Annotated in this window: 98 protein-coding genes, 1 tRNA gene, 1 other RNA gene and 1 pseudogene (2 of these 101 cut by a window edge); 62 read left to right on the top strand and 39 right to left on the bottom strand. The window is 57.1% G+C overall.

Annotation, left to right across the window (positions count from 1 at the left end; translation table 11 throughout):
* The 5 genes from AB5Y71_RS13160 to AB5Y71_RS13140 form a co-directional block, all read left to right on the top strand.
* Window positions 1-436, top strand: the end of a protein-coding gene (locus AB5Y71_RS13160; RefSeq protein ID WP_213386382.1) for a dihydroorotase. It extends 908 nt beyond the left edge of the window; 436 of the gene's 1,344 nt are visible here — the last part of the coding sequence; its start codon lies off the left edge, out of view; its stop codon occupies window positions 434-436.
* 112 nt (window positions 437-548) lie between these two features.
* Window positions 549-625 (top strand) — tRNA-Pro (locus tag AB5Y71_RS13155).
* 212 nt (window positions 626-837) lie between these two features.
* The gene (locus AB5Y71_RS13150) at window positions 838-1,269 is read left to right on the top strand and encodes a hypothetical protein (RefSeq protein ID WP_201991605.1); all 432 of its coding nucleotides are present in this window, start codon (window positions 838-840) and stop codon (window positions 1,267-1,269) included.
* A 204-nt stretch (window positions 1,270-1,473) separates the two neighbouring features.
* Window positions 1,474-2,733 carry a dicarboxylate/amino acid:cation symporter gene (locus AB5Y71_RS13145; RefSeq protein WP_005334018.1) on the top strand — a complete coding sequence of 420 codons (1,260 nt, stop codon included), beginning with the start codon at window positions 1,474-1,476 and terminating at the stop codon, window positions 2,731-2,733.
* A gap of 104 nt (window positions 2,734-2,837) precedes the next feature.
* Window positions 2,838-4,457 (top strand): methyl-accepting chemotaxis protein, encoded by a 1,620-nt coding sequence (locus AB5Y71_RS13140; RefSeq protein WP_368171764.1) that lies wholly within the window; start codon window positions 2,838-2,840, stop codon window positions 4,455-4,457.
* A gap of 63 nt (window positions 4,458-4,520) precedes the next feature.
* Here AB5Y71_RS13140 and AB5Y71_RS13135 read toward each other — a convergent pair whose 3' ends face one another.
* Window positions 4,521-5,123: a DUF924 family protein gene (locus AB5Y71_RS13135; protein ID WP_323917379.1), complete on the bottom strand. Its 603-nt coding sequence runs from the start codon at window positions 5,121-5,123 to the stop codon at window positions 4,521-4,523.
* A gap of 250 nt (window positions 5,124-5,373) precedes the next feature.
* On the opposite strand from AB5Y71_RS13135, the gene AB5Y71_RS13130 reads away from it, so the two are divergent.
* From AB5Y71_RS13130 to AB5Y71_RS13120, 3 genes are all read left to right on the top strand, one after another.
* A complete protein-coding gene (locus tag AB5Y71_RS13130; RefSeq protein WP_021231002.1) occupies window positions 5,374-5,514 on the top strand; it encodes a hypothetical protein in 141 nt (46 codons plus the stop codon).
* Window position 5,515: 1 nt separating this feature from the next.
* The gene (locus AB5Y71_RS13125) at window positions 5,516-6,436 is read left to right on the top strand and encodes a DUF808 domain-containing protein (protein ID WP_368171763.1); all 921 of its coding nucleotides are present in this window, start codon (window positions 5,516-5,518) and stop codon (window positions 6,434-6,436) included.
* 123 nt (window positions 6,437-6,559) lie between these two features.
* Window positions 6,560-8,356 (top strand): M3 family oligoendopeptidase, encoded by a 1,797-nt coding sequence (locus AB5Y71_RS13120; RefSeq protein WP_368171762.1) that lies wholly within the window; start codon window positions 6,560-6,562, stop codon window positions 8,354-8,356.
* A gap of 63 nt (window positions 8,357-8,419) precedes the next feature.
* On the opposite strand, the gene AB5Y71_RS13115 is transcribed toward AB5Y71_RS13120, so the two are convergent.
* Window positions 8,420-9,829, bottom strand: coding sequence for a nucleobase:cation symporter-2 family protein (locus AB5Y71_RS13115; RefSeq protein WP_368171761.1), 1,410 nt, complete (start codon window positions 9,827-9,829; stop codon window positions 8,420-8,422).
* Between the two features lie 505 nt (window positions 9,830-10,334).
* On the opposite strand from AB5Y71_RS13115, the gene ycfP reads away from it, so the two are divergent.
* Entirely contained in the window at window positions 10,335-10,874 is a 540-nt protein-coding gene (gene ycfP / locus AB5Y71_RS13110; RefSeq protein WP_005334000.1) for an alpha/beta hydrolase YcfP, read from the top strand.
* 74 nt (window positions 10,875-10,948) lie between these two features.
* Complete coding sequence (locus AB5Y71_RS13105; protein ID WP_213386377.1) at window positions 10,949-12,241, top strand: NAD(P)/FAD-dependent oxidoreductase; 1,293 nt, start codon at window positions 10,949-10,951, stop codon at window positions 12,239-12,241.
* 84 nt (window positions 12,242-12,325) lie between these two features.
* Here the strand turns inward: AB5Y71_RS13105 and AB5Y71_RS13100 are convergent, their stop codons facing one another.
* The 3 genes from AB5Y71_RS13100 to AB5Y71_RS13090 form a co-directional block, all read right to left on the bottom strand.
* Complete coding sequence (locus AB5Y71_RS13100) at window positions 12,326-12,967, bottom strand: energy-coupling factor ABC transporter permease (protein ID WP_043819419.1); 642 nt, start codon at window positions 12,965-12,967, stop codon at window positions 12,326-12,328.
* Between the two features lie 88 nt (window positions 12,968-13,055).
* A complete protein-coding gene (gene pflA, locus AB5Y71_RS13095) occupies window positions 13,056-13,853 on the bottom strand; it encodes a pyruvate formate lyase 1-activating protein (RefSeq protein ID WP_139400558.1) in 798 nt (265 codons plus the stop codon).
* Window positions 13,854-13,918: 65 nt separating this feature from the next.
* Window positions 13,919-16,855 (bottom strand): EAL domain-containing protein, encoded by a 2,937-nt coding sequence (locus AB5Y71_RS13090; RefSeq protein ID WP_368171760.1) that lies wholly within the window; start codon window positions 16,853-16,855, stop codon window positions 13,919-13,921.
* A gap of 135 nt (window positions 16,856-16,990) precedes the next feature.
* Here AB5Y71_RS13090 and AB5Y71_RS13085 point away from each other — a divergent pair, with 135 nt between their 5' ends.
* From AB5Y71_RS13085 to pbpC, 4 genes are all read left to right on the top strand, one after another.
* The gene (locus AB5Y71_RS13085; RefSeq protein ID WP_368171759.1) at window positions 16,991-18,679 is read left to right on the top strand and encodes an FAD-dependent oxidoreductase; all 1,689 of its coding nucleotides are present in this window, start codon (window positions 16,991-16,993) and stop codon (window positions 18,677-18,679) included.
* Window positions 18,680-18,893: 214 nt separating this feature from the next.
* Window positions 18,894-19,553, top strand: coding sequence for a DedA family protein (locus AB5Y71_RS13080; protein ID WP_368171758.1), 660 nt, complete (start codon window positions 18,894-18,896; stop codon window positions 19,551-19,553).
* Between the two features lie 165 nt (window positions 19,554-19,718).
* Complete coding sequence (locus tag AB5Y71_RS13075; protein WP_368171757.1) at window positions 19,719-24,602, top strand: alpha-2-macroglobulin; 4,884 nt, start codon at window positions 19,719-19,721, stop codon at window positions 24,600-24,602.
* Window positions 24,568-27,000, top strand: coding sequence for a penicillin-binding protein 1C (gene pbpC, locus AB5Y71_RS13070; RefSeq protein ID WP_368171756.1), 2,433 nt, complete (start codon window positions 24,568-24,570; stop codon window positions 26,998-27,000). The genes AB5Y71_RS13075 and pbpC overlap by 35 nt, the downstream gene beginning before the upstream one ends.
* A 426-nt stretch (window positions 27,001-27,426) precedes the next feature.
* Here the strand turns inward: pbpC and AB5Y71_RS13065 are convergent, their stop codons facing one another.
* On the bottom strand, window positions 27,427-28,392 hold the full coding sequence (locus AB5Y71_RS13065) for a hypothetical protein (RefSeq protein ID WP_368171755.1): 966 nt from the start codon (window positions 28,390-28,392) through the stop codon (window positions 27,427-27,429).
* A 177-nt stretch (window positions 28,393-28,569) separates the two neighbouring features.
* Between AB5Y71_RS13065 and thiI the strand changes: the two genes are divergently transcribed.
* Window positions 28,570-30,018: a tRNA uracil 4-sulfurtransferase ThiI gene (thiI, locus tag AB5Y71_RS13060; protein WP_216961980.1), complete on the top strand. Its 1,449-nt coding sequence runs from the start codon at window positions 28,570-28,572 to the stop codon at window positions 30,016-30,018.
* A 74-nt stretch (window positions 30,019-30,092) separates the two neighbouring features.
* Here the strand turns inward: thiI and AB5Y71_RS13055 are convergent, their stop codons facing one another.
* Both AB5Y71_RS13055 and AB5Y71_RS13050 read right to left on the bottom strand, forming a co-directional pair.
* On the bottom strand, window positions 30,093-30,485 hold the full coding sequence (locus AB5Y71_RS13055; protein ID WP_005333978.1) for a hypothetical protein: 393 nt from the start codon (window positions 30,483-30,485) through the stop codon (window positions 30,093-30,095).
* Between the two features lie 100 nt (window positions 30,486-30,585).
* The gene (locus AB5Y71_RS13050; RefSeq protein ID WP_005333975.1) at window positions 30,586-31,218 is read right to left on the bottom strand and encodes a trimeric intracellular cation channel family protein; all 633 of its coding nucleotides are present in this window, start codon (window positions 31,216-31,218) and stop codon (window positions 30,586-30,588) included.
* A 383-nt stretch (window positions 31,219-31,601) separates the two neighbouring features.
* Between AB5Y71_RS13050 and flaA the strand changes: the two genes are divergently transcribed.
* From flaA to AB5Y71_RS13015, 7 genes are all read left to right on the top strand, one after another.
* Window positions 31,602-32,516, top strand: a complete 915-nt coding sequence (gene flaA / locus AB5Y71_RS13045) for a flagellin A (RefSeq protein WP_019446043.1) — start codon at window positions 31,602-31,604, stop codon at window positions 32,514-32,516.
* A gap of 583 nt (window positions 32,517-33,099) precedes the next feature.
* Window positions 33,100-34,011: a flagellin B gene (gene flaB, locus AB5Y71_RS13040; protein WP_019446042.1), complete on the top strand. Its 912-nt coding sequence runs from the start codon at window positions 33,100-33,102 to the stop codon at window positions 34,009-34,011.
* 33 nt (window positions 34,012-34,044) lie between these two features.
* Complete coding sequence (locus tag AB5Y71_RS13035; RefSeq protein WP_019446041.1) at window positions 34,045-34,485, top strand: flagellar protein FlaG; 441 nt, start codon at window positions 34,045-34,047, stop codon at window positions 34,483-34,485.
* A 27-nt stretch (window positions 34,486-34,512) separates the two neighbouring features.
* A complete protein-coding gene (gene fliD / locus AB5Y71_RS13030) occupies window positions 34,513-35,922 on the top strand; it encodes a flagellar filament capping protein FliD (protein ID WP_019446040.1) in 1,410 nt (469 codons plus the stop codon).
* A 25-nt stretch (window positions 35,923-35,947) separates the two neighbouring features.
* A complete protein-coding gene (fliS, locus tag AB5Y71_RS13025; protein WP_019446039.1) occupies window positions 35,948-36,370 on the top strand; it encodes a flagellar export chaperone FliS in 423 nt (140 codons plus the stop codon).
* The gene (locus tag AB5Y71_RS13020) at window positions 36,367-36,666 is read left to right on the top strand and encodes a hypothetical protein (protein WP_139411365.1); all 300 of its coding nucleotides are present in this window, start codon (window positions 36,367-36,369) and stop codon (window positions 36,664-36,666) included. Before fliS ends, AB5Y71_RS13020 begins: the two co-directional genes overlap by 4 nt.
* Before the next feature lie 6 nt (window positions 36,667-36,672).
* The gene (locus AB5Y71_RS13015; protein WP_368171754.1) at window positions 36,673-38,754 is read left to right on the top strand and encodes a 6-hydroxymethylpterin diphosphokinase MptE-like protein; all 2,082 of its coding nucleotides are present in this window, start codon (window positions 36,673-36,675) and stop codon (window positions 38,752-38,754) included.
* Between the two features lie 175 nt (window positions 38,755-38,929).
* Here AB5Y71_RS13015 and AB5Y71_RS13010 read toward each other — a convergent pair whose 3' ends face one another.
* The 5 genes from AB5Y71_RS13010 to pseF are packed head-to-tail and all read right to left on the bottom strand — an operon-like array spanning window position 38,930 to window position 43,454.
* Window positions 38,930-39,178, bottom strand: coding sequence for a hypothetical protein (locus tag AB5Y71_RS13010; protein WP_139411367.1), 249 nt, complete (start codon window positions 39,176-39,178; stop codon window positions 38,930-38,932).
* Window positions 39,175-40,467 carry a motility associated factor glycosyltransferase family protein gene (locus tag AB5Y71_RS13005; RefSeq protein WP_368171753.1) on the bottom strand — a complete coding sequence of 431 codons (1,293 nt, stop codon included), beginning with the start codon at window positions 40,465-40,467 and terminating at the stop codon, window positions 39,175-39,177. The genes AB5Y71_RS13010 and AB5Y71_RS13005 overlap by 4 nt, the downstream gene beginning before the upstream one ends.
* A complete protein-coding gene (gene pseI / locus AB5Y71_RS13000; protein ID WP_120413980.1) occupies window positions 40,460-41,506 on the bottom strand; it encodes a pseudaminic acid synthase in 1,047 nt (348 codons plus the stop codon). Before pseI ends, AB5Y71_RS13005 begins: the two co-directional genes overlap by 8 nt.
* Before the next feature lie 6 nt (window positions 41,507-41,512).
* Window positions 41,513-42,769: a UDP-2,4-diacetamido-2,4,6-trideoxy-beta-L-altropyranose hydrolase gene (gene pseG / locus AB5Y71_RS12995; protein WP_368171752.1), complete on the bottom strand. Its 1,257-nt coding sequence runs from the start codon at window positions 42,767-42,769 to the stop codon at window positions 41,513-41,515.
* Complete coding sequence (gene pseF / locus AB5Y71_RS12990; RefSeq protein ID WP_201991342.1) at window positions 42,759-43,454, bottom strand: pseudaminic acid cytidylyltransferase; 696 nt, start codon at window positions 43,452-43,454, stop codon at window positions 42,759-42,761. Before pseF ends, pseG begins: the two co-directional genes overlap by 11 nt.
* A gap of 164 nt (window positions 43,455-43,618) precedes the next feature.
* Between pseF and AB5Y71_RS12985 the strand changes: the two genes are divergently transcribed.
* The 16 genes from AB5Y71_RS12985 (at window position 43,619) to rffA (ending at window position 59,982) form a co-directional block, all read left to right on the top strand.
* The gene (locus AB5Y71_RS12985) at window positions 43,619-44,155 is read left to right on the top strand and encodes a GNAT family N-acetyltransferase (protein ID WP_368171751.1); all 537 of its coding nucleotides are present in this window, start codon (window positions 43,619-43,621) and stop codon (window positions 44,153-44,155) included.
* Window positions 44,152-44,385 (top strand): acyl carrier protein, encoded by a 234-nt coding sequence (locus AB5Y71_RS12980; RefSeq protein WP_042012685.1) that lies wholly within the window; start codon window positions 44,152-44,154, stop codon window positions 44,383-44,385. The genes AB5Y71_RS12985 and AB5Y71_RS12980 overlap by 4 nt, the downstream gene beginning before the upstream one ends.
* The gene (locus tag AB5Y71_RS12975) at window positions 44,385-45,134 is read left to right on the top strand and encodes an SDR family NAD(P)-dependent oxidoreductase (RefSeq protein ID WP_204383489.1); all 750 of its coding nucleotides are present in this window, start codon (window positions 44,385-44,387) and stop codon (window positions 45,132-45,134) included. Before AB5Y71_RS12980 ends, AB5Y71_RS12975 begins: the two co-directional genes overlap by 1 nt.
* The gene (locus AB5Y71_RS12970; RefSeq protein ID WP_216950529.1) at window positions 45,131-46,489 is read left to right on the top strand and encodes an AMP-binding protein; all 1,359 of its coding nucleotides are present in this window, start codon (window positions 45,131-45,133) and stop codon (window positions 46,487-46,489) included. Before AB5Y71_RS12975 ends, AB5Y71_RS12970 begins: the two co-directional genes overlap by 4 nt.
* Complete coding sequence (locus AB5Y71_RS12965) at window positions 46,486-47,541, top strand: acyl-protein synthetase (protein WP_204383485.1); 1,056 nt, start codon at window positions 46,486-46,488, stop codon at window positions 47,539-47,541. The genes AB5Y71_RS12970 and AB5Y71_RS12965 overlap by 4 nt, the downstream gene beginning before the upstream one ends.
* Window positions 47,520-48,725, top strand: coding sequence for an acyl-CoA reductase (locus tag AB5Y71_RS12960; RefSeq protein WP_368171750.1), 1,206 nt, complete (start codon window positions 47,520-47,522; stop codon window positions 48,723-48,725). The genes AB5Y71_RS12965 and AB5Y71_RS12960 overlap by 22 nt, the downstream gene beginning before the upstream one ends.
* A 168-nt stretch (window positions 48,726-48,893) precedes the next feature.
* Entirely contained in the window at window positions 48,894-49,865 is a 972-nt protein-coding gene (locus AB5Y71_RS12955) for a glycosyltransferase (protein ID WP_216950531.1), read from the top strand.
* Window positions 49,862-51,022, top strand: a complete 1,161-nt coding sequence (glf, locus tag AB5Y71_RS12950; protein ID WP_368171749.1) for a UDP-galactopyranose mutase — start codon at window positions 49,862-49,864, stop codon at window positions 51,020-51,022. Before AB5Y71_RS12955 ends, glf begins: the two co-directional genes overlap by 4 nt.
* Before the next feature lie 44 nt (window positions 51,023-51,066).
* The gene (locus tag AB5Y71_RS12945) at window positions 51,067-52,431 is read left to right on the top strand and encodes a glycosyltransferase family 2 protein (RefSeq protein ID WP_368171748.1); all 1,365 of its coding nucleotides are present in this window, start codon (window positions 51,067-51,069) and stop codon (window positions 52,429-52,431) included.
* Window positions 52,431-53,594, top strand: coding sequence for a glycosyltransferase (locus tag AB5Y71_RS12940; RefSeq protein WP_368171747.1), 1,164 nt, complete (start codon window positions 52,431-52,433; stop codon window positions 53,592-53,594). The genes AB5Y71_RS12945 and AB5Y71_RS12940 overlap by 1 nt, the downstream gene beginning before the upstream one ends.
* A 27-nt stretch (window positions 53,595-53,621) precedes the next feature.
* A complete protein-coding gene (locus AB5Y71_RS12935; protein ID WP_368171746.1) occupies window positions 53,622-55,337 on the top strand; it encodes an asparagine synthase-related protein in 1,716 nt (571 codons plus the stop codon).
* Window positions 55,327-56,154 carry a bifunctional 2-polyprenyl-6-hydroxyphenol methylase/3-demethylubiquinol 3-O-methyltransferase UbiG gene (locus AB5Y71_RS12930; protein ID WP_120413992.1) on the top strand — a complete coding sequence of 276 codons (828 nt, stop codon included), beginning with the start codon at window positions 55,327-55,329 and terminating at the stop codon, window positions 56,152-56,154. Before AB5Y71_RS12935 ends, AB5Y71_RS12930 begins: the two co-directional genes overlap by 11 nt.
* 11 nt (window positions 56,155-56,165) lie before the next feature.
* A complete protein-coding gene (locus AB5Y71_RS12925; protein WP_368171745.1) occupies window positions 56,166-57,176 on the top strand; it encodes a TDP-N-acetylfucosamine:lipid II N-acetylfucosaminyltransferase in 1,011 nt (336 codons plus the stop codon).
* An 11-nt stretch (window positions 57,177-57,187) separates the two neighbouring features.
* Window positions 57,188-57,967, top strand: coding sequence for a TylF/MycF/NovP-related O-methyltransferase (locus AB5Y71_RS12920; protein ID WP_080630533.1), 780 nt, complete (start codon window positions 57,188-57,190; stop codon window positions 57,965-57,967).
* A gap of 88 nt (window positions 57,968-58,055) precedes the next feature.
* Window positions 58,056-58,757 (top strand): hypothetical protein, encoded by a 702-nt coding sequence (locus AB5Y71_RS12915; protein WP_368171744.1) that lies wholly within the window; start codon window positions 58,056-58,058, stop codon window positions 58,755-58,757.
* Window positions 58,758-58,848: 91 nt separating this feature from the next.
* Window positions 58,849-59,982 (top strand): dTDP-4-amino-4,6-dideoxygalactose transaminase, encoded by a 1,134-nt coding sequence (rffA, locus tag AB5Y71_RS12910; protein WP_368171743.1) that lies wholly within the window; start codon window positions 58,849-58,851, stop codon window positions 59,980-59,982.
* 72 nt (window positions 59,983-60,054) lie between these two features.
* Here the strand turns inward: rffA and asnB are convergent, their stop codons facing one another.
* From asnB to suhB, 9 genes are all read right to left on the bottom strand, one after another.
* Window positions 60,055-61,920, bottom strand: coding sequence for an asparagine synthase (glutamine-hydrolyzing) (asnB, locus tag AB5Y71_RS12905; protein WP_368171742.1), 1,866 nt, complete (start codon window positions 61,918-61,920; stop codon window positions 60,055-60,057).
* A 164-nt stretch (window positions 61,921-62,084) separates the two neighbouring features.
* Window positions 62,085-63,008: a class I SAM-dependent methyltransferase gene (locus tag AB5Y71_RS12900; RefSeq protein ID WP_216950540.1), complete on the bottom strand. Its 924-nt coding sequence runs from the start codon at window positions 63,006-63,008 to the stop codon at window positions 62,085-62,087.
* Between the two features lie 21 nt (window positions 63,009-63,029).
* Complete coding sequence (gene pseC, locus AB5Y71_RS12895; protein ID WP_201991360.1) at window positions 63,030-64,163, bottom strand: UDP-4-amino-4,6-dideoxy-N-acetyl-beta-L-altrosamine transaminase; 1,134 nt, start codon at window positions 64,161-64,163, stop codon at window positions 63,030-63,032.
* The gene (gene pseB / locus AB5Y71_RS12890; RefSeq protein ID WP_216950542.1) at window positions 64,160-65,164 is read right to left on the bottom strand and encodes a UDP-N-acetylglucosamine 4,6-dehydratase (inverting); all 1,005 of its coding nucleotides are present in this window, start codon (window positions 65,162-65,164) and stop codon (window positions 64,160-64,162) included. Before pseB ends, pseC begins: the two co-directional genes overlap by 4 nt.
* Before the next feature lie 159 nt (window positions 65,165-65,323).
* On the bottom strand, window positions 65,324-66,169 hold the full coding sequence (locus AB5Y71_RS12885; RefSeq protein WP_368171741.1) for a cobalamin-binding protein: 846 nt from the start codon (window positions 66,167-66,169) through the stop codon (window positions 65,324-65,326).
* Window positions 66,162-67,124, bottom strand: coding sequence for a cobalamin biosynthesis protein (locus tag AB5Y71_RS12880; RefSeq protein WP_368171740.1), 963 nt, complete (start codon window positions 67,122-67,124; stop codon window positions 66,162-66,164). Before AB5Y71_RS12880 ends, AB5Y71_RS12885 begins: the two co-directional genes overlap by 8 nt.
* The gene (gene mtnN / locus AB5Y71_RS12875) at window positions 67,121-67,813 is read right to left on the bottom strand and encodes a 5'-methylthioadenosine/S-adenosylhomocysteine nucleosidase (protein ID WP_201957640.1); all 693 of its coding nucleotides are present in this window, start codon (window positions 67,811-67,813) and stop codon (window positions 67,121-67,123) included. Before mtnN ends, AB5Y71_RS12880 begins: the two co-directional genes overlap by 4 nt.
* Window positions 67,814-67,982: 169 nt before the next feature.
* Window positions 67,983-68,915, bottom strand: coding sequence for a ZIP family metal transporter (locus AB5Y71_RS12870; RefSeq protein ID WP_047440409.1), 933 nt, complete (start codon window positions 68,913-68,915; stop codon window positions 67,983-67,985).
* A 326-nt stretch (window positions 68,916-69,241) separates the two neighbouring features.
* Window positions 69,242-70,045: an inositol-1-monophosphatase gene (gene suhB, locus AB5Y71_RS12865; RefSeq protein ID WP_005352992.1), complete on the bottom strand. Its 804-nt coding sequence runs from the start codon at window positions 70,043-70,045 to the stop codon at window positions 69,242-69,244.
* A gap of 199 nt (window positions 70,046-70,244) precedes the next feature.
* On the opposite strand from suhB, the gene AB5Y71_RS12860 reads away from it, so the two are divergent.
* From AB5Y71_RS12860 to emrD, 3 genes are all read left to right on the top strand, one after another.
* Window positions 70,245-70,700, top strand: a complete 456-nt coding sequence (locus AB5Y71_RS12860; RefSeq protein WP_159163347.1) for a hypothetical protein — start codon at window positions 70,245-70,247, stop codon at window positions 70,698-70,700.
* A gap of 168 nt (window positions 70,701-70,868) precedes the next feature.
* A complete protein-coding gene (locus AB5Y71_RS12855; RefSeq protein ID WP_368171739.1) occupies window positions 70,869-71,531 on the top strand; it encodes a glutathione S-transferase family protein in 663 nt (220 codons plus the stop codon).
* Between the two features lie 263 nt (window positions 71,532-71,794).
* Window positions 71,795-72,991 carry a multidrug efflux MFS transporter EmrD gene (emrD, locus tag AB5Y71_RS12850; RefSeq protein WP_005333920.1) on the top strand — a complete coding sequence of 399 codons (1,197 nt, stop codon included), beginning with the start codon at window positions 71,795-71,797 and terminating at the stop codon, window positions 72,989-72,991.
* Between the two features lie 193 nt (window positions 72,992-73,184).
* Here emrD and ssrS read toward each other — a convergent pair.
* Window positions 73,185-73,366, bottom strand: a non-coding RNA gene (ssrS, locus tag AB5Y71_RS12845) — 6S RNA.
* Between the two features lie 16 nt (window positions 73,367-73,382).
* Window positions 73,383-73,715 (bottom strand): cell division protein ZapA, encoded by a 333-nt coding sequence (gene zapA / locus AB5Y71_RS12840; RefSeq protein WP_005333910.1) that lies wholly within the window; start codon window positions 73,713-73,715, stop codon window positions 73,383-73,385.
* A 173-nt stretch (window positions 73,716-73,888) separates the two neighbouring features.
* On the opposite strand from zapA, the gene AB5Y71_RS12835 reads away from it, so the two are divergent.
* The 6 genes from AB5Y71_RS12835 to gcvP all read left to right on the top strand — a co-directional run bounded on the left by AB5Y71_RS12835 (window position 73,889) and on the right by gcvP (window position 82,375).
* Window positions 73,889-74,458 carry a UPF0149 family protein gene (locus AB5Y71_RS12835; RefSeq protein WP_005333908.1) on the top strand — a complete coding sequence of 190 codons (570 nt, stop codon included), beginning with the start codon at window positions 73,889-73,891 and terminating at the stop codon, window positions 74,456-74,458.
* A 177-nt stretch (window positions 74,459-74,635) separates the two neighbouring features.
* Window positions 74,636-75,859, top strand: a complete 1,224-nt coding sequence (gene ubiH, locus AB5Y71_RS12830) for a 2-octaprenyl-6-methoxyphenyl hydroxylase (protein WP_368171738.1) — start codon at window positions 74,636-74,638, stop codon at window positions 75,857-75,859.
* A 122-nt stretch (window positions 75,860-75,981) separates the two neighbouring features.
* The gene (locus AB5Y71_RS12825) at window positions 75,982-77,250 is read left to right on the top strand and encodes an FAD-dependent 2-octaprenylphenol hydroxylase (protein WP_368171841.1); all 1,269 of its coding nucleotides are present in this window, start codon (window positions 75,982-75,984) and stop codon (window positions 77,248-77,250) included.
* Between the two features lie 416 nt (window positions 77,251-77,666).
* Window positions 77,667-78,764, top strand: coding sequence for a glycine cleavage system aminomethyltransferase GcvT (gcvT, locus tag AB5Y71_RS12820; protein ID WP_139432142.1), 1,098 nt, complete (start codon window positions 77,667-77,669; stop codon window positions 78,762-78,764).
* An 84-nt stretch (window positions 78,765-78,848) separates the two neighbouring features.
* Entirely contained in the window at window positions 78,849-79,238 is a 390-nt protein-coding gene (gene gcvH, locus AB5Y71_RS12815) for a glycine cleavage system protein GcvH (RefSeq protein WP_033116021.1), read from the top strand.
* A 260-nt stretch (window positions 79,239-79,498) separates the two neighbouring features.
* A complete protein-coding gene (gcvP, locus tag AB5Y71_RS12810; protein ID WP_368171737.1) occupies window positions 79,499-82,375 on the top strand; it encodes an aminomethyl-transferring glycine dehydrogenase in 2,877 nt (958 codons plus the stop codon).
* A 93-nt stretch (window positions 82,376-82,468) separates the two neighbouring features.
* On the opposite strand, the gene AB5Y71_RS12805 is transcribed toward gcvP, so the two are convergent.
* Entirely contained in the window at window positions 82,469-84,022 is a 1,554-nt protein-coding gene (locus AB5Y71_RS12805) for a methyl-accepting chemotaxis protein (RefSeq protein WP_368171736.1), read from the bottom strand.
* Between the two features lie 323 nt (window positions 84,023-84,345).
* Window positions 84,346-85,416 carry a permease gene (locus AB5Y71_RS12800; protein ID WP_368171735.1) on the bottom strand — a complete coding sequence of 357 codons (1,071 nt, stop codon included), beginning with the start codon at window positions 85,414-85,416 and terminating at the stop codon, window positions 84,346-84,348.
* Window positions 85,417-85,522: 106 nt separating this feature from the next.
* Between AB5Y71_RS12800 and AB5Y71_RS12795 the strand changes: the two genes are divergently transcribed.
* Entirely contained in the window at window positions 85,523-85,849 is a 327-nt protein-coding gene (locus AB5Y71_RS12795; protein WP_128815807.1) for a helix-turn-helix transcriptional regulator, read from the top strand.
* A gap of 99 nt (window positions 85,850-85,948) precedes the next feature.
* Here the strand turns inward: AB5Y71_RS12795 and AB5Y71_RS12790 are convergent, their stop codons facing one another.
* Window positions 85,949-87,331 carry an amino acid permease gene (locus tag AB5Y71_RS12790; RefSeq protein ID WP_201986762.1) on the bottom strand — a complete coding sequence of 461 codons (1,383 nt, stop codon included), beginning with the start codon at window positions 87,329-87,331 and terminating at the stop codon, window positions 85,949-85,951.
* A 347-nt stretch (window positions 87,332-87,678) separates the two neighbouring features.
* Here AB5Y71_RS12790 and AB5Y71_RS12785 point away from each other — a divergent pair, with 347 nt between their 5' ends.
* Complete coding sequence (locus tag AB5Y71_RS12785) at window positions 87,679-88,014, top strand: hypothetical protein (RefSeq protein WP_368171734.1); 336 nt, start codon at window positions 87,679-87,681, stop codon at window positions 88,012-88,014.
* Window positions 88,015-88,253: 239 nt separating this feature from the next.
* Here the strand turns inward: AB5Y71_RS12785 and AB5Y71_RS12780 are convergent, their stop codons facing one another.
* Complete coding sequence (locus tag AB5Y71_RS12780) at window positions 88,254-89,066, bottom strand: pyruvate, water dikinase regulatory protein (RefSeq protein WP_368171733.1); 813 nt, start codon at window positions 89,064-89,066, stop codon at window positions 88,254-88,256.
* Window positions 89,067-89,413: 347 nt separating this feature from the next.
* Here AB5Y71_RS12780 and ppsA point away from each other — a divergent pair, with 347 nt between their 5' ends.
* The gene (gene ppsA / locus AB5Y71_RS12775) at window positions 89,414-91,786 is read left to right on the top strand and encodes a phosphoenolpyruvate synthase (protein WP_368171732.1); all 2,373 of its coding nucleotides are present in this window, start codon (window positions 89,414-89,416) and stop codon (window positions 91,784-91,786) included.
* A 67-nt stretch (window positions 91,787-91,853) separates the two neighbouring features.
* On the opposite strand, the gene AB5Y71_RS12770 is transcribed toward ppsA, so the two are convergent.
* Window positions 91,854-92,312, bottom strand: coding sequence for a hypothetical protein (locus AB5Y71_RS12770; protein ID WP_368171731.1), 459 nt, complete (start codon window positions 92,310-92,312; stop codon window positions 91,854-91,856).
* A gap of 18 nt (window positions 92,313-92,330) precedes the next feature.
* A complete protein-coding gene (locus AB5Y71_RS12765; protein ID WP_368171730.1) occupies window positions 92,331-94,205 on the bottom strand; it encodes a S8 family serine peptidase in 1,875 nt (624 codons plus the stop codon).
* A gap of 604 nt (window positions 94,206-94,809) precedes the next feature.
* Here AB5Y71_RS12765 and AB5Y71_RS12760 point away from each other — a divergent pair.
* Window positions 94,810-95,595, top strand: coding sequence for a MetQ/NlpA family ABC transporter substrate-binding protein (locus tag AB5Y71_RS12760; RefSeq protein WP_108613486.1), 786 nt, complete (start codon window positions 94,810-94,812; stop codon window positions 95,593-95,595).
* 85 nt (window positions 95,596-95,680) lie between these two features.
* Here AB5Y71_RS12760 and AB5Y71_RS12755 read toward each other — a convergent pair whose 3' ends face one another.
* The gene (locus AB5Y71_RS12755) at window positions 95,681-97,531 is read right to left on the bottom strand and encodes a DUF3413 domain-containing protein (RefSeq protein WP_042053125.1); all 1,851 of its coding nucleotides are present in this window, start codon (window positions 97,529-97,531) and stop codon (window positions 95,681-95,683) included.
* Window positions 97,532-97,578: 47 nt separating this feature from the next.
* The gene (locus tag AB5Y71_RS12750; protein WP_005333874.1) at window positions 97,579-97,806 is read right to left on the bottom strand and encodes a YejL family protein; all 228 of its coding nucleotides are present in this window, start codon (window positions 97,804-97,806) and stop codon (window positions 97,579-97,581) included.
* A gap of 73 nt (window positions 97,807-97,879) precedes the next feature.
* Between AB5Y71_RS12750 and yejK the strand changes: the two genes are divergently transcribed.
* The 5 genes from yejK (at window position 97,880) to AB5Y71_RS12725 (ending at window position 104,355) form a co-directional block, all read left to right on the top strand.
* Window positions 97,880-98,929, top strand: a complete 1,050-nt coding sequence (gene yejK / locus AB5Y71_RS12745) for a nucleoid-associated protein YejK (RefSeq protein WP_323910377.1) — start codon at window positions 97,880-97,882, stop codon at window positions 98,927-98,929.
* 408 nt (window positions 98,930-99,337) lie between these two features.
* On the top strand, window positions 99,338-100,519 hold the full coding sequence (malE, locus tag AB5Y71_RS12740; RefSeq protein WP_005333871.1) for a maltose/maltodextrin ABC transporter substrate-binding protein MalE: 1,182 nt from the start codon (window positions 99,338-99,340) through the stop codon (window positions 100,517-100,519).
* 75 nt (window positions 100,520-100,594) lie between these two features.
* A complete protein-coding gene (gene malF, locus AB5Y71_RS12735) occupies window positions 100,595-102,247 on the top strand; it encodes a maltose ABC transporter permease MalF (protein WP_005333870.1) in 1,653 nt (550 codons plus the stop codon).
* A gap of 12 nt (window positions 102,248-102,259) precedes the next feature.
* A complete protein-coding gene (gene malG, locus AB5Y71_RS12730; RefSeq protein ID WP_005333868.1) occupies window positions 102,260-103,150 on the top strand; it encodes a maltose ABC transporter permease MalG in 891 nt (296 codons plus the stop codon).
* Between the two features lie 68 nt (window positions 103,151-103,218).
* Window positions 103,219-104,355, top strand: a complete 1,137-nt coding sequence (locus AB5Y71_RS12725; protein ID WP_005333867.1) for an ABC transporter ATP-binding protein — start codon at window positions 103,219-103,221, stop codon at window positions 104,353-104,355.
* Between the two features lie 112 nt (window positions 104,356-104,467).
* Here the strand turns inward: AB5Y71_RS12725 and ppk2 are convergent, their stop codons facing one another.
* Window positions 104,468-105,283, bottom strand: coding sequence for a polyphosphate kinase 2 (gene ppk2 / locus AB5Y71_RS12720; protein WP_100654022.1), 816 nt, complete (start codon window positions 105,281-105,283; stop codon window positions 104,468-104,470).
* Window positions 105,284-105,411: 128 nt separating this feature from the next.
* On the opposite strand from ppk2, the gene AB5Y71_RS12715 reads away from it, so the two are divergent.
* On the top strand, window positions 105,412-106,212 hold the full coding sequence (locus AB5Y71_RS12715) for an alpha/beta fold hydrolase (protein WP_368171729.1): 801 nt from the start codon (window positions 105,412-105,414) through the stop codon (window positions 106,210-106,212).
* A gap of 111 nt (window positions 106,213-106,323) precedes the next feature.
* Here the strand turns inward: AB5Y71_RS12715 and AB5Y71_RS12710 are convergent, their stop codons facing one another.
* The 3 genes from AB5Y71_RS12710 to AB5Y71_RS12700 are packed head-to-tail and all read right to left on the bottom strand — an operon-like array spanning window position 106,324 to window position 108,495.
* Window positions 106,324-107,130 carry a MipA/OmpV family protein gene (locus AB5Y71_RS12710; protein ID WP_236272421.1) on the bottom strand — a complete coding sequence of 269 codons (807 nt, stop codon included), beginning with the start codon at window positions 107,128-107,130 and terminating at the stop codon, window positions 106,324-106,326.
* A gap of 35 nt (window positions 107,131-107,165) precedes the next feature.
* Window positions 107,166-108,236, bottom strand: a complete 1,071-nt coding sequence (locus AB5Y71_RS12705) for an AI-2E family transporter (RefSeq protein ID WP_005333851.1) — start codon at window positions 108,234-108,236, stop codon at window positions 107,166-107,168.
* Window positions 108,237-108,261: 25 nt separating this feature from the next.
* Window positions 108,262-108,495 carry a sulfurtransferase TusA family protein gene (locus AB5Y71_RS12700; RefSeq protein ID WP_005361432.1) on the bottom strand — a complete coding sequence of 78 codons (234 nt, stop codon included), beginning with the start codon at window positions 108,493-108,495 and terminating at the stop codon, window positions 108,262-108,264.
* A 121-nt stretch (window positions 108,496-108,616) separates the two neighbouring features.
* Between AB5Y71_RS12700 and AB5Y71_RS12695 the strand changes: the two genes are divergently transcribed.
* Window positions 108,617-110,071, top strand: a complete 1,455-nt coding sequence (locus AB5Y71_RS12695; protein WP_005333848.1) for a M48 family metalloprotease — start codon at window positions 108,617-108,619, stop codon at window positions 110,069-110,071.
* Window positions 110,072-110,172: 101 nt separating this feature from the next.
* On the opposite strand, the gene AB5Y71_RS12690 is transcribed toward AB5Y71_RS12695, so the two are convergent.
* Window positions 110,173-110,655 (bottom strand): TlpA disulfide reductase family protein, encoded by a 483-nt coding sequence (locus tag AB5Y71_RS12690; protein WP_368171728.1) that lies wholly within the window; start codon window positions 110,653-110,655, stop codon window positions 110,173-110,175.
* Window positions 110,656-110,715: 60 nt separating this feature from the next.
* Here AB5Y71_RS12690 and arsC point away from each other — a divergent pair, with 60 nt between their 5' ends.
* A complete protein-coding gene (arsC, locus tag AB5Y71_RS12685) occupies window positions 110,716-111,066 on the top strand; it encodes an arsenate reductase (glutaredoxin) (protein ID WP_368171727.1) in 351 nt (116 codons plus the stop codon).
* On the top strand, window positions 111,063-111,446 hold the full coding sequence (locus AB5Y71_RS12680; protein ID WP_103251542.1) for a DUF2069 domain-containing protein: 384 nt from the start codon (window positions 111,063-111,065) through the stop codon (window positions 111,444-111,446). The genes arsC and AB5Y71_RS12680 overlap by 4 nt, the downstream gene beginning before the upstream one ends.
* Before the next feature lie 56 nt (window positions 111,447-111,502).
* Here the strand turns inward: AB5Y71_RS12680 and AB5Y71_RS12675 are convergent, their stop codons facing one another.
* A complete protein-coding gene (locus tag AB5Y71_RS12675; RefSeq protein WP_368171726.1) occupies window positions 111,503-112,111 on the bottom strand; it encodes an ACP phosphodiesterase in 609 nt (202 codons plus the stop codon).
* A 389-nt stretch (window positions 112,112-112,500) separates the two neighbouring features.
* Here AB5Y71_RS12675 and AB5Y71_RS12670 point away from each other — a divergent pair.
* Both AB5Y71_RS12670 and iadA read left to right on the top strand, forming a co-directional pair.
* A pseudogene (locus AB5Y71_RS12670) lies at window positions 112,501-113,280 on the top strand (ABC transporter substrate-binding protein).
* A gap of 67 nt (window positions 113,281-113,347) precedes the next feature.
* On the top strand, window positions 113,348-114,478 hold the full coding sequence (iadA, locus tag AB5Y71_RS12665; RefSeq protein WP_368171725.1) for a beta-aspartyl-peptidase: 1,131 nt from the start codon (window positions 113,348-113,350) through the stop codon (window positions 114,476-114,478).
* 103 nt (window positions 114,479-114,581) lie between these two features.
* On the opposite strand, the gene AB5Y71_RS12660 is transcribed toward iadA, so the two are convergent.
* Window positions 114,582-115,343, bottom strand: partial view of a lysine exporter LysO family protein gene (locus AB5Y71_RS12660; RefSeq protein WP_368171840.1) — the 3' portion only. 141 nt of this gene lie beyond the right edge of the window; the window shows 762 of its 903 coding nt (coding positions 142-903); its start codon lies off the right edge, out of view — the gene reads right to left on this strand; its stop codon occupies window positions 114,582-114,584.

The following is a 115,343-nucleotide window of genomic DNA, read 5'->3' as shown; positions in this document are numbered from 1 at the left end:
CGATGTGCTCGACATCATCGCCACCGACCACGCGCCCCACACCTGGGAAGAGAAGCAGAACAGTTACTTCAAGGCGCCGTCCGGCGTGCCGTTGGTGCAGCACTCTTTGCAGGCGCTGCTGGAGCTCTACCACAACGGCGTGTTTACCCTGGAGACTATCGTCAAGAAGACCTCCCATGCGGTGGCCGAGCGCTTCCAGGTGCAGGATCGCGGTTATATCCGCGAGGGGTATTTCGCCGATCTGGTGCTGCTGGATCTGGGCAAGCCCTATGTGGTCAACGATGACAACATCCTCTACCACTGTGGCTGGTCGCCTTTCAACGGCTACCGCTTCCACAGCACGGTGGAGATGACGCTGGTGAACGGCCAGATCGCCTGGCAAAACGGGCAGGTGACTGACCAGATCCTGGGCAAGCGGCTGACCTTTAACCGCTGATTGTTCGCAAAGCAGGCGAACGCACCGTGGCTTAGGAATTGGCGGCGTTTCCCTGTTGACAGGGCAGGGTCATCTCCATAAACTCTGCCCCCGTCAGCCGAGCTGACTCCGTCGGTGTGTAGCGCAGCCAGGTAGCGCATCTGCATGGGGTGTAGAGGGTCGGAGGTTCGAATCCTCTCACACCGACCAAATTCCCCGGTAAAGGCCTTGTCAAACGACAAGGCCTTTTCTTTTGCCTGCGATTTGCCGCACAGGCGTGCAGTGGTGATGCGTGCAGGTCGCTGCTGGCGTGAGTCGATTGTGCAGCCACCGCGCTTTATGGTGTAGTAACGACTCTGTTGCTCATTTGCCTGGCGAGGCCTCTCGTGTCTGCATCCGTATCTAAACCCTGTTGTCTGCTGATGCTCACCCTGCTGCTGGTGGGCTGCGCCACCCCTTACGAGAGTGAAAAGTCATTCTGGAACGGCCAGACCGGTTTCTCCCAGACCCGGCTTGGCCCTGACAAGTGGCAGCTGGAGTTTGTCGGCAACGATCTGGTGGACAGGGAGACCGCCCGCAAATATGTGCTCAAGCGGGCAGGGGAGCTGGCACTGGCAGAGGGTTACTCCTGGCTCAAGGTCGATGAGCTGACCATTAACCGCGATGCCGTCAGGGTGACCCCATCACGGCCGATCTTCGGCTTTGACGAAGATGAACCGGATCTCTTTATGGCCCAGATGCAGGTGCAGCATACCATCTCGGCGCTGCTCACTTTTCGCCTGTTGTCACGGGCACTCGATGAACGAACTCTGAATGCGAAATATCTCGCCGAAATCAAAATAAACAGTGATTAATATTGGTGGTTTGCAAGATCTATATCACATACACCTAATGGCAGGATAAAATTCTGGATAAAGCCTCTAGATTTACCCCCTGCTTTTAGGCATTCTCCCAGCATACCAGCCGCCAGGAATCAACGGCTCGGATCACAAAAACGGACTGTAGTGGCTCCCACGCCACTGTTTACGGCTTGCACCAATCAAAACCGGGACTCCCCCATGAAAATGAATAAACTGACGGTCGCCATCCTCATCTCCATGATGTTTGGCATCCTCACCGGCCAGGGCTATCGGATGTTTGCCGCAGATCAGGCTGCGGATTTCGCCAATAACATCACGATCCTGACCGATATCTTCCTGCGCCTGATCAAGATGATCATCGCTCCCCTGGTCTTCACTACCCTGGTGGTCGGTATCGCCAAGATGGGTGACACCCGCACCGTGGGGCGTATCGGTGCCAAGACCCTCGGCTGGTTCATGCTTGCCTCCCTGATGTCCCTGAGCCTGGGTCTGGTGATGGTGACCCTGATGCAGCCGGGTGTGGGTCTCTCGCTCTCCCTGCCCAATGACACCGCCAGCTCGGGCATTGCTGCCGGTGCCATTACTCTGAAAGATTTTGTGACCCACGCCATTCCCAAGAGTGTGGTCGAGGCGATGGCCACCAACGAGATCCTGCAGATCGTGGTCTTCTCCCTCTTCTTCGGTCTGGCTGCCGCCGCGCTCGGCGATCTGGCCAAGCCGGTAGTGGTGCTGATGGCCAGCGCTGCCGAGATCATGCTGAAAGTGACCGGTTATGTGATGAACTTTGCGCCGTTCGCGGTGTTTGGCGCCATCGCCGCCATGGTGGCCAAAGAGGGGCTGGGTATTCTGGTTACCTACGGCAGTTTTATGGCCCAGTTCTATATCGCGCTGGCCTGCCTCTGGCTGCTGCTGATCGCCATGGGCAGCGTCTTCCTGCGTGGTCGCGTCATCAAGCTGCTGGCGATGATCCGCGAACCCATCCTGCTCGCCTTCTCGACCGCCAGCTCCGAAGCGGCTTATCCGAAGACCCTGGATCGTCTGGAGAAGTTCGGTTGTGACAAGCGCATCGCCAGCTTCGTGCTGCCGATGGGTTACTCCTTCAACCTCGACGGCTCCATGATGTACTGCACCTTCGCGGTGATGTTCATTGCCCAGGCGTATGGCATCGAGCTCTCCATGGCCCAGCAGATCACCATGCTGCTGCTGCTGATGGTCACCTCCAAGGGGATGGCCGGGGTACCGCGCGCCTCTCTGGTTGTGATTGCCGCCACCCTGAACCAGTTCCATATTCCGGAAGCTGGCATCCTGCTGCTGCTGGGGATCGATCACTTCCTCGACATGGGCCGCTCTGCCACCAACGTGCTGGGCAACGCCATCGCCGCCAGCGTGGTTGCCAAGACCGAAGACAGCTTGGGTGAAACCGTCGCGCTGGGCGAGAGTGAGCCAGCCAAAGCCTGATCACAACGCCATGAAAAATAAACAACAACGGCCCGCCAATGCGGGCCGTTGTTGTTTATGGCTCGTCTACACTGCTAGATAGTTTCCATCTGGAGTGTACGGTTATGAATATTGCTCGTCGACTGCAACTGATAGCCCTGCTGGTTATCCTTGCGCTCATTTTTCTCAGCTGGTTCAGTATCAACCGCCTCGATTCGGCCAACCGGGATTTAGGCTATGTGACGGACAATACGGTGCCCAGTATTTCGCTGATTAAGGAAGTGCAGGCTGATTTCTATGAATTGCACTCGCTGGTGCAGACACATGTGCTCAATACCGACTCAAGCAGGATGCAGCAGATCGAAACGGGTATCACCGAGATACAGGGACAGATCACTTCACTGCTCGACAAATACAAAGCTGAGATGCTCTCCAATGATGAAGATCGGCGCCTGACCGACGATGATCAACGTATTGTCGCGCAATATTATCAGGAGATAGACAAGGTTCTGCAGCTCTCCCGCCAAAACAAGAACGATGAAGCCAGAGACATGCTGTCGGGAGAGGCATACGGACTGTTCCAGCAGTTTGCCAAGGCAATCGAGCTTCACGTCAACTTCAATATGGATTTGGGACTGGCGCTCAAGAAGCAGGGTCAGGAGAACTACGACAACAGCCTGCAAACTCTGTTGTTTATCGCCGGTGGTACCACAGTGCTGACGATGGGGCTGTTTGTCTGGTTGTTCAATCAGGTGGCCAATCCCCTTCGCACTGCCATGGATATCCTGACCCGGATCCAGCGCGACCTCAACTTTACCCTGAGAGCAGATGTGAAACAGCAGGATGAGATTGGTCTGACCCTCAATGCGGTCAATCGGCTGCTCGATACGCTGCAACAGACATTTACCGAATTTTCCGTAGGCAGCTTGCAGATCAAGAGCACTGCCGAATCCCTCTCTCAGGCAGCGCAACACCTGGCCAGCTCGGCTAATCAGGCCAATGATGCCACCAGTCTGATCGCCGCCGGTGTGGAAGAGATGACGGTCAGTATCACAGATATCTCCCAGCGCACTCAGGAGACGAGCCGCATCACCAACGAGTCGGGACAACTGGCGACCGAAGGGGGCCGGACCATCGAGCGCACCGTTCATGCCATCAACGAGATCGCCGACTCCATTCGGCAGGCCTCGGCCGAGGTCATTGCGCTAGGTGAGGGCATTTCGCGCATTGGCGGTGTGGTCAACGTGATCCGTGATGTGGCAGGGCAGACCAACTTGCTGGCCTTGAACGCGGCCATTGAAGCAGCGAGGGCCGGAGAGTCCGGCCGTGGCTTTGCGGTGGTGGCGGATGAGGTACGCAAACTGGCAGAGCGGACGGCGCAATCCACCCAGGAGATCTCCGCCACCGTAGAGGCAATCCAGCAGGAGTCGAACAATACGGTCTCCCGCATGCATCTGGTGGAGGAGAAGGTGAGCCAGGGGGTCACCATGGCGACCGAGAGTGGCGCCATTATTGCCGAAATCCGCAGTGCGTCGCACCGGGTGATGGAGCAGGTGGGCGAGATCACCAATGCCATCCGCGAGCAGAGTTCGGCCGCCGAGTCGATCGCTCATCAGGTGGAGCAGATTGCTCAGGTCGTGCAGCAAACCAGCAGCACAGCGGAAGAGACCTCAGCCGCCGCCGAGGAACTCAATGTCACCACAGAGAGCATCCACCAGCAGATATCCCGCTATCGCATTCAGTAACGCCGAGAGTTGTTATCCATCTGCTATCCCCGCCAGCTGGCGGGGATTTTTTATATGGCTTGCTTAGAAGCCTGAGCCCGGTTGCTGCAAAAATGCCGCCTCTTCCGGTGTGCTGGTGCGACCCAGAATGTCGTTGCGGTGGGGGAAGCGGCCAAAGCGTTCGATGATCACCTGATGACGACGGGCAAAGTCGGCAAAGCCCGCGAAGGTTGCTTGCGACGGTGTGCCAGCCTGCTCGGCAGCGAGTGCCTCGAACAGGGCCACACTTCGGGCCTGCTGTTCGCGGGATTCGGCATGCTCCAGCGGCAGATAGAAAAAGACCCGCTCCAGTGGTGAGAGGGATTTGTCCGCCCCGATGGACAGCCCTTTCAGGCAGAGATCCCTGGCCAGCGGATCCTGGGCAAAGGCCGCAGGCGTGCCGCGATGGATATTGCGCGGCAGCTGGTCGAGCAGCAGGATCAGCGCTAGCCTGCCGTGGTGCAGATCGGCCCAGTCGGCCAGCTCCCCGTTGGCGGCCGCCTCTGCTTGCGCGCCAAATTGCTTGGCCAGCAGGGCATCCGTTTCGCTGCTTTTTCCCCACCAGAGCGGGGCTTGCCGTGTGGCCCGCAGGACATCATCGGCTTCGTCGCCAAACCAGAAATCGAGCAGAGGTTGCCAGGGTTGCATGGGAACTCCTTGAGGTGATTCAGAGGGAACCAGGAACAAATGGCTCAGGGGTGCTGCCGAAACGGCGGCTTCTCGTTACACTGTGCCATCTTTTGCCCGCAAGACGTAACCCCCGATGGCGAGCGCCGGATTTTTGGCTCGGCCGATGATGGCCTGCGATCGCCATGAGGTGGTCCTGTTGACCCTGGTGGTTATCGGGACGTACACCTCTCTCGCGGTGTTGTTCTCACTGATATAAGGAATCTCTGATATGGCCGGAACCAGTTTGTTGGCCCTGCTCGACGATATCGCCAGCGTGCTTGATGACGTGGCGCTGATGACCAAGGTCGTGGTGAACAAGCGCGAGACATTTTTCGGGAAGACGTTTCTCACTGATATAAGGGATCTTTGATATGGCTGGAACCAGTTTGTTGGCCCTGCTCGACGATATCGCCAGCGTGCTTGATGACGTGGCGCTGATGACCAAGATGGCGGCGAAGAAGACTGCCGGGGTGTTGGGGGATGATCTGGCCCTCAACGCGGAGCAGGTTTCCGGGGTGCGTGCCGAGCGGGAGCTGCCGGTGGTGTGGGCGGTGGCCAAGGGGTCATTTCGCAACAAGCTGATTCTGGTGCCCGCCGCCATCGCCATCAGTGCCCTGGTGCCCTGGCTTATCACGCCGCTCTTGATGCTGGGAGGTGCCTACCTCTGCTTTGAGGGGGCCGAGAAGCTGGCCCACAAGTTCCTGCCCCATGAAGTGAGCGAGGGGGAGGCACATACAGCCCCCATTCCCGATGATCTGGTAGCCTTCGAGCAGCAGAAGGTAAAAGGGGCGATTCGCACCGATTTTATTCTCTCTGCCGAGATCATCGTCATCGCCCTTGGCACGGTACAGGGAGCAAGCCTCGCGCTGCAGCTCTCGGTAGTGGCGGGCATCGCCCTGCTGATGACCATCGGGGTCTACGGGTTGGTGGGGCTGATCGTCAAGCTCGATGACATCGGTCTGCATCTGCTGCAAAAGCCCGATGGCAGCGCCCTGCGCCGCGCGGTGGGGCAGGGACTGCTGGTGACGGCGCCCCGTCTGATGCACCTGCTGGCACTGGTCGGTACCATCGCCATGTTCATGGTGGGCGGTGGCATTCTGGTGCATGGCTGGCCCTTTGCCCATCACCTGATTGAAGGTGCTGCCGCTGTTGTCGCCACCCTGCCCACAGTAGGGGCCGTACTGGCGGCGGTGACGCCGACGCTGCTCAACGCCGTGGCCGGTGTGGTGGCGGGTCTGCTGCTGGTTGCCGTGGTGACGCTGGTGAGCCGTCTTGCCCCGGCCAAGGGATAAGCGAGCTTGCGGGCCATTGTCTCTTTTTTCCTCTCTTCATTTTTTGGCCTTCGGGTTGCCCGGTTTCGGACTTGCTGCCCGCAGGTCTGTTGCGCCTCCCGATGAAGGTCTTTGCGAGAAGCTATGTATCAACAACAGTGGAATAACGACCATATCTACCCGGGTCTCGACAGCACCGAGCTGGAAGCGGACATGCGCGCCGCCCGCCACGCGCTGGAAGATCTGGCCAGTTATATGGCAGGTCTGGACGTGGTGCGCGGCGATGACGCAGCGCTGCTGGATTTCTTGCGGGAAGTGCGGCTGCGCGCCCGTGATATTCGCCATATCGGCTGGAACGTCGCCATTCTGGCCGCGTGCCGCGGCAGTCAGGATGCGCGGGATCCGCAGGCCAAGCAGTTGGCATCCCGCGCCCGCGCCCTCATTGCCGATCTGTTCAAGACGCTCGCGCCGGTGGAAGATCTGATGCTGGCGTTGCCGGAAGAGGAATTCGCCGCGCTGATGAGGGATCCGCTGCTCGGTGAAGAGGCGTACCGCCTGCGCCATGAGCGTCGCTTGCAGGATCAGCGCCTGCCGGTGGAGGCGGAGCAACTGGTGATTGGTCTGGGCACCGATGGCTTGCACGCCTGGGGCAACCTCTATAACGATCTGGTGGGCAAGATCCGCTTAACCATTGATGGCCGCGAGATGGGGCTGGCCGAGGCGAGCAATCTGCTCTCCAGCCCGATACGTGCGCTGCGTTTAGAAGCCTTTGATGCCATTAGCGCCGGCTGGGAGGGAGAGCAGGAGACGGTTGCCGCTATCCTCAATGCCCTTAACGGCTGGCGGCTGGAGCTGGCCCGCCAACGCGGCAACACCCGTGTGCTCGATGCGCTGGATCTCTCTTGCCACCAGAGCCATATCGAGCGTGCCACCCTCGATGCCCTGATGAGCGAAGCCTGGCGAGCCCGTGGGTTGGGTCAGCGGGCGCTGGAGCTGATGGCCGAGCGCCTTGGTCTCGACGATCTGGGGCCGGAGGATCTCTTTGCACCGCCGCCAGCTTCCAGCAGCCGTGACATTCCTTTTGATGAGGCGATCGAGTTGATTGCTGATGCCTTTAGCCGATTCGATCCCGAGATGGGTGCATTTGCCCGCATGATGGCCGAGAAGGGGTGGATTGATGCGGCGCCCACGCCAAATCGCCGCACCGGCGCCTACTGCACCAAGTTTGCCGAACCGGTCGAACCGCGGGTCTTCGTCACCTATGCCGGCACCATGGATAACGTCATCACGCTGGCCCATGAGCTGGGCCACGCCTGGCACAACTGGGTCATTCGCGATCTGCCGATGAGCCAGCGCCGTTACCCCATGACGCTGGCGGAGACCGCCTCCATCTTCGCCGAAACCCTGGTGCGTAGCGCCTTGTTTGAACAGGCGCAAAGCACGGAAGAGCAGCTGGTCATCGCTTGGGCCGAAGCCGATGGCGCTGCCACCTTCCTGGTCAATATCCCGGCCCGCTTCGATTTCGAGCGGGCGCTGGTGGCAGAGCGGGCGCAGGGTTATGTGCCGGCAGAGCGGCTCAAGGCGCTGACTGACGAGGCATGGGGGCGTTGGTATGAGGGGAGTCTGACCCGCTATCACCCCATGTTCTGGGCGGCCAAGGCGCACTTCTCCATCGCCGGGTTTGGCTTTTACAACTACCCCTATCTGTTCGGTTATCTGTTCAGCCTCGGGGTCTATCAGCAGTTGATGAGCCGCAAGGCGGCGGGGGAAGAGGGCATTGCCGAGGCCTATCGTGCCTTGTTGCGCGATACCGGTCGGATGAGCGCCGAAGAGCTGGTAGCCAAGCATCTGGGGCAGGATATCCGTGAGGCCGCCTTCTGGCAGGGGAGTCTGGCACAAGTAGCGCAGGCGGTAGAACGCTTCGCGCAGTTGCCTGCCTGATTAGGTCAGCGGTGATATGAACAACAGGCCCCCGGACAGTCTCGCTGTCCGGGGGCCTGTTTGTTATGCCTGCTTTTGTTGCGGTTTGATGGGACCAACGAACAGGGGACGGGGCTGGTGAGTCAGATCTGGCTGATAGCCGTTGAAGAAGAGGTTGAGCAGCACCGAGCTGATGGTGGCCAGCAGGATACCGCTATGAAAAAGCGGTTGTAGCTGCGCCGGAAGTTGTTGGAAAAAATTCCCGGAGACCGTCGGGATCATGCCAATTCCGAGACTGATGGCGACGATATAGAGATTGTGACGGTTGCTGTTGTAATCGGTGCGCGCCAGGATGCGAATGCCGGTGGCCAGTACCATACCGAACATCACGATACCGGCGCCCCCCAGCACGAAGGGCGGGATGGAGGCGACCAGCACCGACATCTTGGGGATGAGGCCAAAGGCGAGCAGGATCCCCCCCGACATCACGCAGACCCAGCGACTCGATACCCCGGTCACGCTCACCAGACCGATATTCTGGGAGAAGGAGGTGTGGGGGAAGCTGTTGAATATCCCACCAATAATGGTGCCGATGCCATCCACCCGCAGCCCGCGTACGATATCACCGCGCCTGGCCGGATGGCCGACGATGTCGCCAAGGGCCAGAAACATCCCCATGGATTCGATAAAGGTGATGAGCATGATCACCGTCAGGGTGGCGATGGAGATGGGATCGAAGGTGGGCCAGCCGAAGGCGAAGGGCACTATGGGGGCAAACCAGGCTGCCTCGCCGAGGCCATCGAGGCTTACTTCGCCCATGGCGATAGCCACCGCGAAACCGAAGATGATCCCGAGCAGCACCGAGATATTGCTGAAAAAGCCCTTGGTGAAGCGGGTCACCAGCAGGATAAAGACGAGCACCAGAAAGCTGGTGCCGATATAGCGCAGGCTGCCATATTCCGGATTACCCTTGCCCCCCGCCATCCAGTCGATCCCCACCTGCATAATGCTGATCCCGATGGAGGTGATAACCACCCCGGTCACTACGGTGGGGAAGAGCGGCATCAGTCGACCTATCAGCGGCACCAGCAGGGTCGAGATGATACCAGCGGCTATGGTGGCGCCGAAGATGCCCGTCAGCCCCAGATCCGGGTTGGCTCCGATGGCCAGCATCGGCATCACGGCGGCAAAGGTGACCGACATGATGACCGGCAGCCGGATCCCGGCAAAGCGGCCAATCCCGACACATTGCAGCAGGGTGACGATGCCGCAGCAGAAGAGATCCGAACTGATGAGGTAGGAGATTTGATCCTTGGGCAGCCCCAGACTGCCGCCAATCACCAGTGGCACCGCCACGGCGCCGGCGTACATCACCAGCACATGTTGCAGGCCCAGGGTAAAGAGTTGGCCCATGGGGAGCATGCGCTCCACTTCATCATCCACCGGGCGCTTGCGCGCACCCGATCGGGGGGAGGGGGGATTGGTCTCGTTCATGAACAGATCACTCCTTGAAGCCCGCGCAACTGCTACAGGCAAGATAGTGAAAGCCGCAGCTTTCCCGGTCATTGATCTCGTGTATTGACAGCGGTGCCAGATCCCTCGGCAGTAGTGAGAGGGAGCCGGTGCAGCACAGGTCAGTGCACAAAACATGCACAACGCCGCTCACGAGAGAAAACGTTTGGCGATAACGCCTTGTTTTTGCGGGATGAGTCACATACCGGCCAGATAAGTGTCCGGTTGCTGGCAGGGGAAGGAGGTGGGGGCATCTCAGATTGGTAAGGGGTTTATCATTATCGGTCTGGCGATCTCACTTTGATAGCCGGGCACCATAACGTTGCTCGCAATGCGCCCCTCTGCATGTGACGGCGCTCGCGGGCCGCAGGGCGCAATCGGGGGCGGGGGCGTGATCCAAAGCAAGAAAGTTGGATGTTTTGGTGGCGCACGGGGCCGCCGCTGGGGTAGTTTCGATAAAACCGACACAGATCCTGAGGTCTTATCCATGATCATCTATCTGCATGGCTTTGATGCCACCAGCCCAGGCAATCACGAGAAAGTGCTGCAGTTGCAGTTTATTGATGATGATGTGCGTTTCGTGCACTACAGCACGGTTCACCCCCGTCATGATATGAGCCATCTGCTCAAGGAAGTGAAAAAACAGCTCGATATGAGTACCGATCCCAAACCGCTGATCTGCGGCGTGGGTCTTGGTGGCTACTGGAGCGAGCGGATCGGCTTTCTGTGCGGCATTCGCCAGGTGATCTTCAACCCCAACCTCCATCCGGAAGAGAACATGCAGGGCAAGATCGACCGGCCGGAAGAATATGACGATATCGGTACCAAGTGTGTAACTGAATTTCGTAAGAAAAATTCAGGAAACTGCCTGTGTATCCTTTCCGTTCAGGATGAAGTGCGCGATAATCGGGACACTGAACGTGAATTGAAGAACTATTACGACATCGTGTGGGATGAGCGCGAGACTCATAAGTTCAAAAATATCTCGCATCATCTGCAGCGGATGAAGGCCTTCAAAGAAGCCTGATCCATCACGTCGACCGATTTCGTTTTAGGGAGCCAATGGCTCCCTTTCGTTTTGAGGAACCGAGGAAAATCATCATGATGAATATTGTCGTTGTAGGCGGCGGCGCCGGTGGCCTGGAGCTGGCCACCAGTCTGGGTCGCAAGCTTGGCAAGAAGAACAAGGCCAAGATCACTCTGGTCGATCGCAACCGCACCCACCTGTGGAAACCCCTGCTGCACGAAGTGGCCACCGGCTCCATGGACGCGGGCATCGATGCCCTGAGCTACCAGTCTCACGCCAAGAACCACGGTTTCGACTTCCAGCTCGGCACCCTGACCGATATCAAGCGTGACGATAAACGCATCGTGCTGGCCCCGATCCACGACGACAATGGCGACATCGTGGTCAACGAGCGCGAACTGCCCTACGACTATCTGGTGATGGCCATCGGTTCTGTCTCCAACGACTTCAACACCAAGGGCATCAAGGATCACTGTATTTTCCTCGATAGCCCCTCCCAGGCGCACCGTTTCCACAACAGCATGATGAACCGCTTCCTGCAGTTCGCCACCGAATATAAGCCGGGCGACAAAGTGAAGATTGCGATCGTCGGCGGCGGCGCCACCGGCGTAGAGCTCTCTGCCGAGCTCTACAACGCGGTCGAGCAGCTCTACGCCTACGGCTTCAAGAACCTCACCACCGACAGCCTGAAGGTGACCCTGGTGGAAGCGGGCCCGCGCATTCTACCGGCTCTGCCGGAGCGCATCAGCGGCGCCGCCCATCAGGAGCTGGTCAAGCTGGGTGTGGATGTGCGTACCGCCACCATGATCACCGAAGCGACTGCCGAAGGTCTGCATACCAAGGATGGCGAGCTGATTGAAGCTGACCTGATGGTGTGGGCGGCCGGTATCAAGGCACCTGACTTCATGAAGGATATCGCCGGTCTTGAGACCAACCGCATCAACCAGCTGGTGGTGAAAGAGACTCTGCAGACTACCCGTGATGAGAACATCTTCGTCATCGGTGACTGTGCCGCCTGCCCGCAGCCGGATGGCAAGTTCGTGCCGCCGCGCGCCCAGTCTGCCCACCAGATGGCCAGCCAGGCGTTCAAGAATATCCTGGCCAAGATGAGCGGCGGCGAGATGAAGCCTTACCTCTACCACGACCACGGTTCGCTGGTCTCCCTCAGCCGCTTCTCCACCGTAGGCAGCCTGATGGGCAACCTGATGCGCGGCTCCATGATGGTCGAGGGCTACATTGCCCGTCTGGTCTACATCTCCCTCTACCGGATGCACCAGATCGCCCTGCACGGTTACGTCAAGACCGGCCTCATCATGCTGGTGGGTCGCATCAACCGGGTACTGCGCCCGACCCTGAAGCTGCACTAAGCCGGGATTTGGCAACATGTTGAATACCAAAAGGAGAGGCGATGGCCTCTCCTTTTTTATGGGCGCAGATCAGGAAAGAGAGAGCTACTTGCCCAGATAAGTGCGGTCGAAGAAGGTATTGACCCAGTGAGGGCGGTAGATGGCCAGCACCGTCATCGCCATGCCGTTGAGCAGGGCTTCGGGGAACAGCAGCAGTGGCCAGATGGAGAGGTAATCCGCCGTGATGGTGTGCCAGGGGTAGCTGTGACTTAGCCCCATCAGCAATGCGCTGGCGGCCACCTTGACCGAGATGGTGATGGCGCCACCGAGAAAGGCGGCAACGAAGATATAAACAAAGAGATGGCGCGGCAGCCAGGCCCAGCTGGCCAGAAACAGCAGCCAGCTGGTGGCTACCGGCAGGGCGATGCCCACCAGCGCTTGCCAGCCAAAATCGGCCAGATTGGTGACACCGAAGTAACCGAGCACCAGCAGGGTCAGACAGGGGGCTAGCAGCGCCAGCCGCCAGCCAAGCAGCAGGGTGAGGGAGGTGAGCCCGAGAAAATGGACCTCCAGCCCCTCATGCAGACCGGCCCTTAGATACCAGAGCGGCACCAGCGCGATGGCACTCCCCAGCAACAGGTGCTGATAGAGGGGGTTGTCATGGAGGGTCTGCCACAGGGAGCGGCGCAGGCTGAAGGCCAGCAGTACCAGCCAGATCAGGAGGGCGGCGAGTTGTCCTTCACTCATCTTGTCGTCCATTCATGCAGTTGAGTCCGGGCGGTCTTCCCGACCGCCCCATAGCAGAGCAGGCTGACGAGTCAGCCTGCTTTTACCATCAATATTTGACGTTGTTGTGGTACTTGCCGAGGATGCCCTTGACCCGTTCCATGGTCTCCTTGCTGGGGGGCTTGATCCCGCTCAGCTCGTACGGGTCGCCCAGCACGTCCCACTTGTGTTTGCCGAGCTCATGGTAGGGGAGCAGCTCCACCTTCTCCACGCTTTCGCCCAGCTCGGCGATGAACTGGCCCAGCCCTTCGGCGCTCTCGTCGTCGTCGCTCCAGGTTGGCACCACCACGTAGCGGATCCACATGGTCTTGCCTTTGGCTGCCAGATAGCGGGCAAACTCCAGGGTGTATCTGTTGCTGACGTGGGTCAGCGGAATGTGTTTATCGTCATTGATCTGTTTGATGTCGAGCAGCACCAGATCGGTCTGGTCGAGCAGCTTGTCCACCTGTTCGTCGAGATGACGGACGAAGCCGTTGGTGTCGAGACAGGTGTGGATCCCTTTCTCTTTGCAGGCGGTAAAGAGTTCGGTAATGAAAGCCGGTTGCAGCATGGCTTCACCGCCGGACGCTGTCACTCCACCGCCGGAGGCATTCATGAAGTGGCGATAGCTGGTGATGTCACTCATCAACTCCGGTACGGTCACTTCGCGGCCACCTTCGGTATCCCAGGTATCGCGGTTGTGGCAGTACTTGCAGCGCATCAGGCAGCCTTGCATGAATACGATAAAGCGTATTCCCGGGCCATCGACAGTGCCGCAGGTTTCGACGGAATGGATCCGGCCAACGGTGCCGTGAGCTCCGGCTGGCTGGCTGATTTCAACGGCAGGGATCCGATTAATGACAGACATAAACAACTCCAACGATTCGAGCAGGCCGTCATTTTATTACATAAACCCCTATTGATCCTACACCTTTAGTCCGGCGCCCGGCTGCCAAGCAGCTGCTCCAGCCCCTTGACGGTGAGCGGCCGACTGGTGAGAAACCCTTGATAATGCTGGCATCCCAGCGCTTTGAGGATGGCCAGCTGCGCCTCCTCTTCCACCCCTTCGGCGGTGACGGTAAAACGGAATACCTGGGCCAGATCGAGTATCGCCTTGACGATGGCTCTGTCCTGTTCGCTGTGTACCAGGGTCTGAATGAAGCTTCTGTCCAGTTTCACCTCATCGGCGGGCAGATCCCGCAGATAGGCCAGCGACGAGTAGCCGGTACCGAAGTCATCGATGGAGATGAGGATGCCGAGCTCCTTGAGCTGGCGCATTCTGGCGATACTCTCCTGCCGATTCTCCAATACTACCGATTCGGTCACCTCCAGCAGCAGGCGGGAGGGGGGCACACCGGTATCGCGCAAGATGTACTCCACCTGTTGTACGAAGCCCTGGGTGTGGAACTGGCGGGCACTGACGTTGACCGACAGATGGGGGATCTGCAGGCCACGGTTGAGCCAGAAGCTGTATTGGGCACAGGCGGTCTTCATCACCCAGTAGCCGATCTCGAGGATCAGGCTGGTCTCTTCGGCGATGGGGATAAACTCCCCGGGTGGCACCATGGTGCCGTCGCTGCGCTGCCAGCGCAGCAGCGCCTCGATACCCGACAGCGAACCATTGTCGACCCGGTATTGCGGTTGGTAGTGGAGTTGCAGCTCGTGATGACGCAGGGCATCGCGCAGTTCATTGGTAAGGGTCAGCCGATTTTTCTCGTGCTGGGCCATCGCCTCGGTAAAGAAGACGTAGTGGCCCTGACCGGCGCGCTTGGCCATGTGGGTCGCGGTGTCGGCCTGTTGCATCAGGACCAGATGATCCGTCTCGTTGCCGGAGAAGAGGCTGATCCCCACCGAGGCGCTGCAGTGCAGCTTGTGATCGCCGATGTCAAACGGGGTGCGAAACAGCCCCATCAGCTCGCGGGCGAAGTGCTCTGCCAGAATTTTGGCGGTGACCTCGCCTTGTCCGAGCTGGGTAAAGAGCAGGGCAAACTCATCCCCCGAGATGCGCGCCTGCACCAGATTGTCCTGGGGCAGCTCCCTGAAACGCTGCACCACAGCCTGCAGCAACAGATCGCCGCAGGCGTGACCAAGGGAGTCGTTGATCGACTTGAAGTTGTCGAGATCGACCAGCAGCAGGGCGCCCCACTGGCCGTTGGGGGCGCTCAGGGTCTGCTGCAAAATATGGTTGAGGCTGCGGCGGTTGTGCAGACCGCAGAGATCGTCGTAGTAGGCGAGCTGCTCGATATGTCTGGCCGCCTCTTTTTCCTGGGTGATGTCGTAGAAGCTGCAGATAAAGTGGCTCAGTTCTCCCTGCTCATCCTTGACGCCGTTCACCATCAAGCGCACCGGAAAGAGGTGACCATCCTTGTGCAGGCAGCGCTCTTCCCCGAGCCAGAACTCCTGCTCGTTGACGGTGCGGCTGACATCCTCCTTGAGATGATCCCCGTAGTAGGTGGGACGCAGCTTGCGAATGGAGTGACCGATCACCTCTACCTCGCCAAATCCGGTGATCCGGCTGAAGGAGTGGTTGACCTTGAGGATGATGCCGTTGTGATCCATCACGATCAGCCCATCGTGGGTATTGAAGGCCACTTCCGCCAGTCGCAGGGCATCGTCGGTGGCGAGGCGCTTGAGCTCGATGGCGGCCCGCTCGTGCTGGCTGCTCAACAGATCCAGCAGCTGTTCGGGCTCCTCAAGGGGGGTATCGAGCAGCAGGGTGATCTGGCCAATGGGGGCGCCGCTCTGGCCATGGAGTGGAATGCCGATGTAGGCGCTGGCATTGAGGGCGAGCAGCCGGGTCGCCTTGGGATAGCGCACGGGCAGATCTTCCACATAGATGGCCTGACCATGCTGGAACAGCTCCTGAGCGGGGCCGGGGTCGAGCTGGATGGGCTTGAGGGTGGAGCAGATCTCCTCGTTGATGACGCAGCGGGGGATGATCCAGAGATCCTGACCGCGGGGCTGGAACTCGCCGATCCAGCCCACCCGGGCACCGCTGGCGCTCATGGCCCAGTTTACCAGCGTCTTGCAGTAGTCGATGCCGGTCTGCTGGTGCAGTTCGGGCGGGAGGGCCAGCTCGGCGCGGTGCTCTTCCGGTTGCGGTTGCCAGTGGCCGAGCAGCTGGGCGCTGCTGCGCACCAGCTGCAACATCTCCTCGCTAAGCGGGGTGGGATCGAGATACTCCAGACTCAGCACCCCGAACAGCTTGTCCTGCTCCAGCAGGGCACCATCGAGGCGTGAGCGCACACCGGCACTGGTCAGATAGAGGTGATTGCTCAGCATTGGCTGATGGGCAGCCTCCGAGAAACTCAACGATTTGCGGGTACGCAGGGCGCGGATATAGCGGCTGTCACCACGAATGGGGTAGAGCGCCTCGACCCCCAGGGTGAACACCGGGGTGAGTTGCTCGCTGCCGAGATCGCCGTTGGCCTGATAGTGCCAGAGGATGAGCCGATCGGCCCCCAAACTCTCTTTAAGGGCCTCGAGCAGGGGCGCATACTGTTGCTGGCTCGCCATCTGGCTGAGGCGCGGCAGTTGCAATGCCAGATCGGCGATGGGCTCCTGGCGAAGGTTCTGCAGACAGATGAGCCAGAAGCCATCCTGCTCGTGAGCGAGGGCGATATGCCACAACTGGCTGGCAAAGCGCACTGTGATCTTGCCGCCATGGCCGTTGGCCAGCAGTTGTTCGATGGGCAGGCGCAGGGCATCGGGTAGCTGGGCAGGCCAGGGGGCACGCGGTTCGTCGAGCCAGTAGAGCGGGGTTTGCATCACGTCGGTCAGGGCGACCAGCCGTTGACTGCGCAGGTCCAGACGGAAAAAAAGCGGCGTCTGGAGGGCAGGAGGAAGATGACTGAGTGCGGTAGACGACATGAACAAACAACATCCTGTTAAGCAACCGTCGGGGTTGCAAGAATACTGCAAAATGGTGTGAAACAAAATTTCATTGAATTCTAAATTAGAAAAGTCTAATTTATTGCCCATTATCATGTATGAGGAGTCTTGCAGATGAAACGGATCCTGATTATCGGTGGTGTCGCGGGGGGCGCATCGGCGGCGGCTCGTGCTCGTCGTTTGAGTGAAGAGGCAGAGATCGTGATGTTCGAGCGGGGCGAGTTTGTCAGCTTCGCCAACTGCGGTCTGCCCTATCACATCGGGGGCGATATCCCCAATCGGGATGCCTTGCTGCTGCAGACCCCCCAGAGTTTCAAGCGCCGTTTCAACGTCGATGTGCGGGTCTTCCACGATGTGATTGAGATCGACAAGGCGGGCAAGACCTTGCTGGTGCGCAACCTGCAAACCGGTGAAGAGCAGCGCGAGCATTACGATGTGCTGCTGCTGAGCCCGGGGGCGGCGCCGATCCGTCCTCCCTTCCCCGGTATCGACAGCCCCCATGTCTATACCCTGCGCAACATCCCGGACATGGATCGCATTCTGGCGGCCCTGCACCACGATCAGCCGCGCCACGTCACTGTGGTGGGCGGCGGCTTTATCGGGTTGGAGATGATGGAGGCGCTGCATCAGCGCAAGCTGGATGTCACCCTGCTGGAGCTGGCCGACCAGGTGATGGCGCCGGTGGATAAGGAGATGGCCAACATGCTCCATGCCCGCATCCGGGAAGAGGGGATCGACCTGCGCCTGCGCACCGGCCTCACCGCCATCGAGAGTCTGGATCTGCCTGCCGAGAAGACCTCCGCCGTGCCGACCGCCAAAAGCGGTGGCCTGCGCCTGACCCTCAATGACGGTTCCCATCTTGATACCGGTCTGCTGATCCTCGCCATCGGCGTTAAGCCGGAAACCCTGCTCGCCGCCAAGGCGGGGCTGGAGCTGGGTCCGCGTGGCGGCATCAAGGTGGATGCCGGGATGCGCACCTCGGATCCCTTTATCTATGCGGTGGGGGATGCGGTGGAAGAGATTGATTTCGTCACCGGTGAATCTGTGCTGATCCCGCTGGCGGGCCCCGCCAACCGGCAGGGGCGCATCGCCGCCGACAATATGCTGGGCCGAAGCGAAACCTACAAGAAGACGCAAGGGACCGCCATCTGCAAGCTGTTCGATCTGGCGGTGGCCAGCACCGGCCTCAACGAGAAGCGACTGGTGCAACTGGGATTGCCGTTCGAGAAGGTTTATGTCCACCCGGGCAGCCACGCCGGTTACTACCCGGGCGCCCATCCGGTCAGCCTCAAGCTGCTGTTTGCCCCGGATGGCAAGATTTATGGCGCCCAGGCCATCGGCAAGGATGGCATCGACAAGCGCATCGACGTGCTGGCGGTGGCCCAGCGCGCCGGTCTCACCGTGTTTGATCTACAGGATCTGGAGCTTACCTATGCGCCGCCGTTTGGGTCGGCCAAGGATGTGATCAACATGGCGGGCTTTGTGGCAAGCAACCACCTGAAAGGGGACACCCTGCTCTGCCACGTGGCCGAGGTGCAGGCTCGTAACCCCTATCAGCTGGTGGTGGATGTGCGCAATGGCCCAGAGCTCGACAAGCTGGGGCGGATTCCGGGGGCGCTGCATATCCCCCTCGACGAGTTGCGTGGTCGCCTCCATGAGTTGCCCAAAGAGAAAGAGCTGCTGATCAGCTGTCAGGTCGGGCTGCGCGGCCATGTCGCCTGTCGCCTGCTGAGCCAACACGGCTTTAAAGTGAAGAATCTCTCCGGCGGCTTCAAAACCTGGCAGATGGCCACCGCCGAGTAACCGTTTTATTTCTGTGCCTGTTTGCCCCTCTCCCTTGTGCGTGCAAGATGAGGGGCTTTTTGTTTCTGCTTTTCGCCCTCCTTGCATTCCCTAATTGCAGCAATATTTCGACACACTTTATTTCCTGTGCCGGACAAAATTAACGTTTTGTTCAGGGGATGGGTGCTATAACCCCTGCCTCGTTCATGATGAACCGTGTAGTAGGGAGAGTGACATGCTGGATATGCTGATGGCCATTTGGCATCAGGATTTTGACGCCCTGGTTCAGATGCAGGCGGTACCCCTGCTGATCAGTTGCCTGATGCTGGTACTGCTGCTGGAGTCCGCATTCGTCTTCCTGCCCCTGCCGGGGGACAGCCTGGTACTGCTGGCCGGTGGGTTGGTGGGCATGGGGGGGTTTGGCCCCGAAGTGACTCTTGTCTATCTGCCGTTGGCTGCTGGCATAGGTTCCGTGCTCGCCTACTGGCAGGGACGGGCACTGCAGCGCACCCGCTTTATGGATCATATCGAACGGATGTTGCCTCCCGACAGCCTGCCCAAGGCGACCCGGCTGCTGAAAAAGTACGGTTTTCTGGCGATGTTCTCCTCCCGTTTTATCCCGTTTGTGCGGGTGCTGACCCCCATGCTGATGGGGATTGGCCGCCTGAGCGTGCTGCGGATGTGCGTGGCCAGCTTTGCCAGTGCCTTTATGTGGGCGCTCTGCCTCAGTTTGGTGGGCAAGCTGGCGATGAATACCCCCTTCTTTCTCCACCACAGCGAACTGTTGACCCGGGCCCTGCTCATTACCTCGCTGGTGCTGTTTCTGGCGGCCGTCATGGCCATCCTGTTTCGCTGGTTCAAAGGCGGAGCAAAAAACGAGACCAGCCACGACTAGATGACAACCCTTGCCGCACTGGATCAGTGGGCAAGGGGGTTCTCGTGCTGCAGGGGCGCTCAATTGTGCCCATTCGGGTAATGAGCTTTGTGTCGGGTGAGCAGGATGCCTTATCCTGTTTCCAGCCACGCTGCGTTTGCAGCGCTCCAACTCGGGATGGAACTTATGCGCCTCTTCGACTCTCCCTCTGCTTCTCACCGCTCTACCGCTGAAACCGGCGCTCTGCGCCGCCGCTGCTCGGCCCTGCTGCTTTGCGGGGTGGTCGGTTTGCTGTCTGGCTGCGGCCCTGACAAGCCCACCAGCCAAATATCGAACACAGAATCCACAGCCCAGCAGGAGGCCGGGGCGCCAACTTCTGTAGTGCAGGCCAATGCCCGCCAATACCGCGATGCGCCAGCGCTGGCGCTGGTCTTTTCCGGCTCCTTGGCGCCCAAGGCCAATTGGCAGAGCTGGCTTTCGGTCAGCGAGGGGGGCAAGCAGGTGCAGGGGGAGTGGATCCTCGCCGACGATGGTCGCACCCTCTATTTCCCGAACGTGCAGCCCGATAAAAGCTATGAGGTGAGCCTCAAGGCGGGGCTGGGCCCATCCCCCCAGAGCTGGACCCTCAAAACCCGGCCGCTGGAGGCGGGGGCTTCGTTTACCGCCAGCGGCATGGTATTGCCGCTGCGCGACGAGCTGCGCCTGCCCATCAGCGCGGTCAACGTGGATGAGGTCAATATCGACTTCTTTCGGGTCGATGCCGAGTATCTACCCCGTTTTCTGGCGGAATATCGCCCCGGTGCTGGCATGGGGAACTGGGAGCTTGAGCAGATCACCAAGCGGGCCAAGCGGGTATTCAGCGGCCGCTATGCGCTGGAGCTCGATGCCAACCGGCGCGAGACCCGCCTCATTAATGTGAAGGAGCCGCAGCTGGCCGAGGCTGGCGTCTACTTTGCGGTGATGTCGCCCCTTGGCAACTACGACTGGCGCAAGGAGACCACCTATTTCGCGGTGAGCGACATGGGGCTCAGTGCCCGCCGTTACCGCGATCAGCTGGAGGTGTTCGTGAGCTCCCTGGCCAGCGCCGACCCGCTCAAGGATGTGCAGCTCTCCCTGCTCGACGAGAAGGGCAACCGGCTGCAGGTGCAAACCACTGATCCGCAGGGCCATCGCCGCTTTGATCAGGTGCAGGGGGCTCGCTTGCTGCTGGCCGAACAGGGCAACCATCTGGCGGTGCTGCGCCTCGATGGGGCTGCGCTCGATCTCTCCACCTTCGATCTCGGCACCCAGCCCTGGCAGGCCCAGCAGCTCTATCTGTTCAGCGGGCGCGATCTCTATCGTCCCGGCGAGCGGCTCGACAGCGAGATCCTGCTCAAGGGCCAAGATGGCCAGCTGTTGCCCGGTATGGCAGTGGAGCTGGAGGTGAAACAGCCGGATGGTCAGCTGCTCGAACAAAAGCGGCTGCTACCGGACAATCTTGGCGCGGCCCACTACGGTCTGCGCCTGCCGGATGATGCGCCGCTCGGGCGCTGGACCATTAACCTCAAGACCGCCGCTGGTAGTCGTTTCGAGTGGCCCTTTTTGGTGGAGGAGTTTTTGCCGGAGCGGCTCAAACTGCAGCTTGGCAAGGGGCCGGATGGTGAAGTGACGGATCTGGGCGCCTCCCTCAGCCTGCCGCTGCAAGGGGACTATCTCTACGGTGCACCGGCGAGCGCCACCAAGGCCAAGGCAGAGGTGAAGATCAGCCGCGCCACCATGCCCTTTACCCAGTGGCAGGAGTTCACGCTGGGTGACGTACTGCTCGCCGAGCAGGCCAAGGATCTCGAGCCCCTCAGTCTCACCCTCGATGCGCAGGGGCAGGGGACTTTTTCGCTGCAAGATGAACTCGATGGGGTGCGCACCCTCGGGCCGCTGGAGGTGGCCTATCGGGTGTCGCTCTCCGAGCCCGGTGGCCGCGCCGTCAATCGCAGCCGCACCCAGTATGGCTGGCCCGCGGGCAGCCAGTGGCCGGCACTCAAGGCCGATTTCGTGGCGGATCGGGTGGAAGGGGGCAAGCCGCTCCCCTTCCAGATCCTCAACCTCGATGAGCAAGGCCAACCGGTGGCGGGGGAGGTGAAGGTGCGCCTTATCAACGAGTACCGCGACTACTACTGGCACTACGCCGATGGCGAGGGGTGGAAGTACGAGTTCAACAGCCAGCCTTATCTGGAGCAGGAGCAGGCCCTGCAGCTGGATGGCAAGGGGCCGACTCCGCTCACGCTGCAACTGGCGGCGGGCTGGTATCGGTTGGAAGTGGAGAATAGTCAGGGCCATCAATCCAGCCTGCGGGTTGAGATCGGCAGTTACGCCTGGGGCGGCGGTGGCGAGCAGGCGCGGCCTGACAAGATTGCCATCACCCTCGACAAGCGCGCCTATCAGGCGGGCGACAAGGCCAAAGTGACGTTGGTGGCCCCGCGCCCTGGCAAGGGGTTGCTGATGGTGGAAGATGGTGACGGTCTGCGCTGGTGGCAGCGCATCGAGCTCAAGGGGGACGGTGGCGATGCCAAGGATGCACGCGGCGAGTTCGAGATCCCGGTCAGCCCCGAGTGGCAGCGTCATGATCTGCATATTTCGGCCCAAATCGCCGCGCCAGACAGCGCCTCCAAACCAGTCGGCAAGCAGCAGGGGCAGAGCCTGCGCTCGGTCGGCCTGGTGCCGCTCACCCTGGATCGGGAAGCGCGCCGTCTGCCGCTTACCCTGAGCGCGCCGGACAAAGCGGTGCCCCTTACCCGGCTGGAGGTGACCGCCACCTCCACCCCCAACAGTCAGGGCCGCGTGGTGCTGGCCGCGGTGGATCGGGGCGTGCTCAACATCAGCGATTATCAGCCGCTCGACCCGTTCGAGATCTTCTTTGGTCGCAAGCGCTTCGCCCAAGATTTGTTCGACAACTATGGCCAGGTGATCCCGCCGCAAGATGGCAAGCTGGCCCGCCTCAACTACGGGGGTGACCGGGCGCCGCTGAAAAAGGGCGGTGCGCTGGAGAGCCGGGTCGAAATAGCCGCGCTCTGGAGCGGCGAGGTGAGTTTTGATGAGAGCGGCAAGGCGGTGATCCCGCTCGATTTGCCCAACTTCAACGGCGAGTTGGCGCTGATGGCGCTGGCCTGGAACGAACAGCAGGTCGGGGAGGCAGAGCGCGCCGTCAAGGTGGTCGCCCCCTTGGTGGCCGAGATTGGCTGGCCGCGCTTTGGCGCCAGAGGGGATGAGACCCGGGCGCTGGTACAGCTGCGCAACATGAGCGGCGAGGATCAGACCCTCTCCCTTGTCTGGACCCTCAATGGTGGGCTCAAGGCAAACGGCGAGCTGCCCCGCACCCTGGCCCTTAAAAATGGCGAGGAGCAGTGGCTGACCCTGCCGCTCACCGTGACCGGGGCAAGCGGCGTGGCAAGCCTGCAGTTGGCGGCCAGCGGCAAGGATTTTGCCATCAGCCGCGACTGGACTCTGCCGCTGCGCTCCCCCTGGCCGGCCGAGACTCGCCAGCGCTACCAGATGCTGGCTCCCGGCCAGCAGATGAGCTTTGCGCCAGCTGAGCTGGTCGGGCTGGATCGCTCCAACCTGCAGGGGGTGCTCAGCCTCTCCGGCACTCCGCCCTGGGATCCGGCAGTCCAGTGGCAGGCGCTGGCTGACTACCCCTACGCCTGTCTGGAGCAGACCTTGTCGCGGGCCTGGCCTTACTTGCTGACCACGGCCGATGAGCGGGCCGCCTGGAGCAAACCCGCAGAGGGCAAGAAAGCGGCGAGTGAGGCGGATGTGCAGCGCGCCCTGCTGCAACGGCTGCAGCGGTTGCAACTGCCAAGCGGTGGCTTTGGCCTGTGGGATGGTCGCTCCGACGAGGAGCAGTGGCTCACCGCTTATGCCGCCGACTACCTGCTGGCGCGCAAGGAGGTGGGCGACGCAGTGCCGGAGGCAATGCTAAATCAGGCGCTGAACCGGCTGCAAAGCTATCTCACCGACAGCCAGTATGGCGAGCGCTGGAGCAGTGCCCCCGAGCACAGCCGACTTGCCTATCAGGCTTACAGTGCCTATGTGTTGGCCCGGGTGGGCAAGGCGCCGCTCGCTACCCTGCGCCTTATCTGGGAGCAGCAGGCTGATCACGCTCGCTCCGGTTTGCCGCTCTTGCACCTCTCGCTGGCGCTCTCGGCCATGGGGGATGAGCAGAATGCCGCCAAGGCCCTCAGCCGGGCATTGGTGACCGAGCGTGGTGACGACTATCTCGGGGATTACGGTTCGCAGTTACGCGATGGAGCCCTCGAGCTCTCCTTGCTACGCCAGCACAAGCTGGCTGCGGAGCGCTGGCCTGATCTCAGCGCCAAGGTGGCCGACACCCTGGCTCACCGTCAGTGGCTCAGCACTCAGGAGCGGCTCGCCCTGTTGCGACTCGCCCGCTTCGATCCGGCCGTCGACTGGCAGGCCAAGGTAACTTCCTCTCTTGGCAGTGGATCCCTGATCGGTTCGGCTCCGCTACAGCAGGGCACCCCCGAGGCGCTGGCGGCGAGCGCCGTCACTAACGAGGGCAAGGGCTCCCTCTATGTGCAGCGCACCTTGATCGGTTACCCCGAGCAGGCTCCTACCCGGTTGAGTCAGGGGATAAGCGTGACCCGCAGCTGGTTCAACAGCGATGGTCAGCGTTTTGACCCGGCCAAGGTGAAGGTCGGCGATCTGGTGGTGGTGCGGCTCAACGTCAGCAGCGAGTCGGCGGTGCCCGATGCCCTGCTGGTGGAGATGGTGCCCGCTGGCTTCGAGCTGGAGAACCCGGCCCTTGGCAACAGCATCAAGCTCGAAGAGCTCTCCATCGAGGGGAAACCGGCGTGGCAGAGTGAGTGGAACGACTATCTCAAGCATCAGGAGTTTCGCGATGACCGCTACACGGCAGCGCTGGATCTGAGCGAGGGGAGCAACCAGCAACTGGTCTACCTGATGCGTGCAGTGACGCCGGGTCGCTATCAGGTGCCGCCGACCCAGGTGGAGGATATGTACCGGCCCGAGCTGCGGGCAGTGGGTGAGGATATCCACGAGGTGCGTATCTCTGAGTAACATTCCCCCCCTTGAGCGGGTTCGCCCGCTCACTTTCTGGCTGCGTGGCTGGCTGAGTCTGGGTCGCTGTGGCCGCGCTGGCTGGCGCTGGCTTGGTCGTTTGCCACGCTGGCTGCGTTTCTCGGTGCTGGGAGTTGTCGCACTGCTCCTGTCATTGCTGGCGCTGGATCGCATTTTCCCGCCGCCGCCACTTGACCCCGCCTACGCACGGGTGGTGCTCGACATGAAAGGGCGACCGCTGCGCGCCTTTGCCGATACCAGCGGCGTGTGGCGCTACCCCGTGACCCTGGAGCAGGTCTCCCCCCGCTATATCGAGGCGTTGCTGGGTTACGAGGATCGCTACTTCTGGCGTCATCCCGGGGTTAATCCGGTGGCCATGGTGCGCGGGGTCTGGCAGTGGTTGCGCTACGGGCGCGCCGTGTCGGGCGGCTCGACCCTCACCATGCAGGTGGCGCGTCTTATCGAACCCTACCACCGGAGCGTGCCCGGCAAGCTGCGCCAGATGGCGCGCGCACTGCAGCTTGAGTGGCACTACGACAAGCGCACCCTGCTCACCGTCTACCTCAACCGGGCGCCGTTTGGCGGCAACCTGGAGGGGGTGCAGGCGGCAAGTTTTGCCTACCTTGGCAAGAGTGCGGCCAAGCTGACCTATGCCGAGGCGGCGCTGTTGGCGGTGCTGCCACAGGCTCCCAGCCGCAACCGGCCGGACCGGCATCCCGAGCGAGCCCGCACCGCCCGCGACAAGGTGATGCAGCGGTTAGTGGCGCAAGGCGTCTGGCCCGAGCCGGTGTGGTTGGAGGGACGTATCGAGCCGGTGCTGGCCCGCGGTCACTTCACGCCGATGGAGGCGCCGCTCTTTGCCCGCCTCGCCGCCGATAATCAGACCGGGGCGCTGGTGCACACCACCATCGACGGGGATCTACAGCGCTGGCTGGAGGAACGGGTGGCGAGTTATATCCGCCGTTTCCCCGAGCAGACCTCAGCGGCGTTACTCTTGGTAGATAACAAAACCATGGCGGTGCGCGCCTATGTGGGTAGCGCCGAATATGGCAACCTGCGTCGCCACGGTTACCTCGACATGGTGCAGGCAATCCGCTCTCCCGGCTCCACCCTCAAGCCCTTCATCTACGGTCTGGCTATGGATGAGGGGCTGGTGCACTCGGCCTCCCTGCTCTCTGATGCGCCGAGGCTGGGCTCTGATTATCGCCCCGCCAACTTTTCCGGCGCTTTTCAGGGGCCGGTGACGCTGGCTCAGGCGCTGCAGCAATCCCTCAACGTGCCGGCGGTGCAGGTGCTGGAGGCGCTGGGGCCGGACAAGCTGGTCAGCCGCCTCGACAACGCCGGGGTGCGGCTGGCGCTCTCCGACAAACCCAATCCGGCCATTGCGCTGGGGGCTGCGGGCATTCGGCTCGAGCAACTGGTGGCGCTCTACAGTGCGCTGACCCGGCAGGGGCAGGTGGCGATGCCGGTCTGGCTGGCGGGGCAGCAGGCGGTGTCACGCCCCTTGCTGAGCCCGGGAGCGGCCTGGATCATCTGGCAAATATTGAGCGCGCAGGGACGGGCGGATCAGCCTTTTGCCAGCGAGGCAACCGGCAGGGTCAACCGACTGGCCTGGAAGACCGGCACCAGCTATGGCTATCGCGACAGCTGGGCCATGGGGGTCTCCGGTCGCTGGACCATCGGCGTCTGGCTGGGGCGCCCCGACGGCACCCCTTTGCCCGGTTTTTACGGCCAGAGCGCAGCGGTGCCGCTGCTGCTTTCGGTCTACTCGCGATTGGCCGACAACAGCCCCCTGCCGGCACAGCCCAACACGGTGAGCGAAGCCGAGATCTGCTGGCCGCTGGGGCGCAAAATGAGCGCGACCCTGCCTGAGGCCTGTTTGCAGCGCCAGAGCGCCTGGTTGCTGGAAGGGCGCGATCCTCCCACCTTGCCGGATCCCATGGACTGGCCCTCGCCACTGCGTCAGGTCGCACTGACCGCCGCGGGCAAGCCGACCCTGGCACGCTGCCAGGATGCGGCGCAATCCGGTTTTCGGGCCCTCTGGCCATTGTCACTGGAGCCGTGGCGAACGCCCGGCGAGCGACGTCAGGCGCTGTTGGCAAGTGGTTGTGCTGGGGAAGGGCAGAGCGCCGAGCAGCAGGCCCCCATCCGCATCGTGACGCTGGGGGAGGGCAACCTTATCCGCAGTCAGCGTTACCGATTGCAGCCCAAGGTGCTGGGTGGTGTCGGCAAGCCAGCCTGGTTTCTCAACGGCCAGCGGCTGCGCTGGGATGGGGATCAGGTGCTGAGTGTGGCGGGGCGCTATCAGCTGGTGGTGGTGGATGAAGCGGGCAACAGCGATCGTATCGAGTTTCGCGTGGTGCATCCTGACGGTGATGCCAGCACCATCACCCGTTGAGCGTTTTGCCGACAGCCATTGAGGCGAATGTAATTAACCATTTGAAATGCATCAATATTTGATTGGATGAATTAATTTGTGAATAATTACGAATTCATTCAAATCCAATCGGGAGTTCTCTTTTGCTGCGTGTTCTGTGTCCCTTGCTGGTGCTGATGATTTCGGGCTGTGCCACTACCAATCATGGTGATCACCATGTTTCTCCTGAACGTACCGGGTTCTATTCACCTTTCGAACCAGCTTCCGAGAGTTTTGTGCGTTGTTATCAGAAACAGTTTGCCTGTACCCCTGCCAATATCCGCCGTGACAGGGCGATGGAGGCCCGCAGGCAGGCGCAAGAGCGGGCCAATCACCGGGGTGATGATTGGTAGGCCGCAGAAAAGGAGAGGGGTTGGCAGATGCCAACCCCTTTTTCATTCCGCCAATTCAGCCCTGTTGGCGCAGATGACCGAGCCGGGTGAAGAAGTGCTGGCTCTTGCGCTGGTGAAAGTGGCTCTTTTTGATGGGATGGAAGATGAGGTTGCTTTCGGGATGGCTCGCTTTTAACTGGTGGAGCATGGCTACGGCGGGCAGGCTGGTGCTGACCAGGGTGGTGAGTGGCATGCTGAGGGTCTCGGGCCCGAGCAGTTGATTGAGCCCTTGCTGAGCCTGCTCAAAGCGGGTCAGGGCCGCCGGGTCGGCATAGCCGCTACCCAGCATGGTGAGCAGGTTGTCGAGGGCCAGATGATATTCGGCCAACTGCTGGCGAAAGCCGCTGCGCCCGCGCAGGGCAATCAGCTCTGCCAACGGAATGTCGGCCAGGTGAGTGGGCACTTGCAACGGGATCTCGAGGAGGAAGCAATCCTGACCGCCGCGATTGTGGTAGCGGGATTCGAGCAGATGGAGCAGGCGGTCGAGATAGTCGTGATCGGTAATAAGCGCCCCGTCATTGGCGAGTGCCCACTCACGGGCAAGGCGCATGGAGATCAGGTTGGCAAAGCGTCGCGCCATTCTGATCCCCCCCTCATCCCGGGTCGCAAAGCCGTGAGTAAGGCAAAAGCCGTGCAGCCGCTCCAGCCCCACCTGATCCGGGCAGAAGCAGTCGTGGTTGGCCTCCTGACGCCAGCGACCAATCAGCTCCTTGTTGCCAAACACCTTGTGGCGGACGAAATCGGGGGCCACCAGGCCGCTTATCTGGCTCTCCAGTTGCGGGGTAATGGCGGCAAAGAAGGCGGCATCGGGCCGCTCGGCCAGCAGATCGGTCTGCTGTTGAAGGGTATCGAGCAGGGCGGTGAGACCGCTCTTTTCGCTGACGGTGAAGACGAAGGCGAGCCGTTCCAGATAGAGCAGGGCAAATTTGAGCCAGAGCTCGTCGCGTACCTCCATGCCGGGGTAGTAGATGTAGGTCTTCATCGGATCAGTCTGTTGTCAAAAATCTGGCGAGGCGCAGGGTCGGGAATATACGCAAGATTGGCGCTGCACGGCAAACACTGCGTGGGGTAATGTGAGCAAACGCTCATCCAGTAGGCGCTGGCCACAAAGTTCTGATATAATTCGCGCCCTTAAATCAAGGTCACCCGAGTCATTACCATGAAGTTCATTATCAAGCTGTTCCCGGAAATCACCATCAAGAGCAAGTCGGTTCGCCAGCGCTTTATCAAGATCCTGCAGGGCAATATCCGCAATGTCCTGCGCCGCTTCGACGACGATGCCCGCGTACGGATGGATTGGGACAAGCTGATCGTGAGCTCCCGCAATGACCAGTTCCGCGAGCAGGCTATCGAAGCCCTGGCCTGTATTCCGGGCATTCAGGCTTTCCTCGAGGTTCAGGCCAGCAAGTTTACCGATCTGCACGACATCTTCGAGCAGGTGAAAGCCGTATGGGGCGACCAGCTCAAGGGCAAAACCTTCTGCGTGCGCGCCAAGCGCCACGGCAAGCATGAGTTCTCCTCCCTCGAGGTTGAGCGTTACGTGGGCGGTGGATTGAATCAGCACTGCGAAAGCAATGGTGTGCGCCTCAAGAACCCGGATGTGAAGATCAACCTCGAGATCGACGGTGAGGAGCTCTTTATCGTCAGCGCCATCCATCAGGGCCTGAGCGGCATGCCCATCGCGACCCAGGAAGATGTGCTGAGTCTGCTCTCCGGCGGTTTTGACTCCGGTGTGGCGTCGTTCCAGTTCATCAAGCGCGGCTGCCGGGTGCACTACTGCTTCTTTAATCTGGGCGGTGCTGCCCACGAAATCGGCGTCAAGCAGGTGGCCTATCACCTGTGGAACCGCTTCGGTTCATCCCACCGGGTGCGTTTCACCGCTGTGGACTTCGAGCCGGTGGTCGCCGAGATCCTCGAGAAGATCGACAACGGTCAGATGGGCGTGGTGCTCAAGCGGATGATGATGCGTGCTGCCGCCAAGGTGGCCGATGAATTCCAGATCCCGGCGCTGGTGACCGGTGAGTGTGTGGGTCAGGTCTCCAGCCAGACTCTCACCAACCTGAACGTCATCGACCGGGTCACCGACAAGGTGATCCTGCGCCCGCTTATCACTTGGGACAAGCCGGATATCATCAACGAAGCCCGCCGTATCGGCACTTTGGAGTTCGCCGAGACCATGCCGGAGTATTGCGGTGTCATCTCCAAGAAGCCGACCGTGAAGGCCGAGCTCTCCCGCATTGAAGAGGAAGAGGCCAATTTTGACTTCTCCATTCTGGACAAGGTGGTCTCTGAGGCCCGTTACCTCGATATCCGTCGTATCGGTGAAGAGACTGCCGCTGAAGTGCAAGAGGTGGAAACGACTCAGGTGCTGGGTGCTGACGAGGTGATCCTGGATATCCGCTCTGCCGACGAACACGACGAGAAGCCGCTGGTGGTGGAAGATCGTGAAGTACTGCATATCCCCTTCTTCAAGCTGGCCACCGCCTTTGGCGATCTGCCCAAAGAGAAGACCTACCTGCTCTACTGTGATCGCGGCGTGATGAGCAAGCTACAGGCGCTCTATCTGAAAGAGAAGGGCTTTGACAACGTCAAGGTGTACCGCCCGTAAGCGTGTTTTTCACCTTCAATAAAAAATCCGGCCAATGTGCCGGATTTTTTATTTCACAGAGTGAGCAATGACTATCAGGGACAGGGAACCGGAGTGAAGGAGTCTTGCCCCTGACAACGCCAGCCCATTTCTGCCTCCCGCATCTGCCACAGGTTGTTGCTGCGATAGAGGGTCAGGATGTAGATCATGTCACTCTTGCTGCCGTCGAGGGCGACCGAGAGCACCAAGTCATTGTCCAGTTGCTGGGCATGGATGCGGCTGGGCGTGTCACCATGACCGACGAATCGCAGAGCTACCTCACGGTAGTCATTAACCCAGTTTTGCTGTTGATGGCTTGCCTGGCGTATCTGCTGGTTGAACTGCTGCACCGGCGCCGAGGCCAGTCGTCCAAATACCACTTGTGCTTCGGCGTGGGCTGCCGTCACGTTCGCCAGGAGAAGGGTGGTAAGCATACCGATTTTGCGCATGAGAAGTTCCGGCTAACAACGACTGCTTCTATGACAACAGAAAAGCCTATTTGGTTCAACGCGTGGCCCACAGCGACATGATGACGCTGTGGGCCTGCTCTCAATTGCGTTGCAACGAGAAGGTGGGCAGCGACAGATGCCAGTAGATAGCAGCTACCCGCAGGCCAAACACGGCCGTCATGCAGATGAGCATGGCCGTTACCCTGTCCATGTTCGCCTCCAGCGCCAGGGTATAGAGAATGCCGCCGAGGATACAGGCGGTGGCATAGATCTCTTTTTGCAGCACCATGGGAACCTCCCGCGCCAGTACATCGCGGATCATGCCACCGGCAACCCCGGTCATGGTGCCCATGATCACGGCAATCAGCCCTGGGGTGCCGAAATTGAGGGCCTTCTGGGCACCGATAACGGTAAAGAGGGCTAGCCCGAAGGCATCCGCCACCGGCAGCACATACCAGGGCATCCTGCGGGGCAGCTTGACCATCCACATACCGATCAGCGCCGTCGCAATGACGACCCAGATATAGAGGGGATCGCGCACCCAGAACACGGGGGTGGCTCCCAGGATCATGTCACGGATGGTGCCGCCGCCGATGGCAGTGACCGCCGCCAAAACCATGACGCCAAACCCGTCCATCCTGAGTCGGCCAGCCACCAATACCCCTGAAAACGCGAATACCGCAGTACCAAACATGTCGCTGATGTAAACAATCTGCTCAACCAGTGTCTGCATGGAGAACAACTCACGCCAAATTGTTGATGGGGCCGCGATTTTAGGGGCTGGTGAGCCCAATCGCCAACAGTGCTCGACAAAATTGAGAGTCGGGACGGATTTTTTCTCGCGGCATGAACCGGGTGAGGCTCGTGCGTGCCCGCAGCTCTCCGCCGCTGACGGGCTTTAGAAGGTTGAGCCCATCACAGGTTTAGGTCCGATTTTTTCCTTAAGTATCCCCCCGACCCGCCGATATATAAGGTAAGCGGCGTTAATGCGATGAAGCGTTGAAAAAAATGCTAAAGACATCCAAAAACGAGCCGTTAAATAAGACGCATCGGGCACAGAAAATAATAAAGCCTGAGCAAATAGAAGAGTAAATTTAATAGCTTAGGAGAATAGTCATGGGCCTTTATATCAACACTAACGTTTCATCACTCAACGCGCAGCGTAACCTGATGAATACGACCAAATCACTGGATACTTCCTACACTCGACTGGCATCCGGCTTGCGTATCAACAGTGCCAAAGATGATGCCGCGGGTCTGCAAATCGCCAACCGTTTGACGTCTCAGGTGAACGGTTTGAATCAGGGTAACCGCAACGCCAACGACGGTATTTCGGTAGCGCAAACTGCGGAAGGTGCAATGGATGAGGTGACCTCCATGCTGCAGCGTATGCGTACCCTGGCTCAACAATCAGCCAACGGTTCTAACAACACTGATGACCGTACTGCGTTGCAGCAAGAGTATGACCAGCTGATGACCGAAATTGATCGTGTTGCAAAAGATACCACATTCGGTGGTAAGCAATTGCTTAACGGTGGTTATGTCGGCTCTTTCCAGGTTGGTGCTGATGCTGCTCAAACCATTACTTTCAGAATGACCACTGCGTTTACCATTGCAGGTATGGCTTCGGCAGCCAAGGGCAATGCAACAATCTCTGCCGGTTCAACTGGTAGCAAAGAGCCTTTCAAAGTAACGGCCTCAACCAGCGCAGTGACTGTGGCAAACATGAATAGCATCAAGTTGGCGAGTTCGGCCCAGTCTGCTATGGCCAACCTCGACTACATGATTAAAGTTGTAGACAGCAAGCGAGCTGAATTGGGTGCAGTGCAGAACCGGTTTGATTCAACCATTCGCAACCAGGCGAACGTCTCAGAAAACGTCAGTGCCGCGCGTTCACGGATCCGCGATGCAGATTTCGCGACCGAGACCGCCAACTTGACCAAGCAGAACATTCTGCAGCAAGCCGCATCGACCATTCTGTCTCAGGCAAACCAGCGCCCGCAGTCTGCACTGTCACTGTTGCAAGGCTAACAAAAGAAAACAGGGCGGTTGTTCAGGCCGCCCTGGTCAAGAGATGGAACAAAGGGGTGTTCGGGTCGCACTCTGTTCTATCGGGAGAGATATAATCTCTACTAGTAATGCCAAGTGTTGTCCAGCTGTTCAGTTCTGTCACGCTTGGTCATATTCTCCTGAGCATATGCTCATCTTTAGGCCGGTTTACCGGCCTCTTTTTATTGTGTCGCCAAATTGACGTCACTCTGTCAGTTCAAAGCATGAACCGTGCCAACGCATCTTATCCCGTAAACGAGGTCATCATCAGCGGTGATTTGCATGGTGATGCTGCTCAATTGATGTTCTGTTGCCGCTTGCCGGAGAAAACTTGCCGCTTTAGGCAACAATTTTCCTAAAGCTTGTATCTGCGCTGCCGTTAAATAAAGTGAAGCAATCGAGGGGTGTTCGGAATCCAACGTTTGCACTACTGCGGGTGACCTGTTCGTTCAAACAGACACCCGCCAGAAGAGACAGGAATGTTCAACCTGCTCTTCAAACGGTGGGACGTCGTTTTGTTTAGACGACGCAACCTGCAGTCGCATGTTCTTCGGGAGAATATTTTATGGCCATGTATATCAACACCAACATTTCATCATTGAACGCCCAGCGTAACTTGATGAATACCAACAAGTCTCTGGATACCTCCTATACCAGATTGGCATCCGGTCTTCGCATCAACACCGCCAAAGACGATGCTGCTGGCTTGCAGATCTCCAACCGTTTGACTTCACAGGTTAACGGCTTGAACCAGGGTAACCGCAACGCAAACGATGGTATTTCTGTAGCCCAGACCGCAGAAGGGGCCATGGATGAAATAACCTCCATGTTGCAGCGGATGCGGACTCTGGCGCAGCAATCAGCCAACGGTTCCAACAATACGGATGACCGCGTTGCATTGCAGCAAGAGTACGATCAACTGACAACCGAGATTGATCGCATCTCCAGTGATACCACGTTCGGTGGTCAGAAATTGCTGGACGGTAAATATAAAGGCTCATTCCAGGTCGGTGCGGATGCTACCCAGACCATTACCTTCAAGATGACCAGTGCCTTTACCATTAGCGGTATTGCTGGCGCATCAAAAGGCAGTGCCACCATCGCCGCCGGTTCTACTGGTAGTAAAGAGCCGTACAAGGTAACCGCTGCGACAACTGCTGTAACTGTTGCCAACATGAACAGTATCAAAACAGCCAGTGGCGCCCAGTCTGCTATGGCCAACCTCGACTACATGATCAAGGCGGTTGATAGCAAACGTGCAGAGCTTGGTGCGGTCCAAAACCGTTTCGACTCGACCATTCGCAACCAGTCCAACGTGTCCGAGAACTTGAGTGCAGCACGTTCGCGTATCCGTGATGCGGACTTTGCGACAGAAACCGCCAACCTGACCAAGCAGAACATCCTGCAGCAGGCTGCTTCAAGTATCCTGGCGCAAGCTAACCAAAGACCGCAATCTGCGCTGTCCCTGTTGGGTTAACGGGTAGTGATGAGATAGAAAAGGAGCGACGATATGGCCAATGACATTGGAATTCCCTCATCGGTCACTCCTTCTTCTCTTCAGTCAAGTAGCAAGAGCGGCCAATCGGCCGCTCAAGTGCTATCTGGCATGGCGGAAGAGCAGCGGGTGATGACACAGGATGTGGAAAAACAACAAGAGGAGCGAGCCAAAGAGAAGGTTCGCAAATCCGATGTCTCAGATAAGGATATTGAAAAAGAGGTACAAAACTTGCAGGAGTTCAGCAAGTTGCAGGGATGGACCGTCAACTTCAGCGTCGAAAAGGATCTCGAGCAAGTTGTTATCAAGGTGATGGACGCCAATACCAAGTCAATGATCCGTCAGATCCCAAGTGAAGAGTTGCTGGCTATCAGCAAGCGGCTCAAGGATCTGCGTGAAGTTGATGTTATAGGTGGTGGCTCAAGAGTCGGATTATTGCTTGATAAAGAGATTTAATACGCAAGTTTTACGAGGAGAGTGAGAATGGCCACGATTACGTCTGCTGGTGCGGGTTCACAGCTGGACTTGGAGTCTGTCATTGCCGCGAGCGTCAATGCCAAGAAGGCGCAACTGATGCAGCCCATCACCACCAAAAAGACCAATGCCCAGATCACTCTCTCCGGGGTTGGACAGTTGAAGTCGGCCATCGCCTCGTTTGTGACGACACTTCAGGCCATGTCCAAAGATGATGCGTTCAACAAACGCTCGATTAATATTACCCAGGACAAGGACAAACCCGTTCTCAAGGTGGAGAGCAAGGCGGGGGCTTCCAACGGGCAATATGATATCAGCGTCGAACAATTGGCGAAGACCAGTAAATTTGACGGTACTTTCGACTCATCGACGACTCCCCTTATCACTGAGGATGGGAAGCTGACCTTCAAGGCTGGTGACAAGACCTTCGATGTCGATGTGAAAGCAGGGGATTCACTACAGTCCATCCGTAAACGCATCAACAATGACGCCGACAATTTCGGTTTGAGCGTCAATATAGTCAATACCTCCGATGGTAAATCCAAGCTGATGATCGATTCCGGGGTAAGCGGCAGCGGAAAGGACCTGCAGATCACTGGCAGTACTACCGACCTGACCGATAATCTCGTATCCAAACTGACCAAGCGCCAAGATGCTCAAGATGCCAAGATCACCGTTGATGGAAATACTCTGACCAGTTCATCCAATACCTTCGATGGCACCATTGTCGGACTTAAACTGACCGTGTTGCGGGAGTCGGATAGCACAACCTCTACCGATGCCAGCGGTAATCCGGTCAAGACCTACAGCTCTAACAAGGTTGACGTGACCACCGACAAGGCTGGCATCAAGGACATGGTCAAAAGCTTTGTCGACGGTTACAACGCGCTGGTGAAGAAGAGCAATGAGCTCGGCAAGCGTAATACGATCGTTGAAGGGAAGAGCAAGAATGATGGTGGGGCTCTGGCGGGCGATGCAACGACGCGTGCCGTAGTCAATATGATGAATGGCATCATCACCGAGCCTTCGAAAAACTCCTCTACTTATAAAACGATTTTTCAGATGGGCATAAAGATGGATAACAAGGGGGTATTGTCTATCGACGATACCAAGTTCAACGAGGCCATCGATAAGAATTTCGATCAGGTAGTGGCAGTTTTTGGCGGTAAGGATGGGATCGCCGGTCAGCTGGCCAGCCAGCTGGAAACCTACTCCAAGACCGGTGGTTTGTTGGCGAAACGGGAAGACTCTTTGAATTCCGATCTGCGCGAAGTGGGTCGTAAAGAGTCCGATGTTGCCACTCAGCTGACCAAGTATGAAGAGACCTTGCGGGCCCGTTACGGAAGTCTGGATGCTATGTTGGCCAAGATGAATAAGTCAGCCTCATATTTAAGTATGCTAAATACAAACAACAGTTAATGTGAAGTCATGAGTGGTGTTTCATATGTATCATAAAAATATAAAAGCCTATACCACCCAGAATCTGCAATCCGAATTGGCAGTAGCCGATCCTTACCGCGTGATTCAACTTTTGATGCAAGGTTGCCTGGAGCGCTTGGCTCAGGCTCGTGGTGCTATTGAACGTCGAGATTTTGAGCAAAAATCCCAGTCTATCTCTAAAGCAATGGCCATTATCAACGGGCTGCAAGATTCACTTGATCTATCTTATGGTAAGGTGCCCGAAGACCTTTCTGCCCTTTATGACTACATGAAAGCTCGGATGATGGATGCCAGCCGTGATATGGATATCACAGCTGTCGATGAAGTTATGAATCTGATGCTGACAGTTAAAAGCGGTTGGGATGCTATTCCTGTCGAGGAGCGAGATAAGGCCTTGGCTCAACAAAAAGTGGGCGGAACCGAATGAGCAATAACCGTTTGCCAGAATTAATCGCAGCAGGTCAAGAGTTACTGACCTTGTTCGAACAGGAGGATGTGCAAACGGCTGAACAGTTGATCGACCATTATCTCATTCTCCTTGATGTTGTTTTCCAGAATATCCCTCCACATGTGGTTCTTGACATGGATCACCAACAAGCATTGGTGCAGTTTCAAACCCTACATGAGCTGATAGAACATGCAAAGAATCAGACAGAAGCAGCTTTGTGGAAATTTTCAAAAGCAGGTCGAGCATCTGATATGTACAAGCTGAACGCAGGTTAGGCATACATGGATATTAAACAAGAAATTACAAATATCGAGAGTGAACTTGTTCGCCTTGAGAGGCAAAAGCAACAGGAAATAGCTATGTTGGAGGTATTGCCTGTTCGTTTTGCAATGAACATGGATGCCTTTAAAAAATTCATGCCAAGTATATATGATTTTTTTGAATCATATCAACCAGTACGGCCATTCCGTTTTTTTTGCAATGAAAATGGCATCCCTAATATATTGTGGCTTGATGAGCAAGTTTCGTTATACGGTGACGATCCATTCGCAGATGCTGAATCACAAATTGATGAAGTAATTGAACAAAGTATTTTGCAATGTATTGATTTTGCACCACAATGGTATTTTGATGACCAAATACATATAAAATATAACAACGAAATATCCAAGCTTAAACAACAATCAACGCTCGAAGGGTTATCACTCAAGAGTGCACTATCAATGGATATCCCATTATCCTTGATGTATGGAATAGGTTTGGGTTATCAACTGGGCTATTTATACGAGCGATGCAAAGTCAAGAATTTGTTCGCCTTTGAACCAGATCTTGATATGTTTTATGCATCTTTATATTGTTTTGACTGGTGCTCTTTGCTGGATTATATGGAGCAAGAGTCATTAAGCTTGCATTTATTTATAGGAGTTGACGAAAAATTATTAGCAGCCGATATGATGGAAGCGCTTCATCGTAAAGGAGCATTCTGGTCTGCAGCATATTTCTCATTCTGCCATTATCATTCGCCAAAGTTGCATTCGCTTATTAACCAGGTTGAAAATGAGTTCTATCTGCTACGTACAGGTTGGGGTTTTTTTGATGATAATGTCTTTGCTCTAGCTCATAGCCATAGTCATCTGCAAGATGGCACACCATTTCTTCTGCGCCAACGTGATACGTCCCCATCTGAGGCTATACCTGTATTTGTTGTTGGAAACGGGCCATCGTTAGATCAGAGCATTGATTTTATTCGAGATCATCAACGTCAGGCTATTATCATTGCCTGTGGCACTGCAGTCAGCGCACTTTATAAAGCTGGAATCAAGCCAGATATTTATGTTGCTGTTGAGCGTACCAAAAGTTCAGCAGATTTTTTGCATATTTTGGATGCAGGGGAGTTTCTCAAGGATAGTATTTTTTTAAGCGTGGATGTGATTCATCCTGAGTGCAAGACATTTTTCCGCAAAACCGGGTTAGCATTTAAACCCAATGAGCCCATGTATAAACTGCTGACCACTCACTTTGGTAAGCAGTTTGATTTTGATTCAATTGAATATTCTAATCCATTTGTTGGGAATACCGGTCTTAATTACGCAGCGTTGCTTGGCTTCAAGGATATCTATCTATTTGGTATTGACAATGGGTATAAATTTGCTGATAAGCATCACTCCAGTTTGAGCCTTTATTATAATGAAAAACAGGAAGCGAAATACCATCAGGATCTGAACGAGACATTTCCAGCTCGTGGTAACTTTGGTGGTGAAGTCCGTATCAATCATTTATTTGGTCTCTCTATTCACAATATGGCTCAGGTTTTGGAAAATAATCCTGAAATACGTTGTGTCAATAGTAGTGATGGTGCTTATGTTGCTGGTGCCGAACCTCGTCGGGTTGAGCATATCAACCCCACTTGGCCAGATTTTAATAAGCGAGCCTTCATTGATGATTTGCTATCACGTTGTTTCAAACCATTTAATGTAGCCAGTATTGATTTCCAATCTGCCATTAACGTGCCGTTTTTTAATGATGTAGTTAATAAACTGCTTGATGATTGGAAAGCAGTTCCTCGTGAGCGCAACGCAATTCAATCGATGATGCAACGCCATCATGATTATCTGCTGTATTTGTTCATGAGTCGTGATAGTCATCTTTACCGAGTACTGATAGGATCAATAAATTATTTCTATGCCAATATCATCAGTTTGATGATGGCTCATATCAATGTTTCTGATGATGCGCTGACAGAAAATTTGAATGCTACAATCACTATATTGGAACAGTTTTTTACTGATGCCAAACATATTTATGCTAGCGCATTGGAAAGACATGACACTGCCTATTTTATAGGCCTCAATATATTTAAGTAGCAGTCTGTTATAACGCGTATCTATTGTCACGTTATACACGTTGTGTTCTAAATAAATTATCAGTCATTATTTAGAAACCTTAGCCCCAAACGTGACATGCGTTTGGGGTGTTATTGCGAGCAAGCTTGTTTATCATGCTCGCATATGAGATTCCCTTCGTTTCACCTGCTCAGCATTATTGTTTCTCTGGCGTTGTAAGAAGAGTTGCAAACTCAACTTCCAGCCAGTCTGCCAATCCCAGCCAGTCATGGCGCTCCTGGCAAGCCAGCAGGGCACTCACTATGGTCACGGCATCGCCTTGGTGCTCCGGAGGTAGAGCATGCAATGCCTGCTCTACCATAGCCGGTAGCTGCAGCGCACTTTCAACATGAAGGCCAAGGCGAAAATGGTGTGCCAGTGCAATGCACTGCTCTGTGATGGTCATGGCATCAGCTCCGGATGATAGTCACAACCGAGCAGTGCCGCACCGTCGCGGCTGCTGTTCCAGAATTTGACTTCTGGGTGGCTTGCCATATAGCGCTCAAGCTCGATCTGATAGGTGGTGAAATTAGGGTTGGTGCTGACGCGCTGACCATGGCCATCCAGTACCCAGCTGAGGGCTTGGCTGGCAACAGGACCCAAAGCACCATCATCCCAGCCGGTATGGGTCTGGCCACCGGGGAAGGCGAAGTCACTGCCGAGCAGAATGATCTCTCTACAACCCATCTTGACGGCGAGATCGACGGTGGGATGGATCACGCTGCCTCCTTGATGGAGTAACCCTTTGGGATGAGTGTGACGAAGTTGTTCATACACGGGGCTGATGGAGTAGGCGGTAAAACGCGGCCCTTGCCAACTTGCGAGCGTCTCATGGGGCACCATGGGGGCATATACCAGAGGAACCGAAGTGAGCCCTTGGCTTGCCAGTCGATCCGGAGTCAGAGCGTCGTCGATAGTTACGACCAGATCCACACTGATGCCGTATTGTCGCAGAGGGGCGAGCGCAGTATCGACACAGAGTACCTTCCACTCGGGATGTTGCTGCAACAAGCCTGCAAGGCGAGGGAGGTGGTGTTGCAGGCTGGGACCGCTGGCGATGACCAGTGCAGTAGCATCCGGGTGTGAGCCAAAAAGCGTGGCAACATCGCCATCTTCACCCACAAGTGGAAGATTCTCGGTCAGTCGCCCGGTAATGCGCGGCAAGTCCGGGACGAAGCGTTGCTTGGTGTAAGTCGCCATCACTTCGCTCACCAGTCGACCACGAATGCGGCAGGCCGCATCTTCGGCCAGCTCCAGTTCGCTGGGGAGGGCGAAGAAGGGGAGGGCAATCTCCTGTTCATCGGCCGCGAGGCTCAGCTCTACCCGGGGGTCTTGCAGCCACTCGTCGTGCTCGAGCAAGGCCAGCACCAGAGTGAAGAGATTGTGGTGCATGATATGGACATGGAGGGTTTCTAACCGGGGGCGTGTCAGCAACACCTTCTGCAGATCGCCGAGTCCGGTGCCATAAAGGTGCAGCACGGGTACATCGGGAAGAGTTGCCGCTTGCAGTTCGGCCTCCTTCACCCGATCGTGCCGGCTGGTGAGCTGGATGCCATTGACCAGCAGTGTGCTGCTGAGGCCTTCACACAACTCCACCTGCAGATCGCCCAGCTGTGTCACCGTGAGGTGGGCAGCAAGCTGTGGCCAACGCTGTTCGATTATCGCCAGATGATGGCGCAGCAGATCTTCATTCATCTTGTGCAATCCAATCCCAGTTGAGAGGCTGATTGGCTGCCATGTCGCGGTTGACCTGCTTGCCGATGAGCCGATCGTAATCGGCCGGGGGCAGGCCGAGGGCGGGGCGCACCGATTTGATGTGCTCTGCGGTGAGCACCTCGCCAGCTGCCATCTCCTTGACCAGATAGAGGGAGCGGCGAAAAGCGCGGTTACCCTGTTCACTGGCTGTGAGATGGTAATCGGCCACTCCGAGGGCGGCATGGGCGGTATTGACCGAGGTTACCAGCTCGGTGAGTTCGGCCGGTTCCATTGAGAAGGCGCAATCCGGCCCGCCGTCGGCGCGGGCCAGGGTGAAGTGTTTCTCGATAAGGGTGGCCCCGAGCGCGGTAGCGGCGATGGCTGTGGCCGACCCCAGGGTGTGATCGGAGAGCCCCACCTCGACCCCGAAGCGCTGGCGCAACATGGGGATGGTACGCAGGTTATATTCGGCCGCCGGCGCCGGATAGCCGCTGACGCAGTGCAGCAGCGCCAGCTGGCCGTTGCCGTGCTTGAGTGCCATCTCGACCGCGGCGGCGATCTCGGCCTCGTCCGCCATGCCGGTGGACATGATAAGCGGCTTGCCGGTCTGGGCGGTGTAGCGAATGAGGGGCAGATCCACCAGCTCGAAGGAGGCGATTTTGTAGGCCGGGCAGTCCAGTGATTCAAGCAAGTCCACCGCACTGAAATCGAACGGGCTGCTAAAGACCGTCAGCCCCAGCTCGCGCCCTTTGGCAAACAGCGCCTGGTGCCACTCCCAGGGAGTGTGCGCCCACTCATAAAGGTCATAGAGGCTGTGGCCATCCCACAAACCGCCGTGGATCTGAAATTCCGGTCGATCACTTTTGAGGGTGATGGTATCCGGGCGGTAGGTTTGCAGCTTGACGGCGCTGGCACCCGCTGCTTTGGCGGCGGTCATAATGGCCAGGGCGCGGTCCAGATTGCCATTGTGGTTGGCCGACAGTTCGGCAATCACATAGGGAGCCTGTTCCTGGTTGATGGAGCGATGATCGATCTGCATCTGTGTTCAGATTCCTATGCCAAGTTGCCAGCCTTGCGGCGCCGGTTGCCAAGGGGCAGGGGGCGCTATCTGCGGTGGCTCGGCAAGATAGAGGGGAAATTGGGAGAAAATTGTCTGCAAGCGATGTGCCAGCTCTTGCCACTCCGTGGGCTGAAGTGACCGGGTGGCCTGCCATGTCAGCCGCTGGCCGTTCAGCGTCAGGGTGAGTAGCAGTTGGTCGTCATGGCGTAGTTGCCACTGATGGCCATATGGCAACAGTTGATAATCCGATTGTTGCAGCAACCAGGCGGTGAGCCGATCCAGCCCCAGCCCATCCACCTGTTGCTGGCCGCGGCGTCGATAGTCATCTGCTTGCCATTCAAGTCGTTGCAGGGCTTGCAGCAGCAGCTCAGGCTCGGCCAGCTCGCTCAGAGTCAGCCGCTCGGCCAACTGGAAGCGGGCGATCACCAGGTCGTTGAACTGCTGATTGTCGACGATGGGCACCGCCAGGGTCGGCAGGCCGAGACAGGCTCGCTCCCAGGTCATGCCGCCCGCAGCGCCAATGGCGAAGTCGTGTTGTTGCATCAGTTGCGCCATCTGGTCGCTCTGGCGCAGCAGCACTAGGTCGAGGTCGGTCAGTTCGGCCACTCTCTGCTCCAGCTCGGGCCAGAACGGATTGGCGCCGCCCGCCACCAAGGTCCAGCGGATGGTGCGGGCCCAGGGCAGCCGCGTCAGGCTGTTGAGGGTCGTGAGACAGGCTCCGGCCGGATCAGCGCCGCCAAAGCAGATGAGGCCACGTTGCCACCGGCTGACCTTTTGGCGTGCAAGCTGGCGATAGGCGGGGCGCAGCAGGGCATAGTCGGTGCCCAGCAGCAGCCGACAGTCGGCAGGGACGAGTGACTGGTAATCGGCGGCGCTGCGCAGTGGCCCCTGATCCAGCAGCAACTGACCATGATGAGGGCGATCGGCCAGATCGTCGATCACCAGCAACTGACCACAGTGCATTGCCAGTGTCTGCTCGATCTGTCGATCAATCTGGTAGTGATCACACACCAGCCACTCCGGACGCAAGGTGGGCAAGGGGCCTGCGTCGTCCAGAGCGCAAAGAGGGTAATGCTGGTGGGATTGCAGCAGTGGCAACAGGTGGGCCGGTAGCTGATGGCAGAGAAAGTGGCACTCGGCGCCAGCCGTTTTCAGCCGATCGGCAATGGCCAGACAGCGCATCAGATGGCCCAACCCGATCTCGGCCCCGGCATCGAGCCGGAAGGCAACCTTAAACACCATCTTGACCCAGCACCTGATAAAGCAGTTCAGCCAGATGCCAATCTTCCGGCGTATCGATATCGACCACCCTGTGTCTTGGCAGAATATGGCCGATCCCCTCTCCACCGACGGGGCTGATCCCGCCCAACCAGGCAGCCCGCGTCCCCCAATAGAACTGGCCGGCATCCTGATAGGCAGGCTCCAGATCCTGAGAGCGTTTCGCCATCTGCTCCGGCCAGAAGGGAGTGACCCGGCCCTGCTCATCCATGCGCACGGCGCGCTGGATAGGAAAGCCGAATTCAGCCACCATGTAGACGAAGGGGGCCTTGCTGGCGAGCAGGCGATCGTGGGCGGCGCGCAGGTCGGCCGCCTGGATCAGCGGCACTGTGGCATAGATGCAGCAGTAGTGCTCTGCCTGGATGCCGAGCTGGTCGAGCCGCTGGATGGTGTCGATCACCACAGGGGTGGTACCGGTGTGATCATCGGCGAGGTTGGCTGGCCGCAGAAATGGCACTTCCGCGCCCAGTTGACGAGCAACTTCGGCGATCTCCTCATCATCGGTGGAGACCACCACCTTGCTGAAACAGCCAGATTTCTGCGCCGCCTGGATGGCATAGGCGAGCATGGGCTGACCACAGAAGGGGAGGATATTCTTGCGTGGAATGCGTTTGCTGCCACCCCGGGCTGGGATAATGGCGATGGCCATGATGGGCTCTCTCTGCTGGATCAATGACTGGCCAAAGCCAGGATAATCGATGACAACTCTTTGATTATTTTTGATATTATACTGTTTTTTCTGCTTGTATTATCGATTTTTGCTACGGAATGGCAGCAGTGTGGTCGATAAGAGAGACAGGTAATGAAAAGTGGATGACGTTGAAGATGAGTTATGGCGTTGAGTTACGCCCGATAGAGCCGTGGGATCTTCCTGCCTTGCGACGTTGGCGCAATAAGGATGAGGTGCGAATGCAGATGGTATCCCAGACGCGTATTTCGCCGCGGCAACAGCGCCAATGGTTTGTCGCCACCCGTGAACGACAGGATCAGCAGCACTGGGTGCTCTGGTGCAAGGGCGTGCGAGCGGGTTACGTCAATCTGAAAGGTGAGTGCCAGGGCAAGCTGCAGGGTCAGGTGATTGCCGATGCGGGACTCTATCTGGGCAACTCAGGCGTGCGGCATCCCATGTTGGCCGTTGCTGCTGCTTTAACCCAGCTTGATCAGGGTTTTGATGAGCTGCACATCGGTTGTATCCGCACCCTGGTTCGGGAGAACAATCGCTCGGCCCTGCGCTTGAATGAACAACTGGGTTACCGCCAGATAGGACAAAATAACGGATTTTTTGCATTGGAACTGCTGCCGGCGAATTACTATACCGCCCGTGAGCGGCTACGGAGATTTTTCAGATGACAATCGCATTGGAACAGGTTTTTGCCGAGGCTTTGGGTATTGATATCGGCAGCGTCAGCGATGGGCTGGCTTACAACAGCATCCCGCAGTGGGATTCCGTCGCCCACATGGGGCTGATTGCCCAGTTGGAGGATAACTATGGTGTATTGCTCGACACCGATGACATTATCGACATGAGTTCGGTCGGCAAGGCGCGGGAGATCCTGGCCAAATACGGGGTCGCTTTCTGATGCAGGGACTGTTGCAGGGCAAGCGGGTGTTGATCACCGGTGCCGGGCGTGGCATCGGGCTTGCCATCGCCCGCCAGTTTGCCTCTCAGGGGGCTGAACTGTGGCTGGGAGGCCGTGATGAGGTGACGATGAGCCTGCTGGCGACCGCGATTGGTTCCGAGTTTGGCGTGCCTTGCCAGCCTCTCTGCTTTGATGTGGCTGATCCGTCGGCGGTCAAGCAGGCCTTTCAGCAGCTGTTTGCTCAGACTCGCCAGCTGGACGTGCTGGTCAACAATGCCGGCATGCTGGAAGAGGCGTTATTGGGGATGGCGAACCAGACCCATCTGCAAAAGACATTCAGCAACAATACCTTTAGTGTGATCTATTGCAGCCAGTATGCCGCCCGCCTGATGCCGCGCAGTGGTGGCGGCAGCATCATCAATCTCGCCTCCCTGATGGGGCAAGTGGGGACGGCTGGGCTCAGCTGCTATGCCGGCAGCAAGGCGGCGGTGATTGGCATTACCCAGTCACTGGCCAAGGAGCTGGCCGCCAGCCAGATCCGGGTCAATGCGATTGCTCCCGGTTTTATCGATACCGATATGGCCCACGCCATCCCGCAAGATAAGTTTGCCGAGCGGGTGGCCAGCATCGCAATGGGGCGGATTGGTACGCCAGAAGAAGTGGCCAAGGTGGCCCTGTTTCTCGCATCCGACTTGTCGAGCTATGTGACCGGGCAGGTGATTGGGGTCGATGGGGGGATGGTGATTTGAGCCAGCCTGATTTGTTGACACATCTGGTTGAAAGTAATGACGAGCCCGCCTGGCGAGACCCGCAAGAGGGGTGGCTCAGTTATGGTGAGCTGGCTCGGCGTGTGGCGCAGTTGGCTACCACCTATCCCGTCGGTCGTCATTTGGTCTACCTGCCATTTGTGACGTCCACCCTGCATCTGCTTCACTACTTGCTGGCCCTGCGTGATGGCCACGCCATCATGTTGGCCGATCCTGCACAGGATGCCCAGTTGCACCATGAGCAGTGCCAGCGCTTTGGTGTCAGTCTGCGGGTGTTGGAGGATGGGGCAGTTGCGCATCTTGGCGATGCGCCCTCGTTTCACCCTGAGTTGGCCTTGCTGCTGCCGACATCGGGCAGTACCGGCTCCTGCAAATGGGTGCGATTGTCGCGAACCAATCTTGATGCCAATGCCGCGGCCATCGCCGAATATCTGGCGCTGAACGGGGGTGAGCGAGCCATCACCTCGTTGCCACTTTTTTACTCCTTCGGGATGTCGGTACTTAACAGCCATCTTTTGGTTGGCGCCTCTCTGGTTTCATGCACTGCCAGTCCCCTTGAGCGCCAATTCTGGGATGAGGTAAATCGTCATCAGGTCACTAGCGTGGCGGGGGTCCCGTTTACCTTTCAGATGCTTAACCGCTTGCGTTTTGACTGGACCCGCTATCCCAGCCTGATGACGCTGACCCAGGCCGGAGGACGGCTTGAGCCGGCACTGGCAAAGCAATTTGCCGAACAGGCAGCTGCGCTGGGACGCCGTTTTTTCGTGATGTATGGTCAGACCGAAGCGGCGCCGCGCATCGCCTGGTTGGCTCACGATGAAGTGATTGTTGCTCCGGATGCGATCGGCCGTGCCGTACCGGGCGGGTGCCTCTCTCTTCGTCATGAGTCCGGCTTTCCCGACGGGGAGGGAGAGCTGGTTTACCAAGGGCCAAATGTGATGTTGGGCTATGCGGAGCGCCCTGAAGATCTGGCTCGGGGGCGTGATATGGATGCGCTCTTTACCGGCGATCTGGCTCGTTGTGATGAGTCGGGCCGATTCTATCTGACCGGACGACTCAACCGTTTCCTGAAGCTGTTTGGCAAACGGGTGAGCTTGGCTGAAGTGGAAACCTGGTTGCAGGGGAGGGGCTATTCCTGCGCTGCGACCGGCCGTGATGATTGCCTGCTGGTGGCCATCGAGGCAGACGCGTGCCCCAGTGACGCACTGCAGCTGGAGCTGGCCCGCTGGTTGATGGTGCCGCCATCAAGCGTTCGCATTTATCGGCATCATTTGCCACGACGCAGCAATATGAAGATCGATTATCCGGCCCTGTTAACACAATTGGAGCAGCTATGAACAGGCTGTTTGATGCGCCGGTTTTCGGGCTGTCTCAACATGAAAAAAGTTGGTTGCTCCTTGCGCGCCTGAATGAATTGACGCAGCGCCATGCGCAGGGGTGTCCAGCTTTTGCCAATATTCTGTCGGCGTTTGGCTGGGGTCAGGCCTCGACCTATCAAGAGCTTCCTTATCTGGCCGCCCGCCTGTTCAAATTGGCCCAATGGCAGAGCGTGCCGCAAGAAGAGGTATTCAAGGTGCTCACCTCCTCTGGCACTACCGGAACGCCGTCACGGATCGTGCTGGATCGGGATACAGCCGCGTTGCAGAGCAAGGTGCTGGTGAAGATCCTGCAAGAGTTCGTCGGCAAGCAGCGGCTGCCCATGCTGCTGGTGGAGCAACCCGCCCTGATTCAAAACCGCAGCGGTTTTTCCGCCCGCGGCGCCGGTGCGCTGGGGCTCTCCTTCCTTGGCCGAGACCATACCTATGCCCTCGACGAGCAGATGCGGCCCAACTGGCCTGTCATCGAGGCGTTTTGTGACAAATATGCGGGCCAGCCGGTCCTGTTGTTCGGCTTTACCTTCATGGTCTGGCAATGTCTGCTGGAACCGCTGCGTGAGCGAGGTCTGCAACTGCCGTTGACGCAGGGCACGCTTTTTCACAGCGGTGGCTGGAAGAAGCTGCAACACCTCGCGGTGGATAATCCTGCCTTCAAGCAGCGCTGCCATGAACAGCTGGGGCTGAGTCGGGTGTACAACTTCTATGGCATGGTGGAGCAGGTGGGGTCGGTATTTGTTGAGTGCGAGCAGGGCCATCTTCATGCTCCCCTCTTTGCCGATCTGCTGGTGCGGGATCCGCTGACCCATCGACCGCTCGGGATCGGCAAGCCAGGCTTGTTGCAGGTGATCTCTGCCATTCCCCAAAGTTATCCAGGCCACAGTTTGCTCAGCGAGGATCTCGGTGTGCTGCTGGGTGAGGATGATTGCCCCTGCGGACGTCTCGGCCGTTATTTTCATGTATCAGGGCGTCAGCAAGGCGCCGAGGTGAGGGGATGCAGCGACACTTTCCAGTGATCCGGTCAGATGCAGAAGATGCCATATGGCAAGCTGGGCCCGAGGTCGCTTTCGTGGCTCCCGTCATTGGCTGGCAAGGTTTTGTTACTCGCCCGCAGCCAAGCTTTGCGCCCGTCATAGGTGACTTTGTGGCTGCGCTCTCTGCACGTCTGCAGCAGGAGGGACGAGCGAATCCGGATTTAGCCGCCTTTGGTTTTTGGTTGCGGCCTCGCCAGATTGAGGTACAGCGCAAACGCATGGCAGGACGCGCTCCGCTGGGGATGGTTTTTCATCTGGTCCCCTCCAACGTGCCGACCGTCGCGTTCTACTCCTGGATCATGGCGCTACTGATGGGCAATGGTTCCGTGGTTCGCCTCTCATCGCGCATCGACCCGGTGCAAGAGGCCATGCTGACCATCCTGAACGAGCTTTTCTCTCTGCCCGAGTGGCAAGAGATTGCCTCGCGTACCCGTTTTATCCGGTATGACCATGACGAACGGGTCACCGCCTGGCTGTCGGCCCGGTGCCGCCTTCGCATCATTTGGGGCGGTGATGAAACCATCGGTCGGGTACGGGCTATTCCGCTTTCACCCCGCGCTCAGGAAATCGTGTTTCCGGATCGCCGCTCCATGGCGGTGTTGGATAGCCAATGGCTCGCCAACCTGGATGCTGCCGCATGGCGGCAATTGGTTGCGGCTTTGCAACAAGACTTTACTCGCTTCAATCAGCAAGCCTGCGCCTCGCCCACCACGATTTGCTGGTTGGGCACTCCCGATAGTGTGTTGCGACGTCGTTTGCTCGAAGCCGTCTTTGCCCCCTTTGCAGGCAGCCCTGCCCTGATGATGGAACGCCTCATCAATTGTCAACAAAATGCCGCTCTCGATGGTCAGATGCAGCAGGAGACCTTTGCTGGCGTCACCTTATTGACTCCCACCGCCTCTTTGCGGCTTGAACACATCGGAGGAGGTACAGTTGCAGAATTCGTTGCCGATACTCTTGATGAGTTGCTGTTACAACCTTGGGATATGCAGACCTGTGTTTGGGTTGGGCCAGATAAAATGCGGCTTGAGTATGCGCTACAGCTGTCGCCTTGCTGCCGTATCGATAGGGTGGCAAGTCCGGGACAAGCGCTGGCATTCGAATGGCTCTGGGATGGCATCGACATGCTGGTGGCCTGCAGCCGTCAGCTTGACCGTATTGAATAGTGGATTCCAGGTCACATAAATCAAGTCATATCAATTAATTAGCTTGGTCAGGCACGGCTCTTGCAGTAAATATTGCCATGAAGGGCAGGAAGGGTTGACAGAGACCGTGCGGTAGCCTTGTCCGAATTCTCTAATTCGCTTCTTTTTTACTCTACTTCTGGATTCTCTATGAAAGTCAGCGTACTGGTGCCGGTGTATAACCTAGGGCGCTTTATCGAGCCCTGTCTGCTTAGTTTGCTGGAACAGCAAACCAATTTCGATTTTGAGGTCATTGCCATTGATGACGGCTCGAGCGATGACTCCTGGGCCATTATGCATCGGCTGGCACAGCAGTGGCCGCAACTCAAGGCACTACAGAATGCGCAGAATATGGGGTTGGCCAAGACCCAGAAACGCTTGCTGAGAGAGGCTACCGGTGAATACATCGCCTATGTCGACGGGGATGATCTTGCTCTGCCGGGCAAGCTGCAGAGCCAGGCCGATTATCTTGATTTGCACACTGACTGCACGCTTTGCTACCACGAAGCGGAGATGTTTGATGATGAAACTGGCGCACGGATCAAGCTATTCACCCGCGATTATTACAATGCCCGCTATCTTGAATCCGTGATGACACGGGAGGCATTGATCCGCTTCGGGGTGTTCGTCAATGCAAGTTCCATAATGTTTCGCCGTTATGAAGGGATGGAAAATGCCATCGATGAGGGGTGCAAGATCATCCTCGATTATCCCTGGCACATCTTGAACCTCTCCCACAATCCGGGGACGCTGGATTTTATCCCCGAATTATTGGGCCGCTATCGCTTCCATACCCAGAGCTTTGGTGGACAGACCCGCAAATCGGCAGAACGTCGTGAGCAGTCGCTGCGCGATCTGCTGCGCGCCTGTGATAACGCCGCTGCGTTTGGGGCGGATCCCGTGGCCATTGCCCAGGGGCGTGCCCATCACTATTACTCTGCCGCACTCTACTTTCTGCGGCAGGATGACGTCGTGCGCTTCACGCAACTTATCGAACAGTCAGTTGCCGAGGTCGCGGAGCTGGCGCCAGGCTGGTTCTTCGATGAGCGACATCAACTGGCGTGGGTGCAGCGAGCTCATCCTGCTCGGGTCATGCAACAATTGTTTGGAGAGGCGGCATGAGTTATCAGGCGATAATCATTGGCGCCGGGCTTTCCGGTGCCGTCATGGCTGAGCGAATGGCCAGCCAGCTCGGTTGGAAGGTACTTGTGCTGGAGCAGCGCGATCATATCGGTGGCAACTGCTTTGACGAGTATGATGAGCATGGTGTGTTGGTCCATCGCTATGGGCCACACCTCTTCCATACCGACAACAAGGAGGTGTGGGACTACTTGTCGCAGTTTACCGAGTGGCTGCCTTATGAGCATCGTGTGTTGTCACGCATTGACGGGCAGTTGGTGCCGATCCCGTTCAACCTGACCAGCATCGAACGTTGCTTCCAGGCCGACAAAGCTGCCGCCATGATTGATGCCCTGCGCACCCGGTTTGGTGATGGTGCCAGAGTGCCTATTCTGGAGCTGCGCAAAGAGGCGCATCCCCTGCTGGGTGAATTGGCAGACTTCATCTATCAGAAAGCCTTCGTCAACTACACCAGTAAACAGTGGGGGGTTGCGCCAGACCAGATCTCCCCCGAGGTGACGGCACGAGTGCCCGTGGTGGTGAGTCGGGATGATCGCTATTTTACTGACCCCTGGCAGGCGGTGCCGGCCGCAGGCTATACCGCCATGTTTGAGCGCATACTTGCGCACTCCTTGATTGAGGTGCGGCTGTCTACCCCCATGGTGCAGCGTGTCAGGTTGGATTGGCATCAGAAGCTGGTGTGGTTGGATGGCGCACCTTTCGATGGTCCACTGATCTATACCGGTATGCTGGATCAGTTGATGTCGGCAGAAGGGAATTGTTTGCCATACCGCTCACTGCGTTTTGAACATCGCCATCTGGCGCAAGAGCAATTTCAGCCTGTCACCACCGTCAATTATCCGAATGAAGAAGCCTTCACCCGGATCACCGAGTTCAAGCATTTCAGTGGGCAGGTGCATCCCGGCACCAGTATCGTGTACGAATATCCCTGTAACTATAAGCCTGAGCGGGGGTTAGAGCCTTACTACCCGCTGTTTACCGATGAGGCCAAACAGAACTATCAGGCTTGCCGCGATGAATTGGCCCAGTTCCCGCAACTGATTGCTTTGGGGCGCCTTGCCGAGTATCGCTATTTCGATATGGATGATGCGGTGAGCAATGCATTAAATTTTTTCTATAAAATATGCACGGCATACTAGCTTTTGGTATTTGATAGATAAGTGTTAGCCGGTGAGAAAATAAAATGAAACCAATCTGTGTGGTTATCTGTAATTTTAATAAGCAAAATTATGTGCTCGGGGCGATCGAATCAGTACAAAATACAGCGGGTGAACTGGCGGATATTTTTGTTGTAGATAACGCATCAACAGATGACTCTGCAACATTGATCCGTCAATACTATCCTAATATTAGACTTGAAGTATTAAAAGAAAACGTTGGTGGCTCTGGGGGATTTGCTCATGGTATGCGCCAAGCCCAAAAAATGGGGTATCGTTATATTGCGCTACTGGATAATGATGCTGTCGTACTACCAAACACCCTAGTTGGGATGATGGATTTACTGGCTAACCACAACGATATAGGTGTTATCGGACCAGCAATATGTAAAATGGATAATCCGGAGGTGGTACAGGAGGTCGGCTCCAACGTATCTTTAAAGGATGCTACCTTTAGTTTTCATCTTAATTTTGCGGGTGAATCCTATTCCTCGATAGCGATGGAACCGGTGGATTGTGATTATGTGCCCGCTTGTTGTCTGATGACAAAAGCTGAAATCATCGAACGGGTGGGTGTATTTGATGAGGACTTTTTCCTTTATTGGGATGACATTGATTGGTGTGTACGAGTCCAGGATGCTGGTTGGCGTGTAGTCGCACAGCCAAGACTACAGGCTTTGCACAAGGGAGGTGGTGCTAATGCGACTAATACATTACCTCGTTACTACTACTGGCGTAACAAGCTGAGTTTCTTCGCAAAGCATCCTGTTCGCTATCCTCCCCATCAGGTCAAACATTATGTACAGCGCAGCTTGGCACGTAATATCACCTTCCAGCATTTGAATGCCATGGACGAGTTGCTTGTTGCCATGCAACGTGGTTTACAAGATGCTGCCACCGGTATCGGTGGGCGTTATCGGGGGGGAGCCTTTCCTGATCGCGGTAGTGGCAAGCAAAAGCTGCTGCAGGTTATGGTTCCACCCGGAGTTTACTTGCTAGATGTGAGTGCAGTGACAAAGTCTGATATGTCCGCAGCAAGACAACACAATAGCCTGTGCCGTTTCATTGTCAGTTGTGGTCAATTTAATGTAAAGAGTCACCGTTTTGTGCTGGCTCCTGCATTGTATGAGACCTTGTCGAAGAGTATCCGGGACTGGCCCGAGTGCGTTAACACTGTGCCTCTGTCTGAGTCGACCACTGCAATTCGTCTGATCGTGGTTCCTCACCTGTTTGATGTTACCTCAACTGAGGTGGCACATGACGAGCTGTTAACCGATCTATTCTGGAATCTGCTACCACAGACTATCGACGGGGTAACGGCATTGCAGATCGCCACTGAATTGGAGTCGGCACGTCAGTCAGTAGATGCATTTTATGCTTCGGAGGCATAATGGCGGGGTATGGATCAATTTTAGCTATCTATAACGTGAATCTTAAAACACGTGGGCACCTGGGCGTTATGCGCAAGGTGCTGGCTCAGGCTCAGGGCTTTAGTCGCCACCACACGCAAGTGCATATGATCTGCGGCGATGGTCCGAACATAGTGCGCCTGGTGTTCGAGGCGGGAAGTGAAGTCCAGCGCGAGATCATCACTACTGCGGTGGCTCCTGGGGATTTCTTCGTGCATGTAGCCACCTGGGTTGCCACGCACCAAGCCCAGGCTCGCGCATTCGAGTGGGCGTATGTGCGTTACAACCCGATGCATAACGATGAGTTACTGCAACTGGCGCGGCAGCTGCACGCCGCAGCAGTGCCTATGTTCGTCGAGATGTACACGCTGGAATATCGAAATGAATTGCCAGCTCAAGCCGCCAAGACCGATCTGGGCTATTTCCTGCAGTTGGCACCCCTGGTGGCCGGATTTTTCACCCCCAGCCAAGTGCTGCCGGGTGCGACCTTGCATCAGCGGCCGCTGTACAAGATGGGCAACGGGGCAACCTGGATCGCACCGACTGCGCCGCAGCCGAGGCCTGATATTCACCACGCTTTCCACTTGCTAGGGGTTGGCTATCTGGCGCGTTGGCACGGCTATGATCGGCTGTTCCCGGCAATACCCGAATTTGTAAAAGCCTACCCAGAGGTCGAGTTGCGGCTGTTCCTGGTCGGCCAGGGGCCCGCTTCGGCCCAGTTGGCACAACAGGCCCAGGAATTGGGGGTTGCCGAGTATGTGACTTTCACAGGTGCGCTGGATCCTGATGCGTTGGCAAATCGTTATGCTGGTGTGCATCTTGGTCTCGGGTCATTGGGTTTTCATCGCACCGGCGTCAGCTACGCAGAACCATTAAAGCACCGTGAATTTATGTATTACGGTTTGCCGTTTATCTACAGCCTGGAGGACAGTTTTAGCCACGAGCAATTATCTGGCACATGGCAACTGGCTGCCGATGATCAGCCTGTTGATCTGGTCGCCATCTATGAAAACTATCTCTCACTGCCGATAGCAGAGACCGCCCGCAATCTGCACCATTACGCCGAGTCACATTTCTCGTGGGGTGTGCAAACCGCCAACATCATGCAGATAGCACAAGAACGATTAAAACACATAACATTTTAATAAATTAACCTGCAACGGCGAATCAATATGCCTGGTCTATTTGGTTATATAAAAAAAAACCCGCAACATTCGGAGCTGATAACTCAGATCGTTCGTAAGCAAACCGCGCTTTACCCGGTAGCAATCGAACACGAATATCAGGATGACAACGTAGCTGCTGTACGATGCTTTTCATTTTATGCAAAAAAGACACATCAAGATGAATCTGGGTTGTTACAGATTTGGGTGGAGGGATGTGCCTATAATTTGCAAGAGATAGCACAGCATTATCAGCAAATATTTCACGACCTGAATGGCGCCATTATTTGGAGCTATCAACAAAATCTGTTAGCTGATTTGCTGGCAAGGCTGGATGGCATATTTTGTGCGGTGCTGTTCGATCGGCAGCGTAAAAAAATCACCCTGGTCTCAGATCGAAATGGTATGCGAGTACTGTTCTATTATCATCGCAACGGTCATTTCGCCTGGGGAAGTGAAATAAAGGCTTTTTTATCGCTGGATTTTTTTGAAAAAAAAATCAGCCAACAGGCTCTCTCCTGTTTTATGGACTTGGGATATCTGGTCGGCGATATTACCTATTTCGACGGCGTGACGCTGCTACCGCCAGCCACAGTGCTGAGTTATGACCTGGATAGCGATCGACTACAAAGCCAACATTACTGGTCGTGGGCAAATATCAAACAACAGAACGTGTCGTTCAATGATGCGGTCGATGCGTTGAGCGAAATTGTTATGCACGCCGTGCAGCGGCGGCTGGATATGGCGGAATCGCTGGTATTTCCCATCAGTGGTGGGCTGGATTCAAGAATGTTACTGGCCGCCACACACCAGATGCATCCTGGATATAAAGGGGCCTGTTATACCTTTGGTACAGATCAATGTGCCGACATTGTGTTGGCGCAGAAGGTAACCGAAATGGTTGGCTGGCCCCATGTGATTCATGAGCTGACGCCGGATAACTGGTTTGAAAAAAGAATACCGACTATCTGGCTAACAGATGGTTTTCTGGATATGCAGCACATGCATGGCTGTGAGTTTGTTGACCAAATTACCCAGCAAGGGCGATATACCCTCAGTGGTTATTGTGGTGATGCGATTCTGGGGCCGAGTTTTTTGAGCGCGGAAACGGCAAATAAGAGAATTACCCCGGAGATTGCCGAGTTGTATTATGGCCAGCACACCTATCTGGCTAACATCGAATCATCTTTTTATGACACCCCACATGTTGAGCCAAATCTTTTTATGAACCGGGTTCGCCGCTTTACCAATATGGGAACCCTGGCGTCATCCGCCTGGTTGGAGCATAAAAAACCATTTCTTGATAATGAATTGCTGGAGTTTGTCTTCTCGATTAATGATGAGTATCGACTCGGCAATCGGCTGTATTCTGCCGTGCTGCTGGAGCAGTTTCCTAAATTTTACAAATCAATTCCCTGGCAAAAAACAGGCAAGACAATCGACAATAACCCCGGCATGCCCATGCCTGAATGTAAAACTGATCATTATGCCGATTATCCAAGCTGGATCCGGCAGCCAGACATTGCGGAAAAGCTGAACAAAATATTGAATCCGCTGACCGCACTCTATCGACAGTTTACCGATGAGAATTGGCATGCAATGTACTATGTGCCCCATCTAGAGCAGAACTTAAACCGCAGCAATAAATTGCTCAGAGCCGCAACCATAGAACTGTTTTTGCAGTATTGTTTCGAAAAATCAGACGAGGCATACCATGTCAGTTGAAAGCAAACAATTTATAAGCGCGCGCGTGTATGAAGAGTCGTTATTTTATTTCGGATTACAGAATCCAACCTACTTGGATGATGTGATCGAGGCCTGGTCGGATTTTGACCATGATCTTAATGGCCGCTGGCATGAGCTGGAACATTTTGGCGATGCTGATGGCACTATTCTTGATATGGCTGCAGGTGTTGGCTCTTTTGTTTTTCGCGGATTAAAAAGAGGGCATGATGTTTATGGCGTTGAGCCAGAAGCTTGGAAATTAGAGTACATCAATATGCGTATTGCAGAAGACGAAAAATATGCAACATACGCGGATAGAATACAGTATGGCCTGGGTGAAAAGTTGGATTTTTGTGATGAGAAGTTTGATCTCGTTACCACATATCAGACACTTGAACATGTTCAGGATGTCACTGCCTGTCTTGATGAAATGATTCGGGTCACCAAGACGGGAGGCAAAATAATCATTCAGGCTCCTGACTATTTTGGTTTTTTTGAACCGCACTATATATTGCCGCTGTTACCAAAGCTAAACAATTATTGGGCCAAGAAGCTGCTGAGAGCACTTAATCGACCAACTAGTGGCATCGATACCTTGAATTGGATAACTAGTGACAGAGTAGTTAATTATATTAAAGACACATACCCTCACTTGTCGATTGTTAATGTTGGTGAAAGCCGGAAGGCTAAAAAATTAAAATTGCTATCCGAAAAATATCATCTGCCAATCGGGTTGCTGAGCATCATGTTGCAGTTGCAGAGATGGATAAAATCATTTTATCAATGTGAAAACATGTACATTGTTGTTGGCAAATAGATAGAGGCTCTATGATTCTGCATGTCATGGTCATCGAGAAGTTTATGCCATCGTTCCTTGATTTTATGATGGCGAATTTTGATGTGAGTCAGCATCGCTTTGTGTTTATTACCAGCCCCAAGTATCAGTTTGGTTTGCAACCGCACCATCCTGTAGAGTTTTTATACCGAGATGAAGACTTTGTTACCCTGGCTTCCTATTTCGATGCCGCGGACAAAATAATATTACATGGCCTGTGGCGTGATAAAGTGAATGGTCTGTTAGTGCAAAAGAAAGATTGGCTAGACAAATCTTTTTGGACCATGTGGGGGGGGGATTTTTACTATTATGATCAATATTCATATAATCATAAAAAAGTGATCGCTGCGGTCGCAGGTTTAATTTCTTTTATTCCTGGTGATGTTGGATGGGTCAGGAAGAAGTATGAGGCCAGGGGGCAGTCTTTTTCTTGTTTCTGTTATCCAAGTAATATTTACGGCGGACCGGAGTGTGATCCGCGTGGTGAGTGTGCGGAGAGTCCTCAAACTGTAAATATCTTGCTTGGCCATTCCAGCGCGGTAGAAAATGATCATATTTACTGGATTGAATACTTTTCAAATATTGAAAATGCCGCAATTTTTTCGCCGTTAGCTTACCCTCCCAACCCGGATTATATCAATAAAGTCGTTGCCGTCGGTCATGCTAAATTAAATGAACGCTTTAATCCACTGCTTGAGTTTTCGACACGAGAGCATTACGAGTTATTTTTGAACAATATTGATTTGGCGATTATGCCCTCATGGCGTCAGCATGGAATGGGCAATTTGATTTCGCTATTGGGGCGCGGCATTCCGGTGGCGATGCATTCCGAGACGACATCAAGAAAATTCTTGCAAGAGCTGGGTGTCGAACTTTTTTCAACCGATCAAATAGATGTGGCGCTGGCAAATATAGGCTATAACACGCAGAATGCTAAAATCATTCAACGCTATTTTAGCCATACCCAGCTGATTAATGACTGGCGCACTATTTTTAATCGTTAGTAGAGGTGTCTATGCGCAATGATGATAAATTATCGCTGCAATCACGTGATGGTGAGTTGGTTTATACATCCAATGAAAAATCAAACAACACTCAGCAATTGAAAACCTTGGTCCATGAACTATCCCCATTATTTGGTGAGGCGTGGCATCGCCATAATCTGGTCTCGTTACGGGTCGATTCTGTGGCGCGCGTTCTTTATTATGCCGAGTTGTATAAAAAAATAGTCGATGTTCCAGGCGTTATTTGTGAATTTGGTGTGCACTGGGGCGCCGGCATGTCATTGCTGATTAATATGCGCAGCATCTTTGAGCCGTTTAATCAAAGCCGTGTCATTCATGGGTTCGATACGTTCGAAGGGTTTCCATCGGTAGATGTAAAAGATGGTGCCTATGCGAATGCTGGCGATTATAAATCGACTGATGAATATGAAGATAAACTAGCACAGCTGTTAAAACTGCATGAAAGCTTTGCACCGATGAATGATCTGGTAAAACATCGGCTGATTAAGGGCGATGCCTCGGTGACCATTGATAAATGGTTGGCAGATAACCCACATGCCATTATTTCTATGGCCATTTTTGATATGGATCTTTATAAGCCAACCAGAGACGTATTGGAAAAAATTATTCCCCGTCTCACACGTGGTTCATTACTGGTCTTTGATGAATTGAATTGCGAGTTTTTCCCTGGCGAAACACGCGCATTGGACGAAGTATTAGGACTCAATAATTTGCGTCTGTATAGAACACCACTGCAATCCCATTGTGCCTGGGCCGTCTATGGGGAATAAGTCGCCAGCGATGGGGTCGCAGTGCTTTATTATGCCGGGTCAGCCGTCGCACTTTATTGAAGTGCGACCGACTCCCTGGAATGATGCCGTGTTGGCTAAAAAAACATGTGAAATTGTGGATGGTTGTCCGGACTGTTCTGACTTTAATGCTTTGCTACCTTCTGCTATCGACTTCATAAAGCAAGCAGGTTTCGAATATGTGCAGGCCAGAGTGGAACATGTACGAGAAAAGCGCCACCTGCTTGAGCTCGCCGGTTTTTATTATGCAGAGCTAAGCTACGAATTATCATTTCGTAACCCAAAACGTCATATTTTTGCACGTGATCTAAGCAGCCGTTTGCTCCTTGTGCCAGTGCAATCACAGCAAGATATCGCTCTTATCAAAACCATGGCTCGCGATGATTTCAAACATGGCAGAATGCTTGAAGACTTGTATGTTGATTATACGGCTGCCCAGCAGCGGACGGCGAACTGGATCGATGCATTAGCCTGCTCGCCATTCGAACTTTTCTTGGCTAAACATGGCGATAAAGTGGTGGGCTTTCATGCACAGCGGCCATCGCTGAATGGTCATGATCTCGATTGGATATTGACGGGCACCTGTGCTGAATATTCGATGCTATCGGTTCCGCTTTGGCAGGCGGCCTTTAAATTGGCCCAGCACAGAGATCTCCAGAAAATTACCACCCTGATCTCGGCCGCGAATGTTGGTGTTCTAAATTTATACAACTCATTTCCATTTCATATTGATAGGGCATTGTGCGGTTATCACTTAATGATCACGGACTAGATATTATTATTGATGTCTATCGAGGCTATGTGGTCGTTTGCTTGCTAGGCTTGTGATAACGGCAGAAATGCATCATCAAAGGCAGGTCACTATGATTCCTTTTAATAAGCCTTATCTACATGGTCGGGAGCTGGTCTATATTGCCGAGTCGGTGGCCAGTGGTAAAATTTCCGGCGATGGTGTGTTTACGCACAAATGTCACCATTATCTGGAGTCCCGCTATCACTTTGATAAGGTGTTGCTGACGACATCCTGTACCGATGCCTTGGAAATGGCAGCTATTCTGCTCAACATCCAGCCTGGCGATGAGGTGATAGCGCCCAGCTATACCTTTGTTTCTACTGTGAATGCATTTGTCCTGCGCGGTGCCAATATCGTGTTTGCTGATTCTTATGCCGATCACCCAAATATTGATCCGGCGCAAATTGAAGCCCTTATTACTCCGCGCACACGAGCCATCATAGTCGTGCATTATGCAGGAGTGGCATGTGATATGGATGCCATCATGCAGATCGCCGAAAAATATAATATTCCCGTAGTTGAAGATGCGGCACAAGCCATCAATTCATTTTATAAATCACGGCCATTAGGCAGTGTCGGCTGTTTATCAACATTCTCGTTCCACGAGACCAAGAACATTATTTCCGGCGAAGGTGGCTTGTTGGTTATCAACGATAAACAATATGCACATCGCGCTGAAATAATCCGCGAGAAAGGAACAAACCGCAGTTCATTCTTTCGTGGCGAGGTTGATAAGTACGGCTGGGTTGATATTGGCTCTTCGTTCCTGCCGTCCGATATTATAGCAGCTTACTTGTATGCACAATTAGAGCAGTTGGATGTGATTCAAAAACGCCGCTTGGAAATATGGCAGCGCTATTGGCAGGCGCTGACACCTGTGGTCGCTGCATACGGTATCAGATTGCCATTGATTCCTGCTTATGCCACCAATAATGCCCATATGTTTTATCTGGATTGTGCCAGCCTGCAACAGCGCAGCCAGTTAATTAAATATTTGGACCTCGCGGACATTAAAGCAGTTTTTCATTATCAATCTTTACACTGCAGTCCCTATTTTCAAGATAAACACGACGGCCGGTCGTTACCGCATGCTGATAAGTTTACTGACTCAATCGTGCGACTACCCATGTATTTTGACTTATCGAATGATGAGGTTGATTTCATCTGCGAACGCATTGTGAATTTCCTGTCGAGCCATGGCTAGCATGTTAATACACTCAGGCTGGTTATCACGGCTAAACACAATCAGTTAAACCGTGATAACTACGTCATATGTCTACTCTATATGGATATTGCGATAATCTTCATGCCGAATAAAGATCCGCCCATAGACCTCAAGAGCCAGCATTCTGAATTTCAAATAGGGATTGGCGCTATAGAACTCTTTGAGCATGCGCAGTGACATGCCGGTGAACTCCATGACATAGCCATTTTCAAAAATTCGTTCGATGGGCTGCACATATTCTTGCATCGGTACCGGGAAGCCGGCCTTAGGTCGGTAAATTACCTTCTCTGGCAGATAGCGCTCAGCCAGTTTCTTTAACAGGTATTTGCCGTCCTTGCGGATACGTCGATTTATTTTCAGGTTGAGTGGTAAATTCATTGAAAAATCGATGATCTCTTTCGTTAAAAACGGCACGCGCCCTTCAATCGAGTTAGCCATCAATATTCTATCTGTGCGGTGTAATATACTGCCGAGATGGCCATAAAAATTAAAATGGATCGCACTCAACATATGCTTTTCGAACGCAGTGGTTGCCAATGTGTCGAACTGTTCCTGTATTGCTGATAGCCGCTTCCAATTAGCAAAGTCCTGGCTCTCGAATAAGAATGATCGCATCATCAGATCATTCGACATATCAAAATATCCCAAGCCAAGCGGCATGTAATTAGCTATGTCCTCTACCGTGAACTGTTCGAAACCATTGCGCAATGTTTTCGCGTAATCACCTGAAAGCCGCGTTAGCAGCGATTTTTTGCTAGCAAATATTCTGGCCAGTCGATATTGCTTCATCTGGCGTTGATGCCACGAATAACCGCCAAATAATTCATCTGCGCCTTCACCCGATAACATGACCTTTATGCCATTGCAGTGAGCTTTGCTGGCGATGCAGTGCAGGCTGACATCGTTGGGATGATAAATGGGTAAATCAGAAATATAGGTTAGGTATGGAAAAGCAGACCAATATTTTTCGGCCGTCATTTTTTCGTAAATAATATTCTTGCCCAGATGTTTGGATACCATCTCGGCATATTCTTCTTCCCCGCCGCCGCCATCCACGCCGGCATGATAGAGGTCGAGTGGCACCGCTTGGGATGCAATGGCGGAGATCAGGCTAGAGTCCACTCCGCCGCTACAGAGGGTAGCCAGCGGCGCATCGCTGACCAGATGGGACTTCACATTGTTGACCACCAGCATTTCCAGCTCATCCACAAGGCTGGAAAGGGATTGCGTTTTGCGCCGTTGAAAGACACTGTTATCGATAAAAAATAATGGATTGGCAAAGGTACTTAATTGAGACTTGGCTTGGTGGCACGAATAAGTGAGCTGGGTACCGCCCTCGAGGATCGTGACATTCTGATACGGCAGGTTGCTATCTTGAAACGCTCCTACCCGGATTTGATCCTTTAATTTTTCCCGCGAGATTACATAATCAAGGCTTTTGATTTCGGAAGCAATTTCGATGGCATCGTCGGTTTCGATATAATACAGCGGTTTAATTCCACTGATATCGCGAGCGACAATCAGTTCTTGCGTTACAAAATTCATATATGCAAACGCAAACATACCATCCAGTTTGGCAATCGCGCTGGTTCCCATTCTATTTAGCAGCTCAAACAACACCTCGGTATCAGAGGTGGTTTGCAATTCGATATCTGTAAGATATTGTGTGGCTAATTCCCTGTAATTATAAATTTCGCCATTAAAAACCAGCATGGCGCGGTCATTTTTATAGGGTTGTGCCGCGGCGTTACGTGTATCGAGGATGGCGAGTCTGGTGTGTCCCATTACGACATTTTTTCGATAGACGACTTGCTGGCAATCCGGGCCTCGGTGCTTTAATAACGTCGTTTTATCTTCATAACGCGTATTTGGCTGAACATCTTCTGATTTATAGAGTTTGCAGTAAATTCCACACATATGATTTCCGCCTGATTCCGTTACGTCTGCTTTTTAAAAAGCATCCCTGAAATACCCTTGGCTGTGGTTCGTAGGCTCGCACGATCCTGTGAGGTTATCGAGCCTGATGCGTTCAACAATCACTAAACGACACGTCAGGCAGAATACGACTGCCCGGACAGGTATTATTGTGCTAATCCGTCATCGTTATTCTTAATCAATGCAAAACTCAGGCACTCAGCGATATCCATCGTCAAATAAAGCACTCGGTAGTTATATTCCACGCAAAACTCATGCACCGCTTCGATGACGCCATAGCGATATTGAGTGCGCCAATTGCCCTGCATATAGTCATGTCCGGCAATAATGCCGGTTGATTTTACTTTTCTGGCACAGGCTCGGAGCTCATCTCGGGTTAATTCATAACTGTGGGTGGTATCGATATATACCCAATCGAAGGTCTGATCCGGGAAACTCTCCAGTGCCTCCAGCGAAGGTTTGCGGTGAATGGTCACCTCTCCGCGCTGTCGTTGCTGCTGAAAATGGTTGTTCACACTCAGGTACAACTCTTCGCCGTAGCGATCCGAACCCCATATGTCCACCAGATGTAGCTGCGCCGGAGCACAGATATCCATGATCTGGCGACTAAAATCACCCGCCGCCACGCCCAGTTCGGCTACGACGCCCTGGGTGGGTAACTTCTCGAGCAGAGCCAATCGATTGGTCAACAAGGTTGTGCCCTCGATATGCTGCTGCAGCAGGGGGATCTTCGGCAGCATATCCTCGCGTTTGGAACGCTCTGCTTGCAGGGCATTCTCATATTCGCGACTGGTCTGCAGTATCTCGTCACACTCTACGACGGGGGTGCCCGGCTCGATTCCATAACTTACCAGCGTCTGGTTGATCTCGCTGACAAAAGAGCTGGCGATCAAGATTTTGTCGAATTGGACGCCTGAAAGCTGACTGGGGTGATATACCGGCTTGTTCATCCAGTGCGAGCCCTGTTTGGCCGGATCACTGTCAACAAAGCCCTGCAGCGTATGGTTCAATGCCAATGCCGGTAAGAAATGAAGTGCTTGGGTCGAAGTCCCGTAGATCAGAATTTGCATAAGGCGCTCCGCGGATCGAGATCAGATCATTGACAACAAATGGGCGTGAATGAGGTCTTGCTGGGCAGAGCTCAAGCTTGGAAAAAGCGGCAAGGTGATGGCACTGGCATAGAACTGTTCAGCCTGCGGCAATGATGTTTGCTGTTTGTGCTGATACCAAGACTGCTTGTAGATTGGCATATAGTGCACGTTGGCCCCAATCCCATGATCGCGTAGTAGCTGGAATAGGTTAAAGCGTTGTTCGGGTGCCACATGATGTACATACAGGTGAAATGCGCTGCGTCGTTCTTCGCCGAAGTAACGGCGCAGACGCTCAGGAGACAAAGTTTCAAAGTAACGACGGGCAATCTCGCCTCGCTTGGCGATCCAGCTTTCCAGATTCTGCATCTGGCTCAATCCCAGTGCTGCCTGAATATCCGTCATGCGGTAGTTGAAGCCCAGCATCTGCTGCTCGTAGTACCAGGGGCCGTCCGGTTCATTGATGAAGTCTTCCGGTTCGCGGGTGATGCCGTGGCTGCGTAGCATGCGCATGGTTTTGGCGAGCGCAGGGTCGTTGGTCATCGCCATGCCACCCTCGCCGGTGGTGATGATCTTCACCGGGTGGAAGCTGAAGATGGTGATGTCGCTATAGCGGCCATTGCCGGTAGGCTCACCATGATAACGGGCACCGAGGGCGTGGCAGGCATCCTCGATGATCCGGAAACCGTACTCTTGCCCCAGGCGGTGGATCTCCTGCATGTCGCAGGGGAGGCCGGCGAAGTGTACCGGTATTACTACTTTGGGTAGTTTTCCTTCCGCCTGGGCGGCAATCAGTTTCCTCTCCAGCTCCACTGCGCACATGTTCCCTGTATCGGGCTCAATGTCGACGAAGTCGACTTGTGCACCGCAATAGAGAGCACAGTTGGCGGATGCAACGAAGCTGATGGGCGATGTCCAGACCCAATCCCCGTGGCCGACGCCCAGCGCCAGACAGGCGATATGCAGTGCTGCTGTACCTGAATTGACCGCCACCCCAAATTTAGCTCCGCAGTAATCAGCTACTGTTTGCTCGAAACGGGGGACGACTGGCCCCTGAGTCAGGAAGTCGGACTTGAGAACTTCCACGACAGCATCGATATCTGCCTGGCTGATGGATTGGCGGCCATATGGGATCATTCTGCACTCCCTTTTTGGTTCATTTTCAAAAGCTGTTCAATGGTAAAAAAGTGAGGGTTGCTGCGAGAGTTATATTCAAAGCCCTGCTCTACCATTTTTCCTTTTTCGCCCGCAGCTGTTTTGGAGAAGTCGTTGTTGCGATTATTGAAGTTGATGGTTGGGCCAATCACGAAGAAGTCATCAAACTCGAAGGTGTGATAAGAGTCATCGGCAGGGCACATCACTTCATGGAGCTTCTCTCCCGGGCGAATGCCGATGATCTTGTGTGGCAGGTGAGGGGCCATAGCACTGGCGAGCTCCGTAATTCGGACGGATGGCAACTTGGGAACAAATATTTCCCCCCCCTTCATCCGCCCAAAATTTTCCAGCACGAAATCCACCCCTTGCTGCAAAGTGATCCAGAAACGCGTCATCTCCTCATGGGTGATGGGTAACGCATCTGCTCCCTGGTCAATCAGCTTTTGGAAGAAGGGGACGACAGAGCCGCGAGAACCGACCACGTTACCGTAGCGAACTACGGCAAAACGGGTGGGATCCTGCCCCGCGATGTTGTTTGCTGCCACGAAGAGTTTGTCTGATGCCAGTTTGGTGGCGCCGTAGAGATTGATTGGATTGGCGGCTTTGTCAGTGGAGAGGGCAATAACTTTTTTGACTTGATTGAGCAAAGCGGCCTGGATAACGTTCTCTGCACCATGGATATTGGTTTTAATGCACTCCATGGGGTTGTATTCAGCGGCAGGAACCTGCTTGAGTGCGGCTGCATGAACTACGTAATCCACGCCGCGCATTGCCATGGTAAGGCGGTTGGCGTCTCTGACATCCCCAATGAAATAACGCATGCAGGGGTCGTTGAACTCTTGCTGCATCTCGAACTGCTTCAGCTCGTCGCGAGAATAAATGATAAGGCGTTTGGGTTTATAACGTTCCAGTACTGTTTTGACCAATCGTTGGCCAAACGAGCCGGTGCCACCTGTGATCAGTAGCGTTTTATCGTTGAACATTGTGGGCATCTCGTCATAAAAACAGTAGATGAATCATATGCTAGCAAATAAAGTACCAGCTTTTTTGGCAAAGAGTGTGATCCATTCACACAAAAACAGTTCTAAAGATTTGGTTGCTACCCAGAACACTTCAGGTCGATCCTCATCATTAGTGATGTATCAAGATGTGCTGGTGCTTTGCGAGCTGAGCTGGATAGCTTGGCAAATCTGCTCCACCGCATTGAGGGCTCTCGGGGTGAAGCGGTGCAGCTCATCCGAGTTGATCAAATCGAGTCGCTGATGCTGCACCGCGTCGAGATTTGGCCACTTTCGCCAGTGACGCAGGGCGTCAGGATCTTGACTCCCGGCCAGGATCAGCGTGGGGTTGGCCCTGATCACCTGTTCCATGTCAATTTGAGGATAGGGGGTCTTGGCATTCGCCATGATGTTGATCCCGCCGCAGAGTTCGATGGCCTGAGCCGGCCAGGCATTGCCACTGACGCTGGTGAGCGGCGGGTACCAGAGTTGGTAGAACACCTTGACGCCGGTTGGTTGGCCATAGCGCTGTTGCAGGGAATGCAGACGCGCCAGATAGCGATCGGCGGCTTCGTTGGCACTCTTCTCCGCCCCAAGCAATTTGCCCAGCGCCCGCATTTCGGTCGCCAGCGAGGAAAAATCGGTGGGCTCCGAGTAGAAAACCGGGATACCCAGCTGCTCCAACGGGGCCAGCATCCGTGATTGAGCCGAGCGCCAGCCGAGAATGAGATCCGGCTTTTGCGCCAGCAGCGCCTCGACGTTGATGCTGCGATAATTCGCTACCTTTGGTTTGGTTTTGACCTCGGCAGGATAGTCGGAGGCATCGTCGATGGCGACCAGCTTGTCACCGGCTCCGATGTCATAAAGCAGCTCGGTAAGATGTGGCACCACGCTCACCACCCGGTTCGGGGTCGCGGCCTGCAGGACACCGGGCAACCAGGCCAGCAGCACGCAGGGCAGCCAGATAGGCAATCGCAACCATCTAACCATGAAATAACCCCGCCACAGTGACAAGCAGCGCCAGCATCAACCAGCCCCAGCCAATTCCTTGTAGAATATTGAGCACCTTGCGCGGTGACTCACCGTCGGGGTCATCACCGCTGCCAAGTATCGACCAGCGTTGCAAGGTACCCTGATAGTAGCGGGGGCCGCCAAGACGGATCCGGCACTTGTCAGCAAGTAGTGTCAACAGCATCCCGATGGCGGGATAGGGCCAGAGCGCTCCACTTCGCAGCAACTGTGCAGCCTGCTTGAGACGGCTTGCCAGCAGTGGCAGCCCCAGCAGCAAAATGACGGAGGCATTGAGCCCCTGATATAGCGCGCTGGCGGCGCGACCAAAGTGGTTGAAGGCGGGATCTTTGCGACTCCAGCTCTGATTCATCAGCTGCACCAGCCGCCAGAGCAGGGCGCCCTGTACGCCAGCCAGGGCAAATCCCAGCAGCGGGCCAGCCCATTGGCCGACCATACGCAGGGCGCAGCTCTCAGTCACCGCTTTGACAATCCCCATGGTAGAAAGTTTGCCAGTCTCCCGCTGGAGCCAGTGAGCCGCCTGCAATCTTGCCAGCGGCAGGGTCTCCTGCGTGGCGAGCGAGCGGGTGGCATGGGCGAGTTCGCGCAGTGGACGAGATTCGATCATCAATAGCAGAAACAGCAGGTCAAACAGCGGCTCGCTCAGGGCCAGATTGCGCAGCGACCAGAGCCCGGCGGCGCAGGGGAGCCAGACTACCAGCATTGCCAGCAGGCCGGCCTGCATTTGCTGGTCGGGTGAACCATCAGGTCTGTGTACCTTGTGCCCCAGCCGGGTCAGCAGGGGCGTCACGGCCGAAAGACGCAGATGAGATGGCCACGGGATCACCGCCTCCAGCAGAGCAGCACCTACCAGAATGGCCGCCGTCGTCGAAAGGAGGGCGTCGGCCATCAAATCAAGCGAGCCGGTCTCGATCACAGCTTGCCGAGCATCTTGATGATCACTTCGGCGGAGTGCTTGCCGGCCACTTCGATGAAGGCATCGAAGGATTCAACCTGTTCCTTGCCAGCGATATCGGACATGGCGCGTACCACCAGATAGGGCACCTTGAACATGTGGCACACCTGACCGATCGCTGCACCTTCCATCTCGACCGCCAGCATCTGCGGGAAGTCGGCGCGAGCCTTGGCGATGGCGTCCGGTTTGCACATGAACTGATCGCCGGTGCAGATAAGGCCGACCTTGGTCTGGTGCTTGCCCTGCTCGGCGATGCAATCCTGAGCGACCGCGATGAGTTTCTCGTCGCAGGGGAAGGTGGCGGGTTGCTGCGCCATCTGGCCCATCTCGTAACCAAAGGCGGTCACGTCCACATCGTGGAAACGCATCTCGCTGGCGATCACCACATCACCGATATGCAGGTCTTGGGCAAAGCCGCCCGCAGAGCCGGTATTGATGACGCAGTCGGGGGCAAATTTTTCCAGCAGCAGGCTGGTGGCCACGCTGGCGGCGACCTTACCGATACCGGAGCGGGTCAGGATCACCTCTTTGCCTGCCAGCTCCCCTTGATAGAACTCGCAGCCGCCCAGTTGCAGGGTGGTGGGGTTGCTCATCTGGCTGCGCAGCAGGGCCACTTCTTGCTCCATGGCGCCGATAATACCTACTTTCATTGCTGACCTCGTCTTGATAGCCGTGTGGCTGAATTTAAGTTGCTGTAGATCATAACAAAAGATGGCGTCGGCGCCGAGAGGCACAAGCGAAAGGAGAGATGAAACGCGGCGCTCCATATGGGAGCGCCGCAGGTGACAAAAAGCATTGATGAGAGAGGGGCTAGTGTCTTTAGCCGAGCGCGGTATCGAGGGTCATCATCAGGGCAAAGCCTGCCATCAGGCCGAGGGTGGCATAGGTCTGGTGACCGTTGCGGTGAGTCTCCGGAATTACCTCGTGCGAGACCACAAACAGCATGGCGCCGGCGGCGAGCCCAAGTCCGATGGGGTAGGCGATGGCAAGGCCGCTGGAGAGCCCGACCCCGAGCAGGGCGCCAACCGGTTCGAGCAGGCCGCTGGCGATGGCGACCAGCACCGCCACCGAGGGGCGAAAACCGGCGGCGCACATGGCCAGCGCCACCGCCAATCCTTCCGGAATATCCTGCAGTGCGATGGCAGTGGTAAGCGGCAGCCCCACCGACATATCCCCCTGCGAGAAGCTGACCCCGATGGCCATCCCCTCCGGCAGGTTGTGCAGGGCGATGGCAAAGACGAACAGCCAGACCCGGGAGCAGCTCTCGTGGCCGGGACCGCAGGGGCCGGTCTTGTCATGCTCGTGCGGGGTGAACTGATCCAGCCCCAGCATCAACAGCACCCCGAGGGTCATACCGACCACCACCACGGCGGCGGCGCTAAAGCCGTTGCCGGTAATCCCCTCGGCGGCCTCCAGCCCCGGCAGCAGCAGGGAGAAGGCACTGGCCGCCAGCATCATACCGGCGGCAAAGCCCAGCATGGTGTCCTCAACCTTTTGCGGTACCGAGCGCAGAAACAGGGCGGGCAGGGCGCCGATGGCGGTGGCGGCAAACCCGGCAGCACCACCGACAAGGCCGTAGCGCACGCCGCTGGTCACCTCTCCGGTAGCGAGCATGATGAGACTCTGCAACAGTAGCAACAAGACGGCAGCCAGCGCGATAAAGAGGCCGAGAGCAGTGAGTGGGCGACTTTGCATCTGGCTGCGCAGTTGCTGTGACCAGGATAACGGAGGAAGAGCTGAGAGATGGTCCATGGTATGACCTCAAGGTGTGCAAAGTGGATGGTGGCATTACATCCACTTGGCCACCCCTTGTCCATGTCTGCAAGGCGATTGCCGCTATCTGAAAATCTGGAAAGAGTTTATCCAGGCAAACACATGGGAATCTTATCGGTAGCCAAAGGCGGGGGGGCAAGAGGGGTTGTCTGCAAATGACTGAAGTGGATGTTGAGTGGCAAGTGGGGATGCATCGCTAACTCTTTTAAATCAGCTGCAGATGTCTGCCTTGGTGTTCGGATAACAGAAACAAAAAAACCGGCTTGCGCCGGTTTTCTTGTCTTGGTGAATGCTGGGGAGCTGGCTTATTTGGCCAGGGACTCCGGCAGCTCTTCACGGATCTTGCCCAGCATCTCTTTCAGGACGCGCGGGTTGGCAACCACGATGTTGCCGGAGTTTTCGTAGTTATGACCACCTACGAAGTCAGTGACGATGGCGCCGGCTTCTTTGGCCAGCAGTTCACCGGCAGCTGTGTCCCAAGGCTTGAGGCCGATTTCCCAGAAACCGTCGACGCGACCGGCAGCCACGTAGGCCAGATCCAGTGCGGCAGAGCCGGAGCGACGGATGTCGGCACATTCGATGAACATGCTCTGGAACATCTTCAGGTAGGACTCGATGTGGTGCTTTTGCTTGTAGGGGAAACCTGTGGCCAGTACGGTGCCAGCCAGCTCTTTGGCTTTGCCGACACGAATGCGGTAGCCGTTCAGCTGGGCGCCGCTACCACGGGTAGCAGTAAACAGCTCGTCACGGATCGGATCGTAAACAACGGCTTGTTCAGTCTTGCCCTTGACACGCAGGGCGATGGAGACGGCAAAGTGCGGAATGCCTTTGACCAGGTTAGTCGTGCCATCCAGTGGGTCAATGATCCATTGGTAGTCCGGATTGGTACCGGCAATCTCACCAGACTCTTCAGCAACAATGCTGTGCTCCGGGTAAGATTTTTTGATGGTGTGAATGATGGCCGCTTCGGCTTCACGGTCAACGTTGGTCACGAAGTCATTGCTGCCTTTTTGGATAGCCTCAATGTTCTCAGGCTGGGAGAAGGCTTTTACTACAACTTGACCGGCGTTGCGCGCAGCGCGCACGGCGATATTCAGCATCGGATGCATAGGTTCACCACTGGATGTTAAAGAACGGGGGATAAAAGGACGCGATATGATACCAGTATTTTGTGCGATGGCAACTGTTATCCCCCTACGACCAATTGATTACCACTGCCAGATTTGACGGCTCCAATATAGACCAGATCTGCGCTAGTCTTATCCCAGCAGCCGGATACAGGCTGTCATGAGCATAGGGATGTGAACCATGAATTTGTCATTAGTGAGTCAGAACGTGTCAGCGGCCAGCGAGGGATTGTTGGCCATCTTGCGGTCATCACCCGAGTATGGTGATCACTTTGCCCACATCACCGTGACCCCCCTGGCCCAGTGGCAACCGGCCAAGACGGAGGCGGCGATCCTGCTGATCGACGGCGATGCGCCCTGGCAGGATGCCGGATTTGCCCGGGGAGAGGATGAGACGATCGGTTTGCCGGTCTTGCCGCTGCTGGTCCGCAAGGGGGACAAGGAGCTGACGGTCTGCGGGCCGGATGTGCGTGACCCCCGTTTCTATTTTGTCTCAAACGGCATCGTGCTGGATGAGTCAGAGCTGGCCGAGCCTGCCTGCAGCCGGGTGCTGTTGCGCAAGCTGGAGTCCTACTTCCCGCTGCTTTCCCGCCTGATCATGCTGCGCCAGCGCAAGCCGGTCGCCGTGATCAACTAATATCTACCATCGCCAGAGCGCACCAGCGGCGCACCGTGGCCTTGTTTGGCCTACGGTGCGCCGCTTTTTAATGGTCTGGAGCCGGTCACTTGTTGCAAGATGAGGCGACTATGGTGTTGCACCCTGTTCCAACCGTGCAATCTGGCTATGACCAACAAGGAGTGAATCATGATCGACTTTTACACCGCCGCGACCCCCAATGGTTTCAAAGTGGCGATCGCCCTCGAAGAGCTGGGTTTGCCCTATCGGGTCATTCCTCTCGATCTCTCGGCGCTGGATCAGAAGAAGCCCGAGTTTCTTGCCATCAATCCCAATGGCCGCATACCGGCCATCGTCGATCGGGATAACGACGATTTCGCCGTATTCGAGTCGGGGGCCATCCTCATATATCTGGCGGAGAAAGCAGGCAAGTTGCTGCCCGCTGATCCCAAACGCCGCTCTCAGGCCATCCAGTGGCTGATGTTCCAGATGGGCGGGGTAGGACCCATGATGGGGCAGGCCAATGTCTTCTACCGCTATTTCCCCGAAAAGATCCCCGCCGCCATCGAACGTTACCAGAAGGAGGGGCGCCGTCTGTTCGAGGTGCTCGACAGCCATCTGGCCCACCACGAATATCTGGCGGACGAGTACAGCATCGCCGACATTGCCACCTGGCCCTGGGTGCGTATTTATGACTGGAGCGGTATCTCCATCGAGGGATTGCCCCATCTGCAAGCCTGGATGGATCGCATGGCAGAGAAGCCTGCCTGCCAGAAGGGGATCACCATACCGCCGCGTAAGGAGCTGCCCGATGAGCTGATCAAGCAGGCGCAACAGATGGTAACTCGTTGATTTTTAACTGCTGACGGGGCGAAGTGCCCCATAATATTAGAAAAACTAAGGCAAGCCGATTATAAAGATTCGTTCGTTTTTTGTGAGCTGAATCACTATGATGCCCCCATACCACCAAACGTCCTGTGCGGTGGCTTGGCGGGCTCCCCGCCTACTGTTTCCAACACTGTTTTTGATTGCATCACAACCTCTGTGATCAGATTCCTCTGGGCACATTTTGTGCCAGAGGGGCGGCAGCATTTTTTCGATTTTTTGGGACTGATATGGATCGGCACAGTTTTTATCCGTTGTTTTTATTGACCATTCTGATGGTCGCTGTGGGCCAGATGACCCAGACCCTTTATGTTCCCTCCATTCCCATGATGGCGGGGGACTTCAATGTGGCCTCGGGCCAGTTGCAGGCGGTGATGGCCTGTTACCTGATCCCCTATGGCCTTTCCCAGTTTGTCTACGGGCCGTTGTCGGATCGCATCGGCCGTCGCCCGGTGCTGATCGTCGGCATGATGGTGTTTCTGGTGGGCACCCTGATCATTCAGGTCATCCCCCATTTTGCCGCCCTGCTGGTGGGTAGCTTTATTCAGGGGCTGGGTACCGGTGCCGGTGGCGCCATGAGCCGTACCGTGATGCGCGATCGCTACAACGGCGCCGAGCTCAACCGCGCCAACAGTCTGGTGAGTATGGGGGTGATCTTCTCCCCGCTGCTGGCACCGGTGCTGGGGGGATGGCTGACCGAGCTGTTCAACTGGCGCGCCGGTTACTGGTTCCTGTTCGGTTTTGGTGCCGTAGCCACCCTGGCGATCATGGCCTGGTTTGGCGAGACCCTGCCTGCTGCTGCCCGTCAGCCACTGCGCGTCGGTGCTGCCTATCGTCATGTGCTGGGCAACCCCAAGTTTCAGGGCAACCTGCTCTGCCTAATGGCGACCTTTGCCGGTTTGGCAGTGTTCGAGGCTGCGGCCGGTGTGCTGCTGGGCGATGTGCTGAAACTGAGCGCCCGTACCGTGAGCGTGCTGTTCGTGCTGCCGCTGCCCGGCTATCTGTTCGGGGCCTGGCTCTCTGCCAAGCTGAGCTTCCGTTTGACTCAGGGCAAACTGATGCGTCTGGGAATCGCCTTTCTGGCGCTCGGCTCCCTCATCATTCTGGTGCCGGGGCTGTTCGGGGTGGTGAGTGCCGCCTCGCTGGTTGGTGGTGCGGCTGTCTACTTCATCGGTAGCGGTATTCTCTACCCGACCGCCACCTCCTGTGCAATCGAGCCCTTCCCGGGTCAGGCCGGCACCGCGGGGGCCATTCTCGGCGGGATGCAGAATCTGGGAGCCGGTGTGGTGACCCTGCTGGCCGCCGGTTTCCCGATGACCGGTCAGGTGACCCTGGGGGCCATCATGACACTGATGGTGCTGATCGTGGCGCTGAGCTTTGTCTGGCTGCGTCACCACGGCTCCCCCCACGAGCAGATGGCCATCTAAATTTGCTTGCCAGTTGCAAAACAAAGCCCGCCTTTTGGCGGGCTTTGTCGTTATGGCTGTGTCCGTTTCACACCTTGTCCCATCGGGTTCTCCATTTATTGGGGGAAAGGTGTAAACCATATTCAGGACGGGACAGTTCGTTGATCATCAGGCAAAGAAAAAGCCCGTCACGTTGGTGACGGGCTTTTGCTGTTGGTACCCCGAGATGCCGTTGCCGGTTTGGGCCCTTGAACCGTCGGTTCAAGGCGGGGATCGGATCTGACCGCAGGCTTCTCGGTCGTGCCGAGCATGCGCAATAGTCAGAAGGCAGATCCCCTGTTTGGTATGAATATCGGCTCGGGGACTTGAACCGGCTGACAAACATCCCAGGGAATTTTAAAACGGTTTGCGATTAGGGCTGTTGCCCCTCTTCGCTGGAATCACCATATTGTCCGTGCTCGATCAGGGCCGCTTCGATGGTGCGCTGCAGCATCTTGATCCGCTTGTCCATGGTCTCAGAGTATTGGTGGTTCTTCTCTTTTTCAAGGCAGAGCTCATGACAGAAATTGAGCGCCGCCATGATAGCCAATTGCTCGTTGCTGGAGACTTTGGAGCGTTGACGCAGGTCGATCAACTTGTCGGTCAGCTGCTCGGCGGCCTGGCGCAGGGCATCCTGCTGTCCCAAGGGACAGGATACCTTGTAGGGACGTCCCAAAATGACGATTTCTACGGCCTCTGTGCTCATGCCTTCCTCAATACGGCGGAGCTGATTTCCGCCTTTATCCACGTGGACAACTGGGCGGGACTATATAGCGCAGATGCATAAGTTTCAAGGCCTTGCTGGCTCTGCAAGAGGGAGAATGCTAGGATCCTGACCATTAATTCTGCAAATTTGACTGAACTTTGAGCGGATCCTCGATGAGCAAAACGAACCCCCTTAAATATGCGGCAGTGGCCGACATCATGGAACAACATGAGCTGATGGCCAGCGCAGTAGAGGCCCATGGTGTGATCTGCGGTCTGGTGTGCGGCGGTGTGGCACTGGACGACAAGAGTTGGCTGCCCCATTTCAACGATCTGGTGAACGACGGTTTCGGCCTGCCGGCCCCGGTGCGCCAGGTGATGACCGATCTTTATCACAATGTGGTCGAGAGCCTGATGGCCCAGAAGGGCGTCGAGCTGTTGCTGCCAAGCGATGATGCTCCCCTCGACGAGCGCATCGATTCGCTGGTGGACTGGTCACAGGCATTTCTGGCCGGTTTCGGCGTGGTGCAGCAGGAGCTCTCCCGCGCATCGGAAGAGCTGCAGGAGATGATCCAGGATATCGCCAGCATCACTCAGGTCTCCGCCGAGTTCGATCAGGAAGATGACGAGAACGAAGCCTCTTTCCTGGTGCTCTACGAACACGTCAAACTGGGTGTCATGATGGCCTTCGAAGAGTTTGGCAAGCGCCCCGATACCCCGAGCGCGCCGCCGACCCTTCATTGAGGTGCGGGTCAACGCGACCCTTACTGAATCTGCAAGAGCGCCTGATGGCGCTCTTTTTTATTTCCTTGTGGTGACTAACCCTGTGAGGCGCAACCGGTTTTTTGCCGGTGACCTCGCATTCTGCCAGCGGCTTTGTGATAGCATGAGGCCACCTTTTTCACTTCTTCCTCTCTGCTTATGTCTCAATCTGATGTGCGGCAGGTCGATGTCACCCTGGTCGGCGGTGGAATGAGCGGTGCCGTGCTGGCGCTCTCGCTGGCGGCTCTGCTTCGATCCGATGGCTCCCCCCTCGAGATCCTGCTGCTGGAGGCAAGCGTCCCCGAACAGCACACCCATTCAGGGTTCGACGCCCGCGCCATTGCGCTTTCGGCCGGTACCTGTGATGCGCTGTTGCGACGCGGACTCTGGCCGCTGTTTGCCCCCCATTGCGCCCCCATTACCCAGATCCATGTCTCGGATCGGGGCCACTTCGGTCAGGCTCGCCTGTCGGCGGCCGAATACGGTCTGCCCGCGCTGGGCCAGGTGATCGAGCTTGCCGCTGCCGGTCATGAGCTGCAACGGGCGATGGCGGCCTCTCCCAATATCCGGGTCTGCTGTCCGGCTCGGGTGAGCGAGATTGCGCCCGATGAGGAGAAGGTGACCCTCACCCTCGAGAGCGGTGAACAGATTGAGACCCGCCTGCTGGTGGCGGCAGACGGCGGCAACTCCTTTGTGCGTCAGCACTTCAAGTTGCCGGTGACCCGCCACGACTTTGAGCAACACGCCATCATCGCCACCGTCAAAACGGCGCAAGACCCTGAGGGTCGCGCCTTCGAGCGCTTTACCGAAGGGGGGCCGCTGGCCCTGTTGCCGATGCAGCAGGGACTCTCCTCGCTGGTATGGAGCGTCGGGCAGCATGATGTGGATGAGCTGATGGCCCTCGATGAGGCGGCGTTTCTTGCCCGTCTGCAGCAGGCCTTTGGCTGGCGGCTTGGTCGCTTCGAGCGATGCGGCGTGCGTAACGTCTATCCGCTCATTCTGACCGGCTGCGACTACCCGCTGGCCCAGCGCACCGTGCTGGTCGGTAATGCCGCCCACGCCTTGCACCCGATTGCCGGACAGGGCTTCAACCTCGGGATGCGGGATCTCGACCTGCTTACCGGCGCCGTAGCCAAGGCGTTGGCAGAGGGGGAGGATATCGGCAGCTTCAAGGTACTGAGTGGCTACTGGCAGCAGCGTCAGCGCGATCAGGAGCAGACCGTCTGGCTCACCTCTTCGCTGGCCCAGCTCTTCTCCAATGGTCACGATCCGCTGGTGGCTGGGCGCAATCTGGCGCTCACCCTGATGGGGCGATTCCCGTGCCTCAAGGCGCCGCTTGCCTCGCGCACCCTGGGCTTTGTCGCTGATGTGTGCGGCAACTAGCCAGCACTTGTTGAGTGGAACCTGTTGACCACCATTCGTTGATCAAAACCTATTGAATAAAGAGGTGATGCCTGCGGGCGTCCCCTCGCTGGCCAGCCGGTCAGCCCTGAAAGGATGAGATGATGCAGATGCAAAATGTGGATGTGGTGATTGTCGGTGGCGGCATGGTGGGGCTGGGGCTCGCTGCGGCCCTGAAACATAGCGCCCTCAAGGTGCTGGTGGTGGAGGGACAACTGCCCGACCCGCAGCTGGGGGAGGTGGCCGATAACCGGGTCAGCGCCCTGAGTCTGGCCAGCCAGCAGATCCTGCGCCATGTCGGCGCCTGGGACGGCATTGAAGCGCGCCGCCTGCAGGCCTACGACAAGATGGCGGTGTGGGAGCAGGACAGTTTTGGCCATATCGACTTCGATGCCGCCAGCCTGCGTCAGGCCAACCTCGGCCACATCGTCGAGAATCGGGTGATCCAGCTGGCGCTGCTTGAGGCAATTGAAGGTGCCAGCAATATCCAGTTGCTGACCCCCGCCAGAGCCAAGAGCCTGCAGAGCGGCCCGGCGGGCGCCCTGCTGCTCCTTGAAGATGGTCAGGCCATCTCGGCCAAACTGGTGGTGGCTGCCGATGGCGCACACTCCTGGGTGCGCCGTCAGGCTGATATCCCGCTCACCAGCTGGGATTACGGTCACCACGCGCTGGTGGCGACGGTGCGCTGCGCCGAACCCCATGAAGCTGTTGCTCGCCAGATCTTCACCCCGGATGGCCCGCTCGCCTTTTTGCCGCTGTGGCAGGAGAACCTCTGCTCTATCGTCTGGTCGCTGCCTGCGGCCCGCGCCGAGGCGCTCTGCACCTGCGATGACGAGCAGTTCAATCGCCAGCTCACCACCGCCTTCGATGCCCGCCTCGGTCTGTGCAAGGTGGAAGGGCCGCGCAGCGCGATTCCCCTCACCGCCCGCTATGCCCGCGATTTTGCCCGCGAGCGGCTGGTGCTGGTGGGAGATGCCGCCCACACCATCCACCCGCTGGCGGGGCAGGGGGTCAACCTTGGCCTGCTGGATGCTGCCGCGCTGGCGGAGCAGATCTTGCAAAATCATGCCGCGGGCGAGGATATCGGCCTGCTCGCCAACCTGCGCAGCTACGAGCGCTGGCGCAAGAGCGAGGCGGCTCGCATGCTGGCGGCAATGGAAGGGCTCAAGCGGCTGTTCAGCGGGGCCAACCCGCTCAAGAAGCTGGTGCGGGGCGTGGGATTGCGCGCGGCCAATCTGCTGACGCCCTTCAAGGAGGGGGTGATCCGCGCCGCCATGGGGCTGGAGGGCGAGTTACCCGCATTGGCCCGTCCTGACTGGGCTGTTGCTGCGACCAAGGGCAGTGCCATGCAGGCCAAGGGTGAAAAAAACTAATATTACTTGCCGTTTTTGACAACAAAAGTAATCCGACAAGGCTGATGACCCGTTTGGGGTGTCAGCCTTTAATTTTGCCCTGGAGCGAAACGTTTTTCTGCAAATTGTGACGAAACGGTAAAAATCGAAATTTAATCTCGCCTGAGTCGGCTTATGGCTGTTTTTATCACTGCATTTATCTTAGTGTCTGGAGTCAGTTTTACGGGAGGGGATTAGTTTTTTTTGAGCGGCACGCTCGCCTGCTTGTCATATAATCCGCTCCGTTCAAGGAATCCCTCTTGCCTGGCAAGGGCAGGAGCGAGCACACACTTTTGGATCCGGTCGCTTTTTGCTGTACGTAGTGCAGTCAGAGCGGTGGCACTGGTCGCAAGGGTGGTCGCCAAAGCGAAAAGGCTTTTTGCTAAGGAAAGAATGCGATGATCCAGACTACTGTACTGCATCCCAAACACCTGGAAGCCGGCGCCAAGATGGTGGACTTCCACGGTTGGGAAATGCCCATCAACTACGGCTCCCAGCTGGAAGAGCACCACGCGGTGCGCAGCGATGCCGGTATGTTCGATGTCTCCCACATGACCATCGTCGATTTGACCGGCGAACGGGTCAAAGCCTTTCTGCAACACCTGCTGGCCAACGACGTGGCCAAACTCACTGTCCCCGGTAAGGCCCTCTACAGCGGCATGCTCAATCCGGAAGGCGGCGTGATCGATGACCTCATCACCTATTTCCTGACCGATACCTTCTACCGGCTGGTGGTCAACTCCGCTACCCGCGAGAAGGATCTGGCCTGGATCCGCCATCACGCCATCGATTTCGACATCACAGTGACCGAGCGTCCCGAGCTTGCGATGATTGCGGTGCAGGGCCCCAACGCCAAGGTCAAGGCTGCTGCTGTACTGAGCGCCGCTCAGCGTACCGCCGTGGTGGGGATGAAACCCTTCTTCGGCGTGCAGGCTGGCGATCTCTTTATCGCCACTACCGGCTACACCGGCGAAGATGGTTATGAAATCGTGGTGCCGCAAGAGAAAGCCTGCGAGCTGTGGCAAGCGCTGCTGGATAACGGCGTGGCCCCCTGCGGCCTCGGTGCCCGCGATACCCTGCGCCTCGAAGCGGGGATGAACCTCTATGGTCAGGATATGGACGAGTCAATCTCTCCACTCGCCGCCAACATGGCCTGGACCATCGCCTGGGAGCCGAGCGATCGAAATTTCATCGGTCGTGACGTGCTGGAAGCGCAGAAAGCGGCGGGCAACCAGCCCAAGCTGGTGGGTCTGGTGATGGAAGAGAAAGGGGTGCTGCGTGCCGGTATGCCCGTTACCTTCACTGCGGCAAACGGTGAGAAGCGGGAAGGTGTGATCACCTCCGGCTCTTTCTCCCCCACCCTGGGCTACAGTATTGCCCTGGCGCGGGTGCCCCGTGATATCGGTGAACTGGCCGAGGTGGAGATCCGCAAGAAGCTGGTCACCGTGAAGGTCACCAAGCCCGCTTTCGTCCGTAACGGCCAGAAGCTGGTTTAATACCGTTTTGGGGGAGGGCAGTGCCTCCCCCATCCCTTTTCATATTCGTTTTTAAACGCGACTCAAAGATCAAAGGAAACAGAGATGAGCCATATCCCGAGCGAACTGAAATATGCCACTTCCCACGAGTGGATCCGTGTCGAAGGCAACGGTGAGGCCGTGGTCGGCATCACCGAGCACGCCCAGGAGCTGCTGGGTGACATGGTGTTTGTCGAGCTGCCGGAAGTGGGCAAGCAGGTGAGCGCCGGTGACGACTGCGCCGTGGCCGAGTCGGTCAAGGCTGCCTCCGACATCTACAGCCCGGTGAGCGGCGAGATCATTGCCGTCAACGAAGAGCTGGAAGGGAGCCCCGAGCTGGTCAACTCCGACCCCTACGGCGCGGGCTGGCTCTATCGCATCAAGCTGGATGACGCAGGCGAACTGGCCAACCTGCTGGATGCCGAAGGCTACCAGAACGTGGTGGACGAAGAGTAATGCCCCTGGGCCCTGCGAGTGCGGGGCCCATTTGTATGGCTGCAGGCCCCGGGTCTGCAGGCGGGTGAAGTGGCCCATATTCGATCCTCAGGCTCGGCTTGAGGTCTGTTTACAGGGTGACCCCCGGGATGCCCGCGAGCATCCGGTGCCGCTTTGTTCTGACAGCGGCATAGCGAACATGAGTGAAGCCGGCACGGCTGGCTATCAGCACTGTCTATACAGGATTTATTAGCAGGACCTATTTATCAGGAATCAGGGAAATGACCCAGTCACTGTTTGAACTCGAACAAAAACACGATTTTGTCCGCCGCCATATCGGTCCGGGCGAGGAAGAGCTGCGCCAGCTGCTGGCGACCGTCGGGGCCGAAAGCCTGGACGATCTGATTGCCCAGACCGTGCCCGCCGCCATTCGCCTGCCGGGCCCGCTCGGCATCGGTGCCGGCATGACCGAAGTGGAGGCGCTGGCCAAGCTGAGAGGCTATGCCGCTCAAAACAAGATTGCCAAGAGCTATATCGGCATGGGTTATCACGATACCCATGTGCCCCACGTCATTTTGCGCAACGTGCTGGAAAACCCGGGCTGGTATACCGCCTACACCCCCTACCAGCCCGAGCTGGCGCAGGGCCGTCTCGAAGCCCTGCTCAACTTCCAGCAGCTGACGCTGGATCTCACCGGCATGGATCTGGCCAGTGCCTCCCTGCTGGATGAAGCGACCGCCGCCGCCGAGGCGATGGCGCTGGCCAAGCGGATGGCCAAGTCCAAATCCAACCTCTTCTTCGTGGCCGATGATGTGCACCCGCAGGTGATCGACGTGGTCAAGGAGCGCGCGGTCCACTTCGGTTTTGACGTGGCGGTTGGCGCCGCGAGCGACGCAGTGAGCGAAGAGGTGTTCGGTGCCCTGTTCCAGTACCCCACCACCACAGGTGAGGTGAAAGATTTGCGTGCCCTGATTGCCGTGGTACAGGCCCAGAAAGGGCTGGCCTGCGTCAGCGCCGATCTGCTCTCCCTGCTGCTGCTCAAATCCCCGGGCGAGCTGGGCGCCGACGTGGTGTTGGGCTCCGCCCAGCGCTTTGGTGTGCCCATGGGCTACGGTGGCCCCCACGCCGCCTTCTTCGCCACCCGCGATGCCTACAAGCGCTCCATGCCGGGCCGCATTATCGGCGTTTCCAAGGATGCCCGTGGCAAGGCCGCGCTGCGTATGGCGATGCAGACCCGCGAGCAGCATATCCGCCGCGAGAAGGCCAACTCCAACATCTGTACCGCACAAGTACTGCTGGCCAACATGGCAAGCTTCTACGCCGTCTACCACGGCCCGGTAGGGCTGAAAACCATCGCCTCCCGCGTGCACCGTCTCACCACCATTCTGGCGCTCGGCCTCAAGGCCAAGGGTGTGGCCCTCAAGCATGCCAGCTGGTTCGATACCCTGACCGTGCAGAGCGCTGACAAGGCCGCGCTGATCGCCAAGGCCGAGGGGCTCGGCATCAACCTGCGTGCGGATCTCGACGGCGCGGTAGGGGTGTCGCTCTCTGAAACCACCACCCGCGGCGATGTGGCCGAGCTGTTTGATCTCTTCCTCGGTCAAGGCCATGGCCTCGACATCGAGGCACTCGACAAGGCGGCCCTGGCCCATCACGCCATCCCGCAGGATCTGCTGCGCACTGACGCCGTGCTGACCCACGAGGTGTTCAACAAGTACCACTCCGAAACCGAGATGCTGCGTTATATCCACCGTCTCGAAGCGAAAGATCTGGCGCTCAACTACGCCATGATCTCCTTGGGCTCCTGCACCATGAAGCTCAACGCCACCGCCGAGATGATCCCGGTGACCTGGCCCGAGTTTGGCAAGTTGCACCCGTTCGCCCCGCTGGCGCAGGCCAAGGGCTATCAGCTGCTGCTGGCCGACCTTGAAAACTGGCTGGTGAAGGTGACCGGTTACGATGCGGTCTGCATGCAGCCCAACTCCGGGGCTCAGGGTGAGTACGCTGGTCTCTTGGCCATCAAGAAGTACCACGAATCTCGCGGCGAGGGGCATCGCGACATCTGCCTCATTCCGGCTTCTGCCCATGGTACCAACCCGGCCTCTGCCCAGATGGCCGGGCTCAAGGTGATCGTCACCGCCTGTGACAAGTCGGGCAACGTGGATCTCGATGATCTGCGCGCCAAGGCGGCCGAGGCGGGGGATCAACTCTCCTGTCTGATGGTGACCTACCCCTCCACCCATGGGGTGTATGAGGAGACCATCAAGGAGGTGTGCGACATCGTTCACCAGCACGGTGGTCAGGTCTATCTGGACGGCGCCAACATGAATGCGCAAGTCGGGTTGACGGCGCCGGGCTTTATCGGGGCGGACGTCTCTCACCTCAACCTGCACAAGACCTTCGCCATTCCTCATGGCGGTGGCGGCCCGGGCATGGGCCCCATCGGCGTGAAGAAACATCTGGCACCGTTCGTGGCCGGTCACGCCGTGGTCAAGACCGACAAGGAGAGCCGTGACAACGGCGCCGTGTCGGCGGCACCGTTCGGCTCGGCCAGCATCCTGCCCATCAGCTGGATGTATATCGCCATGCTGGGTGACGAGGGGCTGAAGAGATCCACTCAGGTGGCCATCCTCAACGCCAACTATCTGGCCAAGAAGCTGGGTGACTCCTTCCCGGTGCTCTATTCCGGGCGCAACGGTCGGGTGGCCCACGAGTGCATCCTGGATATCCGTCCGCTCAAAGAGGCTTCTGGCATCAGCGAGATGGACGTAGCCAAGCGGTTGATGGACTACGGCTTCCACGCGCCGACCATGAGCTTCCCGGTAGCGGGTACCCTGATGGTCGAGCCGACCGAGTCGGAATCCAAGCGCGAGCTGGATCGCTTCGTCGAGGCGATGACTTCCATCCGCGCCGAGATTACCAAGGTGCAGGAGGGGCAGTGGAGCCTCGCCGACAACCCGCTGGTCCATGCGCCGCACACTCAGGATGACGTGATGGATGCAGAGTGGTCCCGTGGCTACAGCCGCGCCGAGGCGGTCTTCCCGTCCGACGCCGTGCGCGCCAGCAAGCTGTGGCCATCTGTGAACCGCATCGACGACGTCTACGGCGATCGCAACCTGTTCTGCTCTTGTATCCCGACTGAGGATTACGCCAAGTAAGTGGCGTTTTTAGGAGCTACAGTTAAGCCTTATAAACAACAGGGCCACCCAGAAGGGTGGCCCTTCGTTTACATGGACTTTATCTGCATGCTGCTATCCGAATGTCCGGCTTAAGTCCTTGAGCTGGCTCGCTTTGCTCTGCAAGTTGGCACTGGTTTCACTCACCTGATCGATTTTGAGACTGTTATCGTGAGAGAGCGAGGATATCTGGTTGATATTGCGACTGATCTCCTCGATGACCGCTTGTTGCTCGGTGGCCGCGGCGGTGATCTGGTTGGAGAAATCAGAGACCTTGTCTATCTCGACCACAACCTGATTCAGGTTTCCGGTGCTTGCCCGGGTGGTGGCGAGGCAGGCGTTGGTTCTGGTCACATTGAGATGCATCATCTCTTTCCATCCCCCCAGGGTTTGCTGGATATGGCCAATGCTGTTCTGGATCTGCTCTGTCGCCTTGTGGGTTCTGGTCGACAGGCTGCGAACCTCGTCCGCCACCACTGCAAAGCCGCGCCCCTGATCGCCTGCCCGTGCGGCTTCGATGGAGGCATTGAGCGCCAGCAGGTTGGTTTGATCCGCAATGCCGCGAATTTCGCTCATGATGGTGCCGATCCGCTCGGATTCGCTCGCCAGCTCGACAGCTGACTGGAAGGCTTGCTCCGCCTGGGTGGCCAGCGCCGACATCTCTTCTCCCGCTTCCGAAAGCTGGGTGCTGGTGGTGATGCAGTGGCGGCGGGCCTCTTCGATCTGGCTGTTGCTGTCTTGAATATTGCGGTTGATCTCCTCGGCGGCCGAGGCCATCTGGGTGACGGCGGTGGCAATCTGCTGGATCTGCGTGTCTTGCGAAGAGATATCCTGGCTGGCCAGCGAGGCGGAGCCGCGCAGGTCATTGGCCATGGCATTGAGCGAAGCCGTGGTGTCATCCACCCGGCCGAGCACGGTACGGATCCTCGCTTGCCCGAGTTTGATATGGAAATCGGCGATGCTGTGGGGGGCATCCCCCGAGAAGATAAGGCGGCTGATGCTGTCGTAATCCTGCTCGAGCTGCTGCAAGAATCGCGGCGTGAGGAAGAGAGGGTGGCGATTGAACCAGATTGTTGCCAAGAGGGGAATGATGACCCAGAGCGCCTGCAGCGGTGAGAGCAGCCAGACCGCGCTGATCACGCTGACGAGCAGCAGGGGGATGGTCATCATGGCCGGAGTGAGCTGACGCAGGCCCATATGAATGGCAGAGCCGGTTTCACGGGCTTTAAGGGTTTTGTACATCTGGCTGGCACGCGCTTTGTGCTCTGCGGCGGGGCGGCAGCGGACGGATTGGTAACCCACCATCTTGCCATCTTCATAAATCGGGGTGACATAGGCATCAACCCAATAATAGCGACCATCCTTGCAGCGGTTTTTTACCATGCCTCGCCATGGTTTGCCCGCCTGCAGGTGGGCCCAGAGATCGGCAAACGCTGCCTTGGGCATGTCGGGGTGGCGCACCAGATTGTGATGCTGCCCCAACATCTCTTCCAGGCGATAGCCTGCCACCTGACAAAACGCCGGATTGGCGTAGGTGATGTCCCCTTTGAGGTCGGTCGTCGATACCAACTGGATATCGTCGGCAAATTCAACCTCGGTATCTGTGGTGTGAAGCGAGCTGGTTACCATGATCAGGCTCCGGTTTCGGCGTAACGGAATACTTCGTTTGAGTATGGCAGAGGATGTTCATTTATTGTGTTGTTGCACATTAACTCTTGTGCTGCTGCGTGGGGACGGGATGGGTCTCACATTTTTACAGTACGGTTCGGCGAGGGGAGGCAAGCCATGTCACATGGCCCGGAGAGCAGCAACCCCTCATCCTTTGGCTGTCTCAAATTGACTGCCGTACGGAATAAACAAACGCCGATCATCCGATCGGCGTTTGTCTATGAGGTGCCGGATGGTTTCACACTCGGCTGCTTTGGCATTTTGCCTGTTTAAAGATGGGCGACTTAAAACAACAGTTGTGTCAGGTAGCCCATCAGGATCGCCATGCCGAGGATCACGGTAAGAAAGGCCGCAATCATCGGTGTTCTGAACATCGATTTGAGCAGGATCACCTCGGTCAGGCTGGCACCGGCACTGCCGATGATCAGCGCCATGACGGCGCCCATTCCCATCCCTTTACCCAGTAGTACCGACGCCAGCGGGATCACGGCCTCGGCACGAATATAGAGCGGGATCCCGACGATGGCGCTGAAGGGGATGGCCAGCGGGTTGTCGGCGCCAGCATGGGCGGCGATCCACTCGGCCGGAATAAAACCGTAAATAAACGAGCCGATGAGCACCCCCAGCAGCAGGAAGGGCAATACCGCTTTGAACTGCTGCCATGCATCGATGCGAGCTTTGACCCATGCGGTGGGGAGCTGTGGTGCTCTGGTCAGGGTTGCCGTGCCATCGCCGCAGCAGGAGAGGGTGGCCTGTTCTGCCATCTCTGGTTGCGGTGCCGGGCAGCATGCTGCCCCGTTGAGGGGTTTGATTGCGCGAATGGCACTGCGTTGGTTGTCACTGCAATTTGTTTGAGTTGTGGCGCGGGTCGCCGGGCCACAGTCGCTACCGCAAGAGGGGGTGGCCTCTTTGGGGTCGATGACATGGCGCTCGAATCCCAATCTGTCGAGCAGCATGCTCGCCATGACGGAGACGCTGGCGGCGATCACGGCGTAGAGCAGGGTCACTTTCCAGCCGAAGGTTGCCCACATCAAGCCGATGATGATGGGGTTCAGCAGTGGCGAAATAAACAGGAAGGTGAGGGTGGGGCCAAAGCCAGCCTTGGCTGAGAGCAGCCCTCTCAGCATGGGGATGGTGGAGCAGCTGCAAAAGGGGGTGACGGCACCGAGCAGGACTGAGAGCAGATAGCCCTTGCCATGTCTCGCCCCCAGCATCCGCTGGATCTTCTCGTCGGGGATCTTCTGACGGATCAGGCTGACCCCGGCGCTAATGACCAGAAACAGCACCGACAGCTCGACAGCCAGAAACAGGAACATCTGAGCTGCATCGGTCAGCATGGTTAACCACTCATTCATTGTCGTACCCTCACTTGGTTTCTATATTTCCAAAATAATCGAAATGAATGGCCGGTCAAGATATTTCTGGTATTATCGAAATATTAAATTCGTGGAGGGCGCAGAGATGCAACTGGAAGAGGTCGCCAAGGCATTGAAAGAGCTGGGTCATCCGACCCGGCTGTTTATCTTCAAGCATCTGGTCAAGGCGGGAGAGCAGGGGTTGCCGGTGGGGGAGCTGCAAAAGCAGCTGGTGATCCCCGCTTCCACCCTCAGCCACCATATCGCGGCGCTGGTCTCGGTGGGGCTGGTGAAGCAAAACCGGGAGAGTCGCACCCTGCTTTGCGTCTCTCAATACGCGGTGCTGGAGGAGATCATCGCCTTTTTCCGCGATGAGTGTTGCGTCAACAGCCCGGAGCATCGGCAAGATCAAAGGCAAGAGCTGCCTTCCTGAGGGCTATGGCTGCTAGTAGTGCGGTCAGTTGCGCTGCGCGCAATAAAAAACGCCGATCATCCGATCGGCGTTTTGCATTGTTTTTCTCAGCTGCGGGCATTAACCCAGATTGGCTGCAACCTTGCTTTGGGCTTGTCCTTTGCGCTTGATGACAAAGCCAATGCCCAGTACCACCAGCCAGGCTGGGATCAGTTCGACCGAGATGCGGAAATCGGGGGTCATATACATGATCACCAGAATGCCAGCCATAAAGGCGAGGCAGAGATAGTTGCCGAAGGGGTACCAGAACGCCTTGAACTTGGGCTGGACGTCTTCTGCGACCTTGGCCTTGCGGAACTTGAGGTGCGCGAGGCTGATCATCGCCCAGTTGATCACCAGTGCGGAGACCACCAGCGCCATCAGCAGACCGAACGCCTTGCCCGGCATCAGGTAGTTGATCAGCACGCAGAGCAGGGTGGCGATGGCCGAGACCGAGAGGGCAACCAGCGGCACGCCGCTCTTGTTGGTCTTGAGCAGGGCTTTCGGGCCGTTGCCCTGTTTGGCCAGACCGAACAGCATCCGGCTGTTGCAGTAGACGCAACTGTTGTAGACCGACAGTGCCGCTGTCAGCACCACGATGTTGAGCACGGTGGCGACCAGATTGCTGTCCAGAGCGTGGAAAATCATCACGAACGGGCTGCCGCCTTCCACCACTTTACCCCAGGGGTAGAGGGACATCAGGATAGCCAGAGCGCCGATGTAGAAGATGAGGATACGGTAGATCACCTGATTGGTGGCCTTGGGAATGCTCTTCTCGGGGTTGTCCGCTTCCGCGGCGGTAATGCCCACCAGCTCCAGACCGCCGAAGGAGAACATGATCACCGCCATCGCCATCACCAGGCCGCTGATGCCGTTGGGGAAGAAGCCGCCTTGTGCCCACAGGTTGGTGACGCTCGCCTCGGGGCCGCCGGCACCGGAGAGGAGCAGATAGCCGCCAAAGCCAATCATGCCGATGATGGCAACCACCTTGATGATGGCGAACCAGAACTCCATCTCGCCAAACGCTTTGACGTTGGAGAGGTTGATGGCGTTGATCAGCACGAAGAAGAAGGCGGCCGACATCCAGGTCGGGATCTCGGGCCACCAGTACTGGACATAGATGCCCACCGCGGTCAGCTCGGCCATGCTCACCAGCACGTAGAGCACCCAGTAGTTCCAGCCGGACGCGAAACCGGCAAACTCACCCCAGTATTTGTAGGCAAAGTGGCTGAAGGAGCCGGCTACCGGCTCTTCCACCACCATTTCACCGAGCTGGCGCATGATCAGGAAGGCGATAAAGCCGCCGATGGCATACCCCAGCAGGACCGAGGGGCCTGCCATCTTGATGGTTTGGGCAATGCCCAGAAAGAGGCCGGTGCCGATGGCGCCGCCCAAAGCAATCAACTGAATGTGGCGGTTTTTAAGGCCGCGCTTCAGCTCCTCACCGTCTTGTTTCAAATCCATGGGTCTGTCCTTACGTCTCTGTTGTCTCTTGTCGGTGTTGGGCTCATCCTGAGCAGGCCGCAGTGCGTAGCCAAAACCTGACGAAAGCTGTATTTATTTCGTTACGAAATGCCGTTTTCAATTTTTGGTGTTGGCTGGCAACTGAAGCAGAATAGTGATAATCCGCCATTAATGCACCTGTTTTCCATCTCTAATGGCCGTATTTTGTACCAATGGCAGCTTTTTCATGATCTAAAGAGGCTTATTGGTAGTTTTTGATTGATGTTTGCGCAATCGAATTCTGTTTTCTTGACATTTTGTCTTGTTGGTGTGCTTTTGTGGTGTCAAGCCACAAATGGATGCAAATGATGCCAAACAAGCGAGAGTACAGGGAAGAGTGCAGGGAGTTGGAGCACAGGGAACGCGAAAGCGTGCTGCAACAAGGGGTTGCCCGGAGTGTGCTGGTGGCGCTCTGGTTAGGGATTGCCGCCAGTCCGCTGTTGTTGCTGGTGGCCGCCACCATGCTGCTGGGCTGGCTCTCGCTCGGTGATCAGGGATTACTGCACTACTGGCAGTCGCTGTTGCTGGTGGGTGGGGTAACGGGGGCGCTCGTTGGCGGCTGGCTGGCGGAGCGGGTTCGCCTGCGCCACGGTTTGCTGGCCTTCTATGCCCGGTTGATGAACAACCCTGAGCTCAATTGTTAGTTAACGCTGGTTGTTTGCCGAGCGCAGCAGAACGGAATCGAATAGCGGCTAACTGGCAGCAGGTGACAAGGGCACAACGCCAAGGTCGACAAGAAGAGGGATAAGCATTTGTGGTGTTTATCCCTTTTTTATCCACACTTTTCACTGTCATCTATGTGAATCGCAGTTCGCCACAGCTGACTTTCGCCACGACACTGTAGTTTTTATCTTTTGTTGATGCCGATAGCTGTCAAGCTGGCTTAACAGAGCTGGCGGCGCAGACCGGTTGCCTCGAGGACCTTGGCGCTGATCTCCTCCACCGAGTGGGAGCTGGTATCGAGGAAGCGGATCGCCTCCTGGCGAAACAGTCGCTCCACGCAGGCCAGCTCCTGCTCGCACTGTTCGATGGAGGAGTAGCGGCTGTTGGCACGGCGCTGGTTACGGATCTCGTGCAGCCGCTGCGGCGCTATGGTGAGGCCAAACAGCTTGTGACGGTTGGCCTTGAGGGGGGCGGGCAGCTCCAGCATGCCCATGTCCTGCTCGATAAAGGGGTAGTTGGCGGCGCGAATGCCAAACTGCAGCGCCAGATAGAGGCTGGTGGGGGTCTTGCCGCAGCGGGAGACCCCGATCAGGATGATGTCCGCCTCATCGTACTCCTTGGTGGTGATGCCATCGTCGTTGGCCAGTGCGAAGTTGACCGCCTCGATGCGATCGTCATAGAGCTTGCGGTTCTCCATGCCGTGGGTGCGGTGGAGGCGGGGCTCGGCTTTTACCCCCAGCTCCTGCTCCAGCGGGCTGACGAAGGTGTTGAGAAAGTCGTGGCCGCACGCCTCCGATTTTAGTACCTCTTCCCGTACCAGCGGGTCGACGATGGTGTGAAACAGAATGGGGCGTACCCCGGTCTGGCGAAACTGCTCGTCGATCCGCATCCGTACCTGACGGGCTTTCTCCATTGTCTCCACAAAGGGGATAGTGATCTGCTCGAAGGCCAGCGGAAACTGGCTCAATACCGCATGGCCGAACACTTCGGCGGTGATGGCGGTGCCGTCTGAAACATAAAATACGGTGTGCACGTAGGGCTCCTGTGATACCGCGGGTGGGGTCGCATAGGGTAAGGGGTGAGAAGTATCTCCCGAAACCATACCAGTTTTGTCAACCGGTCTGCTGTGCCCAAGTTGTGAAGTGGCTTGCAAACCTGAATCGTTATCTTTTTGTGTCGCCATTGTAGAATGTTCCGGTCATTCGACCATCCCCACCTCTTGCTCGGGGATTTTTTTGAAAACCAATAGAAAACGTTTTCATGGTCGTTGGCAACAAAAGAAACAGACAATAACGCACCTGACTTACCCATAACCTCATCGATTAAATCGGGCGCACGAGGTGCTATGGCATCGGTGCCCACCAACCTGGAGACATCCAAGTGCAACAGTACGTGCTCTGGTACGAACAACTCGGAATGCAGGACGTAGAACGAGTTGGCGGCAAGAACGCATCCCTTGGCGAGATGATCAGCAACCTCTCTGGCGCCGGCGTATCCGTGCCGGGGGGCTTTGCCACCACCGCCTTTGCGTTTAACGAGTTTCTGGAGTCAAGCGGCCTCAACGGCAAGATCCACCATCTGCTCGACAATCTCGACGTGGACGATATCGCCGCCCTCAACCGGGCCGGTCAGCAGATCCGCGACTGGGTGATCGAAGCCCCGTTCCAGCCCGAGCTGGAGCAGGCTATCCGGGTTGCCTATGAAAAGTTGAGTGCCGGTGTCGAGGCCTCGTTTGCGGTGCGCTCCTCCGCCACCGCCGAGGATATGCCGGACGCCTCCTTTGCCGGTCAGCAGGAGACCTTCCTCAACGTACGTGGCATCGATGCCGTCATGACGGCGGTCAAGCATGTGTTTGCTTCCCTGTTCAACGATCGCGCTATCTCCTATCGGGTGCATCAGGGCTATGACCACAAGGGGGTTGCCCTCTCGGCCGGGGTTCAGCGGATGGTGCGTTCCGATCTCGCCGCCTCCGGCGTCATGTTTACTCTGGATACCGAGTCCGGTTTCAACGACGTGGTCTTTATCACCGGCGCCCATGGTCTTGGCGAGATGGTGGTGCAGGGGGCGGTCAACCCGGATGAATTCTATGTGCACAAGCCGACCCTCAAGGGGGGGCGCCCGGCGGTGGTGCGCAAGACCCTCGGCTCCAAGCTTATCAAGATGACCTACTCGGACGATGCCGGTCACGGCCGCCAGGTGAAGATTGTCGACACCAATGAGGCCGAGCGCAGCCGCTTCTGCATCAGCGATGAGGAGGTGATGGCGCTGGCGAAACAGGCCCTCATCATTGAGCAGCACTATGGCCGCCCGATGGATATCGAGTGGGCCAAGGATGGTCAGGATGGCCAACTCTACATAGTGCAGGCACGCCCGGAAACCGTGCGCAGCCGTCAGGAGGCCAACACCCTCGAACGTTTTGCCCTCAAGCAAGCGGGTAAGGTGCTGATCGAGGGACGGGCCATCGGCCACAAGATTGGCGCGGGCCCGGCGCGAGTTATCTCCTCCATCAACCAGATGGATGAAGTCCAACCCGGCGACGTGCTGGTCACCGACATGACCGACCCGGACTGGGAGCCCATCATGAAGCGGGCCTCCGCCATCGTCACCAACCGGGGTGGCCGCACCTGTCACGCCGCCATTATCGCCCGCGAGCTGGGCATTCCGGCAGTGGTGGGCTGTGGCAACGCTACGGATCATATTCAGCCGGGCCAGCGGATCACCGTCTCCTGCGCGGAAGGGGATACCGGTTTTATCTATGACGGTGAGCTGGACTTCGACGTGGCGGTGACCGAGGTGGGCAATATGCCGCGCCTGCCCATCAAGATCATGATGAATGTCGGCAACCCGGACCGCGCTTTCGACTTTGCCCAGTTGCCCAATGCCGGGGTAGGACTGGCACGCCTTGAATTCATCATCAACCGGATGATCGGGGTGCACCCCAAGGCCTTGCTGGAGTTTGACCAGCAAACCCCAGAGCTCAAGGCCACCATCGGCAAGATGATCGCCGGTTACGACAGCCCGCGGGAGTTCTACGTGGCCAAGCTGACCGAGGGGATCGCCACTCTGGGCGCTGCATTCTGGCCGGAGCGGGTGATCGTGCGGATGTCGGACTTCAAGTCCAACGAGTACGCCAATCTGGTGGGCGGTCGTGGCTACGAGCCCCACGAGGAGAACCCGATGATCGGTTTTCGTGGCGCATCCCGCTACATCGCCGACAGCTTCCGCCCCTGCTTTGCCCTCGAGTGCGAGGCGATCAAGCGGGTGCGCGATGTGATGGGGTTGACCAACGTCGAGGTGATGATCCCCTTCGTGCGCACCGTGGGCGAGGTGGAGCAGGTGATCGACATCCTGGCCGAGAACGGTCTGCGCCGCGGCGAGCGGGGGCTCAAGGTGATCATGATGTGCGAGATCCCAAGCAACGCCCTATTGGCAGACAAGTTCCTCGAGCACGTGGATGGCTTCTCCATCGGCTCCAATGACATGACCCAGCTCACTCTTGGGCTGGATCGGGACTCGGGGCTGATTGCCCATCTGTTCGACGAGCGTAACGAGGCGGTCAAGGCGCTGCTGGCGATGGCGATCCAGGCTGCGCGCAAGGCGGGTAAGTACGTGGGGATCTGCGGTCAGGGCCCATCTGATCATCCAGACTTCGCCGCCTGGCTGGTGGAGCAGGGGATTGACTCGGTGTCGCTCAACCCCGATACCGTGGTCGATACCTGGCTCTATTTGGCGGAGCAGCATGGCGCCAAGTAAGCCACTATCAAAATGAGCAGCAGAAAGGGGGCCATGATGGCTCCCTTTGTTATCTGTGTGTCGCGACCTATTTCGGCTGCTGTTCGGCCCCCGACAGCTCGATCTGTACCTTCACCCCTTCGCTCTTGAGCTTGGTGGCGACGGCGTTCAGATCGGTGCCCGGCTTGGCTTCCAGCAGGGCGATACCACCACTGCTCTGCTTGAAGCGCAGGCCGTGCCGGCTGGCCTGCGCGCTGGCCTGGTTGTCATCGGCTTCCACCAGCAGGGTGCCGCTGACGGTGAGCTCGGGGCTGGCCGCCCCCTGCATCAACACGTCACCGCGGCGCAGGGTCTGTTGCGGGACCTTGCTGTCAAGGCTGCGGGCAACCCGCTTTTTGCTGCCGTTGTCGGGAATGAGGTAGGTCTGGCCGTTCACCTCTATGGTGCTGTACTGCTTGCCATCCATGGTGACGGACTCCTCGGCGCAGAGCTGTCCCGAGAGGGGGGCCAGCAGGGTTGCCAGAAGCAAGGTAACAGGTTTGTTCATGGTAATACTCCTAGCGTGTTAGCTGCGGTTGGCATCGTGACCCAGGACCCGCAGGGACCATGAGATCAGCTTGCCCGGTTGGCGATTGTTGCGCTCGGTCAGGGTGGTACGCTCACGGGTCTCGCGATTGAGCAGAGAGACCTGACGGGTACCGTTGGCAACGTCGGTCACTTCCAGTCGCCACTGGCCTTCGGCCGATTCGCCGTAGAACTTGTTGGATAGCATCCGCATGTCGCGCAATCCCTTGGTTCGCACAAAGCCCAGTTGCTGCTGGTCGAGAGATTGGCCGACCAGGCTGTTGAAGGGGCTCAGCAGGATGCTGCGGGTGCCGGCGGGGGAGACCAGTTCGATCAGCAGATCGGGCAGGCGCTGGTGATCCAGGCTCACCATCACCTGAACCGCTTCTACCGTCAATGGTGTGGCAATGCGGGTTGTCGAGCTGGTCGGGCTGTTGCCCACATCCGCAATGGCGGCGGCACTGCCGCTGACATTGATCTTCTGCCATGGCAGCTGTACCAGCGGGGGCAGGGGCTGGTGATTGGCTGCCAGCTCAAGGGCCTTGTTGACGTCGATCAGACCAAAACCGTAAGTCGGGCTGAACCACATGCCGGCGGCATTGCGCTCCCACCCTTCCAGCCCTTTCACATCGCGCACCTTGCCGGTGCTGCTGGTGTAGCTGACCATCACGGGCTGATGTTTGGCATCGACCCGGGTTGCGCTGCGCGCCAGCAGATCCCGCAGGTCACGTACCGACAGATCCGGGTAGGCAGACATCAGCAGCGCCATGGCGCCGGAGGTGCTGGGGGTGGCGGAGGAGGTGCCGTTCATCACGCCGTTGTAGTCGCAGCTGGCATCCAGTTGCGGGTTGCCGTGCAGCCGATTGGTGCTGGGATCGTCGGTGCGGTTGTAACCCATGTCGCAGCCGGGCAGATCCGTGGTCACCATCGCCGGAGAGTCGGTACCGTATTCGCCGCCGGTCGCGCTCAGGAAGATGTTGCTGCCGACGCTGGAGTAGGAGGATCTGACGCCATCGGCGTTGAGCGCGCTCACCACCAGGTTCCAGAAGTTGCTATTGGAGGGATCGAGGTTGCTGTTTTCAAACGGCAATTTGGGACCATTGCCGGTGCGGTTAAGCACATAGCCGCCCGCCGCTATCTTGTTGAAGCCGTTGCCGGCGGCCTTGATATAGGCCGCGCCCTGCGCCTTGAGGGTCTGCTGTTCAAACAGGCGATCAAGCTGGGATTGATCCAGAGAGTTGGCTGAGCGGGGATCCACCACACTCATGCCGTAGCTCTGGTTGAACACCCGGTTGTCGCGGCTGGCATCGCTGTCCCCAAGGGCGTAGAGCCAATCTTTCTGCAACTGCTGGCTGTTGTCATCCAGCAGGTTGAACCCCTGCAACTGGGCTCGCGGGGCAATCCCCTTGGTCCCGATGGCGTTGTCCACCGCTGCAATGATGCCGGAGACCGAGGTGCCGTGGGCCGAATCCGGATCGGTCGGTGTCGGGTCATCGCTACCGGTCACCACGTTTTTCGAACCCGGGCGCACGTTCTCCGCCAGATCCGGGTGGGCGATAGCCAAGCCATCATCCACCACGGCCACATTGACTCCCTGGCCCAGCACACCGGTGCGATGAGCCCACCAGAGGTTGAGATCATTGCCCGCTATGCCGCCACGGGCGCTGAATCCATCCTGGCCGCTGTTGAGCAGATACCACTGCTGATCCTGCAGGGGATTGGCACCTGGCAGGCAGCGCTCGGTGCTGCTGCGTCCGATATCCATGCCGCTCTCCTTGCCGGTGAGCGGCGTACAACCTTCATTTGCCTGAACGAGCGCACTGGGCAGGGTCGACAGCAGTGCTGTGATCGCCAGTGCTAACGATGTTTGCTTCATTATTTTTTTAACTCCATCTTGGATCGCACTCATCCTGAGTGCGACGGAAATCTATACACGGGTGATAGGGGTTCAAAAAGAGCCATTTTCAAAAAACGTAATGAGGTTCAAAGAAATCCGATTCAGTTTGTGGTAGGTATTCCAATGACACTGGTTATGTGTTCTATTGAGAATGGTTCTCACCGCTCGCTACTGATCTTTTTATCTGTAATTTACTCCTCTCGCGACTCTCCTTCGCCGCAGCCATCTCGATTCGGGGCAATCCCGAGGGGAGCTCGTGCGCTCTTGAACGTGAGCGGCATGGTTGTGTGTGCCAACGTGAGTACAGCTATGCATTCGGGGGTGACAGCAAGGGTGATGAGGTGGAACCAGCGGTTTATTGCTTGGCGGCGGTGGATGGCTCTGTTATGGTAATTGAAATAGCCGTTTGGATGGCTAGATTGCTGCGGTTTGAGGGGCTTAATCTCTGAGAGCCACCCCGCCGCAGTCCCATAGCTTGATGCGTACCTGACAGGGAGTCCCTATGCCGTTTCGTTCCTTCTTATCTTCTCCTTTGACTGCTTACTTGCGCGCCAATGCTGGCGCCAGCACCTTTATTGCCGCGATGGCGGTCGGGAGCCTCTCTTTTTCCGCGGTTGCCGCCGATGCGTCCTTGCCGACCAAACAGGAGATCGTGATTGGTACTACGGTGGGGGATTTTGCCGACATGGTGACCGACTCCATCAAGCCGCAGCTGGAGGCCAAGGGGTACAAGGTCAAGCTGGTGGAGTTCACCGACTATGTGACTCCCAATATTGCTCTGGCTGACGGATCACTGGATGTGAACTGCTTCCAGCACAAACCTTATCTGGAGAGTTTTGCCAAAGATCGCGGCTTGTCGCTGGCACCCATTACCCAAGTGCCAACTGGCCCGATGGGGCTCTACTCCGGCAAGCTGGCGGCACTCGACAAGGTGAAAAAGGGGAGCACGGTGGCCATTCCCAACGATCCCACCAATCAGGCGCGGGCTCTGCTGATGTTGCAGGATCTCGGTTGGCTGACCCTCAAGGAGGGGATCAACCCGCTCAAGGCGAGCGAGTTTGATGTGGTGAACAATCCGCACAATCTCAAGCTGGTGTTGCTGGAGGCGGCGCAACTGCCCCGCTCGCGCGAGGATGTGGACTTCTCGGTGATCAACGGTAATTTTGCCGCCTCCAGCGGAATCCCGTTCAGTGAAGGACTGTTTCTGGAGCGCAGCTACGATTTTATCAACTGGGTGGTGGTGAAAAGCGCAGATGCGGATCAGCCTTTTGCCAAAGATGTGGCGGCGGCCTACAACTCGGCGGCGTTCAAAGCCTATGCAGCCAAGCGTTTCGTCGGCTACAAGTACCCGCAAGGGTGGGGTGGCTAACAGTCGTGAACGTGGCCCGGCTATACAACGAAAAACGCCCCGAATTCGGGGCGTTTTTTATGGTATCAAGCCATCAACGGGCGCTTCACTGGTTGCGATAGAAGCGGTTCAGCTCGTTCATCACCTGGATCATGGCGCCCATATCTGGGGTGCCGTGCTTGATTGGGCGATAGCTGTTGCGCTCCAGCAGTTCGAAGTCACCCTGCTTGTTGAAGTGGGTGATGGTCTCCCCTTCATAGATGGCGAAGTCGTTCTGATCCCCAGCCAGCAGCCAGTTGCGCGGGCTGGTATCAAACAGCGAGCGGCCAACGCTGTAATCGCGCGCCGGATTGCGCACGCCCAGCATCCCCTGCATCAGGGTCGGCGCCAGATCGAAATGGCTGCTTGGTTGTTCCCGAACGTCACTGCCGCGCCCTGGCCAGGCTAGTACCAGCGGTACCTGCACCTGATAGGGTGAGTAGTTGCTGCCTGCGCCCCAGCTGTTGCTGCGGGTGTCGTTGAACTCCTGACCGTGGTTGGAGGTGATGACGACGATGGTGTTGCTGTCCATCCCCTGCGACTGCAATTTGGTCAGCATCTGCTCAAGCAACTGGTCGGTATAGAAGACCGAGTTCTTGTAGCGGTTTTCCAGTTTTTGCAGGTTCTCCGCCCGATAGGCGGTCGCCGGATTGAAGTTGGCGAGCTCCGGTTGGAACGGCCCCTTCATGGTGGCGGGCAATTGGTAGTCGCCGGGGCTCGAGAGATAGACCAGCGAGAACCAGGGGCGCTCGGGAGAGCGCTTCTCCAACCACTGTTGCCAGTCGGTCAGCAGCTTGCCATCGTCACTCTGTTCGGAGACAAACACCTGTTTGCGCAGACCGGCGAGGATGCTCTTGCGATACTTCTGGGCATCTTCCATCGCGCCGAACAGCCCGAACTGGTAATCCTGGCGCAGCATCTCGTCGAACAGCACCGGCGGACGCTTGTCGCTGCTGATGTCCTTGTAGTAGTGACCGGGCAACCCGTAGAAGAGGCTGAACATGCCCATCAGGTCGTCGTTGCCGCCACTCAGGTGATTGCGGAACGTCAGATGCTGATCCGCATAGCGCTGCAGATTGGGCATGTTGATGTTGTTGAGCATGTCAAAACGCAATGAGTCGACCACCACAATCAGCAGATTGTTGTGAGTCAGGGGGGCGTTGACGTTGAGCGGGCGCAGTGGGTAGTGCATCCGGCTGTCGCTGTTATCACCCTGGGAGGCCGCCTGCTTCTCGTACTGATCCAGATCCAGCCAGCCATGTTTGGCCAGGAAGGAGCGGGCCGTCATGGGGTAGGAGAGGGGGAAGTTGGCTCTCTGCATGGTGATCGGTTGATAGAGGGTCGCATCGGCCCAGCTGTTGACCACGTGGGTCAGAATAAAGCAGATCAGCAGGGCCAGCCCCACCTGATTGCCGTACTGGCGGCGCTTGCGCTTGTTGATCTTGCGCCAGACATAGGCCGACAGCAGCAGTTGCAACAGGAAGATGGTGGGCACGGCAACGAAGATGATGCTCCAGATTGAGCCCTCTTCGGTCTGCGCCTGATCCAGCAGCAACTGCCATACCTGACTGTTGAGGTGGAACTTGAACAGCCGGAATACCTGGGTGTCGATCAGCAACAGCACCAGCGCCAGGGTAGCGATGATGGCCGAGATGAACCGCAACGATTTCTCCTTGGGCAGCACGAAGCTGAGCGGGAAGATCGTCAACAGGTAGGTGACAAAACTCAGAAACGAGAAGTGGCCAATCCAGCTTACAACGAGATAGATCACGCCAAGCGTGGTCGATGGCCAGCTGATGGCACCCAGATAACGGGTGGCGATGAGCATGGCCAGAATAATGTTGAAGAAGGAGAACCAATGCCCCCAGGTGATCAGGCGAGAGACATTATCACGATAGGGGTTACCGGTTTCGACCATAGTGATCCATCTGCGTTGAGAAACGTCAAATCAACAGAGTCGGGGACTCAGTGTGCGTCGTGGCGATTATCGACCGATGCGGTCAGGGCCTGGACAAACTTTTCAGTGATGGCCTGGCGCTGGGCCGGTGCCATACCGTTGATGATATTGGTGGTCAGATTGCCAAGCACCATAAGGCTGAGATCTACCGGCGCTTTATGCTTTTCCAGCGCGGTGATCAGGTCGTTCATCAGGGCGTCAAATTGCTCGTTATTGTACTTTGATACGATAGGCATAATCTTCAGTTCATCTCGGTTCAAAGCGCCTTATAATACTTCACCCTTTCGGCTAACACTATGGCTTTGTGACATGAGTCTCGATATCGACAAGATCATTCTTCACTCCTTGCGCCAGGGCGGCGATGGTCAACCCCACGCCGATACCCGCAGCCAGACCCTACCCCCTGATGAGGCGGTACAGGGACTGATGGCGGAACTGCATCGGATCTACAACGGCAAGGGCGGCAAGGGCTTTGGCTTCTTTGCTGACCCCGAGGCCGCCGTCGCCGAGCTGGCCGACGGCATCGATGCTCCCAAGCAGCCTTCACCCGCGTTTCGTATCGCCCTCGAACAGCTGCTCGACGAGCAGACCGAATTCGTTCCCTTCTCGGTCACCGTGACCCAGATGCTGGTCAAGCAGTTGGTGGAGCACGCCCTCGATGAGCAGGGGGTGCTGCTGTTTGCCAAATACAATTATGTCGGGGTCGATTATCTGCTGATTGCCCTGCTGGAGGGCAAGGAGAGCGTCACCGTCAGCGAAGCGCTGGAATTACGCCATATCCAGTATCTGGATATCGGCAAACTCAATCTGGTGGCCCGCATTGATTTGACCGAATGGAAAACCCAACCGGATTCGCGCCGCTATATCACCTTCAGCAAGGGGCGCATTGGTCGCAAACTGGGCGACTTCTTTATGGATCTGCTGGGTGCCCGCGAGGGCATGGATGCCAAGGTACAAAATAAAGGCTTGCTGCAGGCGGTCGAAGATTATTGTGACAGTCGTCAGCTCGAACCGACCGAGCGCAATGACTATAAAAAGCAGGTCTTCAAATATTGCACCGAACAGGCGAGCTCCGGTGAAGAGATCGAAATCAAGGAGCTGTCTGCAGAATTGCCTGGTGACGGTGACCTCGATTTTTACAGCTTTATTGGTCAGGAGTATGAGCTGGAAGAGCGCTTCCCGGCGGATCGCTCTACTCTGCGTGGTTTGACCAAGTTTGTTGGCTCCGGCGGTGGTCTGACTCTGAGCTTTGAGCAGAAGCTGTTGAACAGCCGGATCTTTTACGATCCCCAGACCGACACCCTGACCATCAAGGGTGTGCCGCCCAATCTCAAGGATCAGCTGCTGCGCCAGTCGTAGTCATGCTCCCGAGTGTGATCAACTCGTCATTTCTCGCAAAAAGAGACTCCGCCCCGGCGGGGTCTCTTTTTTTATTGCGCCCGGGTAGACCTCGAAACTGGCGCGGTACTTTGTTAACAAATCAAACAAAATAAACCACCTGAAAGGGTTTTCATTGAGGTGAAAACCCTTTCATTCATGAAATTTTATTTCATTTTGGTAATTGTTATTCTGTGGTTGTCTGGAATTAAGCCGATAAATGGCCGTAATTCCCTGAAATAAGAAAATGTTTTCAAAACTTTCTGGAAGGAAATACGTAATTGCATTTCAAAAATGCGAGTTGCGTCATGTGAGCCGTTTGCCGCTTGGGATAATATTCATCTCGCACATAATGCTCTTACAGCGCGGAACTAATACAAGGAAAGGCTCATGAAAAAGAAATTGCTGTCATCCCTGATCGGTCTGGCCACTCTTGGCGTCGCTTGCTCTGCTACTGCTGCCATCGATGAAGGCCAGCTGACCATCTGGATCAACGGTGACAAGGGATACAACGGTCTGGCTGAAGTGGGTAAGAAGTTTGAAGCAGAAACCGGCATCAAGGTTACTGTGGCTCACCCGGATCAGGTTGAAGTGAAATTCCAGCAAGCCGCCGCCACTGGCAACGGCCCGGACATCTTCTTCTGGGCTCACGACCGTTACGGTGAGTGGGTCAAAGCCGGTTTGCTGGTTCCGGTAACGCCGAACGCTGCCACCAAAGGCAAATTTGAACAGCTGGCATGGGATGCCATGACTGTTGATGGCAAAACCTATGGCTACCCGGTTGCCATGGAAGCAGTCAGCCTGATTTATAACAAGGACCTGCTGCCCGAGCCGCCGAAAACCTTCGAAGAGATCGCCAAGATTGACGAGACTCTGAAGAAAAACGGCAAGCGCGCCATCATGTGGGCTTATGACACCCCGTACTTCAGCTATCCGCTGGTGGCTGCCAACGGTGGTTACGCCTTCAAGAAAACCGCTACCGGTTATGACGTCAAAGATACCGGCGTGAACAACGCAGGTGCCAAGATGGGCGTGGGCTACATCTCCGAGATGATCAAGTCCGGTCACCTGGAAAAAGGCATCGACTACGGTGTGATGGACGCCAAGTTCAACAAGGGCGAAGTGGCCATGATGATCAATGGTCCCTGGGCCTGGAGCAACCTGGACAAGAGCGGCATCAAGTACGGCGTAGCGCCGCTGCCGACCCTGAACGGCAAGCCGGCCAAGGCCTTCGTTGGCGTACTGGGTGCCACCATCAACGCTGCCAGCCCGAACAAGGATCTGGCCATCGAGTTCCTGGAAAACTACCTGCTGACCGATGCCGGTCTGGCGCCGGTTAACGCCGACAAGCCGCTGGGTGCCGTTGCGCTGAAATCCTTCCAGAAGACCCTGGAATCCGATCCGCACATCAAGGCCACCATGCTAAACGCCCAGGCTGGCGAGCCGATGCCATCCGTTCCCGAGATGAGCCGTTTCTGGTCTTCCTTCGAAACTGCCCTCAAGAACGTGACCTCCGGTCGTCAGGGTGTTGACGAAGCACTGGATACCGCTGCCAAGCGTATCGTTCAGTAAGCACGCACTACCCGGGAGGCCGTCATGGCCTCCCACTCTCTCAAATCTCTCTTGGCGTTATAAAGGTTAATTGGCATGGAAGTAGTACCTTCTGTTGAGTCCTATGCCGGTCCGAAGGATAAGCACACCTGGCTTAAGTGGACCATAGCGGCCCTGGTCGCCATCCTCAACGGCTACGCAGCCGTGATGATGTACGCCAGTGGCGAGTGGGTATTCGCGCTGCTGGATCTGGTGGTGGTTTCCGTCGGTCTGTATGTCTTCATGAACAAGAAGACCTATGCCCATCGCTACATCTTTCCGGGTGTTGCGGGCATGGTTGTGTTTATCATCTTCCCTCTTGCCTACACCATTGGCATTGCCTTCACCAACTATTCGGGGTCCAACTTGCTCTCCGTGGAGCAGGCGCGGGACTACCACCTGAAGAAAACCTACAAGGTGGCGGGCGGTGAATTCGATTTTACCCTGCTGGGTGGCGACAACGGCCAGTTCCAGCTGCTGCTGACACAGGATGATCAATCCTTTATCAGCCAACCTGTTTCCCTGATGACCAACAAGGCCCGTGAGCTGGCGTCCCGCGAAGGCCGTGTGCAGAACACCCAGCAAGTGGTCGAGCTGCAGCCCTTCACTGGCGAAGCGGCCAGCAAGGCCGCACCGATCCGCGCCATTGTTGAGCATCGTACTCACCTGAGTGACCTTGATCTGGTGCTGCCGGATGGCGGTACCCACCTGACCCTGAGCAGCCTGCGCAAGTTTGCCGCCCAGAAGCAGCACTACACCCGTCTGATGGATGGTGCCGTGCTCAAGTCCGGCGTGGTGATCAAAGACAGCAACCTGCTGCGTGATACCCAGAATGGCGAGCTGATGCTGCCCAATGGCGAGACCGGCTTCTATCAGTACATCGACGAACAGGGTCAGTTTGTCGGCAAGGGTATTGCTCCGGGCTTTGTGGTGAGCGTCGGTTGGAAGAACTTCGCGCGCATTGTCACCGATCCAGGCATCCAGTCACCCTTCCTGCAGATCTTCATCTGGACCGTGATCTTCTCAACCTGTTCTGTCGCCTTCACCCTGGCTATCGGCATGGTGCTGGCCTGTCTGGTGCAGTGGGAAGAACTCAAGGGGCGCGGTTTCTATCGGGTCATGTTGATCCTGCCCTATGCGATCCCGGCGTTTATCTCCATCCTGGTGTTCAAGGGGTTGTTCAACCAGAACTTCGGTGAGATCAACATGTTCCTGGAAGCGGCGTTTGGCATCAAACCGGACTGGTATACCAACCCCTTCCTGGCCAAGGTGATGATCCTGATTGTCAACACCTGGCTCGGCTACCCCTACATGATGATCCTCTGCATGGGCCTGCTCAAAGCCATTCCGGAAGATCTCTATGAAGCGTCCGCCATGGATGGTGCCGGTCCGGTACAGAACTTCTTCAAGATCACCGTGCCGCTGCTGATGAAGCCGCTGACACCGCTGTTGATTGCCTCGTTCGCCTTCAACTTCAACAACTTCGTGCTTATCCAGTTGTTGACCAACGGTGCGCCCGACATCATCGGCGCCAGCACCCCGGCCGGTACCACCGACCTGCTGGTGAGTTATACCTACCGGATTGCGTTCCAGGGATCGGGTGGTCAGGACTACGGTCTGGCCAGTGCCATCGCCACAGCCATCTTCCTCATCGTGGGTGCGCTGGCGTTGCTCAACCTGAAATTGTCCAAAGCCGACAAGCAGCTGTAAGGAGGCTTCAACATGGCAATCGTACAACCCAAATCAGTCAAATACCGGGTGTGGGCAACCCACCTGGTCATGTGGGGCTTCCTGGCGTTGATCATCTTCCCGTTGATCATGGTTATCGCCATCTCGTTCCGTAACGGTAACTTCGCGGTAGGGGAGATCATCCCCTCCAATCCGACGCTGGATCACTGGAAGCTGGCGCTGGGCATGTCCATCACCAACGCCGACGGCAGCATCACGCCGCCGCCGTTCCCGGTGCTGACCTGGTTGTGGAACTCCATCAAGATCGCCGGCATCACTGCCCTGATGATCGTGACGCTCTCCACCACCTGTGCTTACGCCTTTGCCCGCCTGCGTTTTCGTGGCAAGTCCACCATCTTGCAGGGCATGCTGATTTTCCAGATGTTCCCGGCGGTGTTGGCGCTGGTAGCCATCTACGCGCTCTTTAACAAGATTGGTGACTATATTCCCTGGCTGGGTCTCAACACCCACGGTGGCCTGATCCTGGCGTACATGGGGGGGATTGCCCTCCACGTCTGGACCATCAAGGGCTACTTCGAGACCATCGACTCCTCCCTGGAGGAGGCGGCGGCCATCGACGGTGCGACCCCGTGGCAGGCATTCCGTCTGATCCTGTTGCCCCTGTCGGTGCCCATCCTGGCGGTAGTGTTTATTCTGGCCTTTATCGGTTCCATTACCGAGGTGCCCATGGCCTCCATCCTGCTGCAGGATGTGAACAATCTGACCCTGGCGGTCGGGGCCCAGCAGTACCTCTATCCGCAGAACTATCTGTGGGGTGATTTCGCGGCGGCCGCAGTGCTCTCCGGTTTCCCCATCACTGTGGTCTTCCTGTTGGCACAGCGCTGGTTGGTTGGCGGTCTGACTGCTGGTGGTGTGAAAGGTTAAGTTTATGGCCGGGGGAGCTGACTCCCCCCGCTATCACGATTTGCAAAGATTCAAGAGCGGAGCTCGTCATGGCTGAAGTAGTACTCAACAACGTTCGCAAAAATTACGATCCGGCTGTTCACAAGGACACCCTGCGCAACATCAACCTCTCCATCAAGGAAGGGGAGTTCATTGTCTTCGTCGGCCCGTCCGGCTGTGGCAAATCCACCCTGCTGCGGATGATCGCGGGTCTGGAAGACATCACCAGCGGTGAGCTGACCATCGGCGGTCGCTACATGAACGACGTACCGCCGGTAGAGCGCAACGTCGGCATGGTGTTCCAGTCCTACGCCCTTTATCCGCACATGAACATCTACGAGAACATGGCCTTTGGTCTGAAGCTCAAGAAGATGGACAAGGAGAACATCCACAAGCGGGTGATGCGCGCCGCCGAGATCCTGGGTCTTGAGCCGCTGCTGGACAGAAAGCCCAAGGCGCTCTCCGGTGGTCAGCGTCAGCGTGTCGCCATCGGTCGCTCCATCGTGCAGCAGCCGCAGGTGTTCCTGTTTGACGAACCGCTCTCCAACCTGGATGCCGCGCTGCGGGTCAAGATGCGGATCGAGATCGCCAAGCTGCACAAGGAGCTTAACTCCACCATCATCTACGTGACCCACGATCAGGTGGAAGCGATGACCCTGGCCGACAAGATTGTGGTGCTGAGCCCGCTCAAGGCCGAAGCTGCTACCAACCTGGAGCAGTTCGGTTCACCGCTGGATCTCTACCACAACCCGGACAACAAGTTCGTGGCGGGCTTTATCGGCTCTCCCAAGATGAACTTCCTGGCGGGCGAGTTGTTGGAGATTGGCGAGCAGGAGTGCCTGGTCAAGCTGACCTCTGGCGATACCGTGCGGGCTCGGGTCGATGCCCGCAGTGGCGCTGTGGGTGACAAGGTGGAGCTGGGCATTCGCCCCGAGCACCTGATGCCGCTGGATCACCCCCATGCACACAGCAAGGTGAGCGGGATCGTGCAGGTGGCCGAGCACCTGGGTGCCGAGTCCTTCGTTTATATGGATGTGGATGGTCACGACTTTACCGTCAAGGCTACCTCGGATGTGGATGTGGCGACCGGTCAGACCTACAGCGTGGGTATCCCGGCCGAAGCCTGCTACCTGTTCGATGCCAAGGAGCAGGCGTTCCCCCGTACCGCCAAATATATCCGTACCTGATTTTTTGTTGTGCCGGTTTTCCTTTCTTAATAATCAATGCCTTTTTGCCGGTCGTCAGACCGGCTTTTTATTGCCTGCGATTTGAACACGCAGATAGGCAAGATAACCCGGTTCAAGCCTCGAGTTCGGCGGTAATATCGGGCACAAAGGTCTGGCTGGTCAGGGGAGGGCGCTCATACCCTTCGGTCTTGATGGGGGGGAGCTTGATAGGCTCGTAGTGGATTGCCTCGTAGGGCACCTTGCTCAGCAGATGGGCGATGCAGTTGAGGCGGGCACGGCGTTTATCATCTGCCTCCACCACGAACCAGGGACAATCCTCGGTGTCGGTGTAGGTGAACATGTCATCCTTGGCGCGGGAGTACTCCACCCAGCGCGAGCGGGACTGCAAATCCATCGGGCTGAATTTCCAGCGCTTGATGGGGGTGTTGATCCGCTCTTTAAAGCGCTTCTCCTGCTCCTCGTCACTGACCGAGAACCAGTATTTGATCAGGGTGATGCCGGAGCGGATCAGCATCCGCTCAAACTCGGGGCAGGCGCGCAGAAACTCGCGATACTCGGCATCGCTGCAAAATCCCATCACCCGCTCGACTCCGGCCCGGTTGTACCAGGAGCGGTCAAACAGCACCATTTCGCCAGCGGCGGGCAGGTGGGCCACATAACGCTGAAAGTACCACTGGGAGCGCTCCCGATCGGAGGGGGCGGGCAGCGCCGTGACCCGGCAGACCCGGGGGTTGAGCGGCTCGGTAATCGCCTTGATGACGCCCCCTTTACCGGCGGCGTCCCGTCCTTCGAACAGTACCACTACCTTTAACCCCTCCTGCTTGACCCACTCCTGCAGCTTGACCAGCTCCTCCTGCAGATGGGCAAGGTGGTGCTCGTAGCACTTCTTGTCCAGACGTGGCCGCTTCTTGCTCTTCTCCTTCGCCATGGGCTTCTCCTTTTGGCATCCTTTCATGGGTGACTTCTTTGAGTCACTGCCAGCTTGCACCAGGGAGGCGTCACCTGCCAAGGGGGACGTGATACACTGCCCGCCCATCGCTGGCAACAGGAGATAACATGAAGCATTTTATGGAGATAGCGGGCCGCCGGATGGCCTATCTGGACGAAGGGCAAGGGCCGGTACTGCTGTTTGGCCACAGCTATCTGTGGGACAGCGCCATGTGGGCGCCGCAAATCGAGGCGCTCAAGGGCAGCTATCGCTGCATCGTTCCCGATCTGTGGGGCCACGGTGATTCCGACCTGCTCCCCGAAGGTGGCTGCACCCTGGCGACGCTGGCGCGGGATCACCTGGCGCTGCTCGATGCCCTCGGGGTAGACGAGTTCGTACTGGTGGGCCTCTCCATCGGCGGCATGTGGGGTGTTGAGCTGGCGCGCATAGTGCCAAACCGCCTCAAGGGGCTGGTGCTGATGGATAGTTTTGTCGGCCTCGAGCCGCAGATCACCTGCGAGCGCTACCTCGGCATGCTGGCGATGATCGAGCAGCTCGGCACCGTGCCGGCGCCCATCATCGAACAGGTGGCGCCTATCTTCTTTGCCAGCCAGCCCGATGCCGACTTGCTGGCCGATTTCAAGGCGCGTCTGGCCGCCTGGCCAAACGAGAAGATTGCCGCCATGGTGGCGGTGGGCCGCAGCTTTGTGACCCGCGAAGATCGTATCGAGTGGCTGGAGGAGATCACCACTCCCGCACTGGTGATGACCGGCTGCGAGGACAAGGCCCGTCCGGTGCTGGAGGGCTATCTGATGGCTGAGGTGCTGGGTTGCCCGTTCAGGGAGATCCCGATGGCTGGCCACATCTCGTCGCTGGAAAATCCGGCCTTCGTCAATCAGCAGCTGATCGATTTTCTGGCGGCGCTGTAAGCCTGAATTGGCAGCTTGAGCAGGCTGTACGACCAGCCTGATGGTCGTGAAAAAGGGAGCCGAGGGCTCCCTTTTGTTTGGTCGTGTCTCACGATTCAAGACTCATAACCGTTACCAGATATAGCCCAGCGCAAAACCCGCATAGAGCTCGCCATCGTGCTGGACGATGGGGCTGTTTTTGATGTCCCGATCATACCATTCGTAGTTCATGGCAAACATGCCAATCCAGTTGGGGCTGAAGCGGTAACTGGTGATGAGGGCCGTCATCGGGGAGAGGGTGGTACCGGTATCCCAAGCAGGCCGCTGGGCGGTTGCCTCGCTCTCGGAGATGCCGCCGAAGTAGTAGTTGGCCATCTTGTCGCTGCGCAGCATCAGCCCCATCCCCGGCATGATCAGCAGGTTGTCACGCAGGATGGGGAAATCGGCCCACAGCAGCAGCTCCTGTCCCTTGCTGCGGCCGGTGACATCGCTGTTGGCACGCACGGTCAGCAGGGCGTAGGGGGTGATGATGTTGCCACCGATCCCGCCTTCCAGCTGCCATTTTCGCTGCTCCATGCCAGTAAAGGCCGGAGAGTCCTCGGGATCCAGATTGCCAAAACGGACCCGGCCATAGCCGTAGAGGGCCAAGTTCTCATCCTTGTGGAAGTAGTAGCGGGCCCGATCCCCCAGAAACATGAACTGGTCGCCAAAATAGATAAAGCCCGGGATGGCGTAGAGGGCGTTGTCCTGCGCTTCATAACGGGCCTGTCCCCCGATGAGCGCTGCACCGGCGACAAAGCCCTGTGGCACCGGGCTGGTGGGACTGTCGCTGGTGAGCAGATCCATGGCGCCAAGATCGATATCGGCGCGGACGGACATGGCGGCAGCGAGGAGCAGGGCCGTCAGCCCTGCCGCTCTGATTTGACGAAAAAAGGTCATGGATACCCCGTTGTCACGATTGCAGGGGAAGCAGGTTATTTTGCGGCACCGGGCATCTCTTCACGTTTTGGCCAGGCATTGATCACCGCCTTGACCAGGGTGGCGAGGGGAATGGCGAAGAAGACTCCCCAGAATCCCCACAAGCCGCCGAAGACCAGCACGGCGATGATGATGGCCACCGGATGGAGGTTGACCGCTTCCGAGAAAAGCACCGGCACTAGCAGGTTGCCATCGAGAGCCTGAATGACCAGATAAGCTACCATCAGCCAGGCGAATTCGGGGGTGAGCCCCCACTGGAACAGGGCGACCATGGCTACCGGAACCGTCACCACGGCGGCGCCGATATAGGGGATCAGCACCGAGAAGCCGACCGCGACCGCCAGCAGCACCGAGTAGCGCAATCCCATCAGGGCGAAGGGGACATAGGTGGCGATGCCGACGATGAGGATCTCGATCACCTTGCCGCGGATGTAGTTGATGATCTGGTTGTTCATCTCGACCCACACCCGGTTGACCAGGGTGCGGTTGCGCGGCAGGAAGCGGCGCAGGCTGCCCATCAGTACCCGCTTGTCTTTGAGCATAAAGAAGACCATCAGCGGCACCAGAATGAGGTAGATCATGATGGCGACCACGTTGACCAGCGAACTGAGGGAGGCGCTTACCAGATGCTCGCCGCCACTGAGGATGCGCTGGCGAATATTGTCGATGACGGTCTCCACCAGACTGACGTCGATGAGCTCGGGGTATTTGTCCGGCAGGGTGCGCACATAATCCTGAGCGTGGGTCAGCATGGCCGGCGCCTCTTTGGCCAGATTGATCCCCTGACTGACCAGCGTCGGGATAAGACCCAGCAAGGAGGCGACTGCTACCGCAATAAAGAGGATCAGAATGACGCTGGTGGCCAGGGTGCGCGACAGCCCCGCTTTTTGCAGCCGGGCGACCGGCCACTCCAGCAGATAGGCCATTACCAGCGCCACCAGCAGGGGGGCCAGCAGATCGCCAAACAGCCAGATGATGGTGAAGCAGAACACCAGCAACAGGAAAAGGGTAACGGCATCGGGATCGGAAAAACGGGTCTGATACCAGCGCTTCAATACTTCTAACATGACGGCATCCTTACATCACTGGGGCTCAAGATGGTTGTTTCGCCCCGACAACCAACTGCAAAGAGAGGGTATTGTCCGGTTGTTGCTGCATCTCGACATGGTGGCCCTGACGGTGCAGATAGGCCGGAATATCCTGCCGGGAGCCCGCATCGGCCAGCCGTATGGTGACGGTTTGACCGCTTTTGGCCCCCCTTAACCAGAGCTTGAGCCGGATCAGCGGCTCGGGGCAACGCCAGGGGGTCAGGTCGAGAATTTCCATGGGGGCTCCATCAGGCAGGTGGCCGCTATTATGGCCGTGATAAGAGCGTGAAACAACGCTTGTAGCCCTTGATGGGCAAGGGTATTCTGCCGAGGCCCTTTCTGATGGAGATAGAGATAACGTGGCACGTTTTTCCCCCCTGATGGCATCGCTTCCCCTGCTGGCTTCCCTGATGGGTGCCACGTTTCATGCCGAGGCCAACAATCAGCTTCCCGACATCGGCACGGCCGGGGTTGCTGCCCTGCCCATCGAGCAGGAAGTGCGTTACGGCAACGCTTTTATGCGCTTTGCCCGTGCGGGTCTGCCGATCATCGATGATCCGGTGCTGAGCCAGTACATTGACGATCTGGGTCAGCGATTGCTGACCAACGCCGATGGGGTGCGTTTCCCGTTTACCTTCTTCCTCATCAATGACCCCAGCATCAACGCGGCCGCCTTCCTCGGCGGGCGAGTCAAGGTGCACACCGGCCTCTTCCTCTACGCCGACAGCGAGAGTGAGCTGGCCTCGGTACTGGCCCACGAAATCACCCACGTGACCCAGCGCCATATCGCCCGTTATATGGAGGCGCAGGCGAGCAGCTCGGCAGTGACCCTGGCCGGTCTGGTGGGCTCCATCGCACTGGCGGTGATCAACCCGACTGCCGGTATCGCTGCGCTGCAGACCACGCTGGGCCTCTCCATGCAGTCTGCTATCAACTACACCCGCGACAACGAATATGAAGCGGATCGCATCGGCATGAAGACCCTCTATGATGCCGGTTTCGATCCCATGGGGATGGCCAACTTCTTCCAGAAACTGGCTGCCGAATACCGTTACGCCAGCAAGCCGCCGGAGATGCTGCTCACTCACCCGCTGCCGGAGACCCGGATCAGCGAGGCCCGCGCTCGGGCGGGTAGCTATGGTCGCCGCGACTTGCCGCCCAGTCTCGACTTCTGGCTGGCCAAGGTGCGGATTCAGGTGCGTTTTGGTACCGATACCCCGCAGGGGCTGCTGAGCTACTTCGATAGCCGGATCCAGAAGGGGGATTATCCGCTCAAGGATGCCGCCATCTATGGCAAGGCGCTGGCGCTGATCCAGCTCAAGCGCACCGACGAGGCGGATACCCTGATGCAGGAGCTGGCGGCCCGTCATCCGGAAGATCTCTTTATCGTCGATGCCCAGACCGACATCGATCTGGCCAAGGGGCGCAGTGCTCAGGCCATCGCGCGCCTCGAGAAGTTCCGCAGCCGGATGCCGGATAACGAAGTGGTGGTGGTCAACCTCGGCAACGCCTACCTCGAGAGCGGCAACTACAAGAAGTCCATCGCCATCCTCGACCCCTATGCCCGTGCGCATGAGGAGAACAATCTGGCCTGGAACCTGTTGGCCGATGCCTATCGCAAGGCGGGCAGAATGACCGAGCTGCATATGGCGCGGGCCGAGATGCTCGCACTGCGCGGGGATTATCAGGCGGCCATCGACGAGCTGATCGTGGCACGCGGTACCACCAGCGACCGGATGACCCTGGCTCGTCTGGAGGCGCGCATCACCGAGCTGGAGCGGGCCAAGAAGGATCTTGACAGCCTCAAGGGCTAACGAAACCTGGCATTGGCCTATCAAACAAGGGCGCACCACGGTGCGCCCTTGTTGTTTATGGCGGTGGCGTTGATGTGGGGGACGGTGATAGCAGCGATGGGCTAGTGACTCATGCTGCTGGCGGTCGCCTTGAGCATATCGATCTGCTGCTGGTCGAGCTCGCCGACCAGCGTCTGCTTGAGCTTGCCCTCGCTATCGAGCCGATAGCTGGTGGGCAGGCCGCTTGGGCGAGGGAAGGGGAGCCTGGCATCTTCATTGGCAATAAGGAGGGGCACCTTGATGTGATACTGCGCAGCCAGCTTGTCCAGCTCTGCTGGCGTGGTCGGGTCGTAGTTGATGGCCACCACTGTGATCTGGCCGTCCGCTGCCAGCCCGTTGAGGCGCGGCATCTCCCGCAGGCAGGGGGCGCACCAGGGGGCGAAGTAGTTGACCAGCAGCGGCTTGCCGGCAAAGTGGCGCAGGCTGACCGACTGCCCTGTTGCATCGGTAAATTCGGGGGCGGGTGTGCAGGCGCCCAGCAGGCCAGCCACAATCAGCCAACAAATTCGTTTCAATTCCTTTCCACTGCTGCTTACCCTGACCATCACTTTCCCCTACAATAGCGCCGTTTCTAGTCCCATCTTGCGATTAATCAGGGAGTTACCATGAGCGAGACCCAAATCTACCACAATCCGCGCTGCTCCAAGAGTCGCGAAACCCTGGCCCTGCTGGAACAGCACGGGATCGCCCCTGATGTGGTGCTCTATCTGGAGCAGGCCCCGAGCGAAGATGAGATCCGCAACCTGCTCTCTCAGCTCGGTTTTAGCGATCCCCGCCAGCTGATGCGCACCAAGGAGGATCTCTACAAGGAGCTGGGCCTCAGCGAAGTGAACGGCGACGCCCTTATTCGTGCCATGCACCAGCATCCCAAGCTGATCGAGCGCCCCATTGTCATCAAGAATGGTCAGGCCCGCATTGGTCGCCCGCCGGAGCAGGTGCTGGAGATCCTCAAGTGAGCACCCGCTTCGCACGTTGGCTGACCCTGGTCGGCTTCTTCGGTCTGCTGTGCTGGGTCATCCTCTGGCATCTGTGGCTGTCGCCCCATCCGGACCTCAACCCTTGGCTGCTACCGGTGATCTGGACGGTACCGCTGCTCTTCCCCCTCAAGGGGATAGTGCAGGGCAACCCCTACACCCACGCCTGGGGCAACTTCGTGTTGATGCCCTATTTCCTCCACGCCCTCACCCTGATCACCACGGATGAGGGGGAGCGGTGGCTGGCGGTGGTGGAACTGCTGTTCACCACTCTCGCCTTTGTCGGCACCATCTATTACGCCCGACTGCGTGGTCGCGAACTTGGCTTAAGCATTCGCAAAAAGAAAGACGAAGCCAACTGATGACAAACGCCCCGCAAGGGGCGTTTTTTATGGGGAAGCTGCTCTATCCAGAGGGATCACTGTGCCCCTTGGGCTGCCCGATATTGGGCCAGCTGCTGCTGGCTAAAGGCCATCAGCTGGGGATAGAAGCGCAGAAATCCCGCCTCGCATGTTTGCCACTGCGACTCATCAAGGGTCAGCAGCGCCTCTCCCAGTTGTACCGGGCGGCGCAGTCGGCGACCTATGCCATTCAGCGCTTGCCCCAGCCCCTCCTTGTGGCGGTAGGAGGCGATCCAGTTTTGCTCGGCCATCCGCTTGAGGGGGAGTGGCAGTCCGTCCGGCAGGCGTGGGTGATCCGCCAATAGCTGCTCATAACTGCGTTGCAGGAAGCGGGGCAGGGGCTCGGTGCTGAACAGTCCCCAGTGCAGGCTCAGCCAGTGGTCGTAGATCATATCCATCACTATGCCGCCAAAGCGGCGCCAGGGGGCCTCGAAACAGGCGACGGCCGCCTTGTGCTCGGGGTGGCTGTCGGTGAAAGCGTCAATTTTGCGGTGCAGCCAGATCCCCTCATCGAAGTGGGCGGCAAGCCCCGTGGGCAGCGTGCCTTTGACGAAATCGCCGAGCAGATTGCCGGTGAGGGAGCTTCGGGTGTGTGCAGCCAGATGGAGATGGGCCAGAAAATTCATCGGTTGCTGTGGGTCTGTTATGGGATGGCAAGGTGCTTCGAGCCTAACGGATCCTGCCCGCCTTGACCATGATCGGGATTTTGCTACTGCCCGGCGGCTGCCTCTTGCCGGGCAAAATTCGGGCGTGCTAAGGTGATGCCATCTTTGTCACAGGACGCGACAAACCACCATGATGCGCAAAGCCAGAGGCTTTTTTCTGGCCTTCTACTTCAAGCCTTTCTATCTCTCCGAGTGGTTCGACGAATAGATCGAACCCCTGGAGCAGTTCACTGACGCCCGCTCGGGCGTGATCTCGCTCATCCAGATTTTGCCGCTTTTGGTCATCGCATGCATTCGCCTGCGGTGCCTTGTTCGCGCCTGTGCGCTTTTTATGTAATGGAGTACTCATGATGAAGATCAGACTGACCCTCTCAGCCCTGTTTGTTGCCAGCCTGCTGGCCACCCCCGCCATGGCCAAGGAGTGGAAAACCGTGCGCTTCGGGGTGGAGGGGGCCTACCCGCCCTTCTCCTAGACCGATGCGTCGGGCGAGATCAAGGGGTTTGATATCGATCTCGCCAACGCCCTTTGTCAGCAGATGGCGGTCAAGTGCGAGTTGGTGGCGCAGGATTGGGACGGCATGATCCCGGCCCTGCTGTCGCGTAAATACGATGCCATCATCGCCGCCATGTCGATCACCGACGAGCGGCGCCAGAAGGTCGACTTCACCGAGAAATATGCCCATATTCCCAATCGCTTTGTGGCGGCCAAGGGAACCGAGCTGACGCTGACCCCGGAAGGCATGGCGGGCAAGCGCATCGGGGTGCAGCGGGCCACCACCCACGACAAGTACCTGACCGACAATTTTGGCTCGAATGTCACCATCGTCCGTTACGGCAATGCCGATGAGGCCTATCTCGATCTGAAGGCGGGTCGGGTGCTGGCCCTGCTGGCCGATGCCTCTGCCATTGAGCAGGGGCTCCTTGGCAAAGAGGGGGGCGACAAGTTCGACTATGTGGGGCCCGCTCTGACCGATCGCCAGTGGTTTGGTGATGGGATGGGGATCGCCGTGCGCAAGAGCGATAAGGAGCTCAAGGGCAAGCTGGACGAGGCGATCAAGGCACTGCGTGCCAACGGCACCTATCAGCAGATCAACCAGAAGTACTTCAAGTACGATATATATGGTGGTTGACGGGGGGGAGGGAGCTTGCTCCCTCTCTTTTCATTGGGCAAGCGACAATCGTGCAAGGAGGATCGCCATGTTGACCCTGATCGAGGGGGCCGAGATCTTCAGCCCCACCCACCTTGGCCAGCAGGATCTGCTGGTGGCCGATGGCCGCATTGCCTGGATGGGCAAGGGGATGAGTGTGCCCACAAACTGGCCGCTGCACAGGGTCGATGGTCGTGGCCGCTATCTGGTGCCCGGGCTGGTGGATCCGCTGGCCCATATCACCGGCGGCGGCGGTGAAGGTGGCTTTGCCTTTCGCACCCCGGAGCTGGCGGCGAGCGAGGCGCTCAAGGCTGGCGTCACTACCCTGGTGGCGGCGCTTGGCACAGACAGCCTGACCCGCACTCCCGCGCAGGTGCTCGGTAAGGTGCGCGAGTTTCGCGCCGCCGGGGTGAGCGCCTTTATGTACACCGGCTCCTACCATCTGCCGGTCAAGACCCTGACCGGCACGGTGGAGTCGGACATCATCCTGATCCCCGAGGTATTGGGGGTAGGGGAGGTGGCCATCAGTGACCACAGATCCAGTGCGCCGACCCACGACGAGCTGGCCAGGCTTGCCAGCGAGGCGCGGGTGGCCGGGCTACTTGCGGGCAAGAGCGGGGTCAGCTTCTTTCATGTCGGGGATGGCAAGGGGGCATTGGCCCCCCTGCGGGCCCTGCGCGATGAGACCGACATTCCGCTGCGCCAGCTCTATCCCACTCACTGCAACCGCAACCCCTGGCTCTTTGCCGAGGCCATCGAGTGGGGCAAGGCGGGAGGCTGGGTCGACCTCACCACCTCGAGCTTTCCCGATCTGCTGGAGGATGGCGAGCGGCTTGCTGCCGATGCGCTTCTCGAGCTGCTGGCCGCCAATGTGCCAGCCGAGCGCATCACCTTCAGCTCGGATGCAAACGCCAGTCTGCCGCGCTTTGATGGCGAGGGGCGGCTAATCGAGATGCGCTGCGGCCAGATTGCCAGCCTGTGGCAGCAGTGCGTGCGCGCGACCCGGCTCGGTGTCTCGCTGGAGAGGGCGTTGGCCGTGGTGACGAGCAATCCGGCGCAGGCGCTGGGGCTTGGCAGCAAGGGGCGTATCGGGGTCGGGCAGGATGCGGATCTGCTGCTGGTGCACGACCGGACGTTTGCTATCGAACGGGTAATGAGTGGCGGCCAATGGCGCGAATAAGGCTGCGGGTAATATCGCAGTCAGTTCGAGAGCGTGGTTGCTTCAAACAGCAAAAGCCCGACAACAAGGTCGGGCTTTTTGAGCTGCAATGTGGAAATCAGGCTTAGATCGCCAGAAACCCGAGGATCAGGATGGGGCCGAGCAGGCTCAGGATAAAGCCGGAGACAATGGCCACCGGCACCACCTGAATACCCCCTGATTTCTGGATAACCGGCAGAGTGAAGTCCAGCGCCGTGGCGCCGCCGTAACCGATGGCCGCCGAGGGGTGGCGTCGCATCAGGACCGGGATGATCAGAATGGCGATAAGCTCACGCCCAAGATCGTTGATAAAGGCAGCAGAACCGAGCACCGGCCCCAGTTTGTCGGCCACCAGAATGCCGGAGAGCGAATACCAGCCGAAGCTCGAGCTCATCGCCAGACCATGGGCAAAGGGCATCCCCAGCAACTGGGCCGCCAGCAGGCTGCCCAGCCAGCTGCTGAGGATGACGGTGGCGGCTATCTTCATCCCCCAGGGGTTGAGCAGGATCTGGCGCAGCCGCATGCCGGAGTTGCGCATCTGCACCCCGATGAGAAACAGCAGCAGCATCAGGGCCCACTCGCTCCACTTGTCGATGGGCAGGGCGCGCAGATCTACCAGTAGACCCAGCAGCACACCGCCGAGCACCACAAAGCAGAGCTGCAGGGATTCCCACAACAGGTGCAGCTTGCCCGGCATCTTGGCATCGCTCGCCTCGTGGGTCGGCGGCGTGCGCTTGTCGAGCCACCAGAGGGCCAGCAGGTTGCAGATCGTGATCGCGGTCAGCATCACCCCGGCGACTTTGAAGATCACCGCCAGATTGCTGCCCAAGTTTTCCACATAGGCAAG

It is taken from the genome of Aeromonas sp. R9-2 (genome assembly GCF_040908025.1).
Lineage (GTDB): Bacteria > Pseudomonadota > Gammaproteobacteria > Enterobacterales > Aeromonadaceae > Aeromonas > Aeromonas veronii.
Note: the sequence above shows the minus strand (reverse complement) of the source record. Positions and strands in the feature narration are given on the sequence as shown.

What these genes read in the sequence shown, in the direction of transcription:
- AB5Y71_RS12755 (WP_042053125.1), bottom strand. Translation starts at nt 97,531, where the DNA reads ATGGTCGAAACCGGTAACCCCTATCGTGATAATGTCTCTCGCCTGATC.
- fliS (WP_019446039.1), top strand. Translation starts at nt 35,948, where the DNA reads ATGTATCATAAAAATATAAAAGCCTATACCACCCAGAATCTGCAATCC.
- AB5Y71_RS12805 (WP_368171736.1), bottom strand. Translation starts at nt 84,022, where the DNA reads ATGGTAACCAGCTCGCTTCACACCACAGATACCGAGGTTGAATTTGCC.
- AB5Y71_RS13150 (WP_201991605.1), top strand. Translation starts at nt 838, where the DNA reads ATGCTCACCCTGCTGCTGGTGGGCTGCGCCACCCCTTACGAGAGTGAA.
- zapA (WP_005333910.1), bottom strand. Translation starts at nt 73,715, where the DNA reads ATGAGCACAGAGGCCGTAGAAATCGTCATTTTGGGACGTCCCTACAAG.
- AB5Y71_RS13055 (WP_005333978.1), bottom strand. Translation starts at nt 30,485, where the DNA reads ATGCGCAAAATCGGTATGCTTACCACCCTTCTCCTGGCGAACGTGACG.
- AB5Y71_RS13125 (WP_368171763.1), top strand. Translation starts at nt 5,516, where the DNA reads ATGGCTGGAACCAGTTTGTTGGCCCTGCTCGACGATATCGCCAGCGTG.
- AB5Y71_RS12700 (WP_005361432.1), bottom strand. Translation starts at nt 108,495, where the DNA reads ATGGAAATTCTCGACCTGACCCCCTGGCGTTGCCCCGAGCCGCTGATC.
- gcvT (WP_139432142.1), top strand. Translation starts at nt 77,667, where the DNA reads ATGATCCAGACTACTGTACTGCATCCCAAACACCTGGAAGCCGGCGCC.
- pseF (WP_201991342.1), bottom strand. Translation starts at nt 43,454, where the DNA reads ATGGCCATCGCCATTATCCCAGCCCGGGGTGGCAGCAAACGCATTCCA.
- AB5Y71_RS12705 (WP_005333851.1), bottom strand. Translation starts at nt 108,236, where the DNA reads ATGTTAGAAGTATTGAAGCGCTGGTATCAGACCCGTTTTTCCGATCCC.
- AB5Y71_RS12800 (WP_368171735.1), bottom strand. Translation starts at nt 85,416, where the DNA reads ATGAATGAGTGGTTAACCATGCTGACCGATGCAGCTCAGATGTTCCTG.
- AB5Y71_RS13090 (WP_368171760.1), bottom strand. Translation starts at nt 16,855, where the DNA reads ATGTCGTCTACCGCACTCAGTCATCTTCCTCCTGCCCTCCAGACGCCG.
- AB5Y71_RS13135 (WP_323917379.1), bottom strand. Translation starts at nt 5,123, where the DNA reads ATGCAACCCTGGCAACCTCTGCTCGATTTCTGGTTTGGCGACGAAGCC.
- AB5Y71_RS13120 (WP_368171762.1), top strand. Translation starts at nt 6,560, where the DNA reads ATGTATCAACAACAGTGGAATAACGACCATATCTACCCGGGTCTCGAC.
- AB5Y71_RS13065 (WP_368171755.1), bottom strand. Translation starts at nt 28,392, where the DNA reads ATGAAGACCTACATCTACTACCCCGGCATGGAGGTACGCGACGAGCTC.
- pflA (WP_139400558.1), bottom strand. Translation starts at nt 13,853, where the DNA reads ATGTCTGTCATTAATCGGATCCCTGCCGTTGAAATCAGCCAGCCAGCC.
- AB5Y71_RS13020 (WP_139411365.1), top strand. Translation starts at nt 36,367, where the DNA reads ATGAGCAATAACCGTTTGCCAGAATTAATCGCAGCAGGTCAAGAGTTA.
- gcvH (WP_033116021.1), top strand. Translation starts at nt 78,849, where the DNA reads ATGAGCCATATCCCGAGCGAACTGAAATATGCCACTTCCCACGAGTGG.
- AB5Y71_RS13140 (WP_368171764.1), top strand. Translation starts at nt 2,838, where the DNA reads ATGAATATTGCTCGTCGACTGCAACTGATAGCCCTGCTGGTTATCCTT.
- pseI (WP_120413980.1), bottom strand. Translation starts at nt 41,506, where the DNA reads ATGCAGATCGATCATCGCTCCATCAACCAGGAACAGGCTCCCTATGTG.
- AB5Y71_RS12955 (WP_216950531.1), top strand. Translation starts at nt 48,894, where the DNA reads ATGAAAGTCAGCGTACTGGTGCCGGTGTATAACCTAGGGCGCTTTATC.
- AB5Y71_RS13100 (WP_043819419.1), bottom strand. Translation starts at nt 12,967, where the DNA reads ATGAGTGAAGGACAACTCGCCGCCCTCCTGATCTGGCTGGTACTGCTG.
- arsC (WP_368171727.1), top strand. Translation starts at nt 110,716, where the DNA reads ATGAGCGAGACCCAAATCTACCACAATCCGCGCTGCTCCAAGAGTCGC.
- AB5Y71_RS12790 (WP_201986762.1), bottom strand. Translation starts at nt 87,331, where the DNA reads ATGGATTTGAAACAAGACGGTGAGGAGCTGAAGCGCGGCCTTAAAAAC.
- AB5Y71_RS13005 (WP_368171753.1), bottom strand. Translation starts at nt 40,467, where the DNA reads ATGAATGAAGATCTGCTGCGCCATCATCTGGCGATAATCGAACAGCGT.
- malE (WP_005333871.1), top strand. Translation starts at nt 99,338, where the DNA reads ATGAAAAAGAAATTGCTGTCATCCCTGATCGGTCTGGCCACTCTTGGC.
- AB5Y71_RS13115 (WP_368171761.1), bottom strand. Translation starts at nt 9,829, where the DNA reads ATGAACGAGACCAATCCCCCCTCCCCCCGATCGGGTGCGCGCAAGCGC.
- AB5Y71_RS12715 (WP_368171729.1), top strand. Translation starts at nt 105,412, where the DNA reads ATGAAGCATTTTATGGAGATAGCGGGCCGCCGGATGGCCTATCTGGAC.
- AB5Y71_RS12940 (WP_368171747.1), top strand. Translation starts at nt 52,431, where the DNA reads ATGGCGGGGTATGGATCAATTTTAGCTATCTATAACGTGAATCTTAAA.
- AB5Y71_RS12925 (WP_368171745.1), top strand. Translation starts at nt 56,166, where the DNA reads ATGATTCTGCATGTCATGGTCATCGAGAAGTTTATGCCATCGTTCCTT.
- AB5Y71_RS12965 (WP_204383485.1), top strand. Translation starts at nt 46,486, where the DNA reads ATGAACAGGCTGTTTGATGCGCCGGTTTTCGGGCTGTCTCAACATGAA.
- pseG (WP_368171752.1), bottom strand. Translation starts at nt 42,769, where the DNA reads ATGGTGTTTAAGGTTGCCTTCCGGCTCGATGCCGGGGCCGAGATCGGG.
- pseB (WP_216950542.1), bottom strand. Translation starts at nt 65,164, where the DNA reads ATGTTCAACGATAAAACGCTACTGATCACAGGTGGCACCGGCTCGTTT.
- AB5Y71_RS13105 (WP_213386377.1), top strand. Translation starts at nt 10,949, where the DNA reads ATGATGAATATTGTCGTTGTAGGCGGCGGCGCCGGTGGCCTGGAGCTG.
- AB5Y71_RS12675 (WP_368171726.1), bottom strand. Translation starts at nt 112,111, where the DNA reads ATGAATTTTCTGGCCCATCTCCATCTGGCTGCACACACCCGAAGCTCC.
- AB5Y71_RS12750 (WP_005333874.1), bottom strand. Translation starts at nt 97,806, where the DNA reads ATGCCTATCGTATCAAAGTACAATAACGAGCAATTTGACGCCCTGATG.
- AB5Y71_RS12930 (WP_120413992.1), top strand. Translation starts at nt 55,327, where the DNA reads ATGTCAGTTGAAAGCAAACAATTTATAAGCGCGCGCGTGTATGAAGAG.
- AB5Y71_RS12825 (WP_368171841.1), top strand. Translation starts at nt 75,982, where the DNA reads ATGCAGATGCAAAATGTGGATGTGGTGATTGTCGGTGGCGGCATGGTG.
- AB5Y71_RS13035 (WP_019446041.1), top strand. Translation starts at nt 34,045, where the DNA reads ATGGCCAATGACATTGGAATTCCCTCATCGGTCACTCCTTCTTCTCTT.
- AB5Y71_RS12935 (WP_368171746.1), top strand. Translation starts at nt 53,622, where the DNA reads ATGCCTGGTCTATTTGGTTATATAAAAAAAAACCCGCAACATTCGGAG.
- iadA (WP_368171725.1), top strand. Translation starts at nt 113,348, where the DNA reads ATGTTGACCCTGATCGAGGGGGCCGAGATCTTCAGCCCCACCCACCTT.
- AB5Y71_RS12885 (WP_368171741.1), bottom strand. Translation starts at nt 66,169, where the DNA reads ATGGTTAGATGGTTGCGATTGCCTATCTGGCTGCCCTGCGTGCTGCTG.
- AB5Y71_RS13050 (WP_005333975.1), bottom strand. Translation starts at nt 31,218, where the DNA reads ATGCAGACACTGGTTGAGCAGATTGTTTACATCAGCGACATGTTTGGT.
- AB5Y71_RS12785 (WP_368171734.1), top strand. Translation starts at nt 87,679, where the DNA reads ATGCCAAACAAGCGAGAGTACAGGGAAGAGTGCAGGGAGTTGGAGCAC.
- AB5Y71_RS12860 (WP_159163347.1), top strand. Translation starts at nt 70,245, where the DNA reads ATGAATTTGTCATTAGTGAGTCAGAACGTGTCAGCGGCCAGCGAGGGA.
- ycfP (WP_005334000.1), top strand. Translation starts at nt 10,335, where the DNA reads ATGATCATCTATCTGCATGGCTTTGATGCCACCAGCCCAGGCAATCAC.
- AB5Y71_RS12760 (WP_108613486.1), top strand. Translation starts at nt 94,810, where the DNA reads ATGGCGGTCGGGAGCCTCTCTTTTTCCGCGGTTGCCGCCGATGCGTCC.
- AB5Y71_RS12870 (WP_047440409.1), bottom strand. Translation starts at nt 68,915, where the DNA reads ATGGACCATCTCTCAGCTCTTCCTCCGTTATCCTGGTCACAGCAACTG.
- gcvP (WP_368171737.1), top strand. Translation starts at nt 79,499, where the DNA reads ATGACCCAGTCACTGTTTGAACTCGAACAAAAACACGATTTTGTCCGC.
- asnB (WP_368171742.1), bottom strand. Translation starts at nt 61,920, where the DNA reads ATGTGTGGAATTTACTGCAAACTCTATAAATCAGAAGATGTTCAGCCA.
- glf (WP_368171749.1), top strand. Translation starts at nt 49,862, where the DNA reads ATGAGTTATCAGGCGATAATCATTGGCGCCGGGCTTTCCGGTGCCGTC.
- AB5Y71_RS12960 (WP_368171750.1), top strand. Translation starts at nt 47,520, where the DNA reads ATGCAGCGACACTTTCCAGTGATCCGGTCAGATGCAGAAGATGCCATA.
- AB5Y71_RS13080 (WP_368171758.1), top strand. Translation starts at nt 18,894, where the DNA reads ATGCTGGATATGCTGATGGCCATTTGGCATCAGGATTTTGACGCCCTG.
- ppk2 (WP_100654022.1), bottom strand. Translation starts at nt 105,283, where the DNA reads ATGGCGAAGGAGAAGAGCAAGAAGCGGCCACGTCTGGACAAGAAGTGC.
- rffA (WP_368171743.1), top strand. Translation starts at nt 58,849, where the DNA reads ATGATTCCTTTTAATAAGCCTTATCTACATGGTCGGGAGCTGGTCTAT.
- suhB (WP_005352992.1), bottom strand. Translation starts at nt 70,045, where the DNA reads ATGCATCCGATGCTGAATATCGCCGTGCGCGCTGCGCGCAACGCCGGT.
- AB5Y71_RS12770 (WP_368171731.1), bottom strand. Translation starts at nt 92,312, where the DNA reads ATGAACAAACCTGTTACCTTGCTTCTGGCAACCCTGCTGGCCCCCCTC.
- AB5Y71_RS13145 (WP_005334018.1), top strand. Translation starts at nt 1,474, where the DNA reads ATGAAAATGAATAAACTGACGGTCGCCATCCTCATCTCCATGATGTTT.
- AB5Y71_RS12855 (WP_368171739.1), top strand. Translation starts at nt 70,869, where the DNA reads ATGATCGACTTTTACACCGCCGCGACCCCCAATGGTTTCAAAGTGGCG.
- thiI (WP_216961980.1), top strand. Translation starts at nt 28,570, where the DNA reads ATGAAGTTCATTATCAAGCTGTTCCCGGAAATCACCATCAAGAGCAAG.
- AB5Y71_RS12690 (WP_368171728.1), bottom strand. Translation starts at nt 110,655, where the DNA reads ATGGTCAGGGTAAGCAGCAGTGGAAAGGAATTGAAACGAATTTGTTGG.
- AB5Y71_RS12900 (WP_216950540.1), bottom strand. Translation starts at nt 63,008, where the DNA reads ATGCAAATTCTGATCTACGGGACTTCGACCCAAGCACTTCATTTCTTA.
- flaA (WP_019446043.1), top strand. Translation starts at nt 31,602, where the DNA reads ATGGGCCTTTATATCAACACTAACGTTTCATCACTCAACGCGCAGCGT.
- flaB (WP_019446042.1), top strand. Translation starts at nt 33,100, where the DNA reads ATGGCCATGTATATCAACACCAACATTTCATCATTGAACGCCCAGCGT.
- AB5Y71_RS12975 (WP_204383489.1), top strand. Translation starts at nt 44,385, where the DNA reads ATGCAGGGACTGTTGCAGGGCAAGCGGGTGTTGATCACCGGTGCCGGG.
- AB5Y71_RS12725 (WP_005333867.1), top strand. Translation starts at nt 103,219, where the DNA reads ATGGCTGAAGTAGTACTCAACAACGTTCGCAAAAATTACGATCCGGCT.
- AB5Y71_RS12920 (WP_080630533.1), top strand. Translation starts at nt 57,188, where the DNA reads ATGCGCAATGATGATAAATTATCGCTGCAATCACGTGATGGTGAGTTG.
- fliD (WP_019446040.1), top strand. Translation starts at nt 34,513, where the DNA reads ATGGCCACGATTACGTCTGCTGGTGCGGGTTCACAGCTGGACTTGGAG.
- malF (WP_005333870.1), top strand. Translation starts at nt 100,595, where the DNA reads ATGGAAGTAGTACCTTCTGTTGAGTCCTATGCCGGTCCGAAGGATAAG.
- mtnN (WP_201957640.1), bottom strand. Translation starts at nt 67,813, where the DNA reads ATGAAAGTAGGTATTATCGGCGCCATGGAGCAAGAAGTGGCCCTGCTG.
- AB5Y71_RS12985 (WP_368171751.1), top strand. Translation starts at nt 43,619, where the DNA reads ATGACGTTGAAGATGAGTTATGGCGTTGAGTTACGCCCGATAGAGCCG.
- AB5Y71_RS12765 (WP_368171730.1), bottom strand. Translation starts at nt 94,205, where the DNA reads ATGAAGCAAACATCGTTAGCACTGGCGATCACAGCACTGCTGTCGACC.
- AB5Y71_RS13075 (WP_368171757.1), top strand. Translation starts at nt 19,719, where the DNA reads ATGCGCCTCTTCGACTCTCCCTCTGCTTCTCACCGCTCTACCGCTGAA.
- AB5Y71_RS13015 (WP_368171754.1), top strand. Translation starts at nt 36,673, where the DNA reads ATGGATATTAAACAAGAAATTACAAATATCGAGAGTGAACTTGTTCGC.
- AB5Y71_RS12795 (WP_128815807.1), top strand. Translation starts at nt 85,523, where the DNA reads ATGCAACTGGAAGAGGTCGCCAAGGCATTGAAAGAGCTGGGTCATCCG.
- AB5Y71_RS13010 (WP_139411367.1), bottom strand. Translation starts at nt 39,178, where the DNA reads ATGACCATCACAGAGCAGTGCATTGCACTGGCACACCATTTTCGCCTT.
- malG (WP_005333868.1), top strand. Translation starts at nt 102,260, where the DNA reads ATGGCAATCGTACAACCCAAATCAGTCAAATACCGGGTGTGGGCAACC.
- pseC (WP_201991360.1), bottom strand. Translation starts at nt 64,163, where the DNA reads ATGATCCCATATGGCCGCCAATCCATCAGCCAGGCAGATATCGATGCT.
- AB5Y71_RS12945 (WP_368171748.1), top strand. Translation starts at nt 51,067, where the DNA reads ATGAAACCAATCTGTGTGGTTATCTGTAATTTTAATAAGCAAAATTAT.
- yejK (WP_323910377.1), top strand. Translation starts at nt 97,880, where the DNA reads ATGAGTCTCGATATCGACAAGATCATTCTTCACTCCTTGCGCCAGGGC.
- AB5Y71_RS12980 (WP_042012685.1), top strand. Translation starts at nt 44,152, where the DNA reads ATGACAATCGCATTGGAACAGGTTTTTGCCGAGGCTTTGGGTATTGAT.
- AB5Y71_RS13085 (WP_368171759.1), top strand. Translation starts at nt 16,991, where the DNA reads ATGAAACGGATCCTGATTATCGGTGGTGTCGCGGGGGGCGCATCGGCG.
- ubiH (WP_368171738.1), top strand. Translation starts at nt 74,636, where the DNA reads ATGTCTCAATCTGATGTGCGGCAGGTCGATGTCACCCTGGTCGGCGGT.
- AB5Y71_RS12835 (WP_005333908.1), top strand. Translation starts at nt 73,889, where the DNA reads ATGAGCAAAACGAACCCCCTTAAATATGCGGCAGTGGCCGACATCATG.
- emrD (WP_005333920.1), top strand. Translation starts at nt 71,795, where the DNA reads ATGGATCGGCACAGTTTTTATCCGTTGTTTTTATTGACCATTCTGATG.
- AB5Y71_RS12710 (WP_236272421.1), bottom strand. Translation starts at nt 107,130, where the DNA reads ATGACCTTTTTTCGTCAAATCAGAGCGGCAGGGCTGACGGCCCTGCTC.
- AB5Y71_RS13130 (WP_021231002.1), top strand. Translation starts at nt 5,374, where the DNA reads ATGGCCGGAACCAGTTTGTTGGCCCTGCTCGACGATATCGCCAGCGTG.